Source organism: Streptomyces wedmorensis, from assembly GCF_000716445.1.
Taxonomy (GTDB): domain Bacteria; phylum Actinomycetota; class Actinomycetes; order Streptomycetales; family Streptomycetaceae; genus Streptomyces; species Streptomyces wedmorensis.
Genome location: NZ_JNWK01000017.1, coordinates 114,741 through 211,197, shown reverse-complemented (window position 1 = coordinate 211,197; position 96,457 = coordinate 114,741). Strand labels below are relative to the sequence as shown.

Below are 96,457 nucleotides of genomic sequence, written 5' to 3'. Positions count from 1 at the left end.
CCGGGCGGGGGCGGCCTGGAGGGGCTCGGGGGCTTCCCTTACGGCCTCTGGGGTGTCCCGTACGGGCTCTGGCTTCTCCCGTACGGGCTCTGCCTGTTCTTGTACGGGCGTGCTCCGGGGGTTCCGGGGGTGGAGCGTGTCGTACGTGCCCGCTTTGCGGTGGGCGCGGACGGCGCGCCAGCGGGTGAAGGTGCCGAGGGCGAAGATCGCGAGGACCAGGAGGATCATGGCCTCGCCGATGAGGAGGCCCCAGAAGAGGCCGTAGCCGGAGAGTTGTTCCGGCGGGGTGGCGGGCCAGGCGGCCGGGAGGTCGGTGGGGGCGGTGGCGAGGGAACGGAGGGCCGAGGGGGTGCCGGTGAAGGCGAGCCCCCGAGGCCAGGCACCGTGGGCGAAGAGGCCGGCGAGGCCGGTCGCCGTCCACACCAGGACGGTGAGGCAGAGGAGGAGGCCGAACAGGCTGAGCAGCAGCCCGTCGGAGACTCCTCCGCCCTTCCGTTCCGCGTCCATCTACGCCACCGTCGACTGCGACGAGCCGTTCATCTGCTGCTCGACGAGGATCGCGCGCTGCTCGGTCTCCCACTCCAGTTCCGGGTCCGTGACGGATGCTTCCGTCATGGCGCGGTCGGTGTAGACGAGCGGGCGTTCCCGTTCGGTGATGAGGTGTTTGACCACCTGCACGTTGCCGTTGACGTCCCAGACCGCGATGCCGGGGGTGAGGGTCGGGATGATCTCGACCGCCCAGCGGGGCAGGCCGAGGACACGGCCCGTGTTGCGTGCCTCGTCGGCCTTCTGGGCGTAGATGGTCCGGGTGGAGGCCATCTTGAGGATCGCCGCGGCCTCCTTGGCCGCCGCTCCGTCGACGACGTCGGAGAGGTGGTGGACGACGGCGACGAAGGACAGGCCGAGCCGGCGGCCGAACTTCAGGAGGCGCTGGAACAGCTGGGCCACGAAGGGGCTGTTGATGATGTGCCAGGCCTCCTCGACGAGGAAGATGCGCTTCTTCCGGTCGGGCCGGATCCAGGTGTGCTCAAGCCAGACGCCGACGATCGCCATGAGGATCGGCATGGCGATGGAGTTGCGGTCGATGTGGGAGAGGTCGAAGACGATCAGGGGCGCGTCGAGGTCGATGCCGACGGTCGTCGGGCCGTCGAACATGCCGCGGAGGTCGCCGTCGACGAGCCGGTCGAGGACGAGGGCGACGTCCAGGCCCCAGGCCCGTACATCGTCTATGTCGACGTTCATCGACTCGGCGGATTCCGCCTCGGGGTGGCGGAGCCGCTCCACGATGTCGGTGAGGATCGGCTGGCGGTGGGTGGTGTGCTCGACGACGTGGGCGTGGGCGACCTTGAGCGCGAAGCCGGAGCGCTCGTCGAGGCCGTGGCCCATCGCCACCTCGATGATCGTCCGGAGCAGGGCGAGCTGACCGGTCGTGGTGATCGACGGGTCGAGCGGGTTGAGGCGGATCCCGGAGTCGTTGGCGACCATGGGGTCCAGGCGGATGGGGGTTATCCCCAGCTCCTGCGCGATGAGGTTCCATTCGCCGACGCCGTCCTCGCCCTGCGCGTCGAGGACGACGACCTGCCGGTCCCTGAAGCGGAGTTGGCGGAGCACGTACGTCTTCTCGAGCGCCGACTTGCCGTTGCCGGACTCGCCGAGGACGAGCCAGTGGGGGGCGGGGAGCTGCTGCCCGTACAGCTGGAAGGGGTCGTAGATGTAGCCCTTCCCGCTGTAGACCTCGCGGCCGATGATGACGCCGGAGTCGCCGAGGCCGGGCGCGGCCGTCGGCAGGTAGACGGCCTGGGCCTGGCCGGTGGAGGTGCGGACGGGCAGGCGGGTCGTCTCCACCTTCCCGAAGAGGAAGGAGGTGAAGGCGTCGGTGAGGACGGACAGCGGATCTCGCATCGGTCTGTGCCCCTTCGGCCCTAGCGGCGGATGCCGGTCGCGAACGGCAAGGTGTTCACAAAGGCCCGGTGGTGCTCGCGGTCGCACCACTCCAGCTTCAGGTAGGACTTGCCGGCGGAGGCCCTGATCGTGCGCTTGTCCCGGGCGAGGGCTTCGGGTGAACGCGACGACACCGTGATGTACCCGACGAGGTTCACTCCGGCAGCGCCGCTGGCGAGATCTTCACCCCGCTGGTCGAGTCGGCCGTGGGCGGCGATGTCGCGCGGGTCGACCGTGCGGTTCATCTTGGCGGCGCGGCTGGCGTCGGCCTCGTCGTTGGTCTTCTCGGTGAGCATGCGCTCGATGGCGACCTCGGTGGGCTCCAGGTCCATGGTCACGGCGACCGTGCGGATCACGTCCGGCGTGTGGACGAGGAGCGGGGCGAGGAAGTTGACGCCGACCGGGGTCATCGGCCACTCCTTCACCCAGGCGGTGGCGTGGCACCAGGGGGCGCGGGTGGACGACTCGCGGGTCTTGGCCTGGAGGTACGTCGGTTCCATCGCGTCCAGTTCGGCGGGCCAAGCGTTTCGTTTCGTCATGGCCTGGATGTGGTCGATGGGGTGGTCCGGGTCGTACATGGAGTGCACCAGGGACGCGAGGCGCGACTGGCCGAGGGGCTGGCGGACGCGGATGTCGGCCTCGGCGAGACGGGCGCAGATGTCGGTGAGCTCGCGGGCCATGACGACGGCGAGGCCGGCGTCGCGGTCGAGCTTGCGGGCGCCGGAGGCGTGGCGGGCGGCGCGGGCCATGGCGTTGGCCTCGGCGGCGAGTTCGCGCGTGTAGTGCATGCAGGCGACGAGGTAGGCGCGGTGCTGCTCGCTGGAGGTGGAGACCATGGACTGGAGCTGGTCGTACGACTCCTGGAGCCACGCGGGCGCGTGCGGGTCGCCGCGCTGGCCGACGTCCTTGGCGTGCGCGTCGGGGTCGGCGGGCAGGGTGCGGGCCAGCATCTGGAGGCGGGTCACGAAGCCGTCGCCGTTGGCCACGTGCTTCAGGAGGGTGCCGAACCGGTCGACCAGGGCCTCCTGGTCCTCGCTGTCGCGCAGGCCGACGCCCGGGCCCTCGATCTCGATGGCGGCGGTGACCGTACGGCGGTCGGCGTGCAGCAGGACGGCGATCTCGTCGGGCCCGAAGGGGGCGGCGAGCCAGCCGACCCGGCCGATGCCGGGCGGCGGGCCGACCTCGACCTCGCGGCCGTCCAGGCGGGTGCCGGCCTCGACGACGACGGAGCGGTACGCCGTACCGCGCTTGAGCATCCGCTTGTAGCTGCGGTTGATCTCGAACCACTTGTAGAACGTGCGGTGCTTGTACGGGAGGTACACGGCCGCGATCGCGATCATCGGCAGGCCGGCGAGCAGCGCGATCCGCAGGGGGAGGAGGGGGACGAGGAGTCCGCTCATCATGCCGAGGAAGGCGCCGACGATGATCAGGGCGATCTCGCCGGTCTCGCGGTTCTTGCCGACGATCGCGTTCGGCCGGGCACGGCCCACGAGATACGTACGGCGGGGCGCGACCGGCTGGGACTGGGTCGTCAACGCCCTGCACCTCCAGAGTTCTTGCGGTTGCTGTGCGGAGTACCCGCGGTGGGACTGCCGCTACGGGGTGCGGGCGGGGGCGTCGCGCCGCCGCTCCCGCCGCGGCTGCTGTGGGCGGCCATGCCGCCCGACATCGGGTTGGCGGGACGGGGGCCGGAGCCCGCGGACTGGCCGCCACCGCCGCTGTCGCGGGTGCTGTGCGTCTTGATGCCCTGGGAGACGAGGGACGCGGGGGACGAGATGACGGCCGCCGCCGCGTTCTCGCCGGCGCGGTGGAGACGGTTGTTGCGGGAGGCGGCGATCTCGTCGCCGAAGCCCGGGACGAAGCGGTAGATCATCGCGGAGGCGAAGATGGCGAGCAGGATGATCGCCAGGCCGGAGACGACGGCGGAGAACGAGTCGGGGCCGGTGCCGGAGGACAGCGCCCCGGCCAGGCCGAGGACGATCACGATGATCGGCTTGACCAGGATCACCGCGATCATGATGCCCGCCCAGCGGCGGACGTGGCCCCACATGTTCTTGTCGACGAGGCCCGAGTAGACGACGACGCCGAGGAGCGCGCCGACGTACAGCATCACGGCGCGGAGGAACAGCTCCAGATAGAGCACGCCGGCGGCGAGGACGGTCACCAGCGACACGATGATCAGCATGATGGGCCCGCCACCGATGCTGTCGCCCTTCTGCAGGGCCTGTTTGAAGCTGCCGAAGAAGACGTCGGTCTGCTGGCCGGTGCCGGAGGCGATGACCTCGGTGACGGCGTCGGTGGCGTTCACGACGGTGTACAGGATCAGCGGGGTGAACGCGGACGCCAGGACCGTCAGCCACAGGAAGCCGATGGCCTCCGACAGGGCGACGCTGAGCGGCACGCCCCGGACGGCCCGCTTCGCGACCGCGAGCAGCCACAGCAGCAGCGTCAGGAACGTCGCGGCGGCGAAGACGATCGCGTACCGGCCGAGGAACTGCGTGTTCGTGAAGTCGACGTCGGCGGTCTCCTTGACCGCCAGGGACAGCTTGTCGACGATCGTGACGGCGGCCTCGGCGCAGCCACGGGCGAGGGAGGACAGGGGATCGAGGGCAGTGGTGGGGTCGGTGAGCGGAGCCTTGTCGGCTCCGGTTCCCCCGCGTCCGTTCTCGCAGTAGTCCCGTGCGGGACCGCGGATGAGGTCGCAGGGGTTGTTGCTGCCGCTCGGACTGGGTGTGGGTGTGGGCGTGGGTGCCGCGAGGGCACGGCCGGCGAACAGCACGACGGCCGTCTGCGCCGCGCCGAGCGCCGCGACGATCCGCGCACCGTGGGGGAGGCGCTTACCGGGCATAGGTGAAGCCTCCGAACTGGCCGACGGCGTCGCTCATCTCCTGGGACGTGGAGGCCCGCTGGTCGCGGCCGACGGGCACCGGACCGTCCTGCTGGCTGAAGCCGGTGACCTTCCAGTCGCCGCCGACCCACTGGAGCTCGTACGAGCCCGTGTACCAGGCCTCGGACACGGGGTTCCGGGAGCCTTCACCGGCCAGCCCGAACAGCGACGAGTACCAGACCGCCACCGTCGCCTTGTCCTCGTCGTAGCTCTCGACCTTCGCGCCCACGGGGATGACCCGGGAGATGAACGTCAGCCCCTGCGGTGCCGTGCCGTCCTCCTGGAGGCCGATCCGGCTGAGGAAGTCCTTGTCGGTGTACACCTTGTCGAGGTCGCCCTGACGAGCGGCGATGGCCGAGGGCGCGTAGACCGCGTGGACGATCTCGCTCCGCTCCGAAGCGGTGAACATCTCCGCCGACCCCAGCGCCACCGCGTAGTTCGTGGCGGCGCTTTGGGCGCCCTGGTCGTCGTGGGCGTAGCCGGTGGGGATGGCGCCGTTCTTGCCGGAGACGGGGCGGATGCCGGTGGCGGCGGTGGGGGCGGTGTCGCCGGGGGTGCCGGCGCGGGGGCCGGCGGCGTCGGCGGGGTCGCCGCCGCCGCGGTTGGCGAAGGCGATGGCGGCTACGAGGACGACCACCACGCCCACGACCGTGATGAGGGAGCGGGAGCTGCGGACGGGGCGGCGGGGTGCGCCGCCGTAGACGTCTCCGCTGTTGCCCTCGGGCAGGCGGGTCCGGGTCTGGCCCGAGCCGCCCACGCCGCCGAAGCTGTCGTGCTCGTCGCCGGGACTCATGCCGGGTAGGCCCCCTCACTCGTTCGCGGGTACGACAGTGCTGCAACATGGCTGGGCATCAGGGAACGCGACATCAACAGGCCTCAGATGGATGGGGTCCGACGGGAGATCAGACGGCCATCCCATACACGATGGTGAACAGCGTGCCGAGTGATCCGATGATGAAGACGCCGGTCAGGCCGGCGACGATGAGGCCCTTGCCCTGTTCCGCGCTGAACGTGTCGCGGAGTGCGGTCGCGCCGATGCGCTGCTTGGCCGCTCCCCAGATGGCGATGCCGAGGCAGAGCAGGATGGCCACGGCCATCACGACCTCGATCATGATCTTGGCCTCGGCGCCGAGGCTCCCGAAAGGTCCCCAGTTCGGGGCGATTCCACCGATGATGGTGGTGATGTCGCCCTTCTCGGCCGCCAGGTACATGTAACTCACCGCCCCTGTTGGGTAGTTATCTGCCCCTGCCGGACGGCATGGGTCATCGCCCTATCTTCGCTGATGAAACCGTCCACGTGTGACGGCTTGACGGCTCTCTTTACCCGATCCCCGCACACTTGACCGGTCTGACCGTCTTGACCTGCGGTGGTGTGGCCGGTTTCTCATGCGAAGAAGCGTATGGTCACTCTGTGTATCACGGAGAGTGACTCCGGGCAATGATTGTCGTTGGTGCACTCTTGGGGCGGCGTCAGGTGTACGAGGCGACCAGGCGCGACAGGTGACGGCCCGCCAGGAGGAGGGGCTCCTCGCTGCGGGTGACCTGGGCGGTCGCCTGGGCGCCTTCGAGGGTGTGGACGACGGTGGCGGCCAGGTCGCGGGCCTCGGCGTCGGGGAGGCCGCAGTCGAGGAGTTTGTCGGCGATGAGGTTGCGCCAGGAGTAGAGGGCGTCGGCGCAGGCCCGCTGTATGGGGTTGCCGGGGCCGAGGGTCTCCAGGGCGGCGGCGGTGACGGGGCAGCCGTCGGTCCAGTCGGAGGCGCGGAGTTCGCGGGCCAGCAGGCAGGCGCAGGCGTCGACGGCGGCGGCGGGGTCGTCCTCGCCGTCGAGGGCGGCGCGCAGGAGGCCGGCGAACTGCTCGCGGCCGTGTTCGAGGGCGGCGACCGCGAGGGCCTCCTTGCCGCCGGGGAAGAAGTGGTAGACGGAGCCGAGGGTGGCGTCCGCCTCCTTCGCGATCTGCTTGACGCCGGTGCCGGTGTAGCCCTGACGCCGGATCAGGCGCGAGGCGGCGGCGACGATGCGGTCGCGGGTGCTGCTGGTCTGCATGGGCCGAGCCTAGGGCGGGCCTCGGCGAGGTGGGTAGAGCGTTCGTTCCAGTGGGCGGCGCCGGTCGAACGCCTTCGGCGCGTGACCGGGGTGTCGCGCAACGTCCCCATCGGGGCCCTCGCCGCCTAGACTGGGTTCCCGGGGCGTACTGCCATGAACCGAGGGGTGGTTGACGGTGCGTAGGGCTGGCAAGGCGTGGCTGATGGCCGGCGGGGGCCTCGGGGTCTGCCTCGGTTTCATCGCACTGCTCGTCGTCGGCACGTACTCGGCGGCGGCCGGTCTCGCCGGCGGCGCGGGCGGTTCCGCGAACGGCACCGTGGCGCTGGCCAAGGGCTCCGTGCCCGCGCTCTACCAGGGTCTCGTGCAGCGCTGGGGCAACCTCTGCCCCGCCATCAACCCGGCCCTCCTCGCCGCCCAGCTCTACCAGGAGAGCGGCTGGAACCCGCGGGCCGTCTCCTCCGCGGACGCCCGGGGCATCGCCCAGTTCATCCCCGGCACCTGGGCCGGTCACGGCATCGACGGCGACGGGGACGGGGACCGGGACATCTGGGACCCGAAGGACGCGATCCCCTCGGCCGCCTCGTACGACTGCGAACTCGCCGGCTACGTGAAGGACGTGCCGGGGGATCCGGCGAACAACATGCTGGCCGCGTACAACGCGGGCGCGTACCGGGTCATCAAGTACGGCGGGGTGCCGCCGATCAGCGAGACCCGGAACTACGTGCGGATCATCCGGTCCCTGGAGAAGAGCTTCGCCCGGCCGGTGGGCCGTGTCGACCCGTCCCGGCAGGCCGCGGGGGCGATCCACTTCGCGCAGGGGAAGCTCGGCACGCCGTACCTCTGGGGCGGTACGGGCACGGCCGCGCAGAACGGGCGGTTCGACTGCTCCGGTCTCACCCAGGCCGCGTACGACAGCGTCGGCATCACGCTGCCGCGCGTCGCCAACGACCAGTACAACGCCGGTCCGCACCCCTCGCGCGAGGAACTGCTCCCCGGGGACCTGGTGTTCTTCTCGGACGACCTGACCAACTCGCGGGCCATCCGGCACGTCGGCATCTACGTCGGCGGCGGGTACATGATCGACGCGCCGCGTACCGGGGCGGTGATCCGCTTCAGCCGGATGGACACGCCGGACTACTTCGGTGCCACCCGGGTCACGACGGAGGGCGCCGCGGCGCTGCCGACCCATCTCCCGCAGGCGTAACGGGGCCGGAGGGGCCGTCGGAGGGTCCGTCGGAGGGGCCGCGGGCACCTTCGGGGCGTATGGGGCATGGCCGGAACTCTCCGTCATGCACTGGCCCTGAGCTGCGGAGAACCGTCTCTCTTCGATAACGTCCTCATGATCCACCGGAGCGAGCGGAACGTACGCCTCAGGCGGTTCGTTCCCCGATCCGACCACTCTGACCACGGGGGTTGGACGACAGACACGAGAGCAAGGGGCCGCAGGAGATGGCTGTACTCGCATCGGACGGTTCGAACCCCGATGTCAGCCTGCTCTACGACATCAACGGACTGGCCAAGGCCGCTCCGCCGTGGTTCGACCGCGTCATGGAGTTCGTCGGCGAGTACGGGATCGTGCTCGGGATGGTCCTCGTCGTGCTGTGGTGCTGGTGGAGCGTCCGCCGACGCGGCACCCAGGCGGACTCCGTCACGGCCGTCGCCGCGCTGGTCTGGGCCCCGCTGGCCGCCGGCGTCGCCCTGCTCGTCAACATCCCCATCCGCGGCTTCGTCGAGCGCCCGAGGCCCTTCAGGGACCACCAGGGCCTCGAGGTCCTCGTCGACGGCAAGACCGACTTCTCGTTCGTCAGCGATCACGCCACCCTGGCCATGGCCCTCGGCGTCGGCCTCTTCGTCGCCCACCGCGGGTTCGGCCTCGCCGCCATCGGCCTCGCCCTCGCCGAAGGCTTCGCCCGCGTCTACATGGGCGTCCACTACCCCACCGACGTCATCGGCGGCTTCGCCCTCGGCACCGCGGTGGCCCTGCTCCTCGCCCCGCTCGCCCTCGCCCTGCTGACCCCGGTCGTCGCCGCCGTCGCCCGCTCCGCCACCGGCACCCGGCTCGTCCGCTCCCGGCGGGCCGGCGGCGGGCGCCGCCCCGAGACGGTCGGCATCCCCGAGCCCCGGCTCGGCGGCCCCGCCACCGGCCAGAACGACCTCGCGGCCTGAAGCCCGTTCCGGCGGACGGAGAGCCGCCGGATCAATACACCTAGGCGTTGTTCGTACGGGCGTGTTCCGCGGCGTCCGTGCGGGCGCGGTCCCGGGATCTGCGGGCCGGGCCGGTCCATCCGCAGCTACAGCGGGCCAGCGCGAACGAGCCGCGCTCCGTGGTCGTGGTGGTGTGGGCCGTGGCCTGCGGGTGCACCCCACCACCGTACTGCGCGTGACGGCACGCCCGGACCGTCGTTATGCGGATCGGGCGCCCCCAGGCCCGTGGGGCCGGGGGAGGGCGGGTCCCGGACAAACAGCGGTGAGGCGTTGGGGGTTGGCAGGACATGGTGGTGCAGCCTTACGGGCGTCCGCGGGGGCGCAGGAGCGGGGCGTTCGCCGTCACCGCCGTCCTGGTCGGCTCCCTCGCCGGGACCGCCGCGCTCTCCGGGTGCACGGCCCCCGAGGACCCGAAGGCCGTGGAGGACCCCGTCCTCACCGTACGGAACGCCGCCGACGCGCTGGTGAAGGCCGGGACCTCCAAGGCGAGCACCTCCATGGAGATGGCGGCGGGCGGTACCCGGGTCACGATTCGGGGCGAGGGCGGCTACGACTTCCGGCGCCGCACCGGCCGGCTCCAGGTGGTGCTGCCGAAGGACGCGGCCGGCGCCGACGAGCACCGGCCGATCACCGAGCTCTTCACCCCCGGCGCGCTCTACATGAAGAACCGCGGGGCCGGGGTGCCCGCCGACAAGTGGGTCCGCGTCGACACCACCACCCTCGACGACGGGAACCTCGTCACCGGCGGCGCGACCGACCCCGGCGCGGCGGCCGAGCTGCTGCGGGGTGCCCGGGAGGCCACGTACGTCGGCGAGATCCTGCTGGCAGGGGTGAAGGTCGGCCACTACCGGGGCGTGGCCGACATCGCCTACGCGGCCCGGGTGGCCTCGCCGCAGCTGCGGGGGGCGCTCGCCGCGGCGGCGAAAGGGTTCGCCAAGGACACCGTGCCGTTCGACGCGTACCTGGACCGGGAGGGGCGGCTGCGGAAGGTGCGCCACCAGTTCAGCTTCAGCAACCAGGGCCGTACGGTCGCGGTCGCGTCGACGACGCTGCTGTACGGCTTCGGGGCGCCCGTCACGGTGACGCTGCCGGACCGGCGGCACATCTACGCCGGGAAGATCGAGGCCTGACCTGGCCGGGTGATGGTGCGGACCATCGGCAAATGGTCCGGACGTGTCATGCGCGGTGTGTGGCCCCGTCCCTACGCTGGGAGACCGCTGGGAGACCGACGCCGGCAGGAAGAGGTGGATGCGCGTGGCCCCGCCCGGTACAGCAACCGTGCCCGCAGACCCGGACTGCGTCGCCCTCGCCGAGATCGAACTGTGCGGCGACCTGATCATCGCGGCCTCGGCCGCCGACGGGGAACGGCTCAGCGCCGACCGGATCGACGAGGTCCTGCGCGTCGCGGCCGAACGGGCCGCCTAGGACCTTTGACCGCCGGGCCGTACGGGATCCCCGACCGCCGGGCCGTACGGGTTCCACGACCGTCGGGCCGTACGGGGTCCCCGACCGCCGGGCCGTACGGGATCCCCGACCACTGGGCCGTACGGGTTCCACGATCGCCGGGCCGTACGGGAAGCGGGCGGGAGTCGGGGTCCCCTCGGGGGGTACGGACCCGGGCCGGGTGGTCAGGTGCGCAGCATGCGGGCGATGGCCTTCGTGGCCTCCTCGACCTTCTCGTCGATGCCCGAGCCGGTGGCGGCCGCGTCGGCGACGCAGTGCCGCAGGTGCTCCTCGAGGAGCTGGAGCGCGAAGGACTGGAGCGCCTTCGTCGACGCCGACACCTGAGTGAGTATGTCGATGCAGTAGACGTCCTCGTCGACCATCCGCTGCAGGCCGCGGATCTGGCCCTCGATCCGGCGGAGCCGCTTGAGGTGCTCGTCCTTCTGCTTGTGGTAGCCGTGCACGCCGTGGCCGTGGTCGGCCGGCTCGACGGTGTCGACGGTGTCGGGGGTGACCTGGTCCGCCTCGGTGGTCGTCATCGCGTCCTCCCGTTGTCCAGAAAGGGGGTGTATACCCCTCGTGGGTATATGGTACCGATCCTCGCCGTTCCGGGCGGGGGTCCCTGCGGTTCACTGTGCCTGATGGGCGACACTGAGAGGACGCCGGTTAGCCGTGGCCGGATGATGCGCCTAGCATCAGCCTGACCGAAACCCAGCACCCCGAGGACCTCACGTGCGATTTCGTCTGACCCCCAGGGAGACGAGCTTCTACGACATGTTCGCCGCGTCCGCGGACAACATCGTCACGGGCTCCAAGCTCCTGATGGAACTGCTCGGAGCGGAGCCTTCCGCCCGGGCCGAGATCGCGGAGCGGATGCGGGCAGCGGAGCACGCCGGCGACGACGCCACCCACGCGATCTTCCACCAGCTGAACTCCTCCTTCATCACGCCGTTCGACCGCGAGGACATCTACTCCCTCGCGTCGTCCCTCGACGACATCATGGACTTCATGGAAGAGGCCGTCGACCTGGTCGTCCTCTACAACATCGAAGAGCTCCCCAAGGGTGTCGAGCAGCAGATCGAGGTCCTGGCCCGGGCGGCCGAGCTGACCGCCGAGGCCATGCCGAACCTCCGGACGATGGCCAACCTCACCGAGTACTGGATCGAGGTCAACCGGCTGGAGAACCAGGCGGACCAGATCCACCGCAAGCTGCTCGCCCAGCTCTTCAACGGCAAGTACGACGCCATCGAGGTGCTGAAGCTCAAGCAGGTCGTGGACGTCCTCGAAGAGGCGGCCGACGCGTTCGAGCACGTGGCCAACACGGTGGAGACCATCGCGGTCAAGGAGTCCTGAGCTTCGTGGACACCTTCGCTCTGATCGTGACCATCGGTGTCGCGCTCGGCTTCACGTATACGAACGGCTTCCACGATTCCGCCAACGCCATCGCCACCTCGGTCTCGACCCGGGCGCTGACGCCCCGCGCGGCGCTGGCGATGGCGGCGGTCATGAACCTCGCGGGCGCCTTCCTGGGCAGCGGGGTCGCCAAGACCGTCAGCGAGGGACTGATCGAGACGCCGCACGGCGACAAGGGGATGGGCATCCTCTTCGCCGCGCTGGTCGGCGCGATCATCTGGAACCTGGTGACCTGGTACTTCGGTCTGCCGTCCTCCTCCTCCCACGCGCTGTTCGGCGGCATGGTGGGCGCGGCGCTCGCCGGCGGCACGGAGGTCATCTGGGGCGGGGTGCTCGACAAGGTCGTCATCCCGATGTTCATCTCGCCGGTCGTCGGTCTCGTGGCCGGTTACCTGGTGATGTGCGTGATCCTTTGGATGTTCCGCAAGGCCAACCCGCACAAGGCCAAGCGCGGTTTCCGCATCGCGCAGACGGTGTCGGCGGCCGGCATGGCGCTCGGCCACGGCCTCCAGGACGCCCAGAAGACGATGGGCATCGTGGTGATGGCGCTGGTCATCGCCGACGTGCAGCAGGCCGGCGACGACATCCCGGTGTGGGTGAAGATCGCCTGCGCCGTGATGCTCTCCCTGGGTACGTACGCGGGCGGCTGGCGCATCATGCGGACCCTCGGCCGCAAGATCATCGAGCTGGACCCGCCGCAGGGTTTCGCGGCGGAGACGACGGGCGCGTCGATCATGTTCGGCTCGGCGTTCCTCTTCCACGCCCCGATCTCCACGACGCACGTCATCACCTCCGCGATCATGGGCGTCGGAGCGACGAAGCGGGTCAACGCGGTGCGCTGGGGCGTCGCGAAGAACATCATCCTCGGCTGGTTCATCACCATGCCGGCGGCGGCGCTGGTCGCCGCGGCCAGCTACTACGTGGTGCGGCTGTTCTTCGGCTGACGGACCCGTCACACGAAAACGGGCCCGGCTCCCCTGGTGGGGGAGCCGGGCCCTTCGTCATCACGGTGGCACCGCCATGCAGCACCGTATGACGGCTCGGGGGTGAGCGGTCTAGCCGAAGCGGCCGGAGATGTAGTCCTCGGTCGCCTGGACGCTCGGGTTGGAGAAGATGCGCTCGGTGTCGTCCAGCTCGATGAGCTTGCCGGGCTGGCCGACGGCCGCCAGGTTGAAGAAGGCGGTGCGGTCCGAGACGCGGGCGGCCTGCTGCATGTTGTGCGTCACGATGACGATCGTGAAGCGCTCCTTCAGCTCGCCGATCAGGTCCTCGATGGCGAGGGTGGAGATCGGGTCGAGGGCGGAGCACGGCTCGTCCATGAGCAGGACGTCCGGCTCGACGGCGATGGCCCGCGCGATGCACAGGCGCTGCTGCTGACCGCCGGAGAGGCCGGAACCCGGCTTGTTCAGGCGGTCCTTGACCTCGTTCCAGAGGTTGGCGCCCTTGAGGGACCGCTCGACGATGTCGCCCAGCTGGGACTTCTTGTAGCTGCCGTTGAGCCGCAGGCCCGCCGCCACGTTGTCGAAGATCGACATGGTGGGGAAGGGGTTGGGGCGCTGGAAGACCATGCCGACCGTGCGGCGCACGGCGACCGGGTCGACGTGCGACCCGTACAGGTTCTCGTCGTCGAGCATCACCTTGCCCTCGACGCGGCCGCCGGGGGTCACCTCGTGCATGCGGTTCAGGGTGCGCAGGAAGGTGGACTTGCCGCAGCCGGAGGGTCCGATGAAGGCCGTCACGGAGCGGGGCTCGACGGTCATCGAGATGTCGTCGATCGCCTTGTGGGCGCCGTAGTAGGCGGAGAGGCCGCTGACGTCGATTCGCTTGGCCATGTGAATCACTACTTCCAATGTAGCCGCGGTCAGCGGCCGGTCTTCGGGGCCTTCCAGCGGGCGATGCCGCGGGCCACCAGGTTGAGGATCATGACGAAGGCGATCAGGACGAGCGCGGCACCCCACGCACGGGCCATCGCGGCGTCGGTGCCGACCGCGAACTGCTCGTACACGTAGAGCGGCAGGGAGGACTGGGCGCCTTCGAAGGGGTTCGGGTTGATGAGCTTCGTACCGAACACGAGGAGCAGGACCGGGGCCGTCTCACCGGTGATGCGGGCGACCGCGAGCATGACGCCCGTGGTGATGCCGCCGATCGCGGTGGGCAGGACCACCTTCAGGATGGTGCGCCACTTGGGGATGCCGAGGGCGAGGGAGGCCTCGCGGAGCTCGTTCGGGACGAGCTTGAGCATCTCCTCGGTGGAGCGGACCACGACCGGCATCATCAGGATGGCGAGGGCCATCGCGCCGGCGAAACCGGAGGGGCCGAAGCCCAGGATCAGGTTCCAGGTGGCGAGGATGAAGAGGCCGGCGACGATCGACGGGATGCCCGTCATGACGTCGACGAAGAAGGTGACGGCCTGGGCGAGCTTCCCGCCGCCGTACTCGACGAGGTAGACGGCGGTCAGCAGGCCGATCGGCGCGGCGATCAGGGTCGCGATGAGGACCTGCTCGATGGTGCCGAGCAGCGCGTGGTAGACGCCGCCGCCGGCCTCGGCGTCGAGGACGCCGTTCATCGAGTGGGTCAGGAAGTAGCCGTCGAGGACGCCGATGCCCTTGCTGACCGTGACCCAGGCGAGGGAGAGCAGCGGGATGACGGCGAGGACGAAGCAGACCCAGACGACGCTGGTGGCGACGCGGTCCTTGGCCTGACGGCTGCCCTCGACCTTGCTGGTCAGGGCGTACGTGCCGATGACGAAGAGCAGCGCGGCGATCATGCCCCACTGGACCTTGCTGTGCCAGCCCGCGCCGAGGCCGATGCCGATGCCTCCGGCGATCGAGCCGGCGGCGATGGCGGCCGGGGTCCAGCGGGGGAGCCTGGCGTGGGAGAGGGACCCGCGGCGCGGGGCCACCGAGACCGGACGATCCTGTATGGCGTGGCTCATGCCGCGGCCCCCGAGTACTCCTTGCGGCGGCCGATGATCCAGCGGGCGGCGCCGTTGACCAGCAGGGTGATGGCGAAGAGGACGAGACCGGAGGCGATCAGGGCGTCCCGGCCGAACTCGTTGGCCTCGTTGAACTTGGCGGCGATGTTCTGCGCGAAGGTGCCGCCGCCCGGGTCGAGCAGGTGACCCGAGATGAGGAAGCTGGGGGAGAGGACCACGGCGACGGCCATGGTCTCGCCGAGTGCGCGGCCGAGGCCCAGCATGGAGGCGGAGATGATGCCGGAGCGGCCGAAGGGCAGCACCGACATGCGGATGACCTCCCAGCGCGTGGCGCCGAGGGCGAGGGCGGCTTCCTCGTGCATCTTCGGGACCTGGAGGAAGACCTCGCGGGTGACGTTGGTGATGATCGGCAGGATCATGATCGCCAGCAGGATGCCCACGGTGAACAGGTTGCGGGCGACGCCGTCGCTGGACTTGTCGAAGATGTACGTCCAGCCCAGGTACTGGTCGAGCCACTTGTTGAGGCCGTCCAGGTACGGGACGAGGAAGATCGCGCCCCAGAGGCCGTAGATGATGCTGGGCACGGCGGCGAGCAGGTCGACGACGTACGCGAGCGGCTTGGCCAGCTTGCGCGGGGCGTAGTGCGAGATGAACAGCGCGATCCCGATCGCGACGGGCACGGCGATGAGCATCGCGATGATCGAGGAGACGATCGTGCCGAAGGCGAGGACGGCGATGCCGAACACCGGCGGGTTCGCGGCCGGGTTCCACTCGAAGGTGGTGAAGAAGTTGGTGCTGTCCTTCGAGATGGCGAGGACGGCGCGGTAGGTGAGGAAGACCGCGATCGCGGCCATGATCACGAGGAGGGTGATGCCGGAGCCTCGGGACAGGCCGCTGAAGATGCGGTCACCGGGGCGGGACGCGTTCTTGGCGCGCCGGCTCCTCTGTATGTCTGGTGTCGTGGAAGCCATGGGTTTTTCTCCGGTCTGCGGGTCCCGTACGGGTACGGGGCCCTGGCGGCGGTGCACCGGATGCCGGGTCCGGCCCCTCCACGGGAGGTGAGGGGCCGGACCCGGCCGGGGGTCAGGACAGGGTGGGGACGATCGCGCGGACCTTGGCCGCGATCTCGGCCGGGAGCGGGGCGTAGCCGGCCTCGGAGAGGACCTTCTGGCCCTCCTCGCCGGAGGTGTAGGTGAGGAACGCCTTCAGGGTCGCGAGGGTCTCGGGCTTGTTGCCCTTGTCGCAGGCGATCTCGTACGTGACCAGGGTGAGCGGGTAGGCGCCCTCGGCCTTGGTCGTGTAGTCGAGGGAGAGGGCCAGGTCGTTGCCGGTGCCCTTGACCTTCGCGGCGGCGATGGCCTTGGAGGCGTTGTCCGTGGTCGCGGCGACCGGGGCGGCGGCACCGGTGTTGAGGCTGACCGTGGAGATCTTGTTGGCCGTGGCGTACGAGAGCTCGAAGTAGCCGATGGAGCCCTCGGCGTCCTTGACCGCGGTGGCGACACCGGAGGAGCCGTTGGCGGCCTGGCCGCCCGGGGCGGGCCACGACTTGGTCTTCGGGTCGTACTTCCAGTCGGCCTTCGCGGTGGCCGACAGGTACTTGCCCAGGTTCTGCGTGGTGCCCGACTCGTCCGAGCGGTGGAAGGCCTGGATGGTGGTGTCGGGGAGCTTGGCGCCCGGGTTCAGCTTGGCGATCGCCGGGTCGTTCCACTTGGTGATCTTCGTGTCGAAGATCTTGGCCAGGGTGGGGGCGTCGAGGACCAGGTTGTCCACGCCGTCCAGCTTGTAGCCGATGGCGATGGGGCCGCCGACCATCGGCAGGTTGATGCCCTTGCCGCCCTTGCAGATCTTCTGCGACTCGGCGACCTCTTCGTCCTTCAGGGCGGAGTCGGAGCCCGCGAAGGCGACCTGGCCCTGGTTGAACTTGGTGATGCCGCCGCCGGAGCCGATGGCCTGGTAGTTGACCTCGACGCCGGAGCACGCGGCCTGGAAGTTCTTGACCCACAGGTCCATGGCGTTCTTCTGCGCGCTGGAGCCGGCGGCCAGGAGCTGGCCCTTGGCGCCGTCACAGGCGATGTTCGACGCGGTGGTGGCGGCCTTGGAGGAGCCGTCCTTCGTCGGGGTCTCCGTGTTGTTGTCCGAACCACACGCCGAGAGGACGAGCGCACCGGAGACGACGAGGGCACCGATCGCGGAGGCGCGAAGCCCGTTCTTGCGCGAAAGCTTCACTTTCGGGTGTTCCTTCCAGAAGCCGCCCTGTCGCGGACCGAGTGTCCTGAACGTTCTACGGCGGCGTGTGTCGGTTTGGTGGGTGCATCGCTGTGCTCCGTGCACCGTGTAAGGCCGAAATTAGGCAGAACAGGTGAAGCGGTCGACGGGGGAGGGTGAACGGGAAGTGAACCGTGCCGTAAGCCCGGGTGCGGGGCCGGCATGCGTGGCGGGACGGGGCCGCGGCCCGGGGGTCAGGGGAGGGGAAGGGCGACGGCGGCGTCGAGGAGGGCGCGGTCGCGGGGCTGGGTGAGGCGGAGGCGCGCCGCGTGAGGAGCGAGCCAGAGGAGGGCGTCGATCTCCTTGGTCGGGCTGAAGGTGCCCGAGAGGGCGCGGGCCGACCAGTAGGTGACGTGCTTGGGGCGGCCGGCGACCGTGTAGTGGGCGCTGGGCAGGCGGGGGCCGAGCTCGCAGTGGCGGCCGGTCTCCTCGAGGACCTCGCGCAGGGCGCAGGCCTCCACCGACTCGCCGGCCTTGAGCTTGCCCTTGGGGTGGGACCAGTCGTCGTACTTGGGCCGGTGGACCAGGGCGATCTCGATGCCCTGGCCGGAAGGCGCCGGGCGCCACAGGACGCAGCCCGCCGCGAGGATGGGAGGGCTGTCGGTCATGGGACCGGGGCGGTGGTTCTCCGCCAGGCCTGCTGGAAGGCGAACCGGGCGGCCTCGACCTCGTGGCGCTGGTCGGCGTGGAGGACGCCGAGCGCGTACGCGGTGGCCGGGGCGATCCGGGGGGTACGCGCGGCGGTGGCGGCCGCGGTCGCGGCTTCCGCGGCGTCGCGGTGCCGGTCGAGGGCGCGGGCCGCCTCGTACAGGGCGGAGTGGGGTTCGCCGCCGGTGTCCAGGGCCTCGGAGGCGTACCGGTGCAGGCGCAGCAGCAGCCGCGTCTGGTGCCAGGGCGCGTCCTGGTTCTCCCCGGCGCCGAGACCGAGGGCCTCGGCGTTGTACGGGTGGGCCGCCCGGGTGAGGGGCAGCCCGGCCACCGCGTCCAGGAGCCGCCGCTCGGCGACCTCGGCGGGTCCGTCCAGGACCTCCACGGCGGGGGCCGCGCCGATCGGGCCGAGCGGCACCTCGGAGGCGAGGAGCGCGACGGCGTCGGCGACGGCGTGGAAACGCGCCGAGCCGAGTGCCTGGAGCGCGGCCGAGTGCGCCCGCGTCCGCGCCAGCGTCAGCTGCCGCTCCAGGAGGGCCCCGGCCCGGGCGGCGCCCACGGTGAGCCCGTGCGCCTCGCCGCCCCGCGCGGCGGGCACGGGCGGCCTGCCGCCGGCGCCGTCGGCGGGGGAGCCGGCCGCGCCGCCCCCGGTCCCGTTCGACAGGCGGGACAAGGCGTCCACGAGGCGGACGAGGCGGGAGGTGCAGGCGTGTTCCAGGGCGAGGGTGCCGGAGAGCCAGGCGAGTTCGGTGCGGAGTTGGTCGGCCCAGGCGGTGTCGAGCAGCGGCCGGAAGGTGTGGAGGGTGGCGCTGATGCGGCGGGAGGCGGCGCGGAGGGTGCGGGTGGCGTCCTCCGCCCCGGCCGAGTCGGAGCCGCTTTCGCCGTGCAGGCGGAGGCCGCGGAGGAAGTCCGCGGCCCGTGCGTGCAGGTAGGGGGCGAGGACCTCGCCCGCCGTGACGTCCGCCGAGTGGTCAGGGTTGTGCACGCCTGCGCCTCCGCGCGTCGATGAGCATCTCCTGGACGTGCCGCAGGGGGCGGCCTTCGGGGTCGGTCGCGTGCCGCGTCCAGTTCCCGTCGGGGCCGAGGTGCCAGGAGGCGGTGGTGTCGGACATCCCGGTCTCCAGGAGCCGGGTGAGGGCGGCCCGGTGGGCCGGGTCGGTGACCCGGACGAGGGCCTCGATACGGCGGTCCAGGTTGCGGTGCATCATGTCGGCGCTGCCGAACCAGACCTCGGGTTCGCCGCCGTTGCCGAAGGCGAAGACCCGGGAGTGCTCCAGGAAGCGGCCGAGGATCGAGCGGACCCGGATGTTCTCGGAGAGGCCGGCGACCCCGGGCCGTACGGCGCAGATGCCGCGCACCCAGATGTCGACGGGGACCCCGGCCCGGGAGGCCCGGTAGCAGGCGTCGATGACGGCCTCGTCGACCATCGAGTTGACCTTGATCCGCACGTACGCGGGCCGGCCGGCGCGGTGGTGGGCGATCTCCTTGGTGATCCGGGAGACCAGGCCGTCGCGCAGCGACTTGGGGGCGGTCAGGAGGCGGCGGTACGTCTCGCGGCGGGAGTAGCCGGAGAGCCGGTTGAACAGGTCGGAGAGGTCCGCGCCGACCTGCGGGTCGGCGGTGAGCAGGCCGAGGTCCTCGTACAGCCGGGCGGTCTTGGGGTGGTAGTTGCCGGTGCCGACGTGCGAGTACCGGCGGAGCAGCTCGCCCTCCTGGCGGACGACGAGCGACAGCTTGCAGTGGGTCTTGAGGCCGACGAGGCCGTACACGACGTGGCAGCCGGCCTCCTCCAGCTTGCGCGCCCACTTGATGTTGGCCTGCTCGTCGAAGCGGGCCTTGATCTCGACGAGGACGAGGACCTGCTTGCCGGACTCGGCGGCGTCGATCAGGGCGTCCACTATCGGCGAGTCGCCGGAGGTCCGGTACAGCGTCTGCTTGATCGCGAGGACGTCCGGGTCGCCCGCCGCCTGTTCCAGGAAGGCCTGGACGGAGGTCGAGAAGCTGTCGTACGGGTGGTGCAGGAGCACGTCGCGCTCGCGCAGCGCGGCGAAGATGTCCGGCGCGGACGCCGACTCGACCTCGGCGAGGTCCCGGTGGGTGCCGGCGACGAACTTCGGGTACTTCAGCTCGGGCCGGTCCTGCCCGGCGATCCCGAAGAGGCCGGTCAGGTCGAGCGGGCCGGGCAGCGGGTACACCTCGGCGTCGGAGACCTTCAGCTCGCGGACCAGCAGGTCGAGGACGTACGGGTCGATGGACTCCTCGACCTCCAGGCGCACCGGCGGCCCGAAGCGGCGCCGCATCAGTTCCTTCTCCAGCGCCTGGAGCAGGTTCTCCGCGTCGTCCTCCTCGACCTCCAGGTCCTCGTTCCGCGTCACCCGGAACATGTGGTGCGCGAGCACCTCCATGCCGGGGAACAGCTCCTCCAGGTGTGCCGCGATCACGTCCTCCAGGGGCACGTACCGCTGCGGCGAGGCCTCCAGGAAGCGGGACAGCAGCGGCGGCACCTTGACGCGCGCGAAGTGGCGGTGGCCGCTGACCGGGTTGCGTACGACCACGGCGAGGTTGAGGCTCAGACCCGAGATGTACGGGAACGGGTGGGCCGGGTCCACGGCCAGCGGGGTGAGCACCGGGAAGATCTGCTGGCGGAACAGGGTGAAGAGCCGCGCCTGCTCCTTCTCCGTGAGCTCGGGCCAGCGGATCAGGTGGATGCCCTCGTCGGCCAGCGCCGGGGCCACGTCCTGCTGGTAGCAGGCGGCGTGCCGGGCCATCAGCTCGCGCGACCGCGTCCAGATCAGGTCGAGGACCTCGCGGGGCTGGAGGCCGGAGGCCGAGCGGGTGGCCACGCCGGTCGCGATGCGGCGCTTGAGGCCGGCCACTCGGACCATGAAGAACTCGTCGAGGTTCGACGCGAAGATCGCGAGGAAGTTGGCCCGTTCGAGGAGGGGTGTCGTCGGGTCCTCGGCGAGTTCGAGGACCCGTTCGTTGAACGCGAGCCAGCTGCGCTCACGGTCGAGGAACCGCCCCTGGGGCAGCGTGTCGCCCAGTGTGCCGTCGTCCTCGTACGTGTCGGGATCGGCATCCAGATCGTGCTCCAGGTCCGCCGTGGCGCTGGCGTCGACCACGAGCGGGCGGTGCGCGGCTATGGAACCGAGCGAGGGCTGGGCGGACGGCGTGGCGGAGGACTGGACCGGGACCTCGGCGGGCTGCTGGCTCATGCGCCCATTCTCCCGCGTGAAGGGGTGGTCGGGCGCGTCGGAGCGGGCCGTGGGGCCGGGAAGTCTCCCGATGGGGAGGCTGGACACGGAGCGCTTCATTGCGTGAGCGTCGCAAGCGCGTCTGAATGGCCGGTAACGACGACATGTCGTACGGGAATCGGGGGCGAGGCCCTTGTCAGGGCCCCGCCCCCGATTCCTCCTTACGGGTGACGGGCCTCGGCGAGTGCCCCGCTCCTACCGGTGCCGGGCCCGCAGGACGCGGAAGGCGGCGTAGGCCGCGACGGCGGCGAGGGCGAGGAGGATGCCGGACTCGATCAGCTGAGTGGGCCAGAAGTGGGACTCGGGGTGGTAGTCGACGTACTGGGTGGTGGCGCCGTGCCGCGCCTGGCACTGGGCCTCGACCTTGCCCCACAGGCCCTCGGTGACGTCCGTGCCCGGGGTGCGCGCCGCCTCCTCCCAGCAGATGAGCTGGTCGAAGCGGGCGCCGGAGGCCGTGAGGAGCCCCGAGTCCATCACCAGGCCGTTCTCCGGCGTCCAGAGCGTGGGGCCGGCCGGGGCGGTGATCGTCTTCACCGAGAGGATGGACCAGCGGAACGAGCCCATGACCAGCAGGACCAGGCCCATGACCAGACCGGTGGCGGCCATGGCGACGAGGGTGCGGCGGATCAGCTGGCCGACGAGCGCGCCGACGGCGACGGCCGCGAGGACGTACGCGAAGAGGACGATGCCGGTGGCCTCGTACGGGCCGCGGTCGGCCCAGGTGAGGTAGTAGGTGTCGGAGACGCGGCTCCAGCCGATCCGGAAGACGCCCATGAGGGCGAGCAGGGTGAGGAAGGCGACCGCGGTCGTCGAGACGAGCTTGGCGCGGAGCCAGGCCGCCGGGCTGACCGACTGGGTGAGGGAGAGCTTGTACGTCCCCGACTCGAACTCGCGGGCGACGAGCGGGCCCGCGACGAAGACGCCGACGAGGAGCGGCACGAGGAGCAGGTACGCGCTCCCGGACTCGACGGCCAGCCGCAGCGTCTCGTAGCCGCGGTTCTCGTCGGCGGGGACCAGGCCACCGCCGACCAGGTGGCGGTCGGGGGTCTGGGCGTCCCAGATCCGCAGGCCGCCGATCACCGCCAGGGACGCCGCCACCGCCGCCACCGCCAGCCACAGCGTGCGCCGGTACTGGCGGAGCGTCACCCAGTAGGGGCCCTTCAGGGCGAGCGTGCTCATGCCGAGGCTCCTTCGGTGGTGCGCAGGTGGGCGAGGAGGAGGTCTTCGAGGGAGGGTTCCGAGGTCTCCCACGGGCCTTCGACCGGGCCCTCGCGGCGGATCAGGGCGGTCAGCTGTCGGCCCGTCGTGCGGGACTCGACGACCGTGTGCGGGGCGAGGTCCCCGATCGGTCCGGTGAGCAGGGTGTGCGCGGCGAGGAGGTCGTCGACGGGTCCTTCGAGGCGGACCTTGCCGCCGTGGAGCAGGACGAGGTGGTCGCAGGAGCCCTCCAGCTCGGTGAGGATGTGCGACGACATGACGACGGTGGTGCCGTGTTCGGCCGCGTCGGCCATCAGGAGGCCCATCAGCTGGTGGCGGGCGAGCGGGTCGAGGTCGGCCATCGGCTCGTCCAGGAGCAGCAGTTCGGCGCGCTTGCCGAGGGCGAGCGCGAGGGCGACGCGGGTGCGCTGGCCGCCGGAGAGGTCGCGTACGAGGGTGTCGGAGGAGAAGCCGCCGCCCTCGACGATCCGCCGGGCGACGGTGTCGTCCCAGCGCCCGGGGTTGAGCTCGCGGCCCATGCGCAGGGTGTCGGCGACGGTGAGCCGGGGGTGGAGCGGCTTGTCCTGGGCGACGTACGCGAGGCGCTCGCGGGCGGGGGCCTCGATGGTGCCCTCGGTGGGCCGGATCAGTCCGGCGGCGAGGGCGAGGAGGGTGGACTTGCCGGCGCCGTTGGGGCCGACGAGGGCGCAGACCCGGCCCGCGGGAAGGGCGAGGTCGCATTCGCGCAGGGCCCAGCCGCGGGCCCGCCCCCCGTATTTCTTGCCCAGGAGATCGGCCTCCAGCGCGATGCCGTCTCTCGTCATGCGTCGTCCCCCTCGAAGTGTTCCTTCAGTACGGATGTGAAGAGCGCGGCCACGTCCTCCCGCTCGAGTCCCTCGGCCCGGGCCCGCCGTGCCCAGTCGGCGAGTTCGCCGCGCAGGGGCGAGTCGGCGGGGCCGGTGCCGAGCGTGGCGCGGACGAAGGTGCCGAGGCCGCGGCGGGCCTCGACGAGCCCTTCGCGCTCCAGCTCGCGGTAGGCCTTGAGGACCGTGTTGGGGTTGATGGCCGTCGCTTCGACGACCTCGCGTGCGGTGGGCAGTCGGTCGCCGGGCTCCAGGAGGCCCATCCGGAGGGCCTGTTTCGTCTGCTGGACGATCTGGAGGTAGGTGGCGACGCCACTGCGCCGGTCGATGCGGTACTCGACCACGATCCCTTGCACCACCCTTTCACTAATCAAGTAGTGAAAGGGTGGTGCAAAGAAGGGGGCGGTGTCAACCGCCCCCTTCCATCGGAGACTTACGACTCCGTGCGGTACATCAGGTCCACCTCGTGCGTGGCGAAGCCGATGCCCTCGTAGACCCGGACCGCCGCCGTGTTGTCCGCGTCCACGTACAGCATCGCCGTCGGCAGCCCCTGCGCCGCCAGGTGCCGCAGGCCGATCGCCGTGAGCGCCTTGCCGAGGCCGCCGCCCTGGGCATCGGGCAGGATGCCGACCACGTACACCTCGCCGAGCTGCTCCTCGGCGTGCGTCTTCGTCCAGTGGAAGCCGATCAGCTTCCCGTCCCGCTCCGCGAGGAAGAAGCCCTTCGGGTCGAACCACGGCTCGGCGGTCCGGTCGTCCAGGTCCCGCTGGGTGAGCGAGCCCTGCTCGGGGTGGTGCGCGAACGCGGCGGCGTTCACGGCGAGCCAGTCCGCGTCGTCCTGGCCGGGCGTGAACGTGCGGACGGTGACGCCCTCCGGCAGCACCGGCTCCGGGATGTCGAGCGGCACCAGCGGCCGCCGCAGCTGGCGCAGCTCGCGGAAGAGCGTCAGGCCGAGCACCTGCGCCAGGTGCCGGGCCGCCGACTTGCCGCCGTGCGCCCAGACGCGCAGCCGCTTGCCGGAGGCGGCGAGCAGCGCGGTGCCCAGCGCCCGGCCGTGGCCGCGGCCCCGCTGGGACGGGTGCACCACGAGCTCGGCGGCCGGTGCCTCGATCGGGTCCGTCTCCTCCAGCTGCGCGTACCCGTAGAGGTGCGAGCCGACGGTGAGCAGGAAGTGGGTCACGCCCTCGCGCCTGCCGTGACGCAGGTACAGTCGCCCCTGCTCGGACACGGCGTGCACCCCGTCGGCACGGTCGGCCGCCTCCAGGAGGTCCAGTACGTCCTGGACCTGCTCCGGCGTGAGCTCGTCATACGTGTTGATCTGCCGTCCCGGTTCGATGGCCGGCGCCGCATCGGAAGTCATGCCCCCGAGCCTACGGCGACACCCCGTCAGCAATCGGCAACTGTCTTGTAACCCACTCCCCCCTGTTGCGCTACGCGCGTTGACTCTAGGCTGCTCGCGCAACGGGGGAGTAGATCAAGGCCGCGAATCGGGGCAAGGGGACTAGGGGAGAGATGGCAGCGACGCCGAGGAAGAACAAGAGGGTACGGCGGATTCTGGCCGCTGGTGCCGGGCTGGCGACGGTGGGGGCGCTCGTCGCCGCGATGCCGTCGGCAGGGGCGGCGGGCGACGCGTACGCCGCCGGGCAGGGGACGAACGGCAAGGGATGGGGGCGGATGGTCGACGTCCAGCTGCTGTCCTTCAACGACCTGCACGGCACCCTGGAGCCGCCGGCGGGTTCGTCGGGTCAGGTGACCCGGACGAAGCCGGACGGGACGACCGAGAAGATCGACGCGGGCGGTGTCGAGTACCTGGCGACGCACCTGCGCCAGGCGCGTGAGGGGAACCGTTACTCCATCACGGCCGCGGCCGGCGACCTGATCGGCGCCTCGCCGCTGCTGTCCGGGCTCTTCCACGACGAGCCGACCATCGGGGCACTGAACCAGCTGGGCCTGGACGTCACCTCGGTGGGCAACCACGAGTTCGACGAGGGCGCCGTCGAGCTGGCCCGGATGCAGAACGGCGGCTGTCACCCGACCGCCGGCTGCTTCGTCGAGGGCGAGGAGTTCGAGGGGGCCGACTTCCCGTACCTCGCGGCCAACGTGACGAAGGAGAAGACGGGCAAGCCGCTGCTCGACCCGTACTTCGTCTGGGAGAAGGACGGCGTCAGGATCGGCTTCATCGGCGTGACCCTGGAGGGCACCCCGAACGTCGTCACCGCCGAGGGCGTCAAGGGCCTGAAGTTCGGCGACGAGGTCGAGACGATCAACAAGTACACGAAGGTCCTGGAGCGCAAGGGCGTCAAGTCCATCGTCGCCCTGGTCCACGAGGGCGGCATGCCGGCCTCGGCCTCGTACAACTACAACTGCGACGGTGACGGTGACGGTGACGGTGACGGCGTCTCCGGCGCGATCGTCGACATCGCGAAGAACGTCTCGCCGCAGGTCGACGCGTTCGTCACGGGCCACACCCACCAGGCGTACGTGTGCAGCATCCCGGACCCGGCCGGCAAGCCGCGTCTGGTCACCTCGGCGTCCTCGTTCGGCAAGCTGTACACGGACACGACGCTGACGTACGACCGCGCCACCAAGGACATCGTGCGCACGGCGGTGGACTCGGCCAACCACGTCGTGTCGCGTGACGTGCCGAAGGCCGCGGACCTCACCGAGCTGATCGAGGGCTGGCGCACGCTCGCCGCCCCGATCGCGAACCGCCCGCAGGGCTACATCGCCGCCGACATCAACGGCCGCGGCTCCACGGCGTACGAGAAGCCGCTCGGCGACCTGATCGCCGACGCGCAGCTGGAGGGTCTGGCCCCGGCGGACAAGGGCGGCGCGCAGCTGGCCCTGATGAACCCGGGCGGTATCCGCTCCGACCTGGTCTTCAAGGCGTCCGGCGCCGAGGGCGACGGTGTGGTGACCTACGGCGAGTCCTTCACGGTGCAGCCGTTCACCAACATGATGAACGTGGTCGACCTGACCGGCGCGAACCTGATCACCGCGCTGAAGCAGCAGGTCAGCGGCTCGAACCTGAACAGCATCAAGATCCTTCAGATCTCGAAGGGACTCACCTACACGCTCGACATGACCAAGACGGGCGCGGACCGCGTCGTCGACGGCACGATCAAGCTGAACGGCGAGGCGATCGACCCGTCGAAGACCTACCGCGTCGCGATGAACGAGTTCCTCGCGGGCGGCGGCGACGGCTTCGGTGCGCTGGCCACCGGCACGAACAAGCTGGTCGCCGCCTCGGACCTGGACGTCTTCAACGCCTACCTGGCGAAGAACTCCTCGGCCGCCGCGCCGCTGCAGGTGCCGGCCGCGGACCGGATCACGGTCGTGAAGTAACCCTTCCGGGCTCCTGAGGGGGCGGCGGACCGTTTCGGCGGAACGCCGCCCCTTTCGCGTACGGATTCAGGCGTGATCCCGTCTGTGCTTGTTGATGCGTACCTGTCATAGTGCGGTGCCATGGACCGACGACGATTTCTCGTGGGGGCGGCAGCCGCCGGAGCCGCCCTGCTGGTCAGTGCCCCGCCGGCGGCGGCCGTGGACACGCGCGCGTGGATGGGAGGGCACGGGGACGCCACCGACCTGCGGCGACTCACCATCCCCGGGACACACGACTCGGGAGCCCGGTTCGGCGGCGCCTGGAGCGAGTGCCAGAACACCACCATCGCCCAGCAACTGGACAGCGGCATCCGCTTCCTGGACGTGCGGTGCCGGGTGACCGGCGGGTCGTTCGCGATCCACCACGGGGCCTCCTACCAGAACATGATGTTCGGGGACGTCCTCGTCGCCTGCCGGGACTTCCTCGCAGCCCACTCCTCCGAGACCGTCCTCATGCGGGTCAAGCAGGAGTACTCGCAGGAGTCCGACGCCACCTTCCGCGCCGTCTTCGACGACTACCTCGACCGGCGCGGCTGGCGCCCCCTCTTCCGCATCGGCGACACGCTCCCCCTGCTCGGCGAGGCCCGGGGACGGGTCGTGCTGCTCGCCGACAACGGCGGGCTGCCCGGGCTGAGGTGGGGCGGCCCCGCCTTCTCCGTCCAGGACGACTGGAACGCGCTGCCCGACGCCAAGTACCCGAAGATCCAGGCCCACTTCCGCACGGCCGCCGCACAGCCCGGCCCGCTCTACGTGAACTTCGTGAGCACCTCCGCCTACCTCCCGCCCCGCTGGAACTCCGACCGGCTCAACCCCTGGGTCCACGGCTTCCTCGACGGCTCCGAGATGGCCGGCCGGACCGGGCTCGGGATCGTCCCGATGGACTACCCCAACACCCGGTCAGGCCTCGTCGAGGCCCTCCTCCGGCACAACTGACAGCTCGGGCGGCGGCGTCGGGGCGCCCGGCAGGCGGAGCCTCACCAGGGTGCCGCCGCCGCCCGCCGGGGCCAGCGCCACCGTGCCGCCGGCCTGCTGCACCGTACGCGCGACGATCGACAGGCCGAGGCCGGAACCGGGGAGGCTGCGGGCCGACGGGGAGCGCCAGAAGCGGTCGAAGACGTGCGGGAGTTCGTCGGCGGAGATGCCGGGCCCGTGGTCGCGGACCGTGAGCTCGCCCCGCATCAGGGACACCTCGACCTCGCCCCGCGGCGGCGAGAACTTCACCGCGTTGTCCAGGACGTTGACCAGGGCGCGTTCGAGCGCGGCCGGCTCCGCCCGCACGTACCAGGGAGCGAGGTCGGTGACGAAGGTCAGCTCGGGGCCGCGCAGCCGCGCCCGGTCCAGGGCGGTGCGGAGGATGCCGTGCAGCGGCACGACCTCCAGCGGGCCGGGCCGCGCCGTGTCGGGGCGGGCCAGCTCCTGCAGGTCGCCGATCAGCGAGGCCAGCTCCGTCATCTGCGCCTTCACCGAGGCCATCAGGGCCCGCCGGTCGTCCGGCGGGATCGCCCGGCCGGTCTCCTCGCTGCGCGCGAGGAGCTCGACGTTCGTCCGCAGCGAGGTCAGCGGGGTCCGCAGTTCGTGGCCCGCGTCCGCGATGAGCTGCGCCTGCCGGTCCCGTGAGGTGGCGAGCGCCGCCGTCATCGCGTTGAACGAGCGGGACAGCCGGGCGATCTCGTCCTCGCCCTCCACCGGGATGCGGACCGTCAGGTCCTCGGTCGCCGCCACGTGCTCGACCGCCCCGGTGAGCCGGTTCACCGGCTCCAGGCCGGTCCGCGCCACCCACAGGCCGGCCGCGCCCGCGCCGACGACCCCGATCCCGGAGACCAGCAGCAGGACCCAGCGCAGCGTGGACATCGAGTTGTCGATCTCGGCGAGCGGCCGGGCGACGGAGACCGCGAGGCCGATCGGGCCCTCCTGCGGGTAGGTGTAGACCCGCATCTCGCGTCCGGCGTCGTCCTTCACCGTGTGGAGGGCGTACTCCAGCTGCCCCCGGGCCACCCCGAGGTCGCCTGGCCCGGCCGGGATCGCTGCCTTCCCCGAGGTGCAGACGCTGCCGTTGGCGAGGATGACCTGCACGGTGTACGAGCCCGCCACCGGCGGCGGCGTCGTGCCCTGCCGGCACAGCGCGAGCAGGCTCTGCACGCCGTTCGGGTCCAGGCGGGTGCTGCGCAGCGAGGCGTCCATCTCCGCCTCCAGCTGCGCCCGCGTCACGAACCAGCAGGCCAGCGACACGGCCGCCACCGCGAACGCCACGGCGGCCGCGGTCAGCAGCGCGAGCCGCGACCGCAGCGGCCGCGAGCGGAACCACGCCAGGGGGCGGAGCGCCCGGGGGCGCCGCGCCGACGGATCCGTCACTCCCCGCCTCCTCCGCGCAGCGCGTAGCCCACGCCCCGCACCGTGTGGACGAGGCGCGGCTCGCCGCCGGCCTCGGTCTTGCGCCGCAGGTACATCACGTACACGTCCAGCGAGTTCGAGCTCGGCTCGAAGTCGAAGCCCCACACCGCCTTGAGGATCTGCTCGCGGGTCAGCACCTGCCGGGGGTGCGCCAGGAACATCTCCAGGAGGGTGAACTCGGTGCGGGTGAGCTCCACGGTCCGTCCGCCGCGCGTCACCTCGCGGGTGTTCAGGTCCATCCGCAGGTCCTCGAAGGCCAGCACGTCGCCGTCGGCGGGGCCGGGCGACGCCGCCGACGCGTACGAGCTGCGCCGGAGGAGGGCCCGGATCCGGGCGAACAGCTCGTCCAGTTCGAACGGCTTGACCAGGTAGTCGTCCGCGCCCGCGTCGAGCCCGGTGACGCGGTCGCCGACGGTGTCGCGGGCGGTGAGCATGAGGATCGGCACGGTGGAGCCGGAGGCCCTGATGCGGCGGGCCGCGGTCAGCCCGTCCATGCGGGGCATCTGCACGTCGAGGACGACGAGGTCGGGGGCGTACGACTCCATCAGGGCGAGCGCGTCGAGGCCGTCGACGGCGACCTGTGTCCCGTAGCCCTCGAAGGCGAGGCTGCGGCGCAGCGCCTCCCGCACGGCGGGCTCGTCGTCGACGATGAGGATGCGCTCGGCTTCGTTCTGCTGTCCCGTCATGGGCTGTCCCGTCATGCGATCAGCGTCGCACGCCGTCCGTTCGGCGGTCAGTTGTCGCCGCCCGCGCGCAGGCTGTCGAGATCGGCCTTCACGGTGTCGATCGGGATGGCGAATCCGAGGCCGACGCTTCCGGCGGTGGAACCGCTCGAAGAACTGGGCGAATACATGGCCGAATTGATTCCGATGATCTCGCCGTTCATATTGATCAGCGCGCCGCCGGAATTCCCCGGGTTGAGCGAGGCGTCGGTCTGGATCGCCTTGTACGTCGTCTTCGACGAACCGGTGTCGCCGTTGAACTGCTGTCCGCCGAACTCGAAGGGCCAGCCCTGCCGCGGGTCGTACTGCTGCTGCCGGTCCTGGCCGCCGTCGTCGTCCTTGGCGACCGTCACGTCCCTGTCGAGGGCGGAGACGATGCCGCTGGTGACGGTCCCGGTCAGGCCCTCGGGGGAGCCGATCGCCACGACCTCCTCGCCGACCTTCACCTCGGACGAGTCGCCGAGCGTCGCCGTCCTGAGGCCCGACGCGCCCTGGAGCTTGATGAGCGCCAGGTCCTTGTCGGGGTCGGTGCCGACGACGGCGGCCCGGTAGGTCTTGCCGTCGCTGAGCCGCACGCTGATCGAGGAGGCGCCCGAGATGACGTGGTTGTTGGTGACGATCTCGCCGTCGGAGGTGATGATCACGCCCGAGCCGGTGGACTGGCCCGCGTTCGAGCTCGCCGAGATCTCGACGATGGCCGGGGAGACGGCCGCCGCGACCCCGGCGACCGTGCCCTTGCTGCCCGCGGAGACGGTGGTGCCGTTCACCGCCGAGGAGGCCGTGGCCGGGGTGTCGGCGGTGAGCTGCTGGACGAGCGTCGCCGTGCCGCCGCCGATCGCCGCGGCCGCGATGGCCACGGCCGCCATGAGTCCGACCCCGCGCTTGGCACGGCGGCGGGCGCCCGGGGCGGGGGCCGCCGCGACCGCCACCGGCGGCTCCACGGGCGGCGGCGGTACGTGTCCGCCGGACGGCCAGATCGTGGTGCCCGGCTCGGTGGTGATCGGCGTCGTCGGGTCGTACGGCGGCCTCGGCGGGTAGTAGGGCTGCTGCGGCTGCTGCTCCTGGAAGTCCGTCATGCAATGACTTTCGGAGCCGTACATGAGAGCCGTCTGAGGACCGGCTGAGAAGCCCGACAGAACCCTGTATGCCCGATATAAAGACCGCCGGGGTGGCCGCCCGTCCGGGCCCGGCCCCGCCGCTACTCGTGACAGCCGCAGGAGCGGCGCACCACCAGCGCGGAGGGGAAGAGCTTCACCCGCTCGCGACGGGAGCCCGCGACGCGGAGGGAGTCGTCGAGGACGAGGTCCACGGCGGCCCGCGCCATCGCCGGCCGGTCCGAGGCGACGGTGGTCAGCGGCGGATCGGTGAGCGCCGCCTCCTTCACGTCGTCGAAGCCCGCGACCGCCAGCTCCGTCGGCACCTCGATGCGCAGCTCGCGGGCGGCCCGCAGGACACCGAAGGCCTGGTCGTCCGTGGAGCAGAAGATGGCCGGCGGCCTGTCCGGGCCTGCGAGCAGCTTGAGGGCGACCTGGTAGGCGTCGTAGCGGTTGTACGGGGCTTCGAAGAGCCGGTCCTCGGTCGACAGGCCGGCCTCCTGCATGGCGCGCCGCCAGCCCTCGACGTGGTCGGCGACCGGGTCGCCGACGGCCGGGGTGTTCGGGACGCCGCCGAGGCACGCCACGTACGGGTGACCGTGCTCCAGGAGGTGCCGGGTGGCGAGCTGGGCGCCCTCGATGTCGTCCGTCACGACGGCGACGTCGTCGATCGCCTCGGGCCGCTCGTGCAGCAGCACCACGCGCGCGTCCCAGGCCTCGATCTCGCTCGCGGCCTGCTCGCTCATGCCCTGGCTGACCAGGATCAGACCGGAGACCCGCATCCCGAGGAAGGCGCGCAGGTAGTGGATCTCGCGCTCGGTGCGGTAGTCGGAGTTGCCGACGAGGACCATCTTCCCGCGCTCGGCGGCGGCCTGCTCGACCGCGTGCGCCAGCTCGGCGAAGAACGGCTGCCGCGCGTCCGGGACGATCATGCCTATGAGGTCCGTGCGCCGGGACGCCATCGCCTGGGCCACCCGGTCGGGGCGGTAGCCCAGCTCCTTGATGGCGGCGAGGACACGCTCGCGCGTGGCCGGGGCGACCGGCCTGGGTCCGTTGTTGATGACGTAGCTCACGACCGCGGTCGAAGTACCTGCCAGTCGAGCTACGTCATCCCGCGTCACCTTGGCCACGCGCGGAAGTCTACGCGGGGGGACCTACCTACCGGCAGGTCGCACTGTGGCATCCGCCACGTTCGTGTCCTCCAAGGGGGTGACATCCCCCGTGGCGTCCTTGACCCGCGTGCCCGCCCGGGCCCCTTCCTTGGCGCGCGCCTCCTCGGCGGCCCGCTCGACCTTCTCCGGGGTGACGAAGCGGTAGCCGACGTTGCGGACGGTGCCGATCAGCGACTCGTGCTCCGGGCCCAGCTTGGCCCGCAGCCGCCGGACGTGGACGTCGACCGTCCGGGTGCCGCCGAAGTAGTCGTACCCCCACACCTCCTGGAGGAGCTGGGCACGCGTGAAGACCCGGCCGGGGTGCTGCGCCAGGTACTTGAGGAGCTCGAACTCCTTGAAGGTCAGGTCCAGGACCCGGCCCTTGAGTTTCGCGCTGTACGTCGCCTCGTCGACCGACAGGTCGCCGTTGCGGATCTCCATCGGGGAGTCGTCGGCGACGATCTGCTGGCGGCCCATCGCGAGCCGGAGGCGTGCCTCGACCTCGGCGGGCCCCGCGGTGTCGAGGAGGACGTCGTCGATGCCCCAGTCGGCGGTGACGGCCGCGAGGCCGCCCTCCGTCACGACGAGGATCAGCGGACAGCCGGGTCCGGTGGACCGCAGCAGCTGGCAGAGCGAGCGCACCTGCGGGAGGTCGCGCCGGCCGTCGACGAGGATCACGTCCGCGCCGGGGGTGTCCACGAGGGCGGGGCCCTCGGCCGGGGCGACCCGGACGTTGTGCAGCAGCAGGCCGAGTGCGGGGAGCACCTCGGTCGACGGCTGGAGGGCGTTGGTCAGGAGCAGTAGTGAGCTCATCGCTCCCCACCTACCCGGGTCGTCGGTCGGTAGTGCGTCGTTCGCTCGTCCATGACGTCGGTTCCTCCTCGGTCCCTGCGAGGACGTCTATGTGTGCTCACGTGCGGCTCTCGCGCCCTGAGAGCTTTTGTTCATCCGTCCGTAACAACGGTCGGAAAACACAAAAGGACCCGGGGGCTGCGTTGCCCGGATCCTCTGGCAAGCAGAATAGCCCACATGAGTTCCGGGACAGAGGGCCGATTTCACATTGTGGATGTTTCCTCGCTCACTTCCGTCCACCGTGCGATGCCTCGGCGTGCGATGTTGCGTACCGATGACGGTGTCCGGATCGAGGCGGTTTACGAACCCTCCGAGGCAAGTGTCACCGATTCGGAGGTCACCGGTACGGCGGTCGTCGTCGCCCACGGGTTCACCGGCTCGGCCGACCGGCCCGCCGTCCGGCGCGCCGCCCGTGCCTTCGCGGAGCGCGGCGCGTCCGTCGTCACCTTCTCCTTCCGCGGGCACGGCGGCTCCGGCGGCCTGTCCACGGTCGGCGACCGCGAGGTCCTCGACCTGTCCACCGCCGTCCGCTGGGCCCGTGAGCTCGGCCACGCGCGCGTGGCGACGGTCGGCTTCTCCATGGGCGGGTCGGTCGCCCTGCGCCACGCCGCCCTGGAGCGGGGCGCGGACGCGCGGGCGGACGCCGTCGCCTCCGTCTCCGCGCCCGCCCGCTGGTACTACCGGGGCACGGCCCCGATGCGCCGCCTCCACTGGGTGGTCACCCGGCCCGCGGGCCGCCTCGTCGGCCGCTACGGGTTCCGCACCCGGATCGAGCGGCGCGCCTGGGACCCCGTACCCCTGTCTCCGGTGGAGGCGGTGCCGCTGATCGCGCCGACCCCGCTCCTGGTCGTGCACGGCGACCGGGACCCGTACTTCCCGCTCGACCACCCGCGGATGCTGGCCGGCGCGGGGGACGCGGAGCTCTGGCTGGAGCGCGGCATGGGGCACGCGGAGAACGCGGCGGACGACGAGCTGCTCGCCCGGCTCGGGGACTGGCTCACGCGCGCATAGCCCATCATGGGGAGCGGCGCGCACACGAACGAAGGGAGCGCCGCTATGGCAGCGGGAACCATCCGCTACTGGGCCGCGGCCAAGGCCGCCGCCGGTGTCGCAGAGGAGCCGTACGCCGCCGAGCACCTGGCGGAGGCCCTCGACGCGGCCCGCGCGAAGCACCCGGGCGAGCTGACGCAGGTCCTCCTCCGGTGCTCGTTCCTGGTCGACGGCGACCCCGTCGGGACCCGGAGCCATGAGACGGTACGGCTTGCCGAGGGCGGCACGGTCGAGGTGCTCCCCCCGTTCGCAGGAGGGTGAACCCCAGAGCATGAGCAACGACCACTACTACGGCGGGCAGCAGTACGACCCGTACGCGAACGGGCGGCAGGACGGTCAGCAGCCCCCGGCCGACGTCACGCAGACGTGGGAGGGCCAGACCTGGGACACCACGTACCAGCCGGCCGTCTCGCACGACCAGATCCAGGCCGCGCGTGCCGCCGCGCCCTACGGGACGCCGGAGACGGCGTACCAGCAGCAGCCGTACGGGCAGCCGTACCCGCAGCCGGCCGAGCAGCCGTACCAGCAGCCGTACGGGCAGCACCCGGTGTACGCGGACCAGGCCGTCGACCAGGCCGGTCACCTCGCGGGTCACCAGGCCGGTCACCGGGCCGGCGACCACGTCGGTCACCACGCCGCGCAGCAGCAGGCCGCGGCCGCCGCCCCGGCGCCCGCCCCGGTGCCGGTGTCCGTGCCCGCTCCCGTGGCGCAGGCCGCGGAAGCGGCGGGCCCCGCGTACTCCTCGCCCACCACCTCCGGGAACACCCGGATCACCGACGCCCAGCGGGCCAGGGCCGAAGGCCGGTCGCCGATCATCGACCCCGGCATGCAGCCGGCCGCGCTGACCGCCGTCCTCGGCCTGCTGCTCGCCGGCGGCGCCGCCCTCGGCTCGTACGGGCTCCTCGTCCCGCTGGTCCTGCTCCAGGCGCTGACCGCCGCCGGCTGGTTCCGGCTCAACGGCATGTGGCCGGCCCGGCAGGGCATCGCCCTCGCGTTCGCGGGCGGTCTCGTCGCGGACGCCGCACTGCTCGCCACCGGCCGGGAGCACGCGGCCCCCGCGATCCTGGGCACGCTCGGCGTCTGGGTGCTGCTCTGCCTGGTCCTCCAGCTGCGCAGCCACGCGGACCCGGACGAGCGGATGTACGGCCTGATGGCCACGATCGCCTCCGCCGCGCTGACCGTCGTCGCCACCGGGCACCTCGGCGCCGAGCCCGACGCGGTGGTCGTCGGCGGGGCCGCCGTCGCCGCCGCCGTCCTCGCCCGGGCGCTGCCGCTGCCCGGCCCGGTCTCGCCGATCGCCGCGCTGCTCGCGGCGGCGGGCGCCGGAGTCGCGGCCGGCGGCCTCACGGACCTGGGCACCTCGGGCGCGCTGCTCGGCCTCGGTGCCGGCGTCTGCGCGCTGATCGGCCTGCGGGTGGCGAGCTACGACTACCCGTCCCGGTTCGTCCACATGACCGCGGGCGTCGCGCTGCCGCTCACGGCCGCCGCCCCCGCCGTCTACCTGCTCGGCCGCGCCCTGGCCTGAGCCCGTCCCGTCCGGGCCAGCACCGGCCCCGGGAACCAACCGGCCCCCCGACACGTCGATCTTCGTGTCGGGGGGCCGAACACTTTCCCACCGAAGGCCTCCGCCGTCGAAGGCCTTCACACGCCGAAGTCTTCTACCGGGGGGACGCACATCCCATGCGAGCACTGCGGATTCTGCTGATCGTGGCCGTCGTGCTGGGCGGGGTCCTCGTCGGGATCGACCGGCTGGCCGTGGCCTACGCCGAGTCGGAGGCGTCGAGCCGGGTGAAGCTCTCGGCCGCGAGCAGCGAGTCGATCGAGGTCGACATCAAGGGCTTCCCCTTCCTCACCCAGGTCGCCGACAAGCGGTTCGACCAGGTCGACGTGACGGCGACCGGCGTGCAGGCGACGGCGGGCAGCAAGCGCATCCGGGTCGGCGAACTGACCGCCGTCCTGCGGGACGTGACCGTCACCGGCGACTGGGCGGGCGCGAAGGCCGGCTCCGCGACCGGCACCGCCCTCATCTCGTACGCGGACCTCACCGCCGCCGCGGCCGACCAGGGCGCCACCGTCGCCTACGGCGGCAACGGCAAGGTGAAGGTGACCGGCGGCGTGAAGATCCTGGGCCGCACCCTGACCCGTACGGTCGTCTCCACCGTGACCGTCGTCGACGGCGGCACGATCCGGGTCCGTGCCGACGAGGTGCCCGGCGAGGGCATCCCGGGCGTCGAGGAAGTGGTCCGCGCCCGCACCGACTTCGAGCGCCCGATCGGCATGATCGCCGGCATGAAGGTCGAGAAGGTCGAGCCCCGCCCGGACGGCCTCGCCGTCATGGTGGCCGGCAAGGACATCGTCCTCGCGGGCTGAAACCCGTCCGCGGCACCTGGGGGGTGTCTTGCCGCTCCGGCCTGCCCGGTCTGAGCGGCAAGACACCCCCCAGGCCACATGCTGAGACGCCTTCGTCCGATCCGCAGAAGGGGAAGCGGACAGTCGGGTACGGAGGCGTTCGGAGCCCCTCCGCACGGTAGTTGTGTCTTGAATCTCGGACGATCGTGTCTCAAAATACGACACGCCGGTGACACGGCCGCCTGTCCGTCCCTACGATCGAGGGCATGAAGCGACAGGCGGATCTCACGAAGCGGCGGGCAGTAGACCTGTGCCGCGTCGCCGCCATGCTCTGTCGTTCCGTCTGAGCGGGACTCGCCACTCCCGTATTCCTCAGGCCCTCCCACCGCGGTCAGGGCCGCCCTGTGCAAGCCGTACGCACGTCCGCAGTCCGTACGCCACGCGACGACGCGTACCGCACCACACACACGCACTACCCGCACCACACCGCCGCACACTGCCCCGGAGGAGAACAGCATGGCTCGCAGCGACGTACTGGTCGACGCGGACTGGGTCGAGGCCAACCTCGACAACCCGCAGGTCGCCCTCGTCGAGGTCGACGAGGACACCTCGGCCTACGAGAAGAACCACATCCGCAACGCCATCCGGATCGACTGGACCCAGGACCTCCAGGACCCGGTCCGCCGCGACTTCATCGACCAGGAGGGCTTCGAGAAGCTCCTCTCGGCCAAGGGCATCGGCAACGACACCACGGTCGTCCTCTACGGCGGCAACAACAACTGGTTCGCCTCCTACGCCTACTGGTACTTCAAGCTGTACGGCCACCAGGACGTGAAGCTCCTCGACGGCGGCCGCAAGAAGTGGGAGCTCGACTCCCGTGACCTGGTCGACGGCTCCGAGGTCCCGTCCCGCCCGGCCACCGAGTACAAGGCCAAGGCCCAGGACTCCTCGATCCGCGCCTTCCGCGACGACGTCGTGGCCGCGATCGGCGCCCAGAACCTGGTCGACGTCCGCTCGCCCGACGAGTTCTCCGGCAAGCTGCTCGCCCCGGCGCACCTCCCGCAGGAGCAGTCGCAGCGCCCCGGCCACGTGCCGAGCGCCCGCAACATCCCGTGGTCGAAGAACGCCAACGACGACGGCACCTTCAAGTCGGACGACGAGCTCAAGGCCCTCTACGAGGCCGAGCAGGTCGATCTGGCGAAGGACACCATCGCCTACTGCCGCATCGGCGAGCGCTCCGCGCTGACCTGGTTCGTCCTGCACGAGCTGCTCGAGGTCACGAACGTCAAGAACTACGACGGCTCGTGGACCGAGTACGGCTCCCTCGTCGGCGTGCCGATCGAGCTCGGCGCCAACAAGTAAGTCCCCGGACCCTCCTCCCCTCCGGACCCCTCGACCGTAAGGACAGAACATCATGTGTGGAGCGCAGCCCGGCGGCCCCGACGCCTCGACGATCAAGCCCGGTGAGACCACCATCCAGGGCTTCGTGACCAAGGACGGCGAGCCCGTCACCGGTTACGTCCGCCTCCTGGACTCGACCGGCGAGTTCACGGCCGAGGTCCCGACCTCCGCCACCGGACAGTTCCGCTTCTACGCGGCCGAGGGCACCTGGACCGTCCGCGCCCTGGTTCCCGGCGGCACCGCCGACCGCCAGGTCGTCGCCCAGAAGGGTGGCCTCGCCGAGGTCGCCATCGCGGTCTGATTCCTGACGCGCCCCTCGCACCGCTCGGCGCCGGGGGCGCCTCACAGGCTTCGGCACGCCACCACGGGCTCCGCCCGTCGGGGTCCGCGTGGTCCGCAGCCTCACCTACGGCCGGAGGGCCGTGCCTCCTGGGGGGTTGGACGCCATTTCCAGGACTAGAGGCACGGCCCTCCGGTCCTCTTTTTCCCACGGCCCCTCGCGCTGCCCGGCCCCAGGGGGTCCCGCAGACTTCGGGCCGTCGCGCCGGCCTCCGGCCGTCGATGACGGGCGCCTCGCCGTACCCTGAATGTGTGTACGCACGCCGCCGTCACGTCTACTTCTGGATGATGGGCGCCTGCCTGGCCCTCTTCGTGGGCGCCTGGGCCGTCGTGCGCCTCTTCTCGATGCCCGTCGCCATCGGCATGTGCGTCGTCGCCATGGTCATCCCACCCGTCGCCGCCATGGTCGCCAACCGCCGCGGCCCCGAAGACCGCTGGTGGGACGACCCCTCGGGTGACCCTCAGTCCGATGAGTGGTGGGACGAGCTGGACGGCAAGAAGCGCCGGGAGCCGTAAGTGGGCCGCCGGTCGCCGTCGGTGGACGGAGTCCGGCGCAGCGGCGCGAAGCCTGTGAGGCCCCTTGGGGCCGAGCGGTGCGAGGGGTGCGTCGGGGGATGGGTCCGCTGGTGGGACGACCCCTCGGGTGATCCTCAGTCCGATGAGTGGTGGGACGAGCTGGACGGCAAGAAGCGCCGGGAGCGGTAAGCGGGCCGCCGGTCACTGTCGGTGGACGGAGTCCGGCGCAGCGGCGCGAAGCCTGTGAGGCCCCTTGGGGCCGAGCGGTGCGAGGGGTGCGTCGGGGCTAGTAGACGAGGGCCTGGGTCTCGTCGGACATCGCTTCCTGGACGAAGACCTGCGCGCCGGCGATGCGGACGCCGTCCAGGACGTCCTCCTCCGTGATCTCCCGGCGGGCGGCGCACTGGGTGCAGAGGGTGACGCGGCCGGCCGCGAGGATCGACTCGATCAGGTCCGGCAGCGGCGCGGCGTGCGGAAGCTCGAACTCCGCCGCCCGGCCCGGCAGCGCGAACCACGACGACTCGCCGGTCAGCCAGAGCGAGACCTCCACGCCGCTCGCGACGGCGACGGCGGCCACCGTGAAGGCCTGCGAGCAGCGTTCGGGGGCGTCGGCCCCTGCGGTCACCTTGATCACGAGCTTCTTCGCCATATGCCGAACTGTAATGCGCGGCGCTGCAACCCCCTGCGTCCCTCGCGTGTCAGCTGGGTGCGCGGATGACGGAATCCGCGCTTCAGGTCTCGTGGGGGGACTCTTGAGCAACGAAGAAACCATCCCGAACCAGGGAACAGCGCCACCTCCGGAGCGTGACGCGGTACCGGAAGCAGCCATTCCGGTCGTGAATCCTGCCGAACCCGCCGCACCGGAGACGCCCACCGGCACCACGCCCACCGGCACCACGCCCGACACCGCCACACGGCCGCGCCGCCGGGTCCTCCGTACGGTCCGGCTGATCGCCGTCGCCGCCGTCCTCGGCCTCGTCGGCGGCACCGCCGTCGGCTACCGCATCCAGGCCGACCGCGAACCCACCCCGCTCCCCGCCCTCAACCAGCCCGGCCTCGCCTACCCGGCGAAGCCGCTCCCCGAGGGCCAGGAGCCGGAACCGCTCTCCGCGAAGGAGGACCTGCAGTCGAAGGCACAGGGCGACCTGCGGAAGCTGCTGGTTCCGCGCCCGGCGGGGGCGAAGGCCGACGGTGAGGACGGCTGGGTTTCGCTCTCGACCTACGTCTCCGACTACACCTGGCCGAACCACGCGCTGCAGTTCCAGCTCCGCCAGGGCATCCGGCGCATCGCGAGCCGCTCGTGGCGGTCGGGCGAGTACCGGACGGTCACGGTCAACCTCATTCAGTACCGCCCCGGCGAGCAGATCGGCGCCCTGGAGTTCGTGGAGGACCAGCTCTCCTACGCGGAAGACGAATCCGGCGCGGCCGGTGAGGAGCTGAAGGGCTCCGGGAACGGCCGCTACTTCGTCTACCCGGTGCATCGCGAGGCCGGATACCTCGACATCTACGAGGCCCGCGCGTTCGCCCAGCGTGGGGACGTCGCGATCGAGATTTTCATGTTCGACACCCGGAAGATCGCCGAGAAGGACGTCCGTTCGCTCGCCGAGAAGCAGTTGGAGCGCCTGTGAGCGAGAAGCCCGGGAGCCGCCGGCGCCGGATCCTGAAGAACGTACTGGTCTCCGTCCTCGTCCTGGGGACCATCGGCGGCGGAGTCGCGTACACCGCGGTCACCGCGGACGGGGCCGACCGGACGGCGCCGACCGTGGCGTGGGCGGAGCCCACGCCGACGGTGGAGTCCGACGACCCGGCCGAGGGCATAGCCAGGGGGCGTGCCTCCACTCCGCTGAGCAAGCTCCTCCTGCCCATGCCGGTCGGCTACCGGCTGGGGTCGGACATCGAGGGGTACGGCAACGACGGAGAGCTGGGGGCCCGACAGGCCGCGGACCTCCTCAAGGCGACGGGCAAGGGCGTCTACGGGAAGAAGCGCCGCGAGTACGAGCGGCGGATCGACGCCCTCGGGCTCCAGGGCATGGCCATGCGCTCGTACGCCGGGATCGCCGCCGACGTCCAGGTGGAGGTGCTCGTCATGCGCATGAAGGACAAGAAGGCGGTCCGGAACTTCTACGCCCTGCGGACGGAGCTGGCCGGCTATCTGAAGCTCCGCAAGGGGCCGAAGGTCGAGGACCACGAGCGGAACGCCGCCTGCCACCTCCTCCCCGAGCCCACCGAGGGCGACAAGGAGGAGAAGGAGGCCCAGCTGCGGGGCATGACGTGCACGGCCTACACCGGCGAGTTCCTGGTCAGCGTCGCGGCGTACGGCGCCGCGCCGCTCGACGGGAAGGCCATCGCCGAGCTGCTGGCGAAGCAGCTCGGGCACATCGATTCCCCGGGGGAGTACGTATGACCGAGCAGCAGACCGTGACGGTCGCCGACGTGGCGGAGCCCGCCCCGGAGCCGGTGGCCGAACCCGCTCCCGCGCCCACCGCGCCCCGACGGTCCCGCCGCGTCCTGTGGGCCGTCGCCCGCTGGACGGCCACGGTCGTCGTGTGCGGCGGCGTGGGTGCCGGCACCGCCATGGGGATCACCGCGCTCGACCGGGAGGACGTACCCGGCCTCGCGACCGAAAGCGACGGCCGCTGGGAGTACCCGCAGCTCAAGCTGCCGGCGCTGCCGGTGGACCGGCCGCGCCCCTACGGCGACGACAACGAGGGAGAGGTCCACCATGCCGACGTGCGGCAGCTGCTGCTGCCCGCGCCGGTCGGGGCGACCGTCGACCCGAAGACGGACGGCGGGTTCGTGTCCACGGACGCCTACCTCTCCCTCTACGGGAAGGAGTACCGCGCCGACATGAAGCAGGCGCTCGCGGACTCCGCCCTGCGCCACATCGCGGCCCGGGCCTGGACGACCCCGGACGGCACCCGGACCAGCATCCATCTGCTCCGGTTCGTCTCGGTGGCGTACGCGCAGCAGTACTACGACGACACCCTGCGAGGGGGCTACGGCACCGTCGGCATCAAGACGCTGCCCGACGGGGTCGAGGGCTTCGTCATGGACTCCTTCACCGAGGGCATCAAGGTGCGGGACACGAAGGCCGACGCCTTCTGGGAGCGCAAGCCCTACGGTCCCGAGCAGGTCCGTTGGGCCTACGTCCAGGCGGGTGACACGCTCGCGTTGATCACGCAGACGCGGAAGGGCGAGGCGCTCGCGGTGCCGTTCCAGCAGACGGTCACGCTGCAGAACCAGCTGCTGGGGTAGCGCGGGCGCGCGAGACCCACCTCACCGAGTGGGCCGGGCCCCCCGCCTACTAAGCTGGGGTCCGGCCCTTACTGCCTTCACCGCTCGTCCGAGGAGCATCCCGTGATCGTTTTCTTCGAAGCTCTGCTTGTCCTCGTCTGTGTCGGCGTGCTCGCCTTCACCGGGCTCGCCGTGAAGAAGCTGTACCAGGGCCAGCGGTAACCACTTCTAGAGAACGCCAGAGCTGCTCATGATCGAGATCCCGTCCGACCTCAACCCGGACCTCGTCCCCCTCGCGTTCCTGCTCGGTACGTGGGAGGGCGCGGGTGTCTCCGACTTCCCCGGCGCCGAGAAGTGCAACTTCGGCCAGTCCGTGACGTTCAGTCACGACGGCCGGGACTTCATCGAGTACCACTCGCACTCGTGGGTCCTGGACAACGACGGCAACAAGGTCCGTCCGCTGGAGAGCGAGAGCGGCTACTGGCGGATCGACAAGGACCGCAAGGTCGAGGTCGTCATGGTCCGTGACCAGGGCATCGTCGAGATCTGGTACGGCGAGCTCGCCGACCAGAAGCCGCAGATCGACCTGGCGACGGACGCCGTCGCCCGGACCGCGGCCTCGGGCCCGTACAGCGGTGGCAAGCGGCTCTACGGCTACGTGAAGAGCGACCTGATGTGGGTGGGCGAGAAGGCGACCCCCGAGGTGCCGCTCCGCCCGTACATGTCGGCGCACCTGAAGAAGGTCGTCACGCCGGAGGAGGTCGCGGAGATGGCCCGCAACCTGCCCGACATGCCCGACGACGGCATCGCGTTCTTCCGTTAGAGACCACCGAAGGTCTGGGGTGCCGCGCCGCGCCCTCCTACACTGGAGGGCGTGGTGAGCACCGACTGGAAGAGCGATCTGCGACAGCGCGGCTATCGGCTGACGCCGCAGCGCCAGCTTGTCCTTGAGGCCGTCGACGCGCTGGAGCACGCGACGCCCGACGACATCCTGGTCGAGGTCCGCAGGACCGCGTCGGGGGTGAACATCTCGACGGTGTACCGGACCCTGGAGCTCCTGGAGGAGCTCGGGCTGGTGAGCCACGCCCATCTGGGGCACGGGGCCCCCACGTACCACCTCGCGGACCGGCACCACCATCTGCACCTGGTCTGCCGGGACTGCGACGAGGTGATCGAGGCGGACGTCGAGGTGGCCGCCGAGTTCACCGGGAAGCTCCGCGAGACCTTCGGGTTCGAGACGGACATGAAGCACTTCGCGATCTTCGGCAGATGTGCGGACTGCGCCGGGAAGGTCGCGGCCGCCGAGTCGTAGGCTTTTCCCATGCAGCGACATTCAACGACCAGCCCTCTGCTGTCCCTGCCCGGTGCCGTCGCCGCCGAAGGCCGCGACGAAGGCGTCGCCGCGCACTACGGCGACCTCTTCCGTGAGCAGCGCGCCCTCGCCGAAGGCGACGGTTTCGTCGACCTGTCGCACCGCGGTGTCATCGCCGTCACCGGTGACGACCGGCTGAGCTGGCTGCACCTGCTCCTCACCCAGTACATGACCGACCTGCCGGCAGGGCGGGCGACCGACGCGCTGATCCTCTCCGCGAACGGGCACATCGAGCACGCCCTCTACCTCGTCGACGACGGCGAGACGGTGTGGGCGCACGTCGAGCCGGGGACGCGGGAGGAGCTCGTCGCCTACCTGGAGTCGATGAAGTTCTTCTACCGGGTGGAGGTCGCCGACCGTACGGAGGACATCGCGGTCGTCCACCTCCCGGCCGGTTCCGTCGCCGAGGCGCCCGAGGGCGTGGTCGTACGGGAGACCGCGCACGGCCGCGACCTGTTCCTGCCCCGCGCCGACCTGGAGTCCTTCGCGGCCTCGCACGGTCCGGCCGCCGGGCTCCTCGCGTACGAGGCGCTGCGGGTCGAGGCGCACCGGCCCCGGCTCGGCTTCGAGACGGACCACCGGACCATCCCGCACGAGATCGGCCTCATCGGCAGCGCCGTCCACCTCCAGAAGGGCTGCTACCGGGGTCAGGAGACCGTGGCACGGGTGCAGAACCTCGGGAAGCCGCCGCGCCGGCTCGTCTTCCTCCACCTGGACGGCAGCGAGGTGCTGCTGCCGGGGCACGGCACGCCCGTCCGGCTCGCCGCCGACGGTGAGGAGGGCCGGCAGCTCGGCTTCGTGACGACCGCCGTACGCCACCACGAGCTGGGCCCGATCGCCCTCGCCCTGGTGAAGCGGAACGTGCCGGTGGACGCTCCGCTGATCGCCGGGACGACGGCGGCCGCGCAGGAGACGGTCGTCGAGCCGTAGACGCCGGCGGGTCACACGTCGATGAGCACCGTGAACGGGCCGTGGTTCGTGAGCGAGACGCGCATGTCCGCTCCGAAGCGGCCCGTCTCCACGCGGGCGCCCAACTGCCGCAGCTGAGCGACGACCTCGTCGACGAGGGGCTCGGCGACCGGGCCGGGCGCGGCGGCGTTCCAGGTGGGGCGGCGGCCCTTGCGGGCGTCTCCGTAGAGCGTGAACTGGGAGATGACGAGGAGCGGCGCGTTCACGTCGGAGCACGACTTCTCGCCGTCCAGCACCCGGACGGACCAGAGCTTTCTGGCCAATTGGGCGGCCTTCTCCGGGGTGTCGTCGTGGGTCACCCCGACCAGCACGCACAGCCCCTCGCCGGTGATCTCACCGACGGTCTCCCCTGCGACGACGACGCTCGCGCCGTCGACCCTCTGCACCACTGCTCGCATGCGTACCAACCTACCGAGTGGGCAGCGGTCCGAAGGACGAGGGGCCGAACGGGTGCAGAGCGCCTGCACGCGCCCGCGCAGGAGTGGCACCATGCGGAGAGGCGGTGCGGCTCCGCACCGGTCGAGGGGACGATTCTCATGAGTGCACCTGGCACCGGGCCGACGCCGTCCGGTCCCGTACCGCTGATCCGCTCCGGATTCCCGGGCGGAGGACCGGGCGAAGGCCCCGTGACGCGCCCACCCGTGCAGCGGACCGCCGAGACCGCCCTGCCGGAGGCGGCGCGGCCCGACCTCGGTGTCCTGCGGCTGCCGGAGCTGCGCACCCTGCGGCGTGAGGCGCAGAGCGACGAGGCCGACCTGAGTTACGTACGGCGGATGCTCCAGGGCCGGATCGACATCCTGCGGGCCGAGCTGGCGCGGCGGACCGATCCGGAGGCCCCGGTCCTCGACCGGCTGTCCGAGATCCTCGCGGACGTGCCGTCGCGGCACCGCACCTCGGCCCGGCACGTGACGCTGTCGACGCCGCGCGGCGAGGAGTACCGGCGGCTCGCGGCCGAGATGCTGTCGGAGGTCGAGCTGTCGGACCTGACGGCCCGCACGGACGACGAGCTGCACGCGGCGATGGGCCGCCTGGCCGGGTACGAGCAGCAGGTCTCGCGTCGTCGGCAACACCTCCAGCGGACCGCCGACGACTGCAGCGCGGAGATCGCCCGCCGCTACCGCGACGGCGAGGCCCAGGTCGACGACCTGCTGGCGTGAGCGGTCCGCCGGTGCGCGGGGGCCGGGGAAACTCGGGTGCGGGGTGCGGGGCGCGTGCATAGGGTCGAAGGATGACTGTCGACGTGCGCACGGTGGCCGAGTCCGAGTTCCCCGACTGGCAGCGGGCCTTGCGGACCGGCTTCCTGCGGCCGCCCGTCGTGTCGGACGCGGAGGTGGCGGACCGGCTGGCGCACGCGGACCTCGGGCGGACGCTCGGGGCCTTCGACCGGGACCGGATCGTCGCCACCTTCCGGTCGTTCCGGCAGGAGGTCAGCACCGTCGGCGGCGGCAGCCTCACCGCCGACGCGATCACCCAGGTCACCGTCTCGCCGACGCATCGCAGGCGCGGCCTGCTGAGCCGGATGATGAGCGTGGACCTCGCCGCCGCGAAGGAGCGCGGGGACGCGATCGCGACCCTGATCGCCGCCGAGTACCCGATCTACGGGCGGTACGGCTTCGGTCCGGCGAGCTGGGCCGCCGAGTGGAGCGTGGACGTGCGCCGGGCCGGTCTCGACCCGCGTCGTTCGGGCAGCCCGGAGGACGGCGGCCGGATCGACCTCACCGACGGCGAGGAGATCCGCAAGGTGGGCCCCGAGGTGCACCGGCGGCTCGCCGCGGTCCGCGCCGGGGTCACCGACCGCGACGCGCGCGGCTGGGAGCTCGGCACGGGCCTGGGACACCAGAGCGAGCCGTGGCGGGAGCCGTACTACGCGATGTACCGGGCGGAGTCCGGTGAGGTCGAGGGGTACGTGTCGTACTCGGCCGACGACAAGTGGGACGACGCGAAGCAGCCGGTGAACACGGCGACCGTGCGGGACCTGATCGCGTTCACCCCGGCCGCCGAGCGCGCCCTGTGGCACTACCTCTGCTCGATCGACTGGATCGCCACGGTCCGCTCCGGCTACCGGGCGCCCGACGACCCGCTGCCGCTGCTGCTGCCGGACCCGCGCGCGGCGCGGACGCTGACGTACGTGGACATGCTGTGGGTCCGGGTCCTGGACGTCGTCCGGGTCCTGGAGAGCCGGACGTATCCGGTGGAGGGGAGTCTCGTCCTGGACGTGCGGGACGCGGACGGTCTGGCCGGCGGCCGGTTCCGGCTGGACGCCTCCCCGGCGGGCGCGTCCTGTGTCCGTACCTCCGAGTCGGCCGATCTCGCCTTCGACGTGGCCGAGTCGGCCACGCTGGCGTTCGGCGACGAGTCGGCGGTACGGCTGGCCCGGCTGGGGCGCGTGGAGGAGGCGACGGCGGGCGCGGCGGCCCGGGCCGACCTGCTGTTCCGTACGCCGCTGCGGCCGTTCTCGCCCGACATCTTCTGAGCCCGGGGGGCGGTTCCCCGGTGCTCAGGTCCCGTACAGCGCTGTGAGTTCGGCGCCGATGCGGGCGAGGGCGGCGCGGGCCTCGGGCGGGTCGTGGAGTTCGACGCGGGCGCCGAGGCCGGCGAGCCGGGCGGCGACGACCTCGGGGGAGGGGCCGTCGGCCTCGATGGCCGTCCAGCCGTCCGCGGTGCGTTCGCCGTACCGTACGCGCCCGCCGAGCAGGCCTTCCAGGACGGGTTCGGTGCCGGGTGCGGCCCGTCCGCGTACGGTCACGGCGACCAGCCGGTCCTCCATGCGGGCGGCGAGGGCGCGCCAGGCGGTGGCGAGGTCGAAGCCCTCGGGCCGTACGACGGGGTTGCCGGTCTCGGCGACGGAGGTGACGCGGCCGACGCGGAAGGTGCGGAGGCCGTGCTCGGTGTCGGCGACGAGGTAGCGGACGCCGGCCTTGGCGGCGATCCCGAGCGGCCGGACGGTCCGCTCGTGCGGGTCCCGGCCGGGCCTGGCGTACCCGATCCTGAGCTCGCGCCCCTCGACCACGGCCCGTTGGACCGGGGCCAGCAGGGGTTCCTCCGTGTCCGTGCCCGCCCAGTCGGTGCCGTCGGCGACCCCGGCGCGGGCGGCGGCCTCGGCGCCGTCCCTGAGCGGTGCGGGGAGGGCCCGTACGAGCTTCCGCAGGGCGGTCCGGGTCCGGGGGCTCGCACCGGCGTCGGGCCCCGTCAGCAGGAACAGTTCGCGGATCTCGGGTGCTGTCAGGCCGGTCAGGTCGGTACGGGCTCCGCCGACGAGCGACCAGCCGCCGCCCTGGCCGGCCTGGGAGTAGACCGGGACCCCGGCGCTCGCGAGCGCTTCGAGGTCCCGGCGGGCGGTCCGTTCGGACACGTCCAGTTCGGCGGCGAGTTCGGCGGCGGTGACCCGCTGCCTGGTCTGGAGGAAGAGCAGGGCGGCGACGAGTCGATCGGCTCTCATGCCGCCATTGTCATCCGCGTCCTGTCGGCGGAGGCCGTGGCCGGGCGCAGGACGGTGGCGGCCACCGCCAGGGCGACGAGGAGGAGGCCCGTGCCGACGGCGAAGGCGAGGTGGTAGCCGCCGGTGAGCGCCTCGGCGGCGGGGCGGCCGGCGGCGGTGAGGGTCTCGGTGCGGGTGGCGGCCAGGGTGGACAGGACGGCGACGCCGACGGCCATGCCGATCTGCTGGGTGGTGTTGAACAGGCCGGAGGCGAGGCCCGCGTCCGCCTCGTCGGCGCCCGACATGGCGAGCGAGGTGAGGGCGGGGAGGGCCAGTCCGAACCCGGCGGCGAGGAGCATCACCGGCAGCAGGTCGGTGGCGTACGAGGCGTCGACGGGGACGCGGGTCAGCAGGCCGAGGACGCCGACGAGCATGACGATGCCGGTGAGCAGGACGTTCCGTTCGCCGAAGCGGGCGATGAGGCGGGCCGAGACGCCCAGGGAGACCGCTCCGATGACGGCGGCGGCGGGCAGCATCGCGAGGCCGGTCTCGGCGGCGCCGTATCCGCGGACCTTCTGCAGGTAGAGGGCGACGAGGATCTGGAAGGAGAACAGCGCGGCGACCATCAGCATCTGGACGACGTTCGCGCCGGCGACGCTGCGGGAGCGGAGGATCCGGAGCGGCATGAGGGGGTTCGCGGTGCGGGCCTGGCGGACGAGGAAGCCGGCGAGCAGGGCGAGGGCGAGGCCGCCGAGACCCAGGGTGCGGGCCGAACCGGCCCCGTACTCCTCGATCTTGACGACCGCGTAGATGCCGGCCATCAGGCCCGAGGTGACGAGCAGTGCGCCGATGACGTCGGCTCCGGCCTTGGATCCGAGGCCCTTGTCGGCGGGGAGGGCGCGCAGGGCGACGAGCAGCGTGGCGGCGCCGATGGGCAGGTTGATGAAGAAGATCCAGTTCCAGGTGAGCGCGTCGGTGAGCACGCCGCCGAGGACCTGTCCGATGGACGCGCCCGCGGCGCCGGTGAAGCTGAACACCGCGATGGCCTTGGCCCGTTCGCGCTGGGCGGTGAACAGGGTCACGAGGATGCCGAGGCTGACCGCGGACGACATCGCGCTGCCGACGCCCTGCAGGAAGCGGGCGGCGATCAGGACGCCGGGGGACGCGGCGACCCCCGCGAGGAGCGACGCGGCGGTGAAGATCCCGGTCCCGGCGAGGAACATCCGCTTCCGCCCGATCAGGTCGCCGAGGCGGCCGGCGAGGAGCAGCAGCGACCCGAACGCGATCAGGTACGCGTTCACGACCCAGCTGAGGCCGACGGGCGTGAATCCGAGGTCCTCCTGAACGGCGGGCATCGCGACGGTCACGATGCTGCCGTCGAGGACCGTCATCAGCATCCCGGTGGCGAGGACGCCGAGAGCGAGCTGTCGGGAGGGGGTGGCAGGCGTGGGCATGGCAGGTCTCTCCTGTTCGACGGAGGCAACAGGAGAGACGTTAGCAGAAGGTTTTGTTGCGGACTATTTTTTACGAGAGTACTTCCGGCCCGTGCGCGGGGCCCGTCACGGGCTCACCCGCGCTGCCGGGCCCTCCGTGCGGGCTTCGGGCCCTCGACGGGGGTGTCCAAGTGGCCGGTCGCCAGCCTGTTCAGCGCCCGGAGGAGGACCGTGCGCTCGTCCTCGGGAAGCGACCCGAGCGCGCCCTCGTGCACCCCGTCGACGATCTTCTGGCTCTTCCGCGCGACCTTCGCCCCCTCCTCCGTCACGGCGATGATCCGCGCCCGCCGGTCCGTGCTCGACGGCCTCCGCTCGGCCAGCCCCGCCTTTTCCAGCGCGTCGACCGTCACCACCATCGTCGTCTTGTCCATGTCCCCGATCTCGGCGAGCTGCGCCTGCGTCCGCTCCTCCTCCAACGCGTGCACCAGCACGCAGTGCATTCGCGCGGTCAGCCCGATCTCCCCCAACTCCGCCGCCATCCGCGTCCTCAGGACGTGGCTGGTGTGGTCCAGCAGATAGGAGAGGTCCGGCTCGGTCCGAGTGGGTGCCATGGCGGTCATGCCTCCCAGCGTACCGAGACTCGATCCGTCACGGATTATCGAGAAGCGGACGAGTTGTCCGGGCGGGCAGGATGGTGTCATGACGTCGCACGAGCACGCGGGGGAGTGGAGCGGCACCGCCCCCGACGACCCCCGGCCCCTGCTCTTCCTGGACGTGGACGGGCCGGACGTGGCCGGGTGGCCGGGGCTCCACTGGAAGACCCCGGCGCTCGTGGCGTGGGCCGCGGGGCGGCCGTTCGCGTGGGTGGACGACGAGATCGGCGCGGCGGACCGGGCGTGGGTCGCCGCCCACCACGCGGGGCCCGCGTTGCCGCATCACGTGGACGCTCGGCGGGGGTTGGGTGGGAATGACTGCGCGACGCTCGCCGGGTGGGGAGCGTCGCGTGGGGGGTGGGTCAGGGCTTGCGGGGCTGGGTGAAGCGGACCATGTTGCCGGAGGGGTCGCGGAAGGCGCAGTCGCGGACGCCGTACGGCTGGTCGACGGGCTCCTGGAGGACCTCGCCGCCGGCGGCGCGGATGGTCTCGAAGGTCTTGTCGACGTCCTCGGACGCGAAGATCACGCCGCGGAGCATGCCCTTGGCGAGCAGCTCGGCCACGGCCTGCCGGTCGGCGGGGGAGGCGTTGGGGTCGGCGAGCGGCGGTTCGAGGACGATCTCGACGTCCGGCTGGTCGGGGGAGCCGACCGTCACCCAGCGCATCCCCTCGAACCCGACGTCGTTGCGGACCTCCAGGCCGAGGGCGTCGCGGTAGAAGGCGAGCGCCTTGTCGTGGTCGTCGACGGCGATGAAGCACTGCGAGAGTCTGACGTTCATGAGGTCGACGCTAAAGCGCGGCGGCGGATTCCGCTTCTCGGATCCTGACCGGTTCGCCGGACTGGGGCGCGGACGTCCTGGCGGCCGCGCCGTGTCTCACCGGGCGGGTGAGGATCTTGGCGACGCAGGCGGGAATCGCGGCGCCGGTCTCGTGGCGGCGGGCGCGGTAGGCGCTGGGGGTCTCGCCGACGAGCTCGGTGAAGCGGGAGCTGAAGGAGCCGAGCGAGGTGCAGCCCACCGCGAAGCAGACCTCCGTGACGCTCAGGTCGCCCCGGCGCAGCAGGGCCTTGGCGCGTTCCACGCGGCGGGTCATCAGGTAGCTGTAGGGCGTCTCGCCGTAGGCGGCCCGGAAGCTGCGGGTGAAGTGGCCGGTGGACATCAGGGCGACCTTGGCCAGGGCCGGCACGTCCAGGGGTGACGCGTAGTCCCGATCCATGGTGTCCCGCGCGCGCCGCAGTCGTATCAGGTCCTCAAGGGTCACCCCATCAGCATCGCACGGCGCCGCGGGCCGGCCGTGGTCCCTCGTTCGACGTAACTGTTGCAAGCGGCTGCTTGCAATAGTTAGCAGCAGCTGGCATGGTCGGAGCATGGCATCGCTCAACGTCGGCAATCTCGGCGAGTACCTCCGCGAGCAGCGGCGGACCGCGCAGTTGTCCCTGCGGCAGCTCGCCGAGGCCGCCGGGGTGTCGAACCCGTACCTGAGCCAGATCGAGCGGGGGCTGCGCAAGCCGAGCGCCGAGGTGTTGCAACAGGTCGCGAAGGCGCTGCGGATCTCCGCCGAGACGCTCTACGTGCGGGCGGGGATCCTCGACGAGAAGGAGCGGGAGGACCTGGAGACGCGAGCCGTCATCCTGGCCGATCCCTCGATCAACGAGCGGCAGAAGCAGGTGCTGCTCCAGATCTACGACTCGTTCCGCAAGGAGAACGCCGCCGAGGCCGCGGCGGCAGCGGCAGTAGCAGCGGCTGCAGCCGCCGGCCAGGCGACCGCCGCCGAGAGCGCCCCGACGGCCGCCGGCCAGGCGCCCGCCGCACCCGATGCCGGACCGGCTTCGAGCTAGTACACGTCACGTCACACCGGGAGGACCACCAGCATGGCCATCATCGACGAACTGCGTACCCCTCTCTTCTTCGCCGCCGGCACCGCCGACCTCGTCGCGCAGCGGGCCAGGAAGGTTCCCGGCCTGATCGAGCAGCTCGCCGCCGAGGCGCCCGCCCGGTTCGAGGCCGTACGGAAGACCGACCCGAAGGCCGTGCAGGAGAAGGTGAGCGCCCAGGCCAAGGGGGCCCAGGCCACCGTGCAGTCGAAGTTCGCCGAGGTCGTCGGCGGCCTCGACACGGACCTGAAGAAGCTCGGCGAGACCGCCCAGGACCTCGCCCTGCGCGGCGTCGGCGTCGCCGCCGAGTACGCCGTGAAGGCGCGCGAGAAGTACGAGGAGGTCGCCGCCCACGGCGAGGAGGCCGTGAAGGCCTGGCGGGGCGAGGCCGCCGAGGAGATCGTCGAGATCGCCGTCGTCGTCGAGCCGGAGTCGGAGTCGGAGCCGAAGGCCGGGGCGGACGCCTCGGCGGCGGAGCCGGAGACCGACGGCGCCGACGCGGAGCCCGCGGCCAGGAAGGCTCCCGCCAGGAAGACCACCGCCCGCAAGGCCTCCGCCAAGAAGGTCGCTTCCGAGGACGTCGCCGCCGGGAAGGAGTAGGCCGGGGCACCAATGCGGGTACCCGGTGCGTTGTACCGGGTACCTTGACCGCGAGGCGCTTTCTCTTCCTCTTCACTAGGCGGTGCTCAGCATGTTGCGCGCGGGATTCGACTCCCTTCTCTCCCTGGTGATCTTCCTTGTCTTCACCGGCTTCGCCGTCGCCGCGCTCGTCTTCGCCGCGATGGCGCGCGAGGACGCCTACCGTGCCGCCGAGAAGCAGACGAAGAAGTTCTGGCTGATCATCCTGGGCATCAACCTCGTCCTGAACCTGCTGCTGCCGATGCTGTTCCTGCAGATCGCCGGGCTGATCGCGGCCATCGTGTTCATGGTGGACGTGCGCCCCGCGCTCGCGCAGGTCTCCGGCGGAGGCCGGGGCCGCGGCGGCGGCTCCAGCAGCGATGGGCCGTACGGCCCCTACAACGGCGGCCGGTAGCGACCGGCTCGCGGGAGAAGACGGCGGACAGGGCCCGGGGGCTACCCCCGGGCCCTGTCCCTTTCCAGGGCCAGGACTGCGACGTCGTCGGTCAGTTCGCCGCCGTTCAGCGACCGGACCTCGGTGACGGCCGCTTCCAGGAGTTCCTCGCCGCGCAGGCCCGAGGTCAGCTGCCGGTTGATCATCGTGACCATGCCGTCCTGGCCGAGGCGGGGCGAGCCGGGGCCGGCGGAGCGGCCCTCGATGAGGCCGTCCGTGTACATGAGGAGGCTCCACGCCCCGCCCAGCTCCACCTGGCGGCGCGGCCAGCGGGCGCGCGGCAGCAGTCCGAGGGCCGGGCCGCCGTCCTCGTACGGGAGCAGTCGGGCCGCCCGGTCCTGGCGGGCGATCAGCGGGGAGGGGTGGCCGGCCAGGCAGAGGCCCGCCCGGCGTCCGTCGGGCGCGATGTCGACGGTGCAGAGGGTCGCGAAGATCTCCTCGCTCTCCCGCTCGTGTTCGAGGACCTGCTGCATGGTCGAGAGCAGCTCGTCCCCGCACAGGCCCGCGAAGGTCAGGGCCCGCCAGGCGATCCGCAGCTCGACCCCGAGCGCGGCCTCGTCGGGGCCGTGCCCGCACACGTCGCCGATCATGGCGTGGACGGTGCCGTCGGGCGTGCGGACGACGTCGTAGAAGTCGCCGCCGAGCAGCGCCCGGGAGCGGCCGGGGCGGTAGTGGGCGGCGAACCGCAGGTCGGAGCCCTCCAGGAGCGGAGTGGGGAGCAGTCCGCGTTCCAGCCGGGCGTTCTCCTGGGCCCGGAGGCGGGACTCGGCCAGTTTGACCTGGACGGCGTCGGCGCGCTTGCGCTCGACCGCGTACCGGATGGCCCGGCTGAGCAGCCGCCCGTCGAGCTCCTCGCGGAAGAGGTGGTCCTGGGCCCCGACGCGTACGGCCTCGGCCGCGAGTTCCGCGTCCGCCGAGGCGGCGAGGGCGAGGACGGCGTGGCGGGGGGCGAGGCGGAGGATGTGCCGCAGGGGTGCGAGCGGGTCGTCGCCGGCCGCGGCCCTGGGGCCCGGCAGGGACAGGTCGACCAGGACGCAGTGGACGTCGTCGGTGAGGAGCCGCTCGGCCTCGGTGAGGTTGCGGGCGGTACGGATGCGGACCCGGGTGCCGGCGGCGTCGGCCGCGTCGAGCAGTTCGGGTACGGCGAGGGCGCCCGCCGGGTCGTCCTCGACGACCAGGAGGGTGAGATCGGTGCGATCGGTACCTGTGACGGTGACTGTGCCTGTCATAGCGGTGGCGTCCATAGGGGTGGCCTCACCGGGTCCCGCAGCTGCAGAGACGATTCTCTGACGCGGTAGCGATACGGGCATCGGTCCGGGTTTCCTTCCCTCCCCCCGAGGGTGCGCAGGGCGCCGGGTGGCGTCCCGCCCGTCCCGGACCATAGCGGTAGGGCGGTGCGCAGCGGAATGGTGATCGAGGAGTGGGCGCCCGTGGCGGCGTTGGCATATGCCGCGGATGGGGAGGTACTTGCCCCCGCCACCCGCGCGGGAGGCCTCGACGGCAATGAGAAAGGTCACGCCCCGCCGTCCTCCGGCGCGGGTGCGCTACGTCACACCGGGCGGACGACGCCCAGGATCTCCATCGAGCCCGCGCCCGCGAGGGTCACGTTCCGGCCGGGGCGCGGCGCGTGCACGATCGCCCCGTTCCCGACGTACATGCCGATGTGGCTGGCGTCCTTGAAGTAGACGATCAGGTCGCCGGGGCGCATGTCCTTGATGTCCACGCGCGGAAGGAGCCGCCACTGCTCCTGGGAGGTGCGCGGGATGTCCAGGCCGCCCGCGTTCCAGGCGCTCTGGGTCAGCCCGGAGCAGTCGAACGTGCTCGGCCCCTCGGCGCCCCACTCGTACGGCTTGCCGATCTGGGCCGTCGCGAACGCGATCGCCCGCTTGGCCTCGGGCGTCGTGTCGGCCTTCAGACCGGCGAGGACACCGGTGCCGAGCCAGGTCGTCTGAGCGCGGTACTGCGCCTGCTCCTCGAGGCGGCGCAGTCGCTCCCGCTCCTCGGCGGCGAGCTCGGACTCCAGCTTCTTGGCCGCGGCGATCTTGTCGGTGATCTCCTGCTTGGCCTTGGCCTGCCGGACGCGGTTGGCCTCCAGCTTGGTCCAGTTCTCGCCGGCGTCCTTGGCGTAGACGTCCAACTGGGCCTGGGTGCGGTTCATTTCGCCGAGGAGGTCGGTGGTGGCCTTCGCCCCGGCCTTGAGCCGGCCCGCGGTGTCGAGGAAGAGCTGAGGGTCGTCGGTGAGCACGAGCTGGGCGCCGTCGGGCAGCCCGCCGTTGCGGTACTGGGCGCGGGCGGCGGCGCCCGCCCTGGCCTTGAGGGCCTCGATCTTCGTGCGGCCGGCCACGATCAGCTGGGCGACCTGGACGATCTCGGCGGACTGCTCCTTCGTCTTCTCCTCGGCGAGGTTGTACGCGTCGGTGGCGGCGGCGGCCTGCCGGTACAGGACCTCTATCTCCTTGCGTACTTCCTCCAGGCTCTTCTTCGGCGGCGGAGGCGGGAGCGGCGAGGCGGACGCCTGGAGGGTGAGCGCGGGCGAGGCCAGCACGGTCAGGGCGCAGATCAGGGTGATCGCGGCAGTGGCGTGGCGGCGTCGGTTCACGAGCTCCCCCTCGAGTGGCCAAATCTGATTTACCGTCAGTAACTTGTCGGTGACCTTGGCGATAGTGCCATGCGAAACCGGAAAGCAACAGGGGAAACCGGGGCCTGTCGGGCCCGTTCCCCCCAGGGGGGACGGCTGATGCGCGCGTGACGTTCCCGACGTACGGGAAATTCGACGGGAGTTGGGGAATTCGAAGGCTTCCGGAGCGGATCCGCGGTGAATCCGCCGGTCGCCGACCCTCCGTCACCCGCGCGGCGCCGGCGGCCTCACGCCGTCACCCGCGCGGCGCCAGCGCCTCCCACCGCACCGTCACCTCGCCCTGCCGCCACCGGCGGGGCCCGTCCGCGAGGGGCCAGTCGGCGGCCAGGTCGCGGACGGAGCGGATCCACCGCTGACGCGCACCGAGCGAGGCGTACGGGGCGGCCGCGGCCCACGCGCGGTCGAAGTCCCGCAGGAAGGCGTGCACCGGTTCGCCGGGCACGTTGCGGTGGATCAGCGCCTTCGGCAGCCGCTCCGCCAGGTCCGAGGGCCGTTCGAGCGAGCCGAGCCGGGTCGCGAAGGTCACCGTGCGGGGCCCGTCGGCGTCGAGCGCCACCCACACGTGCCGGCGCCCGATCTCGTCGCAGGTGCCCTCCACGAGCAGCCCGCCGGGCGCGAGCCTCCCGCGGAGCCGCGCCCATACGGCCGCGACCTGCTCCTCGTCGTACTGGCGCAGCACGTTCGCCGCCCGGATCAGGGCGACCCGGCCGGGCACCGGCACCTCGAAGCCGCCGTGCACGAAGGCGAGGCCCTCGTGCTCGTACGGCTTCGCGGCCTCGACGCGGGCCGGTTCGATCTCGATGCCGTACAGCCGGGTGCGGGGGTCGGCGGTGCGCAGCCGGGCGAGGAGTTCGACGGCGGTCCAGGGGGCGGCGCCGTACCCGAGGTCGACGGCGAGCGGCGGCTCGGGGGAGCGGCGCAGGGCGGGGCCGTGGACGGCGGCGATCCAGCGGTCCATGCGGCGCAGCCGGTTGGGGTTGGTGGTCCCGCGGGTCGGTGTGCCGACGGGGCGGGTGGTGCGCGGGGCCATGTCATGAGCGTACGGGGTGTGCGGAGGGGGTCCGTGGCCGACCGTTCGGGCGGCGGCCCGGTGTCCGTCCCGGTGTCCGTCCTGGTGTCCGTCCGGTGTCCGTCCCGGCAACGAATTGGCAAAACGCCCCCGCCTCCGGAAATGAAAGGGGCCATTCCGGTGTTGTCGCGGCTGGAGGACGTAGCACGCCCTCCTGGAGTCGTGCCCGAGAAGGGCTCGACCCGGATCGGCCCGGTTCCACCCCGGATCGACCCGGCCGGACCCGGAGCGGCCCGGCTCCACCCAGCTCGATCCAGCTCCACCCCAGCTCAGCCCGCCAGCTCAGCCCCCCGAGCGGAAGGACCGCCGACGTGAGCCAGTACGTGTCCCGGTTCGCCGGCACCCGGCACCGGCATCCGGCGCCGACCAGGCTCCGGCTCCCCGGCCGGAACCGCACCCCGCGGCGGGTGGCCATGCTCAGCGTCCACACCTCACCGCTGCACCAGCCGGGCACCGGCGACGCGGGCGGCATGAACGTCTACATCGTCGAGCTGGCCAAGCGGCTCGCCGCCATCGACATCGAGGTGGAGATCTTCACCCGGGCCACCACCGGCGGGCTCGCGCCGGTCGTCGAACTCACCCCCGGTGTGCTCGTACGGCACGTGGACGCGGGCCCGTACGAGGGTCTGGCCAAGGAGGAGCTGCCGGCCCAGCTCTGCGCCTTCACCCATGGCGTGATGCAGGCGTGGGCGGGGCACCGCCCCGGGCACTACGACCTCGTCCACTCCCACTACTGGCTCTCCGGCCACGTCGGCTGGCTGGCCGCCGAGCGCTGGGGCGTCCCGCTCGTCCACGCCATGCACACCATGGCGAAGGTCAAGAACGCGGCGCTCGCCGAGGGCGACACGCCCGAACCCGCCGCACGGGTCATCGGCGAGACCCAGATCGTCTCCGCCGCCGACCGGCTGATCGCGAACACGGCCGAGGAAGCCGACGAACTCTCCCGCTTCTACGACGCCGACCCCGGCAAGATCGCCGTCGTCCACCCGGGCGTGAACCTCGACCACTTCCGCCCCGCCGACGGCCGGGCCGCCGCCCGCGCCCGGCTCGGCCTCCCCCAGGACGCCTTCATCCCGGTCTTCGCCGGCCGGATACAGCCGCTGAAGGCCCCGGACATCCTGCTGCGCGCGGCCGCCCAGCTCCTGGACCGGGACCCCTCGCTGCGCTCCCGCATGGTCGTCCCGGTGGTCGGCGGGCCCAGCGGCAGCGGTCTGGCCAAGCCGGAGCAGCTGCAGAAGCTGGCCGCCCGGCTCGGCATCGCGGACGTCGTGCGCTTCCACCCGCCGGTCGGGCAGGACCGGCTCGCGGACTGGTTCCGCGCGGCCAGCGTCCTCGTCATGCCCTCGTACAGCGAGTCCTTCGGGCTCGTCGCGATCGAGGCGCAGGCGGCCGGCACCCCGGTCGTCGCGGCGGCGGTCGGCGGTCTGCCCGTCGCCGTGAGGGACGACGTGACCGGCTTCCTCGTGCAGGGCCACGACCCGGCGGACTACGCCCGCGCGCTCGGCCGGTTCGCGGCGGACCCGGAGCTGTCGGCCCGGATGGGCGCGGCGGCGGCCCGGCACGCCGGCTCCTTCGGCTGGGACACGGCGGCCTCGGGCACGGCGGACGTGTACACGGCCGCCATGCACGACCACCGGCTGCGCGAGAACCGCCGTCGCGTACGCTCGCACCATGGCTGAGGACGTTCGGCGGATCATCGAGGACACGTTCAACGACGCCGAGCTGGAGTGGGAGTCCCCGGAGCCCGGCTCGTACGTCGTGAAACTCCCGGGCACGCGCAAGCTGTTCACCACGCTCTCGCTCCGGGTGGGGCGCCACTCCCTCTCGCTGAACGCCTTCGTGATCCGCCACCCCGACGAGAACGAGGCGGGCGTCCACCGCTGGCTCCTCGAACGCAACCTCAAGCTGTACGGGGTGGGTTACGCGGTCGACGGCCTCGGCGACGTCTACCTGGCCGGCAAGCTGCCTCTCTCCGCCGTCACCCCCGACGAGCTGGACCGGCTGCTCGGCTCGGTCCTGGAGGCGTCGGACGGCGACTTCAACACCCTGCTGGAGCTGGGCTTCGCCTCGGCGATCCGGCGCGAGTACGAGTGGCGGGTCTCGCGCGGCGAGTCGACCCGCAACCTCGACGCGTTCAAGAACCTGACCCAGAAGCCCGCGAACTGACCCGAGTTCGAAACCCCGAACCGGCCTCTTCCCGAAGGGGCCGACTGCCCCGCCCGCGGAACCTGTACGAGGCGCAGCGCGCGCTCAGGCCGAGGTGACGGGGCCGTACCGGCACGGCACGCGCGCTCAGCCCGAGGCGACGGGGCCGTACCGGCACGGCACGCGCGCTCAGCCCGAGGCGACGAGGTCGTTCCGGTACCGGCCCGGTGTGGTGCCGAACTCGCGGCGGAAGGCGTGCGAGAGGGCGTACGGCGAGGCGTAGCCGACGCGGCGGGCGACGGTGGCCAGCGGCTCCCGGGTGTCCCGGAGCAGGGCGGCGGCGCGGGTCAGCCGCCACCAGGTGAGGTACGCCATCGGGGGCCTGCCCACGAGGGCGGTGAACCGGCGGGCCAGGGTGGGCCGGGAGACGCCCGCCTCGGCCGCGAGCCGGTCCACGGTCCACGGGGCGGCCGGGTCGGAGTGCAGCGCCCGCAGCGCCGCGGCGGCCACCGGGTCGCCCAGGACCGCCGGCCACCCTCCGGTCGTGCTCTCGGCCATCCAGGACCGGATCATGTAGACGAACAGCAGGTCGAGCAGGCTGGGGAGCGCGAGGGAGGCGCCCGGCCGCCGTGCGTCCAGCTCTCCCCCCAGGAGGCCGATGGCGGCCCGGAGCTCGGGGGCGCCTTCGGCGTGGCCCGGCAGGTGGACCAGCGGCGGGAGCTCCGCGAGCAGCGGGTGCGCGTGGCTGCGGTCGAGCCGGTACTTGCCGCAGAGCATCTCGACCTCGCGCCCGCCGCCGTCCGCTCGGGGCGGCCGCGGGAGGCTCTCGCCGGCCCACCGGGCGAAGGACACCGCCCGTGCCACCGTCGCCGCGTCCGCCGGCGCGTCGGCGATGACGTGCCCGGTGCCGTGCGGGAGCAGCACCGCGTCACCGGGGCCGAGCACGACCGGTTCGCCGCCGTCGGGCAGCAGCCAGCAGGTGCCCCGCAGGACGATGTGGAAGCCGGCCCCGTCGTACGGGTCGAGCCGCGCGCACCAGCGGCCGCCGACCCGTACCCGGTCGGAGAAGGGCTGCCCGACGCGTACGGCCGAGATCGCGTCGCTCACCACGTCCACCATGGCCGGGAGCGTACCCGCGGCCACGGCACCCACGGTGAGCTTCTCGCGCATCCAGAGGAGTGGAAGGAGCATTGAGGGGCTCGATCACCCCTCCCTACTGTCGATCACATGACGAACGAGAGCGCACAGAGCATCGTCCTGGGGGACGTCGAGATCACCCGGATCGTCGAGTGGCAGGGGCCGTTCGCGCCCGCCCGCACCCTCGTTCCGGACGCCGGAGCGGAGGTCTGGAAGGACAACGAGGAGTGGCTGGCCCCGGACCACTGGGCGCCGGACACCGACCACGCGGTGATGGCGCTGCAGAGCTGGGTGCTGCGCAGCGGGGGCCGGACCGTCCTGGTGGACACCGGTGTCGGCGACGGGCGCGAGCGGCCGCACTCGCCGCACTTCCACCGCCGGCGGGACGACTTCCCCGGCCGTCTGGAGCGGGCGGGCATCCGGCCCGAGGACGTCGACCTCGTCGTCAACACGCATCTGCACGCGGACCACGTCGGCTGGAACACGTACGACGGAGGAGGGGAGTGGGTGCCGACGTTCCCGAACGCCCGGTACCTCCTCCCGGCCGCCGACGACTTCCACTTCGGCCCCGAGAACGCGTACGGCGGCGGCCTCCAGGAGGAGGACCGGCTCGTCTACCAGGACAGCGTGGCGCCCGTGCACCGCGCGGGTCTGGTCACGCTCTGGGACGGGACCCACCGCATCGACGAGAACCTCGTCCTGGAGTCCGCGCCCGGACACACGCCCGGCTCCGCCGTCCTGCGGCTCGCCTCCGGGACCGACCGCGCGGTCTTCGTCGGAGACCTCCTCCACAGCCCCGTGCAGATCCTCCACCCGGCGCACGCCAGCTGCTTCTGCCTGAACGCCGCCCAGGCCGCGACCAGTCGCCGCCGGATCCTCGAAAGGGCGGCGGACGAGCGGGAACTGGTCGTCCCCGCCCACTTCGGCGGAGCGGGCGCCGCCGAAGTGCGCAGGCAGGGGGAGGGCTTCGCCGTGGCCGGGTGGGCGGCCCGCGCCGCCGGGTGACTCAGGAGCTGACGGAGGGCGACTTCCCGGTGTCCTTGCCCTCGGCCTCCGTGAGATCCGTGAGACGAGGGAGCTCCAGGAGGTCGGTGAGCTCCGGGAGGTCGGCGAGATCCCTGTGCTCCGGGAGGTCGGTGAGGTCGGTGAGGTCCGTGGTCTCCTCCGGCTCCTCGGCGAGCGCCTTCCGCAGCCGGATGAAGTAGCCGACGGCGGCGACGACACCGATCGTGGCCGTCGCGACCCACAGGACGTCGGGGCCGGGGCCGTCGACGATCGCGCCGGCGCCGATCGGGGCCACGAAACCGGCGACGGCCCAGGACATGCCCATCACGCCCTGGTAGCGGCCCCGGGCGTGCTCGGGGGCGAGACGGGCGGTGGCGGCGGCGTTCGTCGGGACGTGGATCATCTCGCCGACGGTCCAGACGACCACGGTCGCGGCGAAGGCGACGGAGGAGCCGGCGAGCGCGGTGGCACCCGTGCCCAGCGCGAAGAGGAGGGACGAGAGGCTCAGCAGGACGACCGGGGAGCGCTTGTCGGTCAGCTTGTTGACGAGCAGCTGGAAGCCGACGATCACGATGCCGTTCACGGCGATGACGACGCCGTACGCGGACGGGGCCAGGCCCTGGCCGGCCATCGTCAGGGGCAGACCGATCCACGGGGCGGTGAAGACGAGGCAGACGAGGAGGTTGAGCAGCACCAGCGTGCGGAACGGCGCGTCGCGCAGCACGGTCAGCATGCTGACCTTCTCCTCGGCGACCGGCTCGCCCGCCGTGTCGGTGCGGCCCTCGGGGCGGGTCTCCTGGAGGCGGAGGAAGACGATGACGGCGCACAGCGTGGTGGCGACGGCGTCGACGACGAAGAGGGTGCGGTAGCCGAGGAAGGCCGCGGCGCCGCCGCCGATCGCGGCGATGGCGAAGCCGAGGTTGAGGGCCCAGTAGTTGAGGGCGTACGCCCGGCGCACCTCGTGGGCGGGGACCATGTCGGCGATGGCGGCGTTGATGGAGGGCCGGACGGCCTGCATGGCGACGCCCATGAGGAGCACGATCGCGGCGATGCCCCAGGCACTGGTGACGAAGGCCAGCGCTGCGGCGCACGCGGCGGCCGCCAGGTGCATCGTGATCATCGTGGGGCGCCGGCCCCAGCGGTCGGTGAGCGCGCCGCCGAGCGGCGAACCGGCGACGCCGCCGAGGCCGTGGAGGGCGACGACGAGACCGGCGAACCACGCGGAGTGCCCGAGCTCGACCGTCAGGTAGAGGGAGAGGAACGTCAGGACGAAAGCCCCGGTCCGATTGACCAAGGTCGACAGCCAGAGCCACCAGAAGCCCTCGGGGAAACCGGACACGGTCGTACGGGCTGATCGTCTGAGCGAAGCGATGGTCATGTGTGGCGGTCCCCTGCTGTACGTAAGCCCTGCTTGCGGCTCTCGTAACTTACGCATCTCATACGCCGGACGCCAACGGATTGACGACGCGCGTCAATCGTCAGCGGTCGATTAGGCTCGTACGCATGGCCGACGCACCGTACAAGCTGATCCTCCTCCGCCACGGCGAGAGCGAGTGGAACGAGAAGAATCTGTTCACCGGTTGGGTGGACGTGAACCTCACCGCGAAGGGTGAGAAGGAGGCGACGCGCGGCGGCGAGCTGCTCAAGGACGCCGGCCTGCTCCCCGACGTGCTGCACACCTCCCTCCAGAAGCGCGCCATCCGCACCGCGCAGCTCGCCCTCGAGTCGGCCGACCGCCACTGGATCCCGGTCAACCGCTCCTGGCGTCTGAACGAGCGCCACTACGGCGCCCTCCAGGGCAAGGACAAGGCCCAGACCCTCGCCGAGTTCGGCGAGGAGCAGTTCATGCTGTGGCGCCGCTCCTACGACACCCCGCCGCCGGCGCTCTCCGACGACAGCGAGTACTCGCAGGCCCACGACGCCCGCTACGCGACGATCCCCCCGGAGCTGCGCCCGCAGACCGAGTGCCTCAAGGACGTCGTCGAGCGGATGCTCCCGTACTGGTACGACAACATCGTCCCGGACCTCCTCGCCGGCCGCACGGTCCTCGTCGCCGCCCACGGCAACAGCCTCCGCGCCCTCGTCAAGCACCTCGACGGCATCTCCGACGCCGACATCGCCGGCCTCAACATCCCCACCGGCATCCCCCTCTCCTACGAGCTCGACGAGAACTTCAAGCCCCTCAACCCCGGCGGCACCTACCTCGACCCCGACGCCGCCGCCGCCGCCATCGAAGCGGTCAAGAACCAGGGCAAGAAGTAGTTCTAGCCACGATCATGGCCCCCACCTGCGGTTTCTCCGCGAGTGGGGGCCTTGCTCGTGTCTGTGGGCCGTGTGTGGGCCGTCAGGCGATTAGCCGCTGTTCTTCGGGCCCCGCTGGTACTTCGACTCCTGGTACTGCTCTAGCCAGTTTCGGCTGCTGCGCCAGGAACCGTCCTCGGCCTTGACGGCCTTGAGCCTGCCGCGGATGGCCGCGACGCGCAGTGCGTTCTCCGAGATCTCGGCGGTGGCCAACGCTGCGAGTGGGACGAGCTTGACCGGCCCCGCGACGGCTGGCAGGACGAAGCGGTAAAGGTTGGTCGTAACGCTGCGGGCGATCAGTTCGGCCAGCGGGCCGTACTCGCCCTTGTCTGCCTTGTGCATTGCCTTCAAGTACTTCTCGCGATCCCGCTTGTAGATGATCGCAGGTGGGTAGCCCAGCCGGCCGAGCAAGAGATTGAGTACTAGGCGGCCCGTGCGTCCGTTTCCGTCTAGGAAGGGGTGGATCTGCTCGAACCGGTTGTGCAGCCTGGCGAGCTTCTCGGGTACAGACTCCTCGCCATCGGGTGTGCGGAGCCCCTCCGCTTCATCAACCCAGGTCCTTATGAGGTGGTCCACGTCAGTCCAGGAGGGCGGCTTCATGCCCTCGCTGAAGGCAGCGATCTCGTGCTGTCGGAAGTTGCCGGGACCCTCGTAGTCGGAGGCGTCGGGATGTGGCTCCACAGTCCAGACGGGCGTCATCAGTACGTGGTGGATATTGCGGACCTCGTGAACGCTGATGATCGATCCGTCGCTCCAGTCGCCAGGTTCTAGGGCTTGGCCGTAGACCCACTTGGCTGCGTCGCCGTAGCCCCGAACCTCCATGTAGTCGCGCAGCGGTTTGGCACCAACAGCCTTCCCGTCCTCGAGGAGCTTGGCCACCTCTCGAAGGACAAGCGTGTTGCCTTCCAGCGCGGTGCTGTTGTGGGCTTCCTCGTGCCACAGGTCAGCCCAGATGTCCTCGGCCTCGGCAGGGGTTGGCAGTCCCCCGAAGCGTTCGCGTAGCTCGCGAATCGCCTCGTCCATGCCTTGGTAGACGCTTGCTCGTGATGGCCTGCCCAAGATCCACCCCAATTTTGTTCGGTCCAGAGCTAGGAAACCGTACCGAACAAATCTCAGAAGTTGTTCGGTCTGAGTCTAGGAAACTGTTCCGAACAACCTGGAGAAGTTGTTTGGCCTGAGTCCAGGAAACTGTTCCGAACAGATTCGTGGCACTCCCCAGCGCTGAGCAAGTCGTGCATGTTAGGCTCGCGAACAACCTTCTTCACGGTTGAGCCTAACAAGCACGAGATGTCGATAAGGGTGTCTCCGCAGGTCAGGCCATGTTTGCTGGCCCGTAGGCCGACGCGATCGCGCTCCGGGTGCGCTCCCGGCTACTCGGCATGAGGTGGGCGTACACCCGCAGCGTCAGCCCGGGGTCGGAGTGTCCGAGGTACTCCGCCAGGGCCTTGATGTTCTCCCCAGCATCCAGAAGCACCGATGCGTAGAAGTGCCGGAGTGCGTGCATCCCGTGCTCGCGCGCTGCCGCGTACGTCTCCTCGTCCTCCTTGCGCTCCCGGATGACGCCGGCCGCCGCGAGGGCGGGCTTCCACTGGTCGGAGTTGAACATGCCTCGCCAAACGTGGTTGCCCAGAGGAGCTGTGAAGAGCAGCCGGTGAGTGACCGGCTCTCCGCCCTGGACCATCCACGGCAGCGTGATGTCCACCGGCGGGAAGCGCTTCATGTGCAGCCGCAGCGCATCGGCGACGGGTGCCGCCAGCGGCACGTCCCGAAGCTTCCCGCCCTTCGGCGGCGCGAATACCGGCTTGCCGCGGCTGAGCTTGAGCTGCCGTACGACGTGCACCGTGTCCGACGTGAAGTCGACCGCATCCACGGCGAGACCAAGGATCTCGCCCTGCCGCATCCCGCACCCCGCCCCGGCGTCGACCATCGCCTGGAACCGCTCAGGGAGCGCGGCCCGAACGGCGAACACGCGCTCCGGGGTCCACGGCGTCACCCGCTTCTCCTCTACGGCTGGCGCCTTCACCGACCTCGCGGCGCAGGGGTTCTTGGTCAGGTGCCCGTCGTCCACGGCCGCGTTCAGCACGAGCCGGACGTTGGAGTAGATGACCCGGGCGTACGAGCCGACCACCCTGGCGGCCGCCAGCTGGGTGAGCCAGTCCCGGATGTGCTCCGGCCTGAACGAACCGAGTGGCCTGGACCCGATGTACGGGAAGGCGTGGAGCTTGAGCTGCGACTCCATGGAGAAGCCGGTGTTCGGGTCCGCCTGGTGGGTGCGGAGCCACTTCTCGGCGTACTGCTGGAAGGTGACCCGGCTCGCTCGCGGGTCGACGTACTGCCCCCGGGACATGTCGGCCTCGATGTGGGCGAGCCACTGCGCGGCGAGGCGCTTCTGCTTGTCGGGGAAGCTCTTGGACTTCTCGGTGCCGTCGGGGCCGATGTAGCGGGCGCGGTAGCGGAGCCCGAGTCCGTAGCGGTCCGTCTTGGCCAGGTGGGACTTGCCCTCTGCGTCCTTCTCGGTCTTGAACCAGCGGTCCTGGATGTGGCCAGCCATAAGGGCTGCGTCCTCTCGGTTGGTGGCATGCCTGCCCTCAGGGAGGGAGGCATGGGGGTGCCGTGGAAGCGGCTGTGGAGGGGTTTCGGGGCGGCTGGGGAGGTTGCCTCCCTGCCTCCCTTGATGGGGTTCTGCGCAGGTCACCGGCAGGGAGGCGGGCCAGGGAGGCGGTCAGGGAGTTCTCCCTGCCTCCCTGGCGCCTCCCTGTCCGTGACGGGGGTGTGACGGGCCCCCTTTACCCGCCTTACCTCGCAGGTCAGCGGCCCTTACCGCCCCCTCTACCGGGGTAAAGGGCTCCCTCTACCTGAGTGGCATGGGCGGGGGTGTGACGGTGGGGCGTGACGGGGGTGTGACGCCGTCACGGGTAGCGGGGAGGGGCTCTACCTCCCGCTCGGCCGGCCGGTCAGGCGGCGGTGTCGTTGGCTTCCTGGTGCTGGACCCAGGTGCGGACGGCGGCGGGGTCGTAGCGGACATGGCGGCCGACGCGGAAGCCGGGCGGGCCGGTGCGCTGCTTGCGCCAGTGGTAGATGGTCTCGATGGGGACGGAGAACATCGCGGCGATGTCCTCGGGGGTGAGGTAGCGGTCCGGGAGTCCGGCACGCAGGGTCTCGATCGGCTTGTTGGCCATGAGAGTTGGTGGCTCCTCGTGTCCGTCGCGGGGCGGGGTGGGAGTGATGCCGGTGGCCGTCCAAGAGAGTGGCTGTATCGCAGTGTCCGCAGCCTCGCAGCGTCCGAACCCTGCCGATCGTGCAGCTCAGAGGCGGTGAGAGATGCGGACGCTAGGGCGGACGCTGTGGACGCTGGACGGCCGTAGCGTCCGCAGCTTCCTGCCGTGTCCGGGCCGCTGGTGTGCGGCCCGGTCCGGCTCGTCAGTCCAGGTCGGGGGCCCTGCGGCCCTGTCCGATCGGGGTCACGTCCGGCCACAGGGGCCCCTGGTCCGGTGTGGACGCTGTCTCTTCGGGGAGGTCGGTCCGGGTCAGGACGAGGAGTCGGCTGCGGTGCCGGTCCTGGCTGCGTTGCGTGTCGTCCACGGTGATGCCGATCGACCGCAGGAGCGGGGCGAGGCGCTTGACCTTCCCGCCGGCGCGGGTGGCGTCCTTGGGCCACGTGGGCGGCCGGATGCCGCCCGGCGGCGGGACCTGCTCCAAGAGTTGGGCTGCGGTCCCGGTCCACGTCCCGCACCGTTCGACCAGGGCGGCGAGCGCGGAGCCGAACGGGTCGCCCTCCAGGGCGTCTCCGGCGACGTTCGCGGACGCGGCGAGGTAGTCGTCCAGGGTGTTCCACTCCATGACCTGGTCGACCGCGGCGAGCACGCGGGCGAAGTCGGCCATGCGCGGCATGGTCTCCAGCTTCACGCCCGGCAGCACGACGAGCACGGCTGCGAGGAGGTCGAAGAGCGAGCCGAGGACGGCCGGGCGCACAGCCGCGAAGGCGGTGTCCAGCTCCTCCTCCGAGCGGCGCTTGCTGTCGTCGATCAGTTCGAGGTCGAGGAGCAGCAGCCGTTCGGCGAGGTCCCCGGCGAGAGCTCCGGCGTCGATCGTCGTCATCGCGAGCACCCGCCGGAAGGAGAGGACCACAACGTCGTCGTCGGTGTAGAGGGCCCGGTCCACGATCCCGTCGCCGGTCACGGCCTTGCACAGGGTGTCGGAGAGCCACTGCGGCAGCACGGAGACGTTGTCCAGACACAGGGCCCAGGAGTTGAACGCCTGCGTGGACCACGCCTTGGCGTCCCGCGGCTGGGAGCGCTTCGCGGCCGGGGAGGGGTCGACCAGGTTGACGACCATCTGCGCGGTCTTCGACTTGGCCGTGCCCTGCTCGCCCTTCAGCGTGAGCACCGGGTGCGGGATCGTCGGGATCCACGCGGCGATCGTCCACGCCACCAGCCGCCGGAACGAGGACTCGTCCATGTTCAGCAACCCGTAGAACATCGCGAGCCCGTCGCCGACCAGGATCGGGGTCGGCATCGGCGCCATGGCCCCGGAGCGGCGGAAGAGGACCGGGGAACGCTCCACGATCTCCCAGCCGCCGGCCGACACGGTCACCGCGCGGCCGTCGGCGGTGCCGAGGTCGACCACCAGGGTTCCGGCCTCGTCGTGCCCGACCCGCAGGTGCACCGGCACCGGGTCGTTGTCCTCGGCGATGCCCTCCAGCACGGTCATGGCGTCCGCGAGCGCGGACTGCGACGCAACGTCGCCCTCGAAGGTGTCGGCGTACAGGCGGGCCAGGCGCTGCCGCACGCCGGACCGGCCGCGCAGGGGTAGGGCGATGTTCGGGCCGTCGATCGCGACCGCGTAGGGCCGTCCGTCGGTCGACATGACGAACCGGTACCGCTCGCGGGCCAGCTGCACGAGCCGCACGGCGGCTGACGGCTTCTTCCCGCCGTCATCGGCCGGCGGGCGCTTGTTCACGGTCCCCCTTCCGGTGTTCACGGGCGCCGGGCCGGTCGGCCGGTCAGGGTCGATCGGTCGGGCGGTTCCGTTCACCGGCTTGGTGGTGCTGTTCACGCGCTCACCCCTCGATCGGTCGACTGCTCACAGGTGTTCATCCGGGCCGTACGCCGCCGGTGGTCGAGTCGGCCGACCCGTACGCGACGCTCGGCCGGTTCATGCTGCTTTGCCCGGTCAGGGGTAGACCGTGCGGCCGATGAACGGGCGTGAACGATCCGCGAGAGCATCAGCCAGTCGACCCCGTCCGGGCCCAACTCGATCGGCTCCGGGTCGGCCGACGGGTCGGACTCCGGGGGCGTCGGGTCGGTCGGGTCGCCGGTCGACTGAACACCGTTGGACGCGGTGTCGGTCGACCAGACCAGCAGCAGCGCGAGCGACAGGAACAGTCGGTCGGCCTTGATGTGGTTGCAGGGCTGGCAGGCGAGCACGAGGGCGTTCGCGGACCAGGTCCGGTAGAGCGAGATCGGCACGACGTGGTCCATCGTCGCCTCCCGCAGGTCCCGGAAGCGGTGCCGGCAGTAGACGCACCGCCAGCCGTCACGGGCCGCGAGTTGCGCCTTGCGGCTGCGACGACGGGCAGCACTGAGGTGAGGGCGGGCGTGCAGGCTCACGCGGCGACCGCCAGACGGGAGACGTCCATCGTGACGCGGTAGCCCTGGACGCCGTTGGACTCGATCAGCCCCTCGCGCCGCAGGATCGCCCACGCGTCATCCACGGTCGACGTGGAGACGCCGTAGCGGGCCTTCAGCTCGATCCGCCGGGGCAGTCGCTCGCCGGGCTGCATCCGGGCCACCTCGTGGCGCAGCGTCTCGGCCAGCCGCGAGGCCTTCGACTCCTTGCGCCGCACCCCGGTCTTGCGCGGGGCGGAGGTCTTCTTGCCCGTGGACGGCCGCAGCACGCTCACGCAGCGGGCCGCACCGGCCGCCTTGTCCCACGTCACGCCAAGCCGCTTGGCGATCTCGTGAACGGTCAGGCCCTGCGCCTTCAGCAGCAGGATCCGCCGGGACTCCGCATCGAGACGCAGCAGCGCCTCACGCTTGACCTCGCTCAGCTCGGCCAGCGCCATGCGCTCCCACTCGTCCAGGCCCCCCTGCATGGCCGCCGGGCCGGACAGGCTGGGGTTGTCGAGCTTGAGCAGCAGCACAGCGGCGTCGACCAAGCGGGCGGCGGTCGCGTCGCTGCACTCCAGGTGCTCCGCCATCAGCGAGGGGTGCAGCCCGTCCAGCTTCAGCAGCAGCGCCTCGCGCTCCGCGTCGGGCAGCCCCGCCACCATGTCAGCCAGGTAGCCGGGCAGCTCCATCAGTGCGCAGCTGTCCGGCACGAGCGGGCAGTAGATGTTGCAGGTGACCGGGTCCGTCCAGTCGATGATCCGCTCGTTGTTGCGGGACACGTGGAAGTACTTGCCGATCTCCTGCTTCACCCGGAAGAACAGCAGGCCCCGCGCCGCTTCGATGTCGGTGGCCTCGTCGCCGAGCACGTCATTGGCGATGGTCCGGGCGATGCCGAGCCAAACGTTCTGGGCGATGTCCTCGGCCAGGTCATGGGCACCGCCCATGGCCCGACGGTCCGACCGCAGCCGCGAGAACGCGTACCGTCGCACCGAGGCCGAGTGCGCCTCGTACAGCTCCGCCAGCCGCGCGGACTGCGCCGGCGTCAGTGGGATGTCCTCCCCCTGCTTCAGCCGCCGTCCACACGGACCGTTTCCCTGCCGTAAGGCCGCGTTCGCTTCGTTTCCGTGCATCATGGAAGTACCCCTTCGAGGGTCGGGGAGCGGCGGTCTGCTTGGCGGTAGGAAGCCGCTCCCTGCGAGAGCCCTGGTCTTCTGATCAGGGCTTTCGTGCGATCAGCGCCCAGGCACGGCGCTGTCGTGCTCCTCCGATCGATCCGACCGGCGGGCACATCCCTAAGGTTCCCTAGGGCACCCTAGGGTGTCAAGCGGTACGCTAGGGAACGCATCCAATGAGCAAGGGAGTTGACGTGGTGTCGGATCAGGCCGGCCATCGGGCGCCGTACGCACGGATTGCCGCGCACTACGAGGAACTGATCACGTCCGGCCAGCTTCAGCCGGGCGAGTTGCTGCCCAGCATCAAGACCCTCTCCCAGGAGTGGAGCGTCAGCACCGCGACCGCCGAGAAGGCGCTCCGGAAGCTCCGCACCGACGGGCTCGTCCGAGGTATCCACGGCATCGGTACCGAGGTGATCGACCGTCCCGCCCCCATGTCCTCCGGCGCGCAGCGTCAGGACCGGGGCCGTCGTAGCGGGTCGAGCTGGGGAGCGGGTGAACGATCCGACTCCCACGAAGCGGCCGTGGTCCCGGCGCCGGCCGATGTGGCACAGGTGCTGGACATCGAGCCCGGCGTGGAGGTGATCCGCCGCCGCCGCGTCTACCGCGACCGGCACGGCATCGTCGCGCACTCCACGTCGTGGATCCCGGTGCAGTACGGGAAGCTCGTCCCCCAGCTGGCAGAGAGCGCGCGTCTGTCCGGCGGAACGTCCCTCCAGCTCATCGCGCAGGCCACGGGGCGGCCGATCACCCGCCGGATCGACACGGCGTCGGCCCGACTCCTGACGCCGGCGGACGCGGAGCTCCTGGAGCTGGACCCCGCGAACCCGCCCGCGGCACCGGTGGTCGTGATGACCGCGAAGTTCGTCGACAGCGGGGACCACGTAGTGGAGTACGGCGTGGACCTCGGCGCCCCCGGCCGGACGTGGCTCACGGAATCGGAGCTCGCGCAGTGATGGCGGACGCGGCCCCGGGACCGTTCTGCGTCCTGATGGCGGGGCTTCCCGGCTCGGGTAAGACGACGCTCTCCCGCGCGCTCACGGCGCGCGGGTTCGTCCGGCTGTGCCCGGACGAGGAGATGTTCCGTCGGCACGGCGTGTACGGCGTCGACTTCCCCCGCGGCACCTTCCCGACCCTGGAGCGCCCGGTGCTCGAAGAGATCGCCGTGGAACTTGGCGAGGAACTCCGGGCGGGCCGCAACGTGGTGGTCGACCACGGGTTCTGGACCCCTGAGGACCGGGCCCGATGGCAGGCGATCGCGACGGATGCCGGAGGGCTGCCCGTGCTCGTCTACCTCGGGGTGAGCCACGAAGAACTCTGGTCGAGGGTGAGCGAGCGGAACACCCGGCACGAAGCGGATCCGAACTCGATCTACTTCTCCGAGAGCGACCTCGTCCGCTACCGAACGAGGTTCGTCCCGCCCGGGCCGGACGAGCCCCACCTCACCTACGAGGGTGACCCCGATTCGGTGCTGAAAGCCCTGGAAGACGCCGGGCTGCAGGCGGGGTGCTAGCCGCTAGTTCCCATGTCAGCGCGCAGATTTGCTGCTAGCACACCTGCTAGACCTAGCAGGCAAGGCTGCTAGGTCTAGCAGTGCTGCGCGGCCGACCAGGGGACGGTTGAAGAGGCCACGGCGGGCGGCCTCAGCCCAGGCGGGAATTGGGCTGTGCCTGTTCGAGAGGCAGTCGAGGGGCACTTCTTTGCTCGGGCTCGACTGGCAGCCGCGAACCTCTGGTCTAGTCGCTCCGGACGGAGTGACCGGGAGGGGCTACGACGGGGCCTGGCGTGCGTGAGGAGTCGGTTGCAACCACACCGTGCGGCGCCCGGGAGGCGCCCCGGGGCGGTCGCTCAGTGGTGGATTGCCCATGCCTCGCGGGGGAGGAAGTGGGAGAGGTCGTCCAGTCCTTCGCTGGGGAAGAACACCGGTCGCGTCACCAAGTGGTCGCCTGCCCGCTGCACGTTGAGCACCACACCCAGGGAATCCGAGCCGGGCATTCCGAGGTCCATGTACGTCAGGTCTACTTCTGGCTCCAGGGCCTTGGCGCGTTCGATCATCCAGTGCTCCAGCACGGACGGGACACGACACACCAAAGCCACACCGTCCGCGTGGACCTGTGGTCCGCACAGCGCGTCGACCGCGACGCCCTTGAGCTTCTCGTCTCCGTAGTAGAGGCGTAGGCCGAACTCCCGGTAGTCACCCCGGTCGATCACGGAGGTGCATGCATCTCCTGCGGGATAGCTCCGCCAGAGCCCCTGGCGCTCTTCCGTGACCTCGCTCAACACGTCCGACACCTCGGCGGGAGTCATGCCGAAACGCAGTGGACCCACGCTCGCGAACGGGTCCATCGTCCAATGCTGCCGCTCGTCGTCCGGCACGACCTTCCAAAACTCGAACATGATCGTGCAGCCTAAGGCGGTTTGGCTCGACGCTCCTGCTCAGGGGTGCCCCGGCGGGCGCCGGGCGAACGCCGGTCCCTGTCGTCCGTGCCGTGATCACCGCAGAACCCGGCATTGTCGTAATCCGACAAAGCGGCCATTTCGACCCGGACGTATCCCGGACGGGTGTCATGGTTTGTCCCTGTTTGCGGTAGGGCGAGAGAGCTGGAGACCCGGACGCTGAAGGGCTCGACCCGGACGCGTCTGTCCGGGTCGAGCCGAAAAGCGTCCGGGTTGCCCAACGCTGTGAACTGCGTAAACGTGGAGCCGCCAGGGTCCCGTCCGGGTCTCCGGATCAGCCTAAATGGCATATAACGGCACCCTCGCGTGGCTGCGCTCTGCTCCGCGAGACGCGCCCCGAGGTGGGCCGTGGGCTCTTCCCCGGAGCACCTCCCGCACCCGTTCAGCGGGGACCGCGACCGCAACTCGCGCCGCCACTGTCGCTCTCGCACAGGCAAGAGGAGCACCCGGGCGGGGCGTGCTCCTCTTGTCCGTGCGACCGCAACCGGCGAGCCCAGCGTCCGCAATCCTCTCCCCTCCAAGGGTGCTTTGACCTGCAGAAAAGCGCTGGGAGGGAGTGGGACCTCGCGGACGCTGTGGACGCTAGCGGACGGTAAGCAAGCCGCTTAGCGTCCGAGATGAAAGTACAGGTCAGGGCGTGTTCGGAGTGACCTGCGGACGCTGCGGACGCTGTTTTCTCTTAACTCTCTAGCGAGTGAGGGAAGAGAGGCTTTCCAAGGGCGGGCGGTGGCGGGTACGTACGGCCCGTCCTCGCCCCTTGGAATGCCTTGGTTGCGCCTCTCTCGGTGGAGTGCGTCCCCTTGGGGCCCGCTCGCCGCCGTCTCGATGGGAAGAGATCACTCGCCGCCAACGCGCCCGTGCCAACCGGCGCCGTGGGCGCCCGGAGGTCGCCCGCCCGGCAGGGCGGTCCTTCTTGCTCTTCGTCCTGACGCGCGCCGGCGGCCGGGGCCGGGGCCGTCTCTGGGCCGTCAAAGGGTTCCTGGAGCTCACCAACGTCCACCAATGACAACCACTCGACCGCAGGTCAGAGGCTTGCCCGCGAGCAACGTCCCAGCTCGAAAAGCCGGTTGGTGAGACCCAGGGCAAGAAGAAGTAAGAAAAGTGATCATGCCCCTGACCTGTGCATACGGCACAGATCGGGGGCATTTTCGCTCTCTGGGCCCACCCTGGGCCCTCAGCGCGGAGAGCCGTCAGGCCTCAGGGCCCTGTAGAAGTGCCTCAGGGCATGCATGCCCTGCTCCCGCGCGGCGGTGTGCTCCCGGCTCTTCGCCGTGGGAATGACGCCCACCTTGGCCAGTGCCGGCTTCCAGTGGTCCTCGTTCAGTGACGTGCGCCAGACGTGCCCACCCAGGGGGCCGGTGAAGAGCAGCCGCTTGGTCACAGGCGGACCGCCGGCGCGCATCCACGCCCTCTGATTCCAGGCGGGACCTGGGGAGAGCTCTCCTCAGGGCCCGTCCATCAAGACGCTCCTGAGGGGTAGGGCCGAGGGCGAAGCGCCCTCACCCGACGCCTTGGCCGTCGCTGAACTCGGCGCTGAGGAGCGCCGGATCTCCACCCGGCGGAATAGAGGCTGTCCCGCTCCTGGCCAGCGCGTAGGGTGCGTGCGTCCCTCGTCGTCCAGTGGCCAAGGACACCGGTCTCCGGTTCGCCCGGAATCGGAAACCCGGGTTCGAATCCCGGCGAGGCTATCCGGAATTGAATTCCGAGAAGGCCGGGATGCCTGGCCCGCTCCCGCAGGGCCGGCTCGTCCTGTACAACTTTCTGCTCTCTCGCGCGTCCCACATGAGTGGGGCGCGTGATGCGTCTGGTGTCTTCGAGGGGGAACTAAACGTGTCCTATGTCCGCGTGACCCGGCGGCGGCTCTGTGCCGCCATCACCACTGTGCTTGCCGTAACGTTCGGCGCCGGTGCGGTGAGCACCCCGGCGTCTGCATCCCCCTTCAGCGTGGACGTGGTGGCGGCTGTGGGCCCCACCTCCGCTGAGGACGGCGTCACGCTCGTCCGGCACACCGTGCCTTCCGTCATCGATCTGAGCACCAAGACATACTTCGAGATGAACTGGACGCTCACCGGGGCCGGATGGGCCACGGTGGTCCTGCGCCACACGCGGACCGGGATCACGACCAAGCACCTCCTTGCCGACGGGGGCAATCCCGGCACCTTCACCCTCTTCTGGGATGCCCACGCCAGCAACATCGGTGACGTCCCGAACGGTGACTACACGTGGACGCTCACGGCCGAGACCCTCAACGGGACCCCTCTCGACTTCCAAGCCTCCGGTTCCTTCAAGCTCGTCCGCAAGACCGCACCACACGACTTCAACGACAACGGCTCGCTCGACATCATCCGGCGCGACGACCACGGCGGGCTGTGGCGGACCGACACCACCATTTACGCCGGCGGCACGCTGGACCAGGAGTTCCACCAGTTCATCGGCCGAGGCTGGGAGATCTACGATCAGATCGAAGCGACCGGCAACCTCGGCGGAACGGCGGTCGGCGACCTCCTGGCCCGTGACAGATCCGGCGTGCTCTGGCTGTACCAGGGCAACGGGCGAGGCGGCTTCGCCACCCGGACCAAGGTCGGCACCGGCTGGCAGATCTACGACAAGATCGCGGCAGGCAGCGACCTGACGAACGACGGCCGTGCGGACGTGATCGCCACCGACAAATCCGGCGGCCTGTGGCTGTACCCCGGCACCGGGAACGCCAGCACCCCCTTCACCGCCCGCAAGAAGATCGGTACGGGCTGGAACATCTACAACGAGCTGACCGCCGTCGGCGACATCGCGGGCGGCGCGGCCGGCGACCTGGTCGCCCGTGACAAGTCCGGCGTGCTCTGGCAGTACCTGGGCAAGGGCGACGGCACATTCGCCCCGCGCACGAAGATCGGCGGCGGCTGGAACACCTACGGCTGGCTCATCGGCGCCGGCGACGTCACCAAAGACGGCCGCCCCGACCTCCTCGGCGGCATCAACGCCCTCCCGCACTCCGGTGCCAACGACTCCCTCTACCTCTACCGGGCCACCGGCGACTGGCGTGCAGCCTTCGCCCCTGTTCAGCAATCCTCGGTGTACAACCCGGGCTATACGTGGGACAAAATCGCCTGACGCCTGAGGCCGGGCATGCCTTAGGCAGCCGAACGCGAGGGCGTGAATTCGGCAGCTGCGAAGTGGCCTTCAGGGGCCCTCAGGGCGCGAACGGACGCGCCGCGCGGCCCGTCCCCCGGGGCGGCGTTGCCGCTGAACAACAAGAGGAGCACACCGGCGCGGCGGCCCGGGGTGCTCCTCTTGCTTGTGCCGGCTCGACTTCCCAGGTACCCGTTCCCGTATCGCCCATATAGACCTGGACGTAACCCGGACGGGTACCCCTATTTGTTCTGATTTAGGGGAGGTCGGAATGGCTCGGAACCTGGACGCCGCAGGGGTCAACCCGGACGCGCCCGTCCGAGTCGCATCGAAATCTGTCCGGGTTGCCCAGCGCTGTGACCTGCGCGAACGTCTGGCTGTCCGAGTCTTGTCCAGGTCTCGTTAATGGGTTAACCGGCACATCGCGGCAGGCTCGTGCGGCTGTGATCTACCTCGTGGAGGCGGGTCGGCCACGCCGGACTGGGCGGGCCGTGGACTCTTCTCGGAGGGCTTTCCGTACTTGCTCGACGGGAGAGGGCCGGTGTAGCAGGAGGGGTCAGCGTCCGCGACCTGATTCCCTCTAACAGGGCTCTGAACTGCGGTGATGCTCTTAGAGGGGAGCGGACGCTAGTGGACGGCGGACAAACTGTTTAGCGTCCGCATTGAAAGCACAGGTCAGGGCGGGCCCGAGCTGGGCCCTCCGACGGCGACCGGCGACGACCGACAGCGACCAACAACGACCGCTCGACCGCAGGTCACTTGAGGTGCTCGTCCCTCTGACCAGGGCTGAAAAACGGGCCCTTCAGACCCAGGGCAAGAAGTAACCCCGGCACAGCGCAGTCACCTTCGGCCCCCCGTTCACCGGTTCTCGGTGGGCGGGGGGTTCGGCGTTGTTCCGTGGGTGTCGTGGGGGTGTCGCAGGTCGGTGACATGGTGGGTGGAGGGGGTGTGGTGGGAGTGGGGGGTTGCTACGTTCCGGGTGGGGGCGTGGCCGTGGGGCGGGCGCCGGTGGAGTGGGGGACCTGGTTGTGAACGTCGATCGATTCAGACCTGCTTTCGTCGCGCTGGCCGCGGTGGCGCTGGCCGCGGTGCTCACCGGGTGTCAGGAGGGTGGGGCCGCTGCGGGGGACGGGGTGCCGGGTGCGAGTGCCACGGCCGACGGGCCCGGGGTCGTCGAGATGAGCGAGGCGCCGGTGGACGAGCCGTCGGCGACGGGTGACGCCACGCCGGGTGTGAAGACGCCGGCGAAGGTGCCGGCGAAGAAGACCGGAGGGCCGAAGCCGAAGCCGAGGGCGACGACCGAGGCGCCCGGCGCCGACTGTGTCGACGGGCCGCCGGAGCCGGAGGACTACGACCCCGACGAGTTCGCGCTGTACCGGATCGAGGAGCTGGACGGCAGCACCGGCAAGGTGAACCTCGTCATCCAGCACGGGGCCTGGGGATGCGGCGGGGCGGACACCGACGGCGGGCCGTTCGTCGTGAGCGGTGAGGAGAGCCGCTGGGCCCTCGACCAGGCCGCGTACGTCACCGTCACCGACCCGATCGTCGCGAGCACCGAGAACCAGCGGATCGGGGTCCAGGAGCTGATCGACTGGGTCGGCGCGCACCCCGACTCGGGGCTGGTGTTCCGGTACGAGACCGGTGACGACTGGGCCATCCACCGCCTTGAGCAGGTCTTCACCCCGTAGCGGTCCGGCGTCGGCCGGACGGGTGACGGTGAAACCTTCCGGCTGTGGTGCGCCGCTTGGCGGGTGGGGCGAGGGGCTAGGGGTGGGGTGACCCTGGTCGTCTCCACCGAAACGAGAACCTTCGTGCGTCTCCGTCATTCCGTCGCCGCCGTCTGCGGCGCGCTCGCCCTCACCGCCACCCTGGCCACGCCCGCGAACGCCGCGACCGGCGACTTCTCCTACCGGTTCGTCGGCATCAGCGGCGACCAGCAGTGGGTCACGCTGCACGACCCGGCGAGCGGTGTGTGCGTCACGATTCCGGAGGCCGCCGACCCGGGTTCCTCCGCGCCCGCCTTCGCACCGCACAACGACACGGACGACTTCGCGGTCGTCTTCACCGAGCCCGACTGCACGGGCGACTCCTGGACCCTGCGCCCCCACGGCCGCCCGGCCTCGGACCGCCTGAAGCTCCGTTCGGTGGTGTTCCTCCGCTAGCGGAGGGTCCCGGCTCCGGCCCCCTGCCGCAGGGGGCCGGTCGTCAGAAGTCCTCGCAGGCCTTCGCGCGGAAGTCGTCCAGGGAGACCGTCCTGACCTCGTCCCCGTACTCGTACCGCACCTGACCCGGTACGAGCTTCGCCAGGTCGGCCGTCGTGAAGTGGACCGAGCCCGAGGACCAGGAGTGGTCCTCGGTCCAGCCGTAGAAGCCGTACGACTGCCCGGGGACGAGCCGGCCCGGGGCCTTCCCCGCCGTCCAGCCGTCGGCGGGGGAGGCCAGCGACCAGCTGGTGAACCCGGTGACCGGGGTGTCGTGGTCCCAGAAGGCCGTGGTCTCCGGGGTGCCGGGGGCGTCGCCGTCGTCGGGGTACAGCAGCGCCCCGTCGATCCGGCCGTGACACATCCGGATCACGCCCAGGAGGTCCCCGTCCGCCGTCACGGAAACGCCCGTGACCCCGGCGACGGGCACGGTGCAGCCGGCGAGCGCGGGAAGCACGGCGGCGGTCAGGAGCAGGCGGCGCGGCCAGGCAGTCATGGGCCCATCCTGGCGCGGCCCGATATTCGCGGGCCGAGTTCGCGATCAATCGTTACCGTCCGGCGCATGAGCACGCCCCGTACGACCACACCCGACACGACCCCACCCGACACGAGCACGCCCCACACCAACGCCTCCGGCCCGGCCACGCCCGCCTCCGGCCCGGACACGCCCGCCTCCCGCCCGGACACACCCGGTGCCGGTTCGGCGCTCCGGCTGGAGCCGGTCACCCCCGCCAACGTCGACGCCGCACTCGCCCTGCGCGTCCATCCCCATCAGGAGCACAACGTCGCGCCCGTCGTGAGCTCCCTGGCGGAGGCGTACGCCTGGGGGGACACGGCCTGGCCGCGCCTGGTCTTCGACGGCGATGAGCTCGTCGGCTTCGTGATGGCCTTCCTCGACATCCCGTGGAACGAGGAGAAGGACCCCGCCGACCGCCGCAGCGGCCTCTGGCGCCTCAACATCGCCGCAGAAGGACAGGGGAAGGGGTACGGGAGGTTCGCCGTCGAGGCCGTACGCGACGAATTGCTGCGGCGCGGGGCACGGCGGCTGTACGTGACCTGGGAGCCGGGAGAGGACGGGCCCGGCGAGTTCTACCGCCGGCTGGGTTTCCGTACGACCGGCGAGGTCAGCGGAGGCCAGACGGTCGGCGTGCTCGACATCGGGTGAGCGGCGGGGCGGGGCGCGTTCGTCACCGCGCCCCACCCCTCACCGGGTCAGCCCGAGCAGCCCCCGCACTGGCACGGCGAGCCCGACTGGCAGCCGCAGCCGCAGCCCGAGCCGCAGCCGCAGGCGCCGAGCACCGGTAGGAACACCGCCTCGCGCGGCGTCTCCGCGCCGGACTCGGTCGTCATCGGGGACATCGGGGATTCGGCCATGAGGGTCCCTCCCTTTCGAGGCGAGTGTCGCCTCCCCTCATTGCATGCCCACGCGCACGGGCGCATCAACGGCGCATCGAAGCCCATGCGCCGATGCGCCCCCACGCGTCCATGCAGGACCGGCCGCGCACGACCGACCCCGCGCCGGACCCGCCACGCGCCCGCGTTGCGGCTACGCGCCCTCGACCGGCGCGTCCGCCGCCTGGAGTTCGTCGGCGTGCTCGCCGGTCACCAGGTAGACGACGCGCTTGGCGACGGAGACCGCGTGGTCGGCGAACCGCTCGTAGTAGCGGCCGAGCAGCGTCACGTCGACGGCCGTCTCGATGCCGTGCTTCCAGCGGTCGTCCATCAGGTGCTGGAAGAGCGTCCGGTGCAGCAGGTCCATCTCGTCGTCGTCCTGCTCCAGCTGGAGCGCCAGGTCGACGTCCTTGGTGATGATGACCTCCGCCGCCTTCGCCATCAGGCGCTGCGCCAGCTGTCCCATCTCCAGGATCGTCGCGTGGAGGTCCCGCGGCACCGCCGTGTCCGGGAACCGCAGCCGCGCCAGCTTGGCCACGTGCTGGGCGAGGTCGCCCGAGCGCTCCAGGTCGGCGCTCATCCGCAGCGAGGTCACCACGATCCGCAGATCCGTCGCCACCGGCTGCTGGCGGGCGAGCAGAGCTATCGCCCGCGCCTCCAGGTCGTGCTGGAGGTCGTCGACCTTCTGGTCCGCCGCGATCACGCTCTCCGCGAGCTTCAGATCCGCGTCGAGCATCGCCGTCGTGGCGCGCCCGATCGCCGACCCGACGAGTCGGGCCATCTCGACCAGGCTCTCGCCGATCGAGTCCAGTTCCTCGTGGTACGCGTCCCGCATGGTGTCCCTCTCTACGCAATGCTCCGGGGTCCGGGTGGGGCTCGGACCCCCACGTTGCCACGTTCGGCCCCCTACGCGTCCGGTTCCGACACCTGACGTGAACCGTCACTTTCCCCCAGGTGAACTCTGGGCGACGTGCGCCACCGCCGCCGCCGGGGCAAATGAACCACCCCCGTCTCCACGGTGAACTCTGGGCGACGACTGTTCGAGCAGCCACTCGGACGGCTGGGAGAGTGTCCGTCGCCCCGCATAACCTTGAGGGCATGGACGTGAACGCGGCGGTCGCCGCATTGGCAGCGATCGCCGGAGTGTGCACCGGCGTGATCGCCATGTTGGCGTTCCGCTGGAGCGAACGCGACCACGCGCGCCCCACCCGTACCTCCCTGCACACCGACGCCGTGCTCCCGCCCGGCGTCGACACCGTGCTGTCCGTGCTGCGTTCCTCCGCGGTCGTCCTCGACGAGAGCGACTCCGTGGTGAAGGCCAGCTCGGCAGCGTACGCGCTGGGTCTGGTCCGGGGCGGGAAGCTGGCCGTCGAGCCCATGCTCAACATGGCCCGCGACACCCGCCGCGACGGAGAGATACGCCAGGTCGAGCTGGACCTGGCCCGGCGCGGCACCGGACGCGGCGAGGCCCTCGCCGTCTCCGCCCGGGTCGCCCCGCTGGGCTCGCGACTCGTGCTGCTCCTCGTCGAGGACCTGACGGAGGCCCGCCGCATCGAAGCGGTACGGCGCGACTTCGTCGCCAACGTGAGCCACGAGCTCAAGACCCCCGTCGGCGCGCTCTCCCTGCTCTCCGAGGCGGTCATGGACGCCTCGGACGACCCCGAGGCGGTCACCCGCTTCGCCGGCCGCATGCAGATCGAGGCGACCCGCCTCACCAACCTCGTACAGGAGCTCATCGACCTCTCCCGCGTGCAGAACGACGACCCGCTGGAGGACTCCGAGCCGGTGTCCGTGGACGAGCTCGTCGCCGAGGCGATCGACCGCTCGCGGCACACCGCCTCCACCAAGCAGATCACCATGGCGTCCGGTGGGACCGCCGACCTGCGGGTCTGGGGGAGCCGCGGCCAGCTCGCCGCCGCCCTCGGCAACCTCGTCGAGAACGCCGTCAACTACTCACCGGCCCACACCCGCGTCGGCATCGCGGCACGCAAGATCGCCGCGCCCGGCGGCGACCTGATCGAGATAGCCGTCACCGACCAGGGCATCGGCATCCCCGACAAGGACAAGGAGCGCGTCTTCGAGCGCTTCTACCGCGTCGACCCGGCCCGCTCCCGCGCCACCGGCGGTACGGGGCTCGGCCTGGCCATCGTGAAGCACGTGGCCGCCTCGCACGGCGGCGAGGTCACCGTGTGGAGCACCGAGGGTCAGGGCTCCACCTTCACCCTGCGGCTGCCCGAGGCGGGCGCCGCACGGGACCGCCGGCCCGCCTCATCCCCCACCCCAGATCTCATGACCGAACCGCTCCCCGCCCCGGAGGTCCTTCCGTGACCCGAGTGCTTGTCGTCGAGGATGAGGAATCCTTCAGCGACGCCCTGTCATACATGCTCCGCAAGGAGGGCTTCGAGGTCGCCGTCGCGGCGACCGGGCCCGACGGCCTCGACGAGTTCGAGCGCAACGGAGCCGACCTCGTCCTCCTCGACCTGATGCTTCCGGGCCTCCCCGGTACCGAGGTCTGCCGCCAGCTGCGCGGCCGTTCGAACGTCCCGGTCATCATGGTGACCGCCAAGGACAGCGAGATCGACAAGGTCGTCGGGCTGGAGATAGGAGCCGACGACTACGTGACGAAGCCCTTCTCCTCGCGGGAGCTGGTCGCCCGCATCCGCGCGGTGCTCCGCCGCCGCGGCGAGCCGGAGGAGGTCACCCCGGCGGCCCTGGAGGCCGGCCCGGTCCGCATGGACGTCGACCGCCACGTGGTGACGGTCTCCGGCGGCAAGGTCGACCTGCCGCTGAAGGAGTTCGACCTCCTGGAGATGCTGCTGCGCAACGCGGGCCGCGTCCTCACCCGCATGCAGCTCATCGACCGGGTCTGGGGCGCCGACTACGTCGGTGACACCAAGACCCTCGACGTCCACGTCAAGCGCCTCCGCGCCAAGATCGAACCCGACCCCGGCGCTCCCCGCTACCTGGTGACCGTCCGAGGCCTGGGTTACAAGTTCGAGCCGTAGACCGTGGAGCCGTGGAGCCGTAGAGCCGTGGAGCCGTAGAGCCGTAGAGCCGTAGGGCTCGGGCCGTGGAGCCGTAGGGCTCGGGCCGTGGAGCCGTAGAGCCGCGGGGCCGTCAGGGCCGTAAAGCCGTGGAGCACGGGCCGGCCGCGCGCGCGTACGCGGGAAGGGGCGCCCCCTGGCCGGGGGCGCCCCTTCCGTCGTGTGCGGGTCGCGGTCAGTGACCGGCGGTCGTCGCCTCGCCCGAGGGCTCGGTGCCGTGCTCGCCCTCGCCCGCGCCGTGCTCGCCCTCGGCGGAGGCGCTCGCCGACGCGGTCGGGGAGGAGCCCGGGGGAGCGGGGACGATGCTCGGGCCGAAGTCCTTGAAGTAGCCGGCAGACGGGACGACGAAGGCGTTCAGGGCCACGTCGCCGGTCTTGCTCAGCTTGAAGACGACCTTCTGGGCGCCGCCGGTGCGGGCCTCGGCGAGGCCGTTCTCGATGACGGCTGAGGCGTTGCCCTCGCCGCCGATGACGACGGAGCCGAGCGCCGGGACGGTGATCGGGCCGGAGCCCTCGGCCGCCGCCAGCTTCACGGTGCCGGCCGTGCCGGGGAGGGTGATCGACTCGATGACCTGCGGCAGGTTGCCGTTGTTGAAGACGGTGGCCGAGACGACGGCCGGGCCCTTGACGCGGGCCTCGGGCTGGGTGATCACCAGCGCGTTCTGGATCTTGACGTCGTCCACGGTGACGGCGGCGTTGTCCGGCCGCACTCCCAGCGTCTGCGCGTCGTTGCCCGCACCACAGGCGGACAGCGCGGCGATGGAGAACACGATGGCGGTGGCGGCGAGGGCGCCGCGTCGAAGGCTGCGGCTCACGGCGGCGGCATCTCCTAGACGTACGGACGGGCGTGGGAACTATGGAACAACTAAAGGTGTGTCAGCGCGCTTAGGTTACCGAGCCGCACTCTCCGTCCCGCACCCGACCCGCCCCTAACCGGCCACGGGCGTCCGCGGGAGCGTCCCGGAGCGCGCCGCGGGGGCGGCCCGGAGCGCGCCGCGGGAGCGCCCGAAGCGCGCCTCGGGGGCGGCCCGGAGCGAGCCGGGGGAGCGCCCCGGAGCGCGCCTCGGGGGCGGCCCCGGCGCGTCGCCCGACCTCGTCGCCCATCGCTCACCGTGGCCGGATCACGACCCATTGACCTGTTGTTCACATAACCGCCTTGATCAATTCGAGGGCCGTCGCGCATTACCCGGAGTCGTACCTCCGGAAAATCCCCGACCCGGGTCGGCTGATCAATTGCGGAATCACCCCCGGATGCATCCGTACGAGTGGACGATCCTCGAACGGAGTAGGTGAAGAAGGCCACCCCGAACCCGACAAAACGGGACATCGAGCCTGCCTCGAGGGGCCTCGGGTATGTGTAACGTGCGCGTTTCTCTCTGTCCGCGCAGCCGCTCCGACCTGCGAATACCGCCTTCCGGAAGCCCTTCGCAGCACGTCCGTGATGCCGTTGTCAAGCCCCGAGATATGCCCTGACCTGCGAAAACGCCATTCAGAAGAAGCCGAATCCGTGTTACCCTGGATAGCCACGGAAGGGGTACCTGTCACATGACGTTCAAGGTTGGCGACACCGTGGTCTATCCCCATCACGGGGCCGCGCTGATCGAGGCCATCGAAACTCGCCAGATCAAAGGCGTGGACAAGACCTACTTGGTGCTCAAGGTCGCTCAGGGTGACCTGACTGTTCGCGTGCCTGCGGACAATGCGGAGTTCGTCGGTGTGCGCGACGTGGTCGGGCAGGACGGTCTTGACCGGGTCTTCGAGGTGCTGCGTGCGCCGTACGCCGAGGAGCCGACGAACTGGTCCCGCCGCTACAAGGCGAACCTCGAGAAGCTCGCCTCCGGCGATGTCATCAAGGTCGCCGAAGTAGTCCGCGACCTGTGGCGGCGCGAGCGCGAGCGCGGGCTCTCCGCAGGTGAGAAGCGCATGCTCGCGAAGGCTCGGCAGATCCTGGTGAGCGAGCTCGCCCTCGCGGAGAACACGAACGAGGACAAGGCCGAGGCTCTCCTCGACGAGGTCCTCGCGTCCTGAGCGTGCTCTGACGACGTCCGAGCGCGTGACCAAGTGAAGCGATGCCGCGGCGCCCGCTGGCGTGCTGTGATCCACACAGTGCCGTCGTCGGGCGCTGCGGCATGTCCGCGTACGCCTGCGGAGCGTGCGCACGGCCGTACGCACACGGAAACGGACACGTGTGTGCACCGCTGAGAAGGAACCCGCACCCCCTGTTACGTCCGAACCCCTGTGCTCGGCGGCAACGCCTCGACCGTCGTCACGGAAAGGGCCCGGTCAAGGCGGAGCGTCCGGCACGGTGAGGCCATACCCATGTCGGCCGCGGAAACAAACCTGCCGGAGTGCAACCGATGTCAGACGAAGTGCGTCCTCCTCGTACCGCTGTGGTGATCCCGGCGGCCGGACGGGGCGTGCGCCTCGGCCCGGGCGCCCCGAAGGCGCTGCGCGCGCTGAACGGCACCCCCATGCTCATCCACGCCGTCCGCGCGATGGCCGCCTCCCGCGCGGTCTCGCTGGTCGTCGTGGTCGCCCCCTCCGACGGCGCCGCCGAGGTCAAGAACCTCCTCGACGCCCACGCCCTCCCCGAGCGGACCGACTACCTGGTCGTGCCCGGCGGTGACACCCGCCAGGAGTCCGTGCACCTGGGCCTGAAGGCGCTCCCCGAGGGGATCACCACCGTCCTCGTGCACGACGCCGCCCGCCCGCTCGTCCCCGTCGACACCGTGGACGCCGTCATCGAGGCCGTACGGGACGGGGCCGTCGCCGTCGTCCCCGCGCTGCCCGTCGCCGACACCGTCAAGGAGGTCGAGCCGGCCGAGAAGCCCGGCGACCCCGAGCAGGTCGTCGCCACCCCGGTCCGCGCCCGCCTCCGCGCCGTCCAGACCCCGCAGGGCTTCGACCACGACACCCTGGTCAACGCCCACGCCACCATCGCCCTCACCGGCGAGGGCGCCACCGACGACGCCGGCATGGTCGAGCGGCTCGGCGCGCCCGTCGTCGTCGTGCCCGGCCACGAAGAGGCCTTCAAGGTCACCCGTCCCCTCGACCTCGTCCTCGCCGAGGCCGTACTCGCCCGCAGGAGGGCCAACGATGGCTTCTGAGAACCCGCTCATCCCCCGCACCGGCATCGGCACCGACGTCCACGCCTTCGAGGAGGGCCGCGAACTCTGGTGCGCCGGCCTCCTGTGGGAGGCCTCCGACAGCGACGGGTACGGCCTCGCCGGGCACTCCGACGGCGACGTCGCCGCCCACGCCGCGTGCGACGCGCTGTTCTCCGCCGCCGGCGTCGGCGACCTCGGCGCCCACTTCGGCACCTCCCGGCCCGAGTGGTCGGGCGCCGCCGGCGTCACCCTCCTCGCCGAGGCCGCCCGGATCGTCCGCGCCGAGGGGTACGAGATCGGCAACATCGCCGTCCAGGTCATCGGCGTACGCCCCAAGATCGGCAAGCGCCGCGACGAGGCGCAGAAGGCCCTGAGCGAGGCGGCCGGCGCGCCCGTCTCCGTCTCCGGCACCACCACCGACGGGCTCGGCCTGACCGGACGTGCCGAGGGCCTCGCCGCCCTCGCGACCGCACTCGTGTACCCCGTATCGCCCCGACAGCCGTGAAAAACGTGCCCCGTCCCCGGGAAACGGGCGCGGGGCACTATCACACGCCCACTACCCTGGAGTGGTGACTATTCGCCTGTACGACACCAGCGCCCGGCAGATCCGTGACTTCACCCCGCTCACGCCGGGCTGCGTCTCGATCTACCTCTGTGGCGCCACCGTGCAGGCGGCCCCGCACATCGGCCACATCCGGTCGGGGCTGAACTTCGACATCATGCGCCGCTGGTTCGCGTACCGCGGCTACGACGTCACGTTCATCCGCAACGTCACCGACATCGACGACAAGATCATCAGGAAGGGCGTCGAGCAGGGCCGCCCCTGGTGGTCCATCGGCTACGAGAACGAGCGCGCGTTCAACGCCGGTTACGAGGCACTCGGCTGCCTCCCGCCGACGTACGAGCCCCGCGCCACCGGTCACGTCCCCGAGATGATCGAGATGATGCGGGGTCTGATCGAGCGCGGCCACGCCTACGAGGCGGACGGCAGCGTCTACTTCGACGTGCGCTCGTTCCCCGGGTACCTGGAGCTGTCCAACCAGGACATCGACGACCTCCGCCAGCCCGACGAGGGCGTCTCCGGCAAGCGCGACCCCCGCGACTTCGCCATGTGGAAGGCCACCAAGCCGGGCGAGCCCGACTGGGAGACCCCGTGGGGCCGCGGCCGTCCCGGCTGGCACCTGGAGTGCTCGGCCATGGCCCACAAGTACCTGGGCTCCGCCTTCGACATCCACGGCGGCGGCCTCGACCTGATCTTCCCTCACCACGAGAACGAGATCGCGCAGGCCAAGGCCTTCGGCGACGACTTCGCCTCGTACTGGGTGCACAACGCCTGGGTCACCATGAGCGGCGAGAAGATGTCGAAGTCGCTCGGCAACAGCGTGCTGGTGTCCGAGATGGTGAAGAACTGGCGCCCCATCGTCCTCCGCTACTACCTGGGCACCCCGCACTACCGCTCGATGATCGAGTACAGCGAGGAGTCCCTGCGCGAGGCCGAGTCGGCGTTCGCCCGCATCGAGGGCTTCGTCCAGCGCGCCACCGAGAAGGCCGGGGCGCCCGTCGCCCCCGCCGCCGAGGTGCCGCCGGCCTTCGCCGAGGCCATGGACGACGACCTGGGCGTGCCGCACGCGCTCGCGATCATCCACACCACCGTCCGCCAGGGCAACAGCGCCCTCGCCGCGGACGACAAGGACGAGGCCATCGCACGCCTCGCCGAGGTCCGCGCCATGCTCGGCGTCCTCGGCCTGGACCCGCTCGACCCGCACTGGGCCGAGGAGACCGGTGGCGGCGAGGAGCTCCACGGCGTCGTCGACACCCTCGTACGGCTCGTGCTCCAGCAGCGCGAGTCGGCGCGCGAGCGCAAGGACTGGACGACCGCGGACGCGATCCGCGACCAGCTCAACCAGTCCGGCCTCGCCATCGAGGACAGCCCCGACGGCCCCCGCTGGACGCTGGGCAACCGTTAGAAGACGTGCCGCTCGGGCCTCCGGGCGGCACACTTCAGTTACAGACTTGTGTACGCAGGCATCAGAGGAAACAGGTAGTCATGGCCGGGAACAGCCAGCGCAGGAACCGTCGCACGTCCAACAAGAAGGGTGCGACGATCGGCAGCGGCGGCCAGCGGCGCAAGGGCCTCGAAGGCAAGGGCCCGACGCCCAAGGCCGAGGACCGCAAGGGCCACAAGGCGTTCCGCGTCTCCAACGCGATGGCCCGGAACGCGACCAAGCGCAAGCCCGTCGCCCGCCGCGGCGGCAAGGGCCTGTCCGAGATGGTCGTCGGCCGCAACCCGGTCTTCGAGGCCCTGCGCGACGGCGTGCCCGCCACGACCCTGTACGTGCAGCAGTTCATCGACAACGACGAGCGCGTGCGCGAGGCCCTCAACCTCGCCACCGGCCGCGGCAACATCAACATCATGGAGGCGCCGCGCCCCGAGCTCGACCGGATGACGAACGGCCTCAACCACCAGGGCCTCGTCCTCCAGGTCCCGCCGTACGAGTACGCGCACCCCGAGGACCTCGCCGCGGCCGCCTACGACGACCACGAGGACCCGCTGATCGTCGCTCTGGACGGCATCACCGACCCGCGCAACCTCGGCGCCGTCGTCCGCTCCGTCGCCGCCTTCGGCGGGCACGGCGTCGTCATCCCCGAGCGCCGCGCCGCCGGCATGACCGCCGGTGCCTGGAAGACCTCGGCCGGCACCGCCGCCCGCACCCCGGTCGCCCGCGCGACCAACCTCACCCGCTGCCTGGAGGCGTACCAGAAGGCCGGCATCACGATCGTCGGTCTTGCCGCCGACGGCGACCACGAGGTCCACGAGCTGGAGGCGCTGTCCGGCCCGGTCGTCATCGTCGTCGGCTCCGAGGGCAAGGGCCTGTCCCGCCTCGTCGGCGAGACCTGCGACTTCCGCGTCCGCATCCCGATGCCGGGCGGCGCCGAGTCGCTCAACGCCGGTGTCGCCGCGGGCGTCGTGCTCTACGAGGCCGCCCGCCGCCGTATGGCCTGACACCGCACCTGACGTACCCCCGGCCCCCGGCCGTGGCGTGATCTTGACGGGCCTCGGACATTATCGAGCTGTCAAGGCAGTGTCCTAAACCCAGATCACTCGGTTAGATGAGTGTGGACACCAGAACGCCCCGGCCGGGGTTCGACGATCAGCCGGCGCTGAGCATGGTCAAGGTGGATTCCGATCCCGCCCAGGTGATCGTGAACCACGCCAGCTTCCGTGTGCGGCTCGCGCCGGCCCCGCAGCCCAAGTTCGGCGCCGGAGCCCGCACCGCCGCCCTGTCCGGAGCCGCCGCCGGAGCGGGCGGCCCCCGCCGCCGCCCCGTCGTGTGGACCGGCAAGTCCGCACCGGGCGCGACCGGTCTCCTCCAGGCCGTACGCGAGTCGTCCGTCTCCACGCTCGAACCGGTCGGCGGCCGCGGCGGTCGCCCCGGCCACGACGCCGGCGACACGCAGGCCATCCCGCGCATCGACACCACCATGCCCACCCCCGTGGTGCCCGCCGACTCCGCGCCCCTGCTGCCGCCCATGCGCCGCGCCGAGGGCGCCTACGACGACGTGTACGAGCTCCGGCCCGAGACCACCGAGCCGTACGACCAGGACGCGCCGCACACCACCCGCGGCGCCCACCGCCACGGCAACGACACCGTCCGGCACGCCTACTACCCCGGCCGCCGGATGAACCTCGGCGTGGTGCTCCTCCCGCTCCGCGTCTTCCTCGGCTTCATCTCCATCTACGCCGGCATGGGCAAGCTCTGCGACCCCGTCTACTTCGACGGCGGCGAGCGCGGCTCCATGGTCAAGTGGCTCAACTCGCTCCACCCCTGGGCCCTCGCCGAACCCCTCCGCGACTTCGCCCTCCAGCACCCCGTCGGCGCCGGACTCACCGTCGCCTTCCTCCAGGTCGTCGTCGGCGTCCTCACCGTCCTCGGCCTCTGGCAGCGCGTGGCCGCCGTCGTCGGCGCCCTGCTCTCCGCCGCGCTCCTGCTGACCGTCAGCTGGCGGACCGTCCCGGTCTACGACTCCGCCGACATCATCTACCTGGCCGCCTGGTCCCCGCTGATCATCGCCGGCGCCCCCGTCTACTCCCTCGACGGCCGCATCGCCGGCGAGGCCTGGCGCACCCTCGGCCCCCGCGCCGACCTCTGGGACCTCCGACGCCGCGTCATCCGCCGCAGCACCCTCCTCGCCTCCGTCGTCGTCGGCCTCACCCTCCTCGTCGGCTCCGTCCTCGGCGGCGCCGTCCGCTCCACCGAGATGGTCACCGTCCCCGGTCCCAACGACGACCCGATCAACCACCTGCCCGGCCAGCCGCTCCCCACCGAGCCGCAGCGCCGCGCGCCCTCCACGAGCGCCTCCACCGCCCCCAAACCCGTCGAGACCAGCGAGGCCCCGGCGGAGCGCGAGGAGACGCAGGAGGCCACCCGGCCCACCGAGACCCGCCAGTCCACGCGCACGCAGAGCCCGACCGCGACCCAGGGCAGCGGCACCGGCGGCACCAGCAGCCGTACGCCCACCCAGTCCAAGCCCGCGCCCCCGCCGTCCAGCAGCGACACGCCCAGCGGCAGCGGCGGCTCGTCGAGCGGCGGCACCGGCGACTCCACCGGCACCCCGACCGAGAGCGGCTCGACCTCGGGCGGCGCGAGGAACCCGATCGGCGGCCTCCTCGGCTGACCTCGGGGACGCACGGACACGGCAAAGGGCGGCACCGCTTCGAGAGCGGTGCCGCCCTTCTCGTACGCCTGGCGGCCGGCGCCGGTATGTCTGCACGCGGGTACGTCTGCACGTGGGTATGCCTTGCACGTGGGTACGTCTGCACGTGCGTGCGTACGTCTGTCTGTCTGTCTGCCTGCCTGCCCTTACGTGTGCCCGCTCGCCGTCCCGTACCGGCTTGCCGTGTCCGTGTCCGTGTCCATGCTCATGCCCGAGGCGACCGGCCGTCGGGGAGGCGACCCGCTGTCAGGCCCGCTGAGCGGCCAGCTCCTTGGCGGCCTCGGTGAGGTCCTTGGCGGTGTCGATGGCCCTCCAGTACGCCCCCTGGGGCAGCGGGAAGCCGGCCAGGCGTTGCTCGCGCGCCAGCCGGGGGAAGGTGGTCCGCTCGTGGTCGCCGAGGTCCGGGAGGAGCTCCGTGAAGGCCGCGGAGAAGACGTACACGCCCGCGTTGATCAGGAACGGCGACGGCGGCGCCTCGATGAAGTCGGTGACGTGCCCGAAGGTGTCGGTCTCGACGGCGCCCCACGGGATCCGCGGACGGGCCAGCGCCAGCGTCGCGACGGCGTCCCGCTCCGCGTGGAACGCGGCCATCTCGCGCAGCGAGAAGCGGGTCCAGATGTCGCCGTTGGTGGCGTACCAGGGCCGGTCCGGCTCGGGCAGGTGCGTGGCGGCGTACTTCAGGCCGCCACCGCGGCCGAGCGGTTCGGTCTCGACGACCGTCGTCACCTTGAGGGGGAGATCCGCGCCCTCGAGCCACTCCTGGAGCACCTCGGCGAGATGGCCGCAGGAGACGACGACGTCGGTCACGCCCTCGGCGGCCAGCCAGGAAAGCTGATGGCCGATGATCGGGGTCCCGGTGCCGGGGATCTCGACCATCGGCTTGGGGCGGTCGTCGGTGTACGGGCGGAGCCGCGAGCCCTGGCCGCCCGCCAGGACCACGGCCTGCGTCGGAGAGGTGTGCATACGGGGAACGATAGGCGCCCCGTGCGCCTCGGGCCTCCCAGCGCGCGGGCCGGGGCCCGGAGGGCGGCCCGCCCGCCCGCGCCCGGCCGGTGTCCGTGCAGCGCGTGGACGTTCAGCGCGTGTCCGTGCAGCGCGTGGGCGTTCAGCGCGTGGGCGTTCAGCGCGTGGGCGTTCAGCGCGTGGGCGTTCAGCGCGTGGGCGTTCAGCCGGCGCGCATGACGCCGGTCGCGTACGAGGTGTCGCAGACCGGGCGGGAGAACGACTGGGCGCGGGAGGGGCCGTAGTGCTCGACGGCGGCGCGGCCGAGGGCGCGGGCGATCGAGAAGCAGTGCTTGGCGAGCGACGGCCGGTTCTCCACCTCGCGCTGGAGGTGCGTGAGGGCCGTGCCGGGGTCCTTCTCCTGAAGTTCCGCGAGGAGCTGGTCGCGCAGAATATCCTGCGGGGCACGGGACTTGGCCCGGACGGAGACCCCCGAGGAGGACGCCGTCAGCTGGGTTCCGGAGTTCTCGCCGGCCCACGGAACCGCGGACACCGCGAGCGTGCCCGAGAGCACCAGGACGACGGGCAGGACGAGGGCGAGAGAGCGGCCGATTCGGCGGGCAGTGTGGGTCACGGAGGCGAGCGTAGCGGCCGGTAGTGATATGGCGACATTTAGTCACTCTCGCGAGGGATGGTTCGAGGCGCCTTTTCGAATCCCGTGTTGACGCGGGGTTCCGGCGCCGGCCCCGAATGCCGGGGTTTTCCGGGGTAAGTCCGCTGTCGGTACCGGTGTGGGCGGTTTAAACGGACGGCCCCGCATCTGCAACAGATGCGGGGCCGTCCGGCGCTACGCGGGCACCCCGGTGCCGGGGCGCCCAGGGCGGGTGTCTCAGTCGCTGAGGCGGGCGCCCGTCGAGGTCGAGAAGACGTGCAGCTCGTCGGCGCGCGGCACGACGTGCAGCGTGGTGCCCTTGGCGGGGACGTCACGGCCGCCGACGCGGACGACCAGGTCCTTGTCCTCGCCGCCGACGCGGGTGGAGCCGTACACGAAGCCGTCCGAGCCGAGCTCCTCGACGACGTTGACGGTGACGGCCAGGCCGTCCTTGCCCGTCGGGCCCTGCACGTCGAAGTGCTCCGGGCGGACGCCGACCGTGACCGTGGTGTCGCCGTTGGCGGCCGCGGCGGCGATCGCGTCGCGGGAGACCGGGACGACGCTGTTGCCGAACTTCACGCCGCCGTCGGTGATCGGGACCTCGACCAGGTTCATGGCCGGGGAGCCGATGAAGCCGGCCACGAAGAGGTTGGCGGGGCGGTCGTACATGTTGCGCGGGGAGTCGACCTGCTGGAGCAGACCGTCCTTCAGCACGGCGACGCGGTCGCCCATGGTGAGGGCCTCGGTCTGGTCGTGCGTGACGTAGACCGTCGTGATGCCCAGACGGCGCTGGAGGCCCGCGATCTGCGTACGCGTCGACACGCGCAGCTTCGCGTCGAGGTTCGACAGCGGCTCGTCCATGAGGAAGACCTGCGGCTCGCGGACGATCGCACGGCCCATGGCCACACGCTGGCGCTGACCGCCGGACAGCGCCTTCGGCTTCCGGTCCAGGTACTCGGTCAGGTCGAGGATCTTCGCGGCCTCTTCGACCTTCGCCCGGATCTCCGACTTGTTCACGCCGGCGATCTTGAGCGCGAAGCCCATGTTGTCGGCGACGGTCATGTGCGGGTACAGCGCGTAGTTCTGGAACACCATCGCGATGTCCCGGTCCTTCGGCGGCAGGTGCGTGACGTCGCGGTCACCGATCCGGATCGCGCCCGCGTTGACGTCCTCGAGGCCCGCGAGCATGCGGAGCGACGTCGACTTGCCACAGCCGGACGGCCCCACCAGCACGAGGAACTCGCCATCGGCGATCTCGATGTCCAACTGGTCGACGGACGGCTTGGTCGCGCCCGGGTACACCCGGGTCGCCTTGTCGAAAGTGACGGAAGCCATGGTGATGTGTCCCTTCACCGGCAGGAACGTGCCGGACGATCCGAGTAAAGGAAGGATTCAGGTCTAGTCCACCAGGGTGAACCGCAAGCGACGCTACCTCCCCCCACCCGATCTGTCAGCCCTCCCATGCCCGTGAGATTCCCGACCCCCCTCCCTCCCCCGTTGGTTACACTGCACTCGCTGCCTCCTTAGCTCAGCTGGCCAGAGCACCGCTCTTGTAAAGCGGGGGTCGTCGGTTCGAACCCGACAGGGGGCTCCAGGTAGGAACGTCGAAGACCCCCAACCGATCATGGTTGGGGGTCTTTGACATCCACGGGTGACATCAACGGACGCGGTCAGGAGCGGCCGGGCCTGGGCTTCCGTCGCTGGAGGAGCCGGTCCATGTGGCTGATGGCCTCGCGCTGGGTGTCCTGGACGACGTGGGTGTACACGTCCATGGTCAGGCTGATCTGGCTGTGGCCGAGGATCTCCATCACGACGCGGGGCGCGACGCCGGCCGCGGTGAGAAGCGTGGCGCAGCCATGCCGGGCGTCGTGGAGGCGGATGGGGCGGAGGCCGGCCGCCTCGCTGACGCGGACGAAGGAGCGGTGGACGTTGCGGGGCTCGACAGGGCGGCCTGTGCGGGTGGCGAAGACGTAGCCCGTGCCCGACCACTCCGTACCGGCCACTTCGTACGCCGCCTTCTGCCGCATCCGGTGCCAGCGCAGGGGAGCCAGGCACATGGCGGGGAGCGGAATCGCGCGGGAGCGACGCCCCTTGGTCTCGTCGTTGTAGAGGACCCCGCGACGACGCTGGACCTGTTGGCGGACCAGGAGGACGCGGTTGTCGAGGTCGATGTCGCTCCAGCGCAGGCCGACCAGCTCGCCGCGGCGGAGACCCATGGCGATGGCGAGGACGAAGGCCGCGTACAGCGGGTCCCGACGGGAGGCCGCGAGGAAGTCGAGCGTCTCGTCGAGAGACCACGGGCTGAGGTCGCGTACGGCGGCCCTGGGCGGCTCCACGAGCTTGGCGACGTTCCGGACGATCAGCTCCTCCCGGCAGGTGGCGGAGAGCGCCGTACGCAGCACGCGGTGGGATTCCTTTCGGGCATGGGGGAGGTAGGGACCTGGCGTGAGGCGGTCACGCCGGCCGAGAAGGGGGAGGGATGCGCTAGGTGGTGGCCGGCGCGGGCTTGACCAGCGGTACCGGCTCCGGAGCGGCGTCGGCACCCGGGACGACCGGGCGGTAGGACGCGAGGGCGGGCAGGTTCGGGGTCAGGTGCGCGTGCTCGGCGCAGGTCGCGGCCGCGTCGTTGGCGGTGAGGGCGGGGGTGCGGATGCGGGACCAGCCGCCGGAGGTGTCCCCGGCGACCGCGACGCCGGGGCGGTCGGGCGGGATGGTCAGCACGGTGACCACGGCGTCGGGGGCGATGTCGCCGACGCCCATTTCGGCGGTCTGCTTGTCGTTGACGCGGTGCACGACGCGGCCGGTCAACTGGGCCCGGAGGGCGGTGGCGCCCTTGCCGAGGTCGGAGCCGAACCGCTGCCCGCACACCTCCAGGAAGATGCCTGCCGCACGGGCCATCTGACCCAGGCGGATCAACTGGGTGACCATGCGGTCGCGGCGTTCCTCGTCCTTCTTGGTGGCGACGAGGAACAGTTCGGCGACCTCGTCGACCAGGACCACCACCGGGGCCGGTCGGACGGTGTCGGGCAGGGCCCAGATGTCGGCGACCCCGTGTTCGCTGAGCAGGTCGAAGCGCTCTTCCATCTCTCCAATGAGGGACTCCAGGAGGCCGTCCGCTTCCTCCGGGGTGATGGCGAGGGCGGAGAGGCGGGGCGCGTAGCCGCGCTGTTCCACCCCGCGCTTGCAGTCGATGCCGACCAGGGCCACCGGCAGCCGGGCCAGCCCGGCGACCAGGTTGCGCTGGTACATCGACTTGCCCGACTGGTTCGCACCGAGCGTCAGCGCGTGCGGGACCTTGAGGTAGTCCCGGACGAACGCGGTGCCGTCCTCGCGGAGAGCGACCGGCACGGTCATCGGCCCGGAGGGAACCCTGCGTCGGGGCATCCGGACGCGCCGCAGGACGTCGTAGCCGGTCATCCGCAGCTCGACGAACCCAGGCTTGGTCTCCACCACATTCACCGAGTGGACGCCCCAGGCGTGCCGCAACCGCTCCGAGGCCGCCATCACGTCGGCGGGCTCCAAACCGGCCGGAAGCCGCAGGGTGACCCGCAGCCCGGTCGAGGTACCCCGGAACCGGCGGACCTTCGGCGGCACCGGCTGGACGTCGGGGCGGCGGGCGAGGTTGCGGACCATGAACGCCCGCAGGCGGGACGGCTGCACCGTCAGCCCGCACACGTCCATCGTCGACCGGTAGGTCAGCGCGAACCTCGTGGTCGCCACCGGCAGACCCACCAGCGACCAGAACACCCGAGGCGCACGGACCTTCGCGTAACCGAGACCGCCGGCGGTTCCGACGAGCGGGAGACCGACCTCCCATAACGTCGCCAGATCCGTCATGGTCAGGCCCCCATCGGGGTCACGGCGACGGCGCGGAACGAGATGCCGTGCCGGGTCTGGCCGTTGAACGTGTTCTCCCAGTCCCGGGCCTTGAGCCCGATGACCGACACCGGCATGCCCGGGGCGAGGCCGTCGGGGAGGCCGGTCTCCGGGATGGTCACCTGGTAGAGGTTGCCCTCTCCCTCGTCGGAGATGAGGAGTCCGACCGTGGAGAGGCCGGCGCCGGTCTCCCGGTCCATGGCGCGCTCGCCGGTCTGCTTGCTGACGAGCTTCGGCGTGGGAGCCGTGGCCACGAACACCACGGCGGTAGAAAGGTCGATCTTGAAGGACGGCATCTGCACTCCCTACGTTGTTGGGCAGCCCAAAGAGGAATCGCCAGCACTCGCTGTCCTAGGACTGCGTTTGACTTGTTCTCGTTGAGAGGGGTACGCGATGGCGCCCAAATGGCGGGAGCTGGCAGACAAGCTGGCCGAGGAGATCAGGAGGGGCGAGTACGCGCCAGGGCAGCGTTTGCCGCAGATCAGGGACCTGGTCGATGCTGGCGAAGGCTCCAAGGCAACGGTCAATGCCGCCTACAAGGCACTAGAGGCGGAAGGTCTGGTCACCTCAACGCGCGGCCACGGGACTGTCGTACGCCAGCAAGTTCCTCTCAAGCGACTCGGCATCGCCCGGTACGACAAGGCGAAGTGGCGAGACGGCGACGAAGTCGCGTTCATCGCGGACCGGGTCGCCTCCGGCCGGGCGTACCGCCGCAACGAGCAGACCCAGACCGTCAGCCTTGTCGAAGCTCCGCCCGCTGTGGCCGCTGCCCATGGTCTGGAGCCGGGAGCCCCGGTCTACGCACGGGCCCGACTGGTCAAGGAAGGCGATCAGCCGACGCACACGCTGACCAGCTACTACCGCCCCGAGCACGTTGAGGGCACGCGCTTGGTGGATCCGACCCCCGGTCCGGCCGGCCGAGGCGGTGGCTACCGCGTGCTGTACGACGCGGGGTACGAGATCGACCACATGAAGGAGGCACTCTTCGCCCGCACACCCACGGCGGACGAAGTGAAGCTCCTTCAACTGCCGCCCGGCGAAGCCGTGGTCGAGCTGCACCGAACGACGTACACGGCTGACGGCACCGTGGTCGAGTTCGCCATCGGCATCCACGCCGCCTCCCGCTTTGCGTGGGAGTACGACTTCAAGGTCCCTGACTCCGCAAAGGACCAGGGAGCTCAGCAGTGATCTCCACACAGGACTGGGCCGACACCCAACGCCTCTGGGACTACCACCAGATGGGCCACACCCCCCGGCCCTGCTCGGTGGCGATCGGACTCGGCAGCCACGACCTGGGCGTGGCCGACACCGCAGTCGACCTGTACAGGCGCGGCATGGCTCCATTCCTGGTGTTCACCGGAGCGACCAGCCCGACCACACGCGAACGCATGCCCCGCGGCGAGGCCGTGCACTACCAGGAGCGAGCGATCGAACTGGGCGTCCCCGCCTCAGCGGTGTTGGTGGAGCCGCGAGCCCGGAACACTGGCGAGAACATCCGCTTC

General features: G+C 71.2%; 100 protein-coding genes, 2 tRNA genes and 4 pseudogenes (1 of these 106 running past the window's edge). 51 read left to right on the top strand and 55 right to left on the bottom strand.

The window, feature by feature from the left end; genetic code table 11:
• The 7 genes and pseudogenes from OO54_RS16545 to OO54_RS16515 form a co-directional block, all read right to left on the bottom strand.
• Positions 1–507 (bottom strand): annotated as a pseudogene (locus OO54_RS16545) (type VI secretion protein); the annotation flags it as partial.
• Entirely contained in the window at positions 508–1,902 is a 1,395-nt protein-coding gene (locus tag OO54_RS16540) for an ATP-binding protein (RefSeq protein WP_017242355.1), read from the bottom strand.
• 20 nt (positions 1,903–1,922) lie between these two features.
• Entirely contained in the window at positions 1,923–3,476 is a 1,554-nt protein-coding gene (locus tag OO54_RS16535; protein ID WP_033203824.1) for an SCO6880 family protein, read from the bottom strand.
• Positions 3,473–4,789, bottom strand: coding sequence for a membrane protein (locus OO54_RS16530; protein WP_033203822.1), 1,317 nt, complete (start codon positions 4,787–4,789; stop codon positions 3,473–3,475). Before OO54_RS16530 ends, OO54_RS16535 begins: the two co-directional genes overlap by 4 nt.
• Positions 4,779–5,621, bottom strand: a complete 843-nt coding sequence (locus OO54_RS16525; RefSeq protein ID WP_033203820.1) for a DUF8175 domain-containg protein — start codon at positions 5,619–5,621, stop codon at positions 4,779–4,781. The genes OO54_RS16530 and OO54_RS16525 overlap by 11 nt, the downstream gene beginning before the upstream one ends.
• 109 nt (positions 5,622–5,730) lie before the next feature.
• Positions 5,731–6,039, bottom strand: coding sequence for a hypothetical protein (locus OO54_RS16520; protein ID WP_017242359.1), 309 nt, complete (start codon positions 6,037–6,039; stop codon positions 5,731–5,733).
• Positions 6,040–6,298: 259 nt separating this feature from the next.
• Positions 6,299–6,871: a TetR/AcrR family transcriptional regulator gene (locus OO54_RS16515; RefSeq protein WP_033203818.1), complete on the bottom strand. Its 573-nt coding sequence runs from the start codon at positions 6,869–6,871 to the stop codon at positions 6,299–6,301.
• A 202-nt stretch (positions 6,872–7,073) separates the two neighbouring features.
• On the opposite strand from OO54_RS16515, the gene OO54_RS16510 reads away from it, so the two are divergent.
• Positions 7,074–8,075 carry a C40 family peptidase gene (locus OO54_RS16510; protein ID WP_033203816.1) on the top strand — a complete coding sequence of 334 codons (1,002 nt, stop codon included), beginning with the start codon at positions 7,074–7,076 and terminating at the stop codon, positions 8,073–8,075.
• A gap of 245 nt (positions 8,076–8,320) precedes the next feature.
• Positions 8,321–9,037 carry a phosphatase PAP2 family protein gene (locus OO54_RS16505; RefSeq protein ID WP_033203815.1) on the top strand — a complete coding sequence of 239 codons (717 nt, stop codon included), beginning with the start codon at positions 8,321–8,323 and terminating at the stop codon, positions 9,035–9,037.
• A 40-nt stretch (positions 9,038–9,077) separates the two neighbouring features.
• On the opposite strand, the gene OO54_RS46405 is transcribed toward OO54_RS16505, so the two are convergent.
• A complete protein-coding gene (locus OO54_RS46405; protein ID WP_167348141.1) occupies positions 9,078–9,233 on the bottom strand; it encodes a hypothetical protein in 156 nt (51 codons plus the stop codon).
• A 130-nt stretch (positions 9,234–9,363) separates the two neighbouring features.
• Here OO54_RS46405 and OO54_RS16500 point away from each other — a divergent pair, with 130 nt between their 5' ends.
• Both OO54_RS16500 and OO54_RS46400 read left to right on the top strand, forming a co-directional pair.
• Positions 9,364–10,206 carry an SCO4651 family lipoprotein gene (locus tag OO54_RS16500; protein WP_033203814.1) on the top strand — a complete coding sequence of 281 codons (843 nt, stop codon included), beginning with the start codon at positions 9,364–9,366 and terminating at the stop codon, positions 10,204–10,206.
• A gap of 148 nt (positions 10,207–10,354) precedes the next feature.
• Positions 10,355–10,501, top strand: coding sequence for a hypothetical protein (locus OO54_RS46400; protein ID WP_200146784.1), 147 nt, complete (start codon positions 10,355–10,357; stop codon positions 10,499–10,501).
• 203 nt (positions 10,502–10,704) lie between these two features.
• Here OO54_RS46400 and OO54_RS16495 read toward each other — a convergent pair whose 3' ends face one another.
• Positions 10,705–11,058 carry a metal-sensitive transcriptional regulator gene (locus OO54_RS16495; protein WP_033203813.1) on the bottom strand — a complete coding sequence of 118 codons (354 nt, stop codon included), beginning with the start codon at positions 11,056–11,058 and terminating at the stop codon, positions 10,705–10,707.
• A 193-nt stretch (positions 11,059–11,251) separates the two neighbouring features.
• Between OO54_RS16495 and OO54_RS16490 the strand changes: the two genes are divergently transcribed.
• Together OO54_RS16490 and OO54_RS16485 are read left to right on the top strand one after the other, a co-directional pair.
• Positions 11,252–11,872, top strand: a complete 621-nt coding sequence (locus tag OO54_RS16490) for a DUF47 domain-containing protein (RefSeq protein WP_033203812.1) — start codon at positions 11,252–11,254, stop codon at positions 11,870–11,872.
• 5 nt (positions 11,873–11,877) lie between these two features.
• Entirely contained in the window at positions 11,878–12,876 is a 999-nt protein-coding gene (locus tag OO54_RS16485; RefSeq protein ID WP_033203811.1) for an inorganic phosphate transporter, read from the top strand.
• A gap of 111 nt (positions 12,877–12,987) precedes the next feature.
• Here OO54_RS16485 and pstB read toward each other — a convergent pair whose 3' ends face one another.
• The 11 genes from pstB to mshD all read right to left on the bottom strand — a co-directional run bounded on the left by pstB (position 12,988) and on the right by mshD (position 24,454).
• The gene (gene pstB / locus OO54_RS16480) at positions 12,988–13,764 is read right to left on the bottom strand and encodes a phosphate ABC transporter ATP-binding protein PstB (protein WP_017242371.1); all 777 of its coding nucleotides are present in this window, start codon (positions 13,762–13,764) and stop codon (positions 12,988–12,990) included.
• Positions 13,765–13,793: 29 nt separating this feature from the next.
• A complete protein-coding gene (gene pstA, locus OO54_RS16475; RefSeq protein ID WP_033203810.1) occupies positions 13,794–14,867 on the bottom strand; it encodes a phosphate ABC transporter permease PstA in 1,074 nt (357 codons plus the stop codon).
• Positions 14,864–15,838 (bottom strand): phosphate ABC transporter permease subunit PstC, encoded by a 975-nt coding sequence (pstC, locus tag OO54_RS16470; RefSeq protein ID WP_033203808.1) that lies wholly within the window; start codon positions 15,836–15,838, stop codon positions 14,864–14,866. Before pstC ends, pstA begins: the two co-directional genes overlap by 4 nt.
• Positions 15,839–15,950: 112 nt before the next feature.
• On the bottom strand, positions 15,951–17,093 hold the full coding sequence (pstS, locus tag OO54_RS16465; RefSeq protein ID WP_017242374.1) for a phosphate ABC transporter substrate-binding protein PstS: 1,143 nt from the start codon (positions 17,091–17,093) through the stop codon (positions 15,951–15,953).
• Positions 17,094–17,326: 233 nt separating this feature from the next.
• The gene (locus tag OO54_RS16460) at positions 17,327–17,740 is read right to left on the bottom strand and encodes an NUDIX hydrolase (protein ID WP_033203806.1); all 414 of its coding nucleotides are present in this window, start codon (positions 17,738–17,740) and stop codon (positions 17,327–17,329) included.
• The gene (locus tag OO54_RS16455) at positions 17,737–18,765 is read right to left on the bottom strand and encodes a CHAD domain-containing protein (protein ID WP_033203804.1); all 1,029 of its coding nucleotides are present in this window, start codon (positions 18,763–18,765) and stop codon (positions 17,737–17,739) included. The genes OO54_RS16460 and OO54_RS16455 overlap by 4 nt, the downstream gene beginning before the upstream one ends.
• A complete protein-coding gene (locus OO54_RS16450; RefSeq protein WP_033203802.1) occupies positions 18,752–20,995 on the bottom strand; it encodes an RNA degradosome polyphosphate kinase in 2,244 nt (747 codons plus the stop codon). The genes OO54_RS16455 and OO54_RS16450 overlap by 14 nt, the downstream gene beginning before the upstream one ends.
• A gap of 234 nt (positions 20,996–21,229) precedes the next feature.
• Positions 21,230–22,213 carry an ABC transporter permease gene (locus OO54_RS16445; protein WP_033203800.1) on the bottom strand — a complete coding sequence of 328 codons (984 nt, stop codon included), beginning with the start codon at positions 22,211–22,213 and terminating at the stop codon, positions 21,230–21,232.
• Entirely contained in the window at positions 22,210–23,055 is an 846-nt protein-coding gene (locus OO54_RS16440) for an ABC transporter ATP-binding protein (RefSeq protein WP_033203798.1), read from the bottom strand. The genes OO54_RS16445 and OO54_RS16440 overlap by 4 nt, the downstream gene beginning before the upstream one ends.
• Positions 23,052–23,438: a GntR family transcriptional regulator gene (locus OO54_RS16435; protein WP_033203877.1), complete on the bottom strand. Its 387-nt coding sequence runs from the start codon at positions 23,436–23,438 to the stop codon at positions 23,052–23,054. The genes OO54_RS16440 and OO54_RS16435 overlap by 4 nt, the downstream gene beginning before the upstream one ends.
• Positions 23,439–23,527: 89 nt before the next feature.
• Positions 23,528–24,454 (bottom strand): mycothiol synthase, encoded by a 927-nt coding sequence (gene mshD / locus OO54_RS16430; protein WP_033203796.1) that lies wholly within the window; start codon positions 24,452–24,454, stop codon positions 23,528–23,530.
• A gap of 152 nt (positions 24,455–24,606) precedes the next feature.
• On the opposite strand from mshD, the gene OO54_RS16425 reads away from it, so the two are divergent.
• Both OO54_RS16425 and OO54_RS16420 read left to right on the top strand, forming a co-directional pair.
• A complete protein-coding gene (locus tag OO54_RS16425; protein ID WP_033203794.1) occupies positions 24,607–26,439 on the top strand; it encodes a bifunctional metallophosphatase/5'-nucleotidase in 1,833 nt (610 codons plus the stop codon).
• A 120-nt stretch (positions 26,440–26,559) separates the two neighbouring features.
• Positions 26,560–27,411: a phosphatidylinositol-specific phospholipase C gene (locus tag OO54_RS16420; RefSeq protein ID WP_033203792.1), complete on the top strand. Its 852-nt coding sequence runs from the start codon at positions 26,560–26,562 to the stop codon at positions 27,409–27,411.
• Here OO54_RS16420 and OO54_RS16415 read toward each other — a convergent pair.
• The 5 genes from OO54_RS16415 to OO54_RS16395 all read right to left on the bottom strand — a co-directional run bounded on the left by OO54_RS16415 (position 27,376) and on the right by OO54_RS16395 (position 32,649).
• Entirely contained in the window at positions 27,376–28,830 is a 1,455-nt protein-coding gene (locus OO54_RS16415; protein ID WP_051786984.1) for a sensor histidine kinase, read from the bottom strand. The genes OO54_RS16420 and OO54_RS16415 overlap by 36 nt on opposite strands.
• Positions 28,827–29,555 (bottom strand): response regulator transcription factor, encoded by a 729-nt coding sequence (locus OO54_RS16410; protein WP_017242385.1) that lies wholly within the window; start codon positions 29,553–29,555, stop codon positions 28,827–28,829. The genes OO54_RS16415 and OO54_RS16410 overlap by 4 nt, the downstream gene beginning before the upstream one ends.
• A gap of 47 nt (positions 29,556–29,602) precedes the next feature.
• The gene (locus OO54_RS16405; protein WP_033203790.1) at positions 29,603–30,667 is read right to left on the bottom strand and encodes a S1C family serine protease; all 1,065 of its coding nucleotides are present in this window, start codon (positions 30,665–30,667) and stop codon (positions 29,603–29,605) included.
• Between the two features lie 122 nt (positions 30,668–30,789).
• Positions 30,790–31,815, bottom strand: coding sequence for a LacI family DNA-binding transcriptional regulator (locus OO54_RS16400; protein ID WP_033203789.1), 1,026 nt, complete (start codon positions 31,813–31,815; stop codon positions 30,790–30,792).
• Positions 31,816–31,839: 24 nt separating this feature from the next.
• On the bottom strand, positions 31,840–32,649 hold the full coding sequence (locus OO54_RS16395; RefSeq protein WP_033203788.1) for a response regulator transcription factor: 810 nt from the start codon (positions 32,647–32,649) through the stop codon (positions 31,840–31,842).
• Positions 32,650–32,865: 216 nt separating this feature from the next.
• Between OO54_RS16395 and OO54_RS16390 the strand changes: the two genes are divergently transcribed.
• From OO54_RS16390 to OO54_RS47405, 9 genes and pseudogenes are all read left to right on the top strand, one after another.
• Positions 32,866–33,699, top strand: a complete 834-nt coding sequence (locus OO54_RS16390; protein ID WP_200146783.1) for an alpha/beta hydrolase — start codon at positions 32,866–32,868, stop codon at positions 33,697–33,699.
• 45 nt (positions 33,700–33,744) lie between these two features.
• Entirely contained in the window at positions 33,745–33,999 is a 255-nt protein-coding gene (locus OO54_RS16385; protein ID WP_033203785.1) for a MoaD/ThiS family protein, read from the top strand.
• A 10-nt stretch (positions 34,000–34,009) separates the two neighbouring features.
• A complete protein-coding gene (locus OO54_RS16380; protein ID WP_033203783.1) occupies positions 34,010–35,263 on the top strand; it encodes a hypothetical protein in 1,254 nt (417 codons plus the stop codon).
• Between the two features lie 155 nt (positions 35,264–35,418).
• Positions 35,419–36,108, top strand: a complete 690-nt coding sequence (locus OO54_RS16375) for an LmeA family phospholipid-binding protein (RefSeq protein ID WP_017242392.1) — start codon at positions 35,419–35,421, stop codon at positions 36,106–36,108.
• 245 nt (positions 36,109–36,353) lie between these two features.
• Complete coding sequence (locus OO54_RS48785) at positions 36,354–36,434, top strand: putative leader peptide (RefSeq protein WP_350497993.1); 81 nt, start codon at positions 36,354–36,356, stop codon at positions 36,432–36,434.
• A gap of 169 nt (positions 36,435–36,603) precedes the next feature.
• On the top strand, positions 36,604–37,449 hold the full coding sequence (locus OO54_RS16370) for a sulfurtransferase (RefSeq protein WP_017242394.1): 846 nt from the start codon (positions 36,604–36,606) through the stop codon (positions 37,447–37,449).
• A 52-nt stretch (positions 37,450–37,501) separates the two neighbouring features.
• Complete coding sequence (locus OO54_RS16365; RefSeq protein WP_017242395.1) at positions 37,502–37,789, top strand: DUF1416 domain-containing protein; 288 nt, start codon at positions 37,502–37,504, stop codon at positions 37,787–37,789.
• Between the two features lie 260 nt (positions 37,790–38,049).
• Positions 38,050–38,343, top strand: coding sequence for a DUF3099 domain-containing protein (locus OO54_RS16360; RefSeq protein ID WP_078905219.1), 294 nt, complete (start codon positions 38,050–38,052; stop codon positions 38,341–38,343).
• A gap of 105 nt (positions 38,344–38,448) precedes the next feature.
• Positions 38,449–38,532, top strand: a pseudogene (locus OO54_RS47405) (DUF3099 domain-containing protein); the annotation flags it as partial.
• A gap of 97 nt (positions 38,533–38,629) precedes the next feature.
• On the opposite strand, the gene OO54_RS16355 reads toward OO54_RS47405, so the two are convergent.
• Positions 38,630–38,992, bottom strand: a complete 363-nt coding sequence (locus tag OO54_RS16355) for a DsrE family protein (protein ID WP_033203779.1) — start codon at positions 38,990–38,992, stop codon at positions 38,630–38,632.
• A 187-nt stretch (positions 38,993–39,179) separates the two neighbouring features.
• Here OO54_RS16355 and OO54_RS16350 point away from each other — a divergent pair, with 187 nt between their 5' ends.
• The 6 genes from OO54_RS16350 to ygfZ all read left to right on the top strand — a co-directional run bounded on the left by OO54_RS16350 (position 39,180) and on the right by ygfZ (position 43,879).
• On the top strand, positions 39,180–39,971 hold the full coding sequence (locus OO54_RS16350) for a hypothetical protein (protein ID WP_234439619.1): 792 nt from the start codon (positions 39,180–39,182) through the stop codon (positions 39,969–39,971).
• Positions 39,968–40,747, top strand: coding sequence for a hypothetical protein (locus OO54_RS16345; protein WP_033203775.1), 780 nt, complete (start codon positions 39,968–39,970; stop codon positions 40,745–40,747). Before OO54_RS16350 ends, OO54_RS16345 begins: the two co-directional genes overlap by 4 nt.
• A complete protein-coding gene (locus OO54_RS16340; protein WP_033203773.1) occupies positions 40,744–41,598 on the top strand; it encodes a hypothetical protein in 855 nt (284 codons plus the stop codon). The genes OO54_RS16345 and OO54_RS16340 overlap by 4 nt, the downstream gene beginning before the upstream one ends.
• A 229-nt stretch (positions 41,599–41,827) precedes the next feature.
• Positions 41,828–42,400: a heme-binding beta-barrel domain-containing protein gene (locus OO54_RS16330; RefSeq protein ID WP_033203771.1), complete on the top strand. Its 573-nt coding sequence runs from the start codon at positions 41,828–41,830 to the stop codon at positions 42,398–42,400.
• Between the two features lie 51 nt (positions 42,401–42,451).
• Positions 42,452–42,889 carry a Fur family transcriptional regulator gene (locus OO54_RS16325; protein WP_033203769.1) on the top strand — a complete coding sequence of 146 codons (438 nt, stop codon included), beginning with the start codon at positions 42,452–42,454 and terminating at the stop codon, positions 42,887–42,889.
• 9 nt (positions 42,890–42,898) lie between these two features.
• Positions 42,899–43,879, top strand: a complete 981-nt coding sequence (ygfZ, locus tag OO54_RS16320; RefSeq protein ID WP_033203768.1) for a CAF17-like 4Fe-4S cluster assembly/insertion protein YgfZ — start codon at positions 42,899–42,901, stop codon at positions 43,877–43,879.
• Positions 43,880–43,890: 11 nt separating this feature from the next.
• On the opposite strand, the gene dtd is transcribed toward ygfZ, so the two are convergent.
• Positions 43,891–44,316 carry a D-aminoacyl-tRNA deacylase gene (dtd, locus tag OO54_RS16315; protein ID WP_033203766.1) on the bottom strand — a complete coding sequence of 142 codons (426 nt, stop codon included), beginning with the start codon at positions 44,314–44,316 and terminating at the stop codon, positions 43,891–43,893.
• A 138-nt stretch (positions 44,317–44,454) separates the two neighbouring features.
• Here dtd and OO54_RS16310 point away from each other — a divergent pair, with 138 nt between their 5' ends.
• Together OO54_RS16310 and OO54_RS16305 are read left to right on the top strand one after the other, a co-directional pair.
• A complete protein-coding gene (locus OO54_RS16310; protein WP_078905218.1) occupies positions 44,455–45,075 on the top strand; it encodes an RsiG family protein in 621 nt (206 codons plus the stop codon).
• 71 nt (positions 45,076–45,146) lie between these two features.
• A complete protein-coding gene (locus tag OO54_RS16305) occupies positions 45,147–46,391 on the top strand; it encodes a GNAT family N-acetyltransferase (RefSeq protein WP_033203763.1) in 1,245 nt (414 codons plus the stop codon).
• Between the two features lie 24 nt (positions 46,392–46,415).
• On the opposite strand, the gene OO54_RS16300 is transcribed toward OO54_RS16305, so the two are convergent.
• The 3 genes from OO54_RS16300 to OO54_RS16290 all read right to left on the bottom strand — a co-directional run bounded on the left by OO54_RS16300 (position 46,416) and on the right by OO54_RS16290 (position 49,389).
• Positions 46,416–47,357: a helix-turn-helix transcriptional regulator gene (locus tag OO54_RS16300; RefSeq protein ID WP_033203762.1), complete on the bottom strand. Its 942-nt coding sequence runs from the start codon at positions 47,355–47,357 to the stop codon at positions 46,416–46,418.
• Positions 47,354–48,790, bottom strand: a complete 1,437-nt coding sequence (locus OO54_RS16295) for an MFS transporter (RefSeq protein WP_033203759.1) — start codon at positions 48,788–48,790, stop codon at positions 47,354–47,356. The genes OO54_RS16300 and OO54_RS16295 overlap by 4 nt, the downstream gene beginning before the upstream one ends.
• Before the next feature lie 113 nt (positions 48,791–48,903).
• Positions 48,904–49,389 (bottom strand): MarR family winged helix-turn-helix transcriptional regulator, encoded by a 486-nt coding sequence (locus OO54_RS16290; protein WP_033203758.1) that lies wholly within the window; start codon positions 49,387–49,389, stop codon positions 48,904–48,906.
• A 79-nt stretch (positions 49,390–49,468) separates the two neighbouring features.
• Here OO54_RS16290 and OO54_RS16285 point away from each other — a divergent pair, with 79 nt between their 5' ends.
• Positions 49,469–49,807 (top strand): hypothetical protein, encoded by a 339-nt coding sequence (locus OO54_RS16285; RefSeq protein WP_033203756.1) that lies wholly within the window; start codon positions 49,469–49,471, stop codon positions 49,805–49,807.
• On the opposite strand, the gene OO54_RS16280 is transcribed toward OO54_RS16285, so the two are convergent.
• Together OO54_RS16280 and OO54_RS16275 are read right to left on the bottom strand one after the other, a co-directional pair.
• Positions 49,785–50,201, bottom strand: coding sequence for a VOC family protein (locus OO54_RS16280; RefSeq protein ID WP_033203754.1), 417 nt, complete (start codon positions 50,199–50,201; stop codon positions 49,785–49,787). The genes OO54_RS16285 and OO54_RS16280 overlap by 23 nt on opposite strands.
• Positions 50,202–50,211: 10 nt before the next feature.
• Positions 50,212–50,682: a helix-turn-helix transcriptional regulator gene (locus tag OO54_RS16275; RefSeq protein ID WP_033203753.1), complete on the bottom strand. Its 471-nt coding sequence runs from the start codon at positions 50,680–50,682 to the stop codon at positions 50,212–50,214.
• A 106-nt stretch (positions 50,683–50,788) separates the two neighbouring features.
• Here OO54_RS16275 and OO54_RS16270 point away from each other — a divergent pair, with 106 nt between their 5' ends.
• The 3 genes from OO54_RS16270 to OO54_RS16260 all read left to right on the top strand — a co-directional run bounded on the left by OO54_RS16270 (position 50,789) and on the right by OO54_RS16260 (position 52,328).
• Positions 50,789–51,259, top strand: a complete 471-nt coding sequence (locus tag OO54_RS16270) for a helix-turn-helix domain-containing protein (protein WP_033203750.1) — start codon at positions 50,789–50,791, stop codon at positions 51,257–51,259.
• Between the two features lie 33 nt (positions 51,260–51,292).
• Positions 51,293–51,895 (top strand): hypothetical protein, encoded by a 603-nt coding sequence (locus OO54_RS16265; RefSeq protein WP_033203748.1) that lies wholly within the window; start codon positions 51,293–51,295, stop codon positions 51,893–51,895.
• Positions 51,896–51,986: 91 nt separating this feature from the next.
• On the top strand, positions 51,987–52,328 hold the full coding sequence (locus OO54_RS16260) for a DUF2516 family protein (RefSeq protein WP_033203746.1): 342 nt from the start codon (positions 51,987–51,989) through the stop codon (positions 52,326–52,328).
• A 41-nt stretch (positions 52,329–52,369) separates the two neighbouring features.
• Here OO54_RS16260 and OO54_RS16255 read toward each other — a convergent pair whose 3' ends face one another.
• The 3 genes from OO54_RS16255 to OO54_RS16245 all read right to left on the bottom strand — a co-directional run bounded on the left by OO54_RS16255 (position 52,370) and on the right by OO54_RS16245 (position 56,035).
• Positions 52,370–53,611, bottom strand: coding sequence for a PP2C family protein-serine/threonine phosphatase (locus OO54_RS16255; protein ID WP_106970034.1), 1,242 nt, complete (start codon positions 53,609–53,611; stop codon positions 52,370–52,372).
• A gap of 305 nt (positions 53,612–53,916) precedes the next feature.
• A complete protein-coding gene (locus tag OO54_RS16250) occupies positions 53,917–54,966 on the bottom strand; it encodes a C40 family peptidase (protein ID WP_033203742.1) in 1,050 nt (349 codons plus the stop codon).
• A 274-nt stretch (positions 54,967–55,240) separates the two neighbouring features.
• Entirely contained in the window at positions 55,241–56,035 is a 795-nt protein-coding gene (locus OO54_RS16245) for a class I SAM-dependent methyltransferase (protein ID WP_033203741.1), read from the bottom strand.
• 350 nt (positions 56,036–56,385) lie between these two features.
• On the opposite strand from OO54_RS16245, the gene mshA reads away from it, so the two are divergent.
• Together mshA and OO54_RS16235 are read left to right on the top strand one after the other, a co-directional pair.
• On the top strand, positions 56,386–57,753 hold the full coding sequence (gene mshA, locus OO54_RS16240) for a D-inositol-3-phosphate glycosyltransferase (protein ID WP_033203740.1): 1,368 nt from the start codon (positions 56,386–56,388) through the stop codon (positions 57,751–57,753).
• Positions 57,746–58,240 carry a type III secretion system chaperone family protein gene (locus OO54_RS16235; protein ID WP_017242420.1) on the top strand — a complete coding sequence of 165 codons (495 nt, stop codon included), beginning with the start codon at positions 57,746–57,748 and terminating at the stop codon, positions 58,238–58,240. Before mshA ends, OO54_RS16235 begins: the two co-directional genes overlap by 8 nt.
• Before the next feature lie 168 nt (positions 58,241–58,408).
• Here OO54_RS16235 and OO54_RS16230 read toward each other — a convergent pair whose 3' ends face one another.
• Positions 58,409–59,335, bottom strand: coding sequence for an AraC family transcriptional regulator (locus tag OO54_RS16230; RefSeq protein WP_033203873.1), 927 nt, complete (start codon positions 59,333–59,335; stop codon positions 58,409–58,411).
• A 111-nt stretch (positions 59,336–59,446) separates the two neighbouring features.
• On the opposite strand from OO54_RS16230, the gene OO54_RS16225 reads away from it, so the two are divergent.
• Entirely contained in the window at positions 59,447–60,361 is a 915-nt protein-coding gene (locus tag OO54_RS16225) for an MBL fold metallo-hydrolase (RefSeq protein WP_033203739.1), read from the top strand.
• A 1-nt stretch (position 60,362) separates the two neighbouring features.
• Here the strand turns inward: OO54_RS16225 and OO54_RS16220 are convergent, their stop codons facing one another.
• Positions 60,363–61,739 (bottom strand): MDR family MFS transporter, encoded by a 1,377-nt coding sequence (locus tag OO54_RS16220; protein WP_033203734.1) that lies wholly within the window; start codon positions 61,737–61,739, stop codon positions 60,363–60,365.
• A 125-nt stretch (positions 61,740–61,864) separates the two neighbouring features.
• Between OO54_RS16220 and OO54_RS16215 the strand changes: the two genes are divergently transcribed.
• Positions 61,865–62,623, top strand: coding sequence for a phosphoglyceromutase (locus tag OO54_RS16215; protein ID WP_033203733.1), 759 nt, complete (start codon positions 61,865–61,867; stop codon positions 62,621–62,623).
• A gap of 90 nt (positions 62,624–62,713) precedes the next feature.
• Here the strand turns inward: OO54_RS16215 and OO54_RS48780 are convergent, their stop codons facing one another.
• The 6 genes from OO54_RS48780 to OO54_RS16185 all read right to left on the bottom strand — a co-directional run bounded on the left by OO54_RS48780 (position 62,714) and on the right by OO54_RS16185 (position 69,215).
• Positions 62,714–63,685, bottom strand: coding sequence for a Fic family protein (locus OO54_RS48780; protein ID WP_051786982.1), 972 nt, complete (start codon positions 63,683–63,685; stop codon positions 62,714–62,716).
• A gap of 289 nt (positions 63,686–63,974) precedes the next feature.
• Positions 63,975–65,213 carry a tyrosine-type recombinase/integrase gene (locus OO54_RS16205; protein ID WP_033203731.1) on the bottom strand — a complete coding sequence of 413 codons (1,239 nt, stop codon included), beginning with the start codon at positions 65,211–65,213 and terminating at the stop codon, positions 63,975–63,977.
• Between the two features lie 403 nt (positions 65,214–65,616).
• Positions 65,617–65,841, bottom strand: coding sequence for a helix-turn-helix transcriptional regulator (locus tag OO54_RS16200; protein WP_033203728.1), 225 nt, complete (start codon positions 65,839–65,841; stop codon positions 65,617–65,619).
• A 241-nt stretch (positions 65,842–66,082) separates the two neighbouring features.
• The gene (locus OO54_RS41565; RefSeq protein WP_106970033.1) at positions 66,083–67,717 is read right to left on the bottom strand and encodes an ATP-binding protein; all 1,635 of its coding nucleotides are present in this window, start codon (positions 67,715–67,717) and stop codon (positions 66,083–66,085) included.
• On the bottom strand, positions 67,714–68,271 hold the full coding sequence (locus OO54_RS16190; RefSeq protein ID WP_051786981.1) for an HNH endonuclease: 558 nt from the start codon (positions 68,269–68,271) through the stop codon (positions 67,714–67,716). Before OO54_RS16190 ends, OO54_RS41565 begins: the two co-directional genes overlap by 4 nt.
• The gene (locus tag OO54_RS16185; protein WP_157856488.1) at positions 68,268–69,215 is read right to left on the bottom strand and encodes a GntR family transcriptional regulator; all 948 of its coding nucleotides are present in this window, start codon (positions 69,213–69,215) and stop codon (positions 68,268–68,270) included. Before OO54_RS16185 ends, OO54_RS16190 begins: the two co-directional genes overlap by 4 nt.
• A 404-nt stretch (positions 69,216–69,619) precedes the next feature.
• Here OO54_RS16185 and OO54_RS16180 point away from each other — a divergent pair, with 404 nt between their 5' ends.
• Both OO54_RS16180 and OO54_RS16175 read left to right on the top strand, forming a co-directional pair.
• Positions 69,620–70,399 (top strand): GntR family transcriptional regulator, encoded by a 780-nt coding sequence (locus OO54_RS16180; RefSeq protein WP_418953289.1) that lies wholly within the window; start codon positions 69,620–69,622, stop codon positions 70,397–70,399.
• Positions 70,399–70,956, top strand: a complete 558-nt coding sequence (locus OO54_RS16175; RefSeq protein ID WP_078905217.1) for a P-loop nucleotide/nucleoside kinase family protein — start codon at positions 70,399–70,401, stop codon at positions 70,954–70,956. Before OO54_RS16180 ends, OO54_RS16175 begins: the two co-directional genes overlap by 1 nt.
• A gap of 335 nt (positions 70,957–71,291) precedes the next feature.
• Here the strand turns inward: OO54_RS16175 and OO54_RS43625 are convergent, their stop codons facing one another.
• Positions 71,292–71,840 carry a hypothetical protein gene (locus OO54_RS43625; protein ID WP_051786980.1) on the bottom strand — a complete coding sequence of 183 codons (549 nt, stop codon included), beginning with the start codon at positions 71,838–71,840 and terminating at the stop codon, positions 71,292–71,294.
• 1,249 nt (positions 71,841–73,089) lie between these two features.
• Positions 73,090–73,305, bottom strand: a pseudogene (locus tag OO54_RS16165) (site-specific integrase); the annotation flags it as partial.
• Between the two features lie 203 nt (positions 73,306–73,508).
• Between OO54_RS16165 and OO54_RS16160 the strand changes: the two are divergent.
• From OO54_RS16160 to OO54_RS16145, 4 genes are all read left to right on the top strand, one after another.
• Positions 73,509–73,588, top strand: a tRNA-OTHER gene (locus tag OO54_RS16160).
• 265 nt (positions 73,589–73,853) lie between these two features.
• Positions 73,854–75,008 carry an FG-GAP repeat domain-containing protein gene (locus tag OO54_RS16155; RefSeq protein ID WP_234439618.1) on the top strand — a complete coding sequence of 385 codons (1,155 nt, stop codon included), beginning with the start codon at positions 73,854–73,856 and terminating at the stop codon, positions 75,006–75,008.
• 1,046 nt (positions 75,009–76,054) lie between these two features.
• Positions 76,055–76,714: a hypothetical protein gene (locus OO54_RS45880; protein ID WP_157856487.1), complete on the top strand. Its 660-nt coding sequence runs from the start codon at positions 76,055–76,057 to the stop codon at positions 76,712–76,714.
• A gap of 123 nt (positions 76,715–76,837) precedes the next feature.
• On the top strand, positions 76,838–77,188 hold the full coding sequence (locus tag OO54_RS16145; protein WP_033203866.1) for a hypothetical protein: 351 nt from the start codon (positions 76,838–76,840) through the stop codon (positions 77,186–77,188).
• Between the two features lie 43 nt (positions 77,189–77,231).
• Here OO54_RS16145 and OO54_RS16140 read toward each other — a convergent pair whose 3' ends face one another.
• The gene (locus OO54_RS16140) at positions 77,232–77,723 is read right to left on the bottom strand and encodes a hypothetical protein (protein WP_033203725.1); all 492 of its coding nucleotides are present in this window, start codon (positions 77,721–77,723) and stop codon (positions 77,232–77,234) included.
• 216 nt (positions 77,724–77,939) lie between these two features.
• Between OO54_RS16140 and OO54_RS16135 the strand changes: the two genes are divergently transcribed.
• On the top strand, positions 77,940–78,392 hold the full coding sequence (locus tag OO54_RS16135; protein ID WP_033203865.1) for a GNAT family N-acetyltransferase: 453 nt from the start codon (positions 77,940–77,942) through the stop codon (positions 78,390–78,392).
• A gap of 47 nt (positions 78,393–78,439) precedes the next feature.
• Here the strand turns inward: OO54_RS16135 and OO54_RS46395 are convergent, their stop codons facing one another.
• Together OO54_RS46395 and phoU are read right to left on the bottom strand one after the other, a co-directional pair.
• Positions 78,440–78,601: a hypothetical protein gene (locus tag OO54_RS46395; protein ID WP_167348139.1), complete on the bottom strand. Its 162-nt coding sequence runs from the start codon at positions 78,599–78,601 to the stop codon at positions 78,440–78,442.
• Positions 78,602–78,773: 172 nt separating this feature from the next.
• Positions 78,774–79,454, bottom strand: a complete 681-nt coding sequence (phoU, locus tag OO54_RS16130; protein ID WP_033203724.1) for a phosphate signaling complex protein PhoU — start codon at positions 79,452–79,454, stop codon at positions 78,774–78,776.
• A 263-nt stretch (positions 79,455–79,717) separates the two neighbouring features.
• On the opposite strand from phoU, the gene phoR reads away from it, so the two are divergent.
• A complete protein-coding gene (gene phoR, locus OO54_RS16125; protein WP_033203722.1) occupies positions 79,718–80,947 on the top strand; it encodes a two-component system sensor histidine kinase PhoR in 1,230 nt (409 codons plus the stop codon).
• A gap of 5 nt (positions 80,948–80,952) precedes the next feature.
• The gene (phoP, locus tag OO54_RS16120) at positions 80,953–81,624 is read left to right on the top strand and encodes a two-component system response regulator PhoP (RefSeq protein ID WP_465270246.1); all 672 of its coding nucleotides are present in this window, start codon (positions 80,953–80,955) and stop codon (positions 81,622–81,624) included.
• A 214-nt stretch (positions 81,625–81,838) separates the two neighbouring features.
• Here phoP and OO54_RS16115 read toward each other — a convergent pair whose 3' ends face one another.
• Positions 81,839–82,477: a hypothetical protein gene (locus tag OO54_RS16115; protein WP_033203721.1), complete on the bottom strand. Its 639-nt coding sequence runs from the start codon at positions 82,475–82,477 to the stop codon at positions 81,839–81,841.
• A 730-nt stretch (positions 82,478–83,207) separates the two neighbouring features.
• On the opposite strand from OO54_RS16115, the gene OO54_RS16110 reads away from it, so the two are divergent.
• From OO54_RS16110 to OO54_RS16085, 6 genes are all read left to right on the top strand, one after another.
• The gene (locus OO54_RS16110) at positions 83,208–83,690 is read left to right on the top strand and encodes a CarD family transcriptional regulator (protein ID WP_003953493.1); all 483 of its coding nucleotides are present in this window, start codon (positions 83,208–83,210) and stop codon (positions 83,688–83,690) included.
• 329 nt (positions 83,691–84,019) lie between these two features.
• A complete protein-coding gene (gene ispD / locus OO54_RS16105) occupies positions 84,020–84,769 on the top strand; it encodes a 2-C-methyl-D-erythritol 4-phosphate cytidylyltransferase (protein ID WP_017242435.1) in 750 nt (249 codons plus the stop codon).
• Positions 84,759–85,274: a 2-C-methyl-D-erythritol 2,4-cyclodiphosphate synthase gene (gene ispF / locus OO54_RS16100; protein ID WP_033203720.1), complete on the top strand. Its 516-nt coding sequence runs from the start codon at positions 84,759–84,761 to the stop codon at positions 85,272–85,274. Before ispD ends, ispF begins: the two co-directional genes overlap by 11 nt.
• Before the next feature lie 64 nt (positions 85,275–85,338).
• Entirely contained in the window at positions 85,339–86,736 is a 1,398-nt protein-coding gene (gene cysS, locus OO54_RS16095) for a cysteine--tRNA ligase (protein WP_033203719.1), read from the top strand.
• Between the two features lie 80 nt (positions 86,737–86,816).
• Positions 86,817–87,773: a 23S rRNA (guanosine(2251)-2'-O)-methyltransferase RlmB gene (gene rlmB, locus OO54_RS16090; RefSeq protein WP_033203717.1), complete on the top strand. Its 957-nt coding sequence runs from the start codon at positions 86,817–86,819 to the stop codon at positions 87,771–87,773.
• A gap of 107 nt (positions 87,774–87,880) precedes the next feature.
• Positions 87,881–89,446: a DoxX family membrane protein gene (locus OO54_RS16085; RefSeq protein ID WP_033203715.1), complete on the top strand. Its 1,566-nt coding sequence runs from the start codon at positions 87,881–87,883 to the stop codon at positions 89,444–89,446.
• A 285-nt stretch (positions 89,447–89,731) separates the two neighbouring features.
• On the opposite strand, the gene OO54_RS16080 is transcribed toward OO54_RS16085, so the two are convergent.
• The 3 genes from OO54_RS16080 to OO54_RS16070 all read right to left on the bottom strand — a co-directional run bounded on the left by OO54_RS16080 (position 89,732) and on the right by OO54_RS16070 (position 92,414).
• Complete coding sequence (locus tag OO54_RS16080) at positions 89,732–90,448, bottom strand: nucleotidyltransferase family protein (protein ID WP_033203713.1); 717 nt, start codon at positions 90,446–90,448, stop codon at positions 89,732–89,734.
• A 202-nt stretch (positions 90,449–90,650) separates the two neighbouring features.
• Positions 90,651–91,061: a hypothetical protein gene (locus tag OO54_RS16075; protein WP_033203712.1), complete on the bottom strand. Its 411-nt coding sequence runs from the start codon at positions 91,059–91,061 to the stop codon at positions 90,651–90,653.
• 255 nt (positions 91,062–91,316) lie between these two features.
• A complete protein-coding gene (locus OO54_RS16070; RefSeq protein WP_017242442.1) occupies positions 91,317–92,414 on the bottom strand; it encodes an ABC transporter ATP-binding protein in 1,098 nt (365 codons plus the stop codon).
• Positions 92,415–92,596: 182 nt separating this feature from the next.
• On the opposite strand from OO54_RS16070, the gene OO54_RS16065 reads away from it, so the two are divergent.
• A tRNA-Thr gene (locus OO54_RS16065) sits at positions 92,597–92,673 on the top strand.
• Positions 92,674–92,749: 76 nt separating this feature from the next.
• On the opposite strand, the pseudogene OO54_RS16060 reads toward OO54_RS16065, so the two are convergent.
• The 3 genes and pseudogenes from OO54_RS16060 to OO54_RS16050 all read right to left on the bottom strand — a co-directional run.
• Positions 92,750–93,496 (bottom strand): annotated as a pseudogene (locus OO54_RS16060) (tyrosine-type recombinase/integrase); the annotation flags it as partial.
• A 67-nt stretch (positions 93,497–93,563) separates the two neighbouring features.
• Positions 93,564–94,916 (bottom strand): FtsK/SpoIIIE domain-containing protein, encoded by a 1,353-nt coding sequence (locus OO54_RS16055; protein ID WP_033203711.1) that lies wholly within the window; start codon positions 94,914–94,916, stop codon positions 93,564–93,566.
• A gap of 2 nt (positions 94,917–94,918) precedes the next feature.
• Positions 94,919–95,251 (bottom strand): SCO3933 family regulatory protein, encoded by a 333-nt coding sequence (locus OO54_RS16050; protein WP_033203710.1) that lies wholly within the window; start codon positions 95,249–95,251, stop codon positions 94,919–94,921.
• 97 nt (positions 95,252–95,348) lie between these two features.
• Here OO54_RS16050 and OO54_RS16045 point away from each other — a divergent pair, with 97 nt between their 5' ends.
• Together OO54_RS16045 and OO54_RS16040 are read left to right on the top strand one after the other, a co-directional pair.
• On the top strand, positions 95,349–96,143 hold the full coding sequence (locus tag OO54_RS16045) for a GntR family transcriptional regulator (protein ID WP_033203709.1): 795 nt from the start codon (positions 95,349–95,351) through the stop codon (positions 96,141–96,143).
• Positions 96,140–96,457: the 5' portion of a YdcF family protein gene (locus OO54_RS16040; RefSeq protein ID WP_033203707.1), read on the top strand. The gene runs 363 nt beyond the window's last position; only the first 318 of its 681 coding nucleotides appear in the window; its start codon is at positions 96,140–96,142; its stop codon lies off the right edge, out of view. The genes OO54_RS16045 and OO54_RS16040 overlap by 4 nt, the downstream gene beginning before the upstream one ends.

Excerpts from the sequence above, each read along its gene's own strand:
- ispF (WP_033203720.1), top strand. The coding sequence starts at position 84,759 with ATGGCTTCTGAGAACCCGCTCATCCCCCGCACCGGCATCGGCACCGAC.
- pstB (WP_017242371.1), bottom strand. The coding sequence starts at position 13,764 with ATGGCCAAGCGAATCGACGTCAGCGGCCTCTCCGCCTACTACGGCGCC.
- OO54_RS16440 (WP_033203798.1), bottom strand. The coding sequence starts at position 23,055 with ATGACGAGAGACGGCATCGCGCTGGAGGCCGATCTCCTGGGCAAGAAA.
- ispD (WP_017242435.1), top strand. The coding sequence starts at position 84,020 with ATGTCAGACGAAGTGCGTCCTCCTCGTACCGCTGTGGTGATCCCGGCG.
- OO54_RS16200 (WP_033203728.1), bottom strand. The coding sequence starts at position 65,841 with ATGGCCAACAAGCCGATCGAGACCCTGCGTGCCGGACTCCCGGACCGC.
- OO54_RS16175 (WP_078905217.1), top strand. The coding sequence starts at position 70,399 with ATGGCGGACGCGGCCCCGGGACCGTTCTGCGTCCTGATGGCGGGGCTT.
- OO54_RS16085 (WP_033203715.1), top strand. The coding sequence starts at position 87,881 with ATGAGTGTGGACACCAGAACGCCCCGGCCGGGGTTCGACGATCAGCCG.
- phoR (WP_033203722.1), top strand. The coding sequence starts at position 79,718 with ATGGACGTGAACGCGGCGGTCGCCGCATTGGCAGCGATCGCCGGAGTG.
- pstC (WP_033203808.1), bottom strand. The coding sequence starts at position 15,838 with ATGGCTTCCACGACACCAGACATACAGAGGAGCCGGCGCGCCAAGAAC.
- OO54_RS16235 (WP_017242420.1), top strand. The coding sequence starts at position 57,746 with ATGGCTGAGGACGTTCGGCGGATCATCGAGGACACGTTCAACGACGCC.
- OO54_RS16310 (WP_078905218.1), top strand. The coding sequence starts at position 44,455 with ATGAGTGCACCTGGCACCGGGCCGACGCCGTCCGGTCCCGTACCGCTG.
- OO54_RS16505 (WP_033203815.1), top strand. The coding sequence starts at position 8,321 with ATGGCTGTACTCGCATCGGACGGTTCGAACCCCGATGTCAGCCTGCTC.
- OO54_RS16215 (WP_033203733.1), top strand. The coding sequence starts at position 61,865 with ATGGCCGACGCACCGTACAAGCTGATCCTCCTCCGCCACGGCGAGAGC.
- OO54_RS16245 (WP_033203741.1), bottom strand. The coding sequence starts at position 56,035 with ATGGCCCCGCGCACCACCCGCCCCGTCGGCACACCGACCCGCGGGACC.
- OO54_RS16340 (WP_033203773.1), top strand. The coding sequence starts at position 40,744 with ATGACCGAGCAGCAGACCGTGACGGTCGCCGACGTGGCGGAGCCCGCC.
- OO54_RS16390 (WP_200146783.1), top strand. The coding sequence starts at position 32,866 with ATGAGTTCCGGGACAGAGGGCCGATTTCACATTGTGGATGTTTCCTCG.
- OO54_RS16460 (WP_033203806.1), bottom strand. The coding sequence starts at position 17,740 with ATGACCGACAGCCCTCCCATCCTCGCGGCGGGCTGCGTCCTGTGGCGC.
- OO54_RS16185 (WP_157856488.1), bottom strand. The coding sequence starts at position 69,215 with ATGGGCGGTGCCCATGACCTGGCCGAGGACATCGCCCAGAACGTTTGG.
- OO54_RS16055 (WP_033203711.1), bottom strand. The coding sequence starts at position 94,916 with ATGACGGATCTGGCGACGTTATGGGAGGTCGGTCTCCCGCTCGTCGGA.
- mshD (WP_033203796.1), bottom strand. The coding sequence starts at position 24,454 with ATGACTTCCGATGCGGCGCCGGCCATCGAACCGGGACGGCAGATCAAC.
- dtd (WP_033203766.1), bottom strand. The coding sequence starts at position 44,316 with ATGCGAGCAGTGGTGCAGAGGGTCGACGGCGCGAGCGTCGTCGTCGCA.
- OO54_RS16330 (WP_033203771.1), top strand. The coding sequence starts at position 41,828 with ATGATCGAGATCCCGTCCGACCTCAACCCGGACCTCGTCCCCCTCGCG.
- OO54_RS16380 (WP_033203783.1), top strand. The coding sequence starts at position 34,010 with ATGAGCAACGACCACTACTACGGCGGGCAGCAGTACGACCCGTACGCG.
- OO54_RS16290 (WP_033203758.1), bottom strand. The coding sequence starts at position 49,389 with ATGACCGCCATGGCACCCACTCGGACCGAGCCGGACCTCTCCTATCTG.
- OO54_RS16520 (WP_017242359.1), bottom strand. The coding sequence starts at position 6,039 with ATGTACCTGGCGGCCGAGAAGGGCGACATCACCACCATCATCGGTGGA.
- OO54_RS16305 (WP_033203763.1), top strand. The coding sequence starts at position 45,147 with ATGACTGTCGACGTGCGCACGGTGGCCGAGTCCGAGTTCCCCGACTGG.
- OO54_RS16510 (WP_033203816.1), top strand. The coding sequence starts at position 7,074 with ATGGCCGGCGGGGGCCTCGGGGTCTGCCTCGGTTTCATCGCACTGCTC.
- OO54_RS16450 (WP_033203802.1), bottom strand. The coding sequence starts at position 20,995 with ATGAGCCAGCAGCCCGCCGAGGTCCCGGTCCAGTCCTCCGCCACGCCG.
- OO54_RS16525 (WP_033203820.1), bottom strand. The coding sequence starts at position 5,621 with ATGAGTCCCGGCGACGAGCACGACAGCTTCGGCGGCGTGGGCGGCTCG.
- phoU (WP_033203724.1), bottom strand. The coding sequence starts at position 79,454 with ATGCGGGACGCGTACCACGAGGAACTGGACTCGATCGGCGAGAGCCTG.
- OO54_RS16495 (WP_033203813.1), bottom strand. The coding sequence starts at position 11,058 with ATGACGACCACCGAGGCGGACCAGGTCACCCCCGACACCGTCGACACC.
- OO54_RS16375 (WP_017242392.1), top strand. The coding sequence starts at position 35,419 with ATGCGAGCACTGCGGATTCTGCTGATCGTGGCCGTCGTGCTGGGCGGG.
- OO54_RS16110 (WP_003953493.1), top strand. The coding sequence starts at position 83,208 with ATGACGTTCAAGGTTGGCGACACCGTGGTCTATCCCCATCACGGGGCC.
- OO54_RS16425 (WP_033203794.1), top strand. The coding sequence starts at position 24,607 with ATGGCAGCGACGCCGAGGAAGAACAAGAGGGTACGGCGGATTCTGGCC.
- OO54_RS16405 (WP_033203790.1), bottom strand. The coding sequence starts at position 30,667 with ATGACGGACTTCCAGGAGCAGCAGCCGCAGCAGCCCTACTACCCGCCG.
- OO54_RS16255 (WP_106970034.1), bottom strand. The coding sequence starts at position 53,611 with ATGGACGCCACCGCTATGACAGGCACAGTCACCGTCACAGGTACCGAT.
- OO54_RS16515 (WP_033203818.1), bottom strand. The coding sequence starts at position 6,871 with ATGCAGACCAGCAGCACCCGCGACCGCATCGTCGCCGCCGCCTCGCGC.
- OO54_RS16270 (WP_033203750.1), top strand. The coding sequence starts at position 50,789 with ATGGCATCGCTCAACGTCGGCAATCTCGGCGAGTACCTCCGCGAGCAG.
- OO54_RS16180 (WP_418953289.1), top strand. The coding sequence starts at position 69,620 with ATGAGCAAGGGAGTTGACGTGGTGTCGGATCAGGCCGGCCATCGGGCG.
- OO54_RS16355 (WP_033203779.1), bottom strand. The coding sequence starts at position 38,992 with ATGGCGAAGAAGCTCGTGATCAAGGTGACCGCAGGGGCCGACGCCCCC.
- OO54_RS16300 (WP_033203762.1), bottom strand. The coding sequence starts at position 47,357 with ATGAGAGCCGATCGACTCGTCGCCGCCCTGCTCTTCCTCCAGACCAGG.
- pstA (WP_033203810.1), bottom strand. The coding sequence starts at position 14,867 with ATGAGCCACGCCATACAGGATCGTCCGGTCTCGGTGGCCCCGCGCCGC.
- OO54_RS43625 (WP_051786980.1), bottom strand. The coding sequence starts at position 71,840 with ATGTTCGAGTTTTGGAAGGTCGTGCCGGACGACGAGCGGCAGCATTGG.
- OO54_RS16045 (WP_033203709.1), top strand. The coding sequence starts at position 95,349 with ATGGCGCCCAAATGGCGGGAGCTGGCAGACAAGCTGGCCGAGGAGATC.
- OO54_RS16530 (WP_033203822.1), bottom strand. The coding sequence starts at position 4,789 with ATGCCCGGTAAGCGCCTCCCCCACGGTGCGCGGATCGTCGCGGCGCTC.
- OO54_RS16140 (WP_033203725.1), bottom strand. The coding sequence starts at position 77,723 with ATGACTGCCTGGCCGCGCCGCCTGCTCCTGACCGCCGCCGTGCTTCCC.
- OO54_RS16050 (WP_033203710.1), bottom strand. The coding sequence starts at position 95,251 with ATGCCGTCCTTCAAGATCGACCTTTCTACCGCCGTGGTGTTCGTGGCC.
- OO54_RS16280 (WP_033203754.1), bottom strand. The coding sequence starts at position 50,201 with ATGAACGTCAGACTCTCGCAGTGCTTCATCGCCGTCGACGACCACGAC.
- OO54_RS16385 (WP_033203785.1), top strand. The coding sequence starts at position 33,745 with ATGGCAGCGGGAACCATCCGCTACTGGGCCGCGGCCAAGGCCGCCGCC.
- OO54_RS16420 (WP_033203792.1), top strand. The coding sequence starts at position 26,560 with ATGGACCGACGACGATTTCTCGTGGGGGCGGCAGCCGCCGGAGCCGCC.
- OO54_RS16205 (WP_033203731.1), bottom strand. The coding sequence starts at position 65,213 with ATGGCTGGCCACATCCAGGACCGCTGGTTCAAGACCGAGAAGGACGCA.
- OO54_RS16370 (WP_017242394.1), top strand. The coding sequence starts at position 36,604 with ATGGCTCGCAGCGACGTACTGGTCGACGCGGACTGGGTCGAGGCCAAC.
- OO54_RS16080 (WP_033203713.1), bottom strand. The coding sequence starts at position 90,448 with ATGCACACCTCTCCGACGCAGGCCGTGGTCCTGGCGGGCGGCCAGGGC.
- OO54_RS48785 (WP_350497993.1), top strand. The coding sequence starts at position 36,354 with ATGAAGCGACAGGCGGATCTCACGAAGCGGCGGGCAGTAGACCTGTGC.
- OO54_RS16225 (WP_033203739.1), top strand. The coding sequence starts at position 59,447 with ATGACGAACGAGAGCGCACAGAGCATCGTCCTGGGGGACGTCGAGATC.
- OO54_RS16410 (WP_017242385.1), bottom strand. The coding sequence starts at position 29,555 with ATGACGGGACAGCAGAACGAAGCCGAGCGCATCCTCATCGTCGACGAC.
- rlmB (WP_033203717.1), top strand. The coding sequence starts at position 86,817 with ATGGCCGGGAACAGCCAGCGCAGGAACCGTCGCACGTCCAACAAGAAG.
- OO54_RS16445 (WP_033203800.1), bottom strand. The coding sequence starts at position 22,213 with ATGAGCACGCTCGCCCTGAAGGGCCCCTACTGGGTGACGCTCCGCCAG.
- OO54_RS16260 (WP_033203746.1), top strand. The coding sequence starts at position 51,987 with ATGTTGCGCGCGGGATTCGACTCCCTTCTCTCCCTGGTGATCTTCCTT.
- OO54_RS16500 (WP_033203814.1), top strand. The coding sequence starts at position 9,364 with ATGGTGGTGCAGCCTTACGGGCGTCCGCGGGGGCGCAGGAGCGGGGCG.
- OO54_RS16540 (WP_017242355.1), bottom strand. The coding sequence starts at position 1,902 with ATGCGAGATCCGCTGTCCGTCCTCACCGACGCCTTCACCTCCTTCCTC.
- OO54_RS16220 (WP_033203734.1), bottom strand. The coding sequence starts at position 61,739 with ATGACCATCGCTTCGCTCAGACGATCAGCCCGTACGACCGTGTCCGGT.
- OO54_RS16295 (WP_033203759.1), bottom strand. The coding sequence starts at position 48,790 with ATGCCCACGCCTGCCACCCCCTCCCGACAGCTCGCTCTCGGCGTCCTC.
- OO54_RS16395 (WP_033203788.1), bottom strand. The coding sequence starts at position 32,649 with ATGAGCTCACTACTGCTCCTGACCAACGCCCTCCAGCCGTCGACCGAG.
- OO54_RS48780 (WP_051786982.1), bottom strand. The coding sequence starts at position 63,685 with ATGGACGAGGCGATTCGCGAGCTACGCGAACGCTTCGGGGGACTGCCA.
- OO54_RS16285 (WP_033203756.1), top strand. The coding sequence starts at position 49,469 with ATGACGTCGCACGAGCACGCGGGGGAGTGGAGCGGCACCGCCCCCGAC.
- ygfZ (WP_033203768.1), top strand. The coding sequence starts at position 42,899 with ATGCAGCGACATTCAACGACCAGCCCTCTGCTGTCCCTGCCCGGTGCC.
- OO54_RS16070 (WP_017242442.1), bottom strand. The coding sequence starts at position 92,414 with ATGGCTTCCGTCACTTTCGACAAGGCGACCCGGGTGTACCCGGGCGCG.
- OO54_RS16365 (WP_017242395.1), top strand. The coding sequence starts at position 37,502 with ATGTGTGGAGCGCAGCCCGGCGGCCCCGACGCCTCGACGATCAAGCCC.
- OO54_RS46395 (WP_167348139.1), bottom strand. The coding sequence starts at position 78,601 with ATGGCCGAATCCCCGATGTCCCCGATGACGACCGAGTCCGGCGCGGAG.
- OO54_RS16360 (WP_078905219.1), top strand. The coding sequence starts at position 38,050 with ATGACGGGCGCCTCGCCGTACCCTGAATGTGTGTACGCACGCCGCCGT.
- OO54_RS16265 (WP_033203748.1), top strand. The coding sequence starts at position 51,293 with ATGGCCATCATCGACGAACTGCGTACCCCTCTCTTCTTCGCCGCCGGC.